Raw genomic sequence first — 109,883 nt, 5'->3', positions numbered from 1 at the left:
TCAAATCCGGGCGGTCCCACTCCTCGATGTGAGCGTCGTCGAATGTCCGTCCGACCGTCCTTTCGAAACCGAGCCTCGCCGTTCCGGCCGTGCCGTCTTATTGTTCCATCTTTTTTACAGTAAGATATATTATGTATGATCCTCTATCGAGGATATGGTCCCGATGGCTTGGCCCGTCATCAGAGGTAGAGGAGATGCCTGAGAGAACCAGCGACGCGACGGCCGATACGACGGTCGCTCCGACGCCCCAAGCGTCGTCGGGGACGTATCGCGTCCGACACACGGGTTCGGGTTCGCTCTCGGCCACGCTCGTCACGGCGATCAGCGAGTGTGCCGGCATCGACCCGACGGACTTCCAGCTCTACAGCTACCTCGATCCGGACTCGCTCGACGCGCTGTTCACGCCGCTTCGCGACGCCGACGACGAGAAGCGCGGCTGGGTCGAGTTCCACGTCCTCGGCCAGAGGGCGGTGATCTACAGCACCGGCGAGATCGAGATCGACACGCAGGAGCCGACCGTCCCCGATTCGACGTAGCGACGGTAAAGCGAGAGGTCCTTTACCGTGCGACCCCGAACGCGGACATGGCGACTGCGGACGTACACCGGCGGGCACGGGATCGGCCACTGGGTACGACGCTTCTGCTGAGCGCGATCGGCTACGCGCTCGTCATCGGCACCTTCGCCGGCGTCGTGCCGCTCTATCCCGACATCGGCGAGACCGGCGTGAATCTCCTCTCGCACGCGATCGCGGTCGTGAACACGCTCGCGACGGTCGCGCTCGTGCTCGGCTGGTACTGGATCCGCCGCGGCGAGGTCGCCAAACACCGCGTCGCGATGGTGAGCGCGTTCGTGCTGATCGTGCTCTTTCTCCTGTTGTACCTGCCGAAGGTCGGCGGCGGCGGTGAGAAACACTTCGTGCTCGAGTCGGCGTATGCCTGGGTACCGCTCTGGGGCTGGATCTACCCGACCTACCTGCTGATGCTCACGATCCACATCGGCCTCTCGGTGCTGGCGGTACCGCTCGTCCTCTACGCGCTCGTGCTCGGGCTCACCCACAGTCCGCGGGAGCTGACCGGGACTCGCCACGCGACTGTCGGGCGGATCGCCGCGGCCACCTGGATCCTCAGCCTGGTTCTCGGGGTCGTCACCTACGTCCTGCTCAACCACCTCTATGCGGCGGAGTTCGTCCCCGCCTGAGGTAACCCGCCGCGTTACTCGAGGGTTCGCTGAAACTCATAAGCCGGTTCGGCCTGTTCCGAGTCGATGACCACCACGACCCGACTCTCGGACGCCGTCTACACGACCACTCCGGACGAGTGGAGCGACCTCGCGACCACGATCATCGAGGCGCTCGCGGAGCTGAAAGACGAATCGCCGATAGAGCTCGACGTTCGACTGGGCGAGACGATCGATCCGGACGCGCTGGAGCAGCTGTTCGATCCGAGCCCCGACGACGTCGGCTACCTGGCGTTCCCGCTCGACGACTACCTCGTCTCGGTCCGTTCCAGCGGCGAGGTGACGTTCTACCGGACGTAGCCCGCGTTCGAGGCGTGACGTCGGTAGTCCCGACCGGCCCCACCGCCGAGCGGTCGGCCGATCCGTTCTCGGTTGTCGGTCGTCGAGGCCGGGCGATCCGCAAACGGTTTGCGGGCGTGCGTCGATGAGGAGAGTGTTCATGAGCCTGTTCGGAACGAGCGGAATCAGGGGACCGGTCGGCGACGTGGTCACCGGCGAGCTCGCGCTGTCGGTCGGGCGAGCCGTCGCCGGCGACGCGGATCGGATCGTCGTCGGTCGCGACCCCCGCGACAGCGGACGGTGGCTGCGCGAGGCCGTCGCGGCGGGCGCCCGCGAGTGCGGGACCGACGTGTTCGACGCGGGGATGGTGGCGACGCCGACGCTCGCGCGGGCGGTGGGCCGCGAGGACGCCGATGCCGGCGTCGTCGTGACGGCGTCACACAACCCGCCGGAGGACAACGGGTTGAAGCTCTGGAATCCCTCCGGACAGGCGTTCGACGCCGCCCAGGCCGGGGAGATCGAGGAACGGATCGAGCGCGGCGAGTACGACCTCGCGGACTGGAGCGGGGGCGGCGGCCGAGGGACGATCGACGACGCGACCGAACGCCACGCCGACGCCCTGGTCGAGGCGGTCGGCTCGATCGACGACCTCTCCGTCGTCGTCGACCTGGGCAACGGCGCGGGCGGGGTGGTCGTGGGCGCACTCGAACGCCTCGGCTGCGAGGTCGAGGTGATGAACGGCGAGCCCGACGGCTCGTTTCCGAACCGTCCCTCCGAGCCGACCGCGGAGAACTGTCGAGCGCTCCGCGAACGGGTCGTCGAGGCGGACGCCGACCTGGGAATCGCCCACGACGGTGACGCCGACCGAATGCGCGCGGCGACCGAGTCGGGGCGGTATCCCGACGGCGACGTGCTCCTCGCGCTGTTCGCCCGCGAGGCCGCGAGCGAGGGGGACCGGGTCGCGGCGCCGGTCGACACGAGCCTCGCGGTCGAGGACGCCCTCGAACCGCTCGGGGCGTCGGTGACCTACACTCCCGTCGGCGACGTGCACGTCGCCGGACGGGCCCGGGAGTCTGACGTCGTCTTCGGCGGCGAGCCCAGCGGCGCGTGGATCTGGCCCGAGGAGACGCTCTGTCCGGACGGACCGCTCGCCGCCTGCAAGCTCGCGGCGACCGTCGCCCGGGAGGGGTCGTTCGACGCGCTGGTCGACGGGGTGCCGACCCTCCCCCTTCGACGGACGAACGTCGAGGTAGCGGCGAAGGAGGCGACGATGGAACGGGTTCGCGAGCGGGTCGAACGGGAGTACGGCTCCGACCGGTTCACGACGCTCGACGGGATCCGCGTCTCGTTCGACGGCGGCTGGTTCCTGATCCGGGCGAGCGGAACCCAGCCGCTCGTACGCGTGACCGCCGAGGCCCGCGAGGAGGCCCGTGCCGAGGAGCTGCTCGCGACTGCCGAGGAGTTCGTGGCCGACGCCAGCGCCGAGTGACGCGTTCACGAACCCCGGAGAACGGACCGTACCGGCACGTATTAACGGGAAGATAACAAAGATCGCCAGACGGGATACACACCACAATGCAGACCGTCATTCTCGCCGCCGGACAGGGGACGCGACTGCGTCCCCTCTCGGAATTGATACCGAAGCCGATGCTACCGGTCGCCGGCCGGCCGATCGCCGCCCACGTCGCCGATGCGGCGGTCGCCGGCGGGGCGAACGAGCTGATCTTCGTCACGGGGTACATGGGCGAGGTCGTCGAGGAGCACTTCGGCGAGAGCTACCGCGGCGTCCCCGTCAGCTACGCCACCCAGGAGCAGCAGCTCGGGACCGCCCACGCGGTGGCGGCCGCCCGCGAGCACATCGAGGAGGAGTTCGCCGTCCTCAACGGCGACAACCTCTACGACCCCGAGAGCATCGTCGAGCTGTTCGGTACCGGACCGGGGATCGGCGTCTTCGAGGTCGAGAACCCCTCGAACTACGGCGTGCTCTCGGTCGAGGGGGGACGAGTGACGGACATCGTCGAGAAGCCCGCCGAGCCGCCGACGAACCTCGCGAACGCCGGGGTCTATCTCTTCCCCGCCGAGGCGCGTTCGTACCTCGACGTCCCGATGAGCGAGCGCGGCGAACACGAGCTCACCGACGTACTCGCACGGGTCATCGAGGATTACGACGTCACCCCCGTCGAGCTCGAGCGCTGGATGGACGTCGGACGGCCCTGGGAGCTGCTCGAGGCGAACGAGCTCCTACTGGGCGAGCACGAGCGGCGGATCGACGGCGACGTCGCCGACGATGCCACCCTCGAAGGCCGCGTCGTCGTCGAGGAGGGTGCGGAGATCGAGTCGGGCGTCACGATCGAGGGGCCCGCCTACGTCGGCGCGGGCTCGACGATCGGTCCCAACGCGTACGTACGAGGGGCGACGCTGCTCGAGGGCGACGTCCATATTGGCCAGGCCGTCGAGGTGAAGAACAGCGTGATCATGCGCGGGACGAACGTCCCGCACCTCACGTATATCGGCGACAGCGTGCTGGGACGCGACGTCAACTTCGGCGCCGGAACCAACGTCGCGAACCTACGCCACGACGGCGGCGACGTGAAACTCACCGTCAAGGGTGACCGCGTCTCGACCGGACGACGGAAGTTCGGCGTCGTCGCGGGCCACGGCGCCAAGACCGGTATCAACACCAGTCTCTCGCCCGGCGTGACGCTCTCGTGTGGCGCGACGACGGCGCCGGGAGAGAGCGTCACGCGCGATCGCTGACCACGCCGCGATAACGGCCCCCTGTCCATGCATACACCGGACCTCCACGAATGAGACGGACGCTCGTCACCGCCTTCATCTCGATCGCCGGCTCGAACATCGCAGTCGCGATGCTCGGAGCGGTGATGACGCCGATCCTGGTCCGCATCCTCGGACCGACCGGCTACGGGACGTACGCGACCGTCATGTCGGTGTTCGCGCTGCTGATGATCGTCGTCAGCTCCGGCGTCGACAGCGGGACGCGCAAGTACCTCGCGGAGGACCGCGACGAACCGGAGTGGCAGGACAACGTCTTCGGCTACTACTTCCGGGTCGCGACCGTGTTGGCGCTGGCCGCGAGCGCGCTGTTGCTCGTGGTCGCCCAGATCGGTATCGTCGATGCAACCCTCGGCGAGGAGTACGCCTTCTTCTTCTTCCTGCTCGCGATCGTCACGATAATGGCGCAGTTCCGGGAGTTCGCCCATCGCTCGCTGCTAGGGCTGAAACTCGAACACATCTCGGAGCCCCTGTACGTCGCACAGAAGGTGTTCTTCTTCATCTTCGCGATCTCGCTCGCGTATCTCGGCTACGGGGTGACTGGCGTGCTCGCGGGACACATCATCGCCGACGCACTCACGACGACGATCGGAACCCTCTTCCTCTCGAAACAGCTCTCGTTGTCGAAGATGTTCGAGCGCACACCCGAGGAGTTCCCTCGGAAGGAACTGCTCAGCTTCAACAACCTCTCGATCGTCTACATCTTCATGCTGACGTCGCTGTATCACGTCGACGTGCTGATGCTCCAGGCGTACACGACCGAGGCTCAGGTCGGCTACTACAAGGCGGCGCTCGTGCTCGCGGAGTTCCTCTGGCTCGCGCCGAAGGCGGTCCAGTCGGTGATGATCCAGTCAGCCTCGGAGCTCTGGCACCGCGATCGAATCCAGAAGATCACCGACCTCGCCTCGAAGGCGACGCGCTATACACTGCTGTTGACGACGCTGCTGGCGATCGGGATCGCGGTGCTCTCCGCCGAGTTCGTTCCGCGCTACTACGGCTCGGAGTTCGAGCCGACGATCGCGCCGTTGCTGTTGTTGCTTCCCGGCACCGTCGGATTCGCCGTCGCCCGGCCGATCCTCTCGGTGAGCCACGCACGGGGAGACATGCGGGTCATGATCCTCGCGACGGGGGCGGCGGCGGTGATGAACCTGCTGCTGAACCTGCTGTTTATTCCCCTGTTCGGCATCGAGGGCGCTGCGATCGCGACCTCGTTGGGCTACATCTCGATGCCGATGTTCCACCTCTGGGGGGCCAAACAGATCGGCTACAACCCGCTTGGCGACGTCCGCCCGGTGGGCGTCGCGACCACCGCGGTCGGAACCGCGGTCGTCCTCGTCGCCCTCGCTCTGGGGATCGACTACGTGATCCCGGAGACGGTGGTGACCGTCGGCCTCCCGCTGGTCGGATCGGTGTCGATCGGTGCGGCGCTGATCGCGTTCTTACTGATCCCGCCGATCGGGCTCGTCGTCTACGCGGCTCTGACCCTGTTGACGGGCGCGATCCGTCCGGAGGAGATCCTCAGCCTTCTCAACGGACTGCCCGCCCCGATCAGCGATCGCGCCGCGGCCCTCGAACGTTGGTTCGTCGATTCCGACGAGACGGGTTAGCCGCTCGAATCCTCTGATCGAACGAGGCGATCCGGCAATAGACCCTCGACGATCTCGGTCAGCTTCCGACGGATCGCGGAGGGCCGATCGTAGACGTCTCGGTCCTCCGTCCAGGAGAGCAGTTCGCGCACCTCTCGTTCGATCTCCGGGGTTCGTCGGTCCGGTACGACGCCGGCCTCGATCTCGAGTGCGGTCTCTATCACCGAGCGGTGGGAGCCGTTTCGAACGAGGTTGAGCAGGATGAGCAGTTCCTCCTGGCGTGTTTCGCCGTCCCAGAGTGCGCCCTGCTCGAGGTGGCGGCGCGGGTGTTTGAGGAAGGCGTAAGGGTTACCGCCGGCCGATCGGCGTAACCAGCCCGCGTACCGCTGGCGGAAGAGCCGGACCGAGAGCTCCTGCCAGAGCGGAACCAACACATCGGAGTCGCTCGTCAGCGCCGCGAGCCGATGGAGGTGCTCGAGCCGGTCGCTGCGACGCGACCCCTCCTCAATGACGTCGACGCCCCCATCGGACTCCTCGGTGATGACGAGATCGGCGGCGACCGGTGTCGTCCCGTCGAAGGATATCTCGACCGAGAGTCCCCATCCCGTTTTTGGCCGGGTCATGTGGTCGAACAGGAGGTTTCCGAGGCTGTAGAAGATCGGCGTTCCGCCGTATCGCTCCCACCCCTGGGGGACGTGCGGATGATGGGCGACGACGAGGTCGACGCCGGCGTCGGCGAACCGCCGCAGGCGGCGCTGCCACTGGACGGGCGGCAGGGGTACGTACTCGATGCCGCCATGGGCGAACAGGACCACCACGTCGGCGTCCTCGGTCGCGCGTTCGACGGTCCGTAACGCCTCGGGATGGGCGATCCAGGCGGCACCCGTCGTAGCGTCGTCGTCGGCGATCCCGAACTCGCGTTCGCAGGCGTTGACGACGGCGACGGCGGTATCACCGACGGTGTATCGAAGGGGTACGAGCGCCTCACGAATTCCCGCTCCCGCGCCGACGGTATCGACTCCGGCTTCGTGGCAGGCATCGATCGTCGCGAACAGTCCCGTCGACCCGTAGTCCATGGCGTGGTTGTTCGCGAGCGTGACGGCGTCGATACCCGCGTCCGCGAGCATCGTTGGGACCCCCTCGTGGGATCCCTTTCGTGGCCCGAACTTGGGGATAGAGTCGTCCGTCGGAATCGGCGCCTCGAGATTGAGTATCGAGAGATCCGCTCCGTCCATGCGTGATCGGACGCCATCGCCGATCGGATCGGTTTCGTCCGATCCGGTGTAGATGCAGTCGCCGGCGACGTACAGAGACCACGTATCGTCCACCGACCGTTCGGAGAACTGGAGTCGATCGGCGTTCGTAGCGTTCATACCGAAGATCAGTCATCGATTGCAGCGCATCGAATTTAGTTACACGGATTGTGACGCGAGTGGGGTACCAGCGCGTCGCTCATGGTTTATCGAACCGATAATAAAGCGAGGGCCTGTAGTAGCCGGTATCGATGTGGGCCGTTTCACGCGTATCGTCGGTCTCGTCCCCGATTCGAGGACGATTTCGATCGGGGCCGTCGACGACCGGACCCGACCAGGTCGTCATCCAACGTGCGCTACTGATCCTCGGCGTCTGCCTGTTCATCGTCGGACTGGCGATCACTGCCGGGCTACCCGGCGGCGATCTCGGCACGACGGCACCGGACGACGAGGAGGACGCGCCCGAACCGGAGGAGCCGGCCGCCGACGATGGTGAGGAGGGGGACGATGCGTCGGGCAGCGACGATGCGTCGGACGACTCGGCCGGAAGCGACGGTGGCGGAGACGACGGAGCCGACGACACCGGTGACGGCACCGACGGGGGCGGCAGTGACGACGGCGGAGACGACGATGGCGGTGACGACAGCGGGGATGATGCACCGATCTTCGGCCCGGACGAGGACGAAGACGACACCGATGGCGAGACCGACGGCACCGGTGGGGACGACACGGACGACGGGACCGACGGGAGCGACGACACGGACGACGACGGAGAGGGTGATAACGATAACGAGACCGAAAGCACCGACGGTCCGATCTTCGGATAGCGGGGACCGGGACGGAACGCACGAGCGAGTTCCTCGGGCCGAACGACTGTTCTAATCGACCGAACACGCTTCGGGTCCCTCGTTCAGTGGCGAACCGGGAGGCGAGCACCGGGGCAATGGGTCGGGTTCGAGGGACGGGTCGACTCCATCGAGCCGGTGACCCGGTTCGTGTCGGATCGAACGAGACGCCGACGAGGAGGAGACTCGGGGTTCGCTCGCCCGACGACGGAGTACGGACGCCGATCGCGAACGTATCGAGTCGTCTCGAGGACGAGGGCCTGGGCGTCCTCGACGCCGGCACACGAATACCGGATGTCTCACGAACGCGGACATCATTCCTCGAGGAGCCGATCGACGAGGTCACGATTCGCACGATATGTGCCGGACAACGCCGAAAGGCGGACGAAAGCATCGGAGCTACTCCGTTCGCGTTTCTCAAGAGCAACCGCACCACTCACGTATCGCACTCGCCGACCGCACGGTGAGCGCAGGTATCGGCGGGAAGAACGGATGGGGAACGGAGAGTGGGAACCGACGACCGGTCGAAATCGATGGACGCCCCGTACCGGACTCGTCTTCGGGTAGCTGCACACTCGAGGACACGCCGATACCAGTTGACTCGTAGGACGGGTTCGGCGGAGACGGTCGTTTCGGCGATCGAAATCGATCTACCGGCAGACGGGCCTCCTGGCTCCGGATCCGTAGTCACCGAGGACATCGAGACCCGCGGTTCGCACCGAGGGTCCGTCAGGAGAGGGGGCGCTACTCGACGGTGACGCTCTTCGCGAGGTTGCGCGGCTTGTCGATCGGACGGTCGAGGAGCCGGGCGGTGTAGTAGGAGACGAGCTGGAGCTGAGCGTTCGACAGCAGACCGCTGAGGTCGGGATGGGTGTCGGGGATCACGAGCACCTCGTCGGCACACTCCTCGACGCGCTGCTCGCTCGCCGTGATCGCGACGATCTCCGCGCCACGAGCGCGTGCCTCCGTGGCGTTGGTACGGGTCTTCTCGTCGTGGACGCCATCGAACATCGCGAACACCGGCGTTCCGGGCGTGACGAGCGCAAGCGGGCCGTGTTTGAGTTCGCCGGAAGCGAACCCCTCGGCGTGTTCGTAGGTGATCTCCTTGAACTTCAACGCTCCCTCGAGCGCGACCGGGTGGAGGAGCCGATGACCGATGAAGAAGTACGATTCACGCCCCTCGTAAGCCCTACTGAGAGCCTCCGCTCGCGAGGTACGGATCACCTCCTCGAGCTGGTCTGGGAGCTGCGAGAGCGCCCGAAGCAGCGCACCGAGGTCATCGCGTTCGGTCGCCGGTTCGACGTCCTGGCGGACCCGTTCCGCGAGCAGGACGAGCGTCACGACCTGCGAGGAGAAGGTCTTGGTCGCGGCGACGCCGATCTCCGGACCCGCGCGAATGTAGAGGGCATCGTCGGCCTCGCGCGCCGCGGTGGAGCCGACGACGTTCGTGAGCGCGAGCGTCCTGGCGTCCGTCGCCTTCGCGGCTCGGAGCGCACCGAGGGTGTCGGCCGTCTCACCGCTCTGGGTGACGGCGACGACCAGCGTGTGTTCGGGATCGGGGACGCTACCGGTGTACTCGCTCGCTCTGCTCGTCCGTACTCGCAACCCGGCCTCATCGAGCAGACGAGCCCCGTACAGTGCGGCGTGATACGAGGTACCACAGGCGACGAAGTGGACGTCGGTGATCCCTTCGAACGATCCCGGCGGGAACTCCTCGAGGGTGATCGCGGGTTCGTCGGGATCGATCCGACCGCGAATCGTGTTCGAGAGGGCCTCCGGCTGACTCTCGATCTCCTTGAGCATGTAGTGATCGTACCCGCCCTTGCCGGTCTCCTCGGGGCTCCAGTCGACCGTGTCGACGTCGCGTTCGACCGGCTCGCCATCGAGGTCGGTGATCGACAGCGAGGTCGGATCGACGGCGACGACGTCGCCGTCCTCGAGGTAGATCACCCGGTCGGTGAACTCGAGGAACGCCGGGACGTCGCTCGCGAGGTAGTAGGCGTCGTCGTGAAGACCGACGACGAGCGGCGAACCCTGCCGGGCCGCTCGGATGGTGTTCTCGCCCTCGATCAACATCGCGATGGCATAGCTCCCCTCGAGACGCTCGACCGTTCGGCGGAACGCGGCGTCGCCGTCGAGGCCGTCTTCGAGATACCGGTCGACGAGGTGGGGGATGACCTCGGTATCGGTCTCACTCGTGAACTCGTATCCGAGTCCCTCGAGCTCCTCACGGAGGGCGGCGTAGTTCGCGATGACGCCGTTGTGGACCACCGCGACGTCGCCGGAGCGACTCGTGTGTGGATGCGCGTTGTCGTCCGTCGGCGGCCCGTGGGTGCTCCAACGAGTGTGGCCGATACCGACGGTGGCCTGAGGTAGACTCTCCACGAACGATCCGGAGAGATCGCTGATCTCGCCCGCCCGTTTCCGGATCGCGAGCCCTCGCCCGTTCTGGACGGCGATGCCCGCGGAGTCGTAGCCACGGTACTCGAGGTTGTTCAGCCCCGTCAGGACCGTATCGACGGCGTCGTCCGCACCGACGCAGGCGATGATGCCACACATCTTAGGCCACCTCGTCGTCGGGGTGGCTGGAGGACTGTTCTCGACGTGTCTCGACCGGGGAAGCGTACAGGATCATGCGTGGAGTGGTCTCGCACCGGCGATCGGTGATCGGTATCCGACATATGAACGATTCAAGCATTACTATAGGCTAGCTAAAACGACATGATAAACATCCGGAACGGCACATCAGCCGAGCGACGGAAACGATCGTTTTCGCCGGTACTGCGCGCGTATTGGTAGGATGCACCAAGGAACGATCGGTCGACCGAACCGTTCGCCCCGGCGAAGGGAAAGCGGTCGGTGCTTGGCTCTGTGGAACGTTCGGGACTCGAACGAGGTCAACGGGGTTCGGTCGTCGGCGAGGGCACGTCCGCGACGTAGCCGGATTCGGAAGGTGACGTCTACGTTCCGGTCGGTAGGCCTGCCATCGCCGCGGTTACGGCCGCGTAGAGGAGGGTGATCACCACCGCGAGTCCGACGTTCGAGAGCAGGGTCGAAGGGACGACCCCGAGCCAGACCACGCCGATCAACAGGAGGCTGAGGACCGTCACGCCGACGTAGTATCGCACCCAGTCGTCCCGAGCGCCGGTCGACTCCTCGGTTCCGTTTTCATCGTCGAGATACCACGCGATCTGGTCGGCCAGCGGCGTTCGCTCGACGACGCCTCGGCTCCGGTTGTACGTGATGAGCCCGAAATCCGCGAGCTTCGGGAGATGGGACTGATAGAGCGCGATGTAGACCCGTTGGCGCTGATCCGACGTGAGCTGCTGAACGGTCGTATCGTGCTCCCAGGCGGCGACCTGCTCTGCGATGTCTCGCATGTCCACCGGGCCCTCGGCGTCGGAGAGATACCGCAAAACCCGCCGACGTCGCTCGTTCTGAAGGATGTGGAACGTATCGTCCTTCGAGAGGCTGGACGCTCGGGATGGGGTCTCCGAGCCGGTCTCGTCCGAGGACGACCGTTTCGCGTCGGCGGTCGACATCATTTCATCACTTAGGCATTATCAGGCGGTGCCTAATAAGTTAGTTGTTGTGATCGGATCGGCGGCGTCAAGAACCATACGATTTGTGTATCGTTTAGGACGTCCCCGATCCAACGCTTCGTATCCGTAACTGGCGCTCAAATCGGCATTCGGGAGCTCGCGGCTCGGTTCGCCGCGATGTAACATACCTTTCTCGAGGAGTTTTCGAGGGGCCGAAACGGAGGTTGATGGGATCGATACCGCTCCGATTCTGGCTACAGATCAAGGACGGTTGTGTACACCGTAAGGAGTCGATCGCCCATTCGATCGAGGTCTAGGTCGTCGGTAACCTCGCGTCCGTTGGAGCGTTCGTCGGAGTCGAGAGCGCGTTCGAGTCCGGCGACCAGTTCGGTTTCCGTATCGCCGACCGTACATCGGTGCAGCCCCTCGAGGATTTCGCGGGCGAAGCCGACGTCGGTCGAGACGACCGGGAGGTCGCAGGCGGCTGCCTCCTTGATCACCATTGGACCGCTCTCGCGGTCGGAGGTGACCAACAGGGCGTCGCTCGCGTTCATCACGTAGGGCATCTCGGAGTAATCGAGACCCGAGACCGTCCGCAGTTCGGCGTCGACCGAGGCGCGCTCGACGACCTGCTTTGCCAGCCTGTGGTTCTTCACCTCCCGTACCGGGTCGTAGGGGAAGAGCACGATTCGAGCGTCGGCGTCCCATCCGAGGCGCTCGCGTGCCTCACTGCGGTCCATCGGCCGGAACAGTCCGGTGTCGACGCCGAACGGGATCACCGTATGGGGTGCGTCGAGTTCGCGCGAGACCGCCTTCGAGGGGGCAATCACCGCGTCGCTGTGTTCGGCGGCCCGCTGCGTGATCAGGTCGAGTCGTCGCGAGTAACCCATCACCTCCGACCCCCAGACCGTGAGCACGACGGGGCGCGTCGGCTGGGCGAGGGCGAACGGACCGATCAATCCGTAGTTGGCGTGAACGAGGTCGTAACCCGACGGCGGGGCGGTTTCTCGGAGGACTCGCGCGTAGAACCGGCCGAAGTCGCTCGGCCGTCTCCCGGCCTCGGACCGGGGTACCTCCACCACGGTCGAACGGACGCCACGCTCCTCGAGGACGCGCACCTGTTGGTCGAAGAACGACCGCGGGGTGGTGACCAGCTGGAGGACGTCGAGGTCAGTACTCGCCATCGGTGAGCGCCGCGAGGATGACGTTCGTCGTATCGACCTTCTCGGAGAGCAGTCGTTCGCGCCGCTCGGCCCAGTCGTCGCCCTCCTCGCCCGAGAGGATCGTCTCGGCGGTCTCGAGTGCGTTGTGGTGGCGGTAGGCGCCTTGGCAGTTGTACAGCAACCCGTAGCGCGCCTCGAGCTCGTCGGTGTAGCCCATCCGAAGCGTATTGACGTAGACCGCCGGTGTGCCGAGGACGGCGCTCTCGGCGGCCATCGTCGCCCCCTCGCCGAGGAACAGCGACGCACCGGCGAGCACGTCGTGCATCCGGTGGGGCTCGACGTCGGCCGTTCGGTCGGCGACCCGCGGGGGCATGTCGCCCTCGGCGGTGACGAGCACGCGCGCGCCGGTCGCCTCGAGTCGGTCGACTACGTCGCCCACGTCATCGATCCCCCCGGCGCCGGCGTCGTGCGAGGCGTCCCACGAGACGAGTCGGAGGACGATGTACTCCTCGTCGGCGACCCCTAGATCGTCGAGCACCGACGGATCGGGCTCGAAACGATCGGGATGGAGGTAGGCGAGTTCGTGGTAGCCGGGATAGCGGACCTGTTTGGGGCCGAAGTCGGCGTGGAAGCACTCGGGCGTCCAGATCTCGTCGGCGAACGGTGCCATCAACCGGTTGGTAAGCGTCGCGTGCTCGGTGTCGGTGAAGACGACGCTTCGCGCTCCGACGAGGCTGGCGACGTGTGCCGCCGCCGAGCCGCCGATCGCGGTCATCACGTCGGGGTCGAACCGCCTCGCGTGACGGAGCATCCTCGCCTCGTAGCTCGCCTGCGAGGCGAGCAGCCGGAGCCCCGAGGCGGAGCCGCCGAGCACGCGATAGTCGAAGCCATGGGCGTCGAGCAGGTCGGTCGCGACCTCAGACTCACGGACGACGATCGAACACTCGTGACCGTCGGCCTCGAGCTCCCGGATCGCATGTCTGTAGAAGTGGACGTGGGCCGGGTGCTGGATGGCGATACAGACGCGCATCTCAGAGCTTTCGGTAGGCGTAGCCGGCCTTCGTCGCCTCGTCCTCGTCCAATACGCCCTTCACGTCGATCAGAACGGGATCATCGGCGAGCTCCTCGCGCGCGGCCGCGAGATCGAGCCCTTCGACGAGCTCGTCGTGCGGCGTCGCGAGAATGATCCCGTCCTTCCCCTCGAAATCGGGCTCGGCGAGCGGTTCGATCCCGAAGCTCTCGCGGATCGCCTCGTCGGGCGCGAGCGGGTCGTAACCCGCACACTCGATCCCGTACTCCTCGAGGGTGGTGATGACGCCGCCGATCTCGGAGGTGCGCAGATCGCCAACGTTGGGCTTGTAGGCGAGCCCGAGCACGACGAGCTCGCTGTCCTGGAGAACCTTTCCGGACTGGTTGAGCGCCTTCAACGTCAGTTCGGCCGTGTGTTTCGGCATGTACTCGTTTACCTCGCGCGCCTGCAGGATGAGCTTCGGCGAGTAGCCCGCCCGCTCGGAACCGTGCACGAGAAAGAGCGGGTCGACGGGGATGCAGTGGCCGCCGACGAGCCCGGGCTCGTACGCGTGGAAGTTCCACTTCGAGGCGGCGGCGTCGATCACCTCCTGGGTGTCGAGCCCCATGTGATCGCAGATCAGCGCGAGCTCGTTCACCACGGCGATGTTCACGTCACGCTGGACGTTCTCGAGCACCTTCGCCGCCTCCGCGGCCTCGATGGTAGGCGCTCGATAGACGCCCGCGTCGACGACCCGTTCGTAGAGCGTCGCCAGATCCGCGAGCGTCTCGTCGGTGTCCCCGCTGACGATCTTCACGACCTCGCGCAGGCTCTTGTCGGTGCCCGGCGCGAGCCGTTCCGGCGAGTAGCCGACGTTGAACTCCTCGCCGAGCGTGAAACCGGAAACGGCCTCGATCGCGGGCGCGAGCACGTCGCGCGTAACGCCCGGATAGACCGTCGATTCGAGCACGACCGTCGTGCTCGATGAGAGGTGTTCGCCGACCGTCCGGCCCGCGCTCTCGACGAAGTCGAGGTTCGGGTTCTTCATGCTGTCGACCGGCGTCGGGACGGTGATGATGACGTACTCCGCCCGTTCGATCGGCGTCGGGTCGGTCGTGAACTCGATGCCGCTTCGGGCGACCGCCTCGTCGCCGATCTCGTTGGTCGGGTCCCGACCCTCCGAGAGCCTCGCTACTTTCGCCTCGTCGACGTCGAAGCCGATTACGTCGAGCCCCTCCTCGTCGAAGGCGCTCGCGAGCGGCAGACCGACGTAGCCGAGACCGACGATACAGACCGTTCCGGTTCCGTGTTCAGACATCGATGATGAGTCGAGCTCGCTTTCGTGTTCAGGCATTGATACCGATTCCCTTGTAGTAGACGTCGCGTTCCTGCAGTTCGGTCAGCGCCTGGCGGCCGTCGACGACCACCAGTGAGCCGCGCCCGGAGCCGAGCGCCGGCACGTCGAGCTCCTCGAACGCTTCCTGGGCGGTGACGAGTATCACCGCGTCGTAGCTTCCCTCACGAGCCTCGGAGAGCGAGACGACGGACGCACCCGCCTCCTCGAACGGCTCGTACGTGTCGGTGATCGGGTCGACCGCCGTGACGTTCGTACCCGCCGAGGCCAGCCGCTCGATCACGCCCATCGCGGGCGTCGCACGGAGTTCGTCGACGCCCGCGCGGTAGGTGAGTCCGAGCACGAGCACCTCGGCACCCTCGCTGTCGATCCCCTGCTCGGCGAGGCCGTTCAGCGCGAGCTCCGCGGTGTAGCCAGGCATCGTGTCGTTGATGTCGCGGGCGGTCTCCATCAGTCGGGAGTCCGCGTCGAACTCCTGAATCAAGAAGTGCGGGTAGTAGGGGATGCAGTGGCCGCCGACGCCTGCACCCGGAACGTGGAGGTCACAGAACGGCTGGGTATTGGCGGCCTCGATCGCCTCGAGGACGCTAATGTCGAGCTCCTCGGCGTGTTTCGTGAGCTCGTTCGCCAGCGCGATGTTGACGTCGCGATAGACCCCCTCGAACACCTTCACGGCCTCCGCGGTCGTGGCGTCCGAGACGGGAATCACCTCGTTGTCGCTGATCTCGCCGTAGATCAACTCCGCGACGCGCGTGCTCTCCTCGTCGACGCCGCCGACGATCTTCGGATACGCGCCGCGGATGTCCTCTATGGCGCGGCCGCTCGAGGTTCGCTCGGGACAGAACGCCACCCCGAACTCGCCACGGTCGAGACCGCTACCCTCCTCCAGAAGCGGGAGCACCCGATCGATACAGGTCCGCGGCGGCACGGTCGACTCGAGGATCACGACGTCGCCCGGCGAGAGCCCCTCCGTGATGTCGCTCATCACCGACTCGACCACCGACAGGTCGGGTCGAGAGCTCTCGTCGACCAGCGTGGGGACGATCACGACGTGGACACGTGCGTCCCGGGCAGCGGCGGCGCCGTCCACGCTCGCGGCGAGCGAGCCCGATTCGACGACGCCGGAGACCAGTTCGTCGAGACCGGGCTCGCCGGCGATATGGTTCTCGCCGGCGGAGATCGACTCGACCACCTCGGGGTCGACGTCCACGCCGGTGACGTTCTCGGTCACGTCGGCGTAGACGGAGGCCAGCGGCAGCCCCATCTTCCCGAGGCCATAGACGGCGACGGGGATCTCCCCGTCCGTCAGCGCCGCTCGCTGTTCGTCGCTCGATGCGTCCGAGCCGTAGAGCGCTGGGGCGCTCGTGGATACGCTGTCACTCATACAAGGTGTTCTCCCCCGAGAGGTTCTCGGGAAGCTCGCGATGGCGCGCGGGCGTGCCGAGCGCGAGGGTGTCTGCCGGGACGTCCTCGGTAACGGTCGAACCCGCCGCGACGAACGAACCCTCGCCGATCCGCACGCCGGGGAGGATCGTCGCGTTCGCACCCACGGAGACGCCGTCGGCGAGGGTGGGTCCGACCAGATCGACGTCCTGCCTGACGGGGTAGGGGTCGTTCGTCATCACTACACGCGGGCCGACGAAGACGTTGTCGCCGATCGTCGTGTCGGTGGGAACGTAGACGCCGGTCTGGAGGCTGACGTTCGAGCCGATCTCCGTCCGTCCGTCGATCACGGTGTCGGTGCCGACGATCACGTCGTCGCCGATGGTCGTGTCCTCACGAATCAGGGCGTTGTGACCCGTGGTCAGATCGTCGCCGATCTCGACGTCGCAGTAGACGATCGTTCCCTGGCGGATCCGGGCGCGGTCGCCGACCGTCGCCGGTTCCGCGTCCTCGTCGTGGACGTAGCCGACGTTCTCCGGTTCGTCGAGGACGCAGTCCTCTCCGAGCCGTGAGCGGTTCGTCACGATCGGACTCCCGGCCGCAGAAGGGGGAACGGCGGGTCAGTAGTCTGGGGTCTGGTTTCGGTCATGGTTCGTGCTCTAGGTCTCCGTTCGGCCGGTATTAACGCACCGGCCATACGACGCTATCGGTTCGGTCGTCGAACCGTCAGACCGTATCGGCCGGTGCGGGCACCCGCTCGCTCGCGAGTTCGTCGATCTCTCGGGCGAGTTCGAGCGCACGGATCCCGTCCTCGCCGGTAACGAGCGGTTCGGACTCGGTCCGGACGGCCTCGGCGAACGCGGAAAGCTCGTTCTTCAGCGGTTCGCGGCGCTCGACGAGCACCTGTTCGATGACGTTCTCGTGGCGATACCGGAACGAATCGTTCTCACGAGCGTACTCGGGCAGCGACTGGCGGGTGATCTCGATCGACTGGTCGGTGTAGTCGACGATTACCCGGCAGTTCTCCGCGGTAATCGTGAGCTGTCTGACCTTCTGTTGGGTGACGCGGCTCGCGGTCAGCTCGCCGATCCGTCCCGACTCGGTCTGAATGGTCGCGGTCGCGTAGTTCGACTCGCGAGTCCCGGCGGCGTACACCTTCTCGACTTCCTCGTCGAGGATCGCGAGCAGGATGTCGAGGTCGTGGATCATCAGGTCCATCACTGCGGTGTCCTCGATGTCGCGATCGAGCGGCGGTCCGAGCCGCTGGGCGTCGAGCGCGATGATGTCGAGGTCGTCGAGCAGGTCCATCAGCGTCATCACCGCAGGGTTGAACCGCTCGATGTGGCCGACCTGGAGGACGACGTCGCGTTGGTCGGCGAACTCGATCAGCCGGCGTCCGTTCTCGAGCTTCTCGACGAACGGTTTCTCGACCAGGACGTTCACCCCGGCATCGATGCACTCGCGGGCGGTTTCGTAGTGATACGGCGTCGGAACGGCGATCGAGACCGCGTCGACGGCCTCGAGCAGTTCGTCCATCTCGAGGGCGTCCGTGCCGAAGGCGTCGGCGACGGACTCGGCCTGTTCGATGTCGGCGTCGGTGATGCCGACGAGGTTCGTTTCGGGCAGTTCCCGGTAGACTCGGACGTGGTTCTGTCCCATGCTGCCGACGCCGATGACGCCGACCCGGAGGGCTGGTTGTTCAGACATGTTTGATACCTGCGTTCGTGGTTGCTTCAACGATCCGATCGACGTCGTCGGTCGATACGTTCGGGTGGACCGGCAACGAGAGCACCTCCTCGGTAGCTCGCTTCGCCGCCGGCGTCTCCGCGCTGTACCCCTCGTACGCCTCGAGCTCGTGGATGCAGGTCGGGTAGTAGACCGCACTATCGACCCCCTGCTCCTCGAGCGCCGACCGGAGTCCGTCGCGGTCCGCCGTTCGGACCGTGTACTGGTGGTAGACGTGTTCCATGCCGTCGGGGACCGTCGGCGTCTCGACCGGGGCGTCCGCGAGCCCCTCGGTGAGCCGCCGGGCGTTCTCCTGGCGGGCCTCGGTGAACGCGGGGAGTCGATCGAGCTGTGCGCGTCCCAGGGCGGCGGCGACGTTCGTCAGCCGGAGGTTGTGCCCGACCGAGACGTGGGCGTAGGCGTCGCCGCCGTTGCGCCCGTGATTGATGAACTCCCGGATCCCCGCCTCGATCTCGGGATCGTCGGTCGTCACGATCCCGCCCTCGCCGGTGGTCATGTTCTTCGTCGGGTAGAAGGAGAAGCAGGCGGCGTCGCCGAACGACCCGACGCGCTGGCCGTCGATGGAGGCACCGTGGGCCTGGGCAGCGTCCTCGACCAGCGCGACGTCGTGATCGTCCGCGAGCTCGCGGAACCGGCGCATGTCGGCGGGCAGTCCGTAGAGGTGGACCGGCATGATCGCCGCGACGTCGTCACGCTCGCGGAGGATCGCCTCGACGGCGTCGGGATCCAGGTTGTACGTCTCGGGTTCGATGTCGGCGAAGACCGGCTCCCCGCCGGCAAGCCGGATCGAGTTCGCGGTGGCAACGAAGGAGAAGGGCGTCGTGACGACGGCCTGACCCTCGACGTCGAGCGCCTCGTAGGTGGCGTGGAGTGCGGCGGTGCCGTTTGCCGTGGCGACGGCGCGCTCGGCGCCGCAGTAGTCGGCGAACTCCTCCTCGAACGTCGTGACGACGTCGCCGCTTGCGATGTAGCCGGACTCGAGGACCGAGACGACCCCCTCTCGTTCCGCCTCGCCGATGTCCGGGTTCGCGATCGGGATCGTCATCCGGGGAGTCTCACCTCCCGCGCGAGCGGTGCTCCAGGGGCGATACGGGGCGACGAGCGGGCTGCTCGCCGCGGATCGGGGTCGTACCCCACGTTCCACGGTCGGACCGGGCGTACGGGGCGGCTCTCTCGTTGTTGCATGGATCGAAACACTGGCGGACCGAAGCCGTGCTCATCCCAACCCACGAAACGCCCGGTCTTTGTTATAAACGTGTTAAGGGCCATTATAACGGGCGAAACGAACGAAAGCGACGCGTTCCATCCGATTCACATCAGCGATCCTATCGATTCCCTACGGTGATGAACCTTCGCGGGGTTTTTCACTACACCTTGCGTAGGCTGGGGAAATGAGAGCCCATCAATGGACGCTGGATCTGCTCTCGATCCTCGTCCTCGGCACGACTGCCCTGGTGGGGATCCTAGCGGTCGATCTCCCGTGGACCTCGGTTCGGCTCGCGCTCGCGCTCCCTCTCGTCCTGTTGGCACCCGGTTACGCGTTCCTGAGTGCGCTCTTTCCCGAGCGCGGCGATCGTGGGTTCGACCTGCTCGAACGCCTCGTCCTCTCGGTCGCGCTCAGTCTCGCGGTGGTCTCGATCGCGGCGTATCTCGCGAACTTCACGCCGTACGGGATCCGGTTGGCACCGGTGTTGATCGCCGTCGTCGGCTGGTCGGTCACGTTCGCCGTGATCGGACTGGTGCGACGAGCGCGGGTCGCACCCCCGGACCGCTATCGGCTACAGTGGAACGCCGGCGACAGCACGCTCCCGACGCTGTTCTCGGTTCGACAACGCGGAATTCACGCTCAACGCGGCCCGTTCGAGCCCGAGAACGGCCGACAGCTCCTGCTCAACGTCTTCCTCGTCTTCAGCGTCGTCGTCCTGCTCGGCGGAGGGGCGTATCTGGCCATCGCGGCCCCGTCGCTGCCCGATTCGGAGCCACACACCGAGTACTACCTGCTCTCGGAGGACGGGGAGGGTGAACTAACCGCGAACGACCTGCCGACGGAGCTATCGACGGGTAGCGCCGAGCCGATCTACGTCGGAATCGAGAACCAGGAGGGCGAGACGCAGACCTATACGACCGTCGTGCTTCAACAGGAGGTAACGCTCGCTGACGACGGCTCGACCGTCGAGAGCGTCGAGAGCGAGGAGGAGCTCGATCGATTCGAAACGACCGTCGAGGACGGGGAGACCCAACGAACCGAGTACGCGTTGACTCCGACCGGCAGCGGCGACGTCCACGTCTGGTTCCTGCTCTATCGGGGCGATGTCCCTGACGACCCGTCACCCGAGAACGCGGACCGGACCACCCGACTGACGGTGACGGTCTCGTAGCCGCTCACTGGGCGTCGGCGGCCCCCTGCCGTTCGGTCGACTCGGGGTCGCGGAGTTCGACGATGTTCTCGCGTCCGACCCGGAGCTTCGTGACCGTCCCCTCCTGTTCGAGTCGGGTCAACAGCCGACTCACGGTCGCCTGTGACCAGTCGGTCCGTTCGACGAGTTGTGACTGCTTCATCCGTCCGGCGTGTTCGCGGAGCAGCCGACAGATCTCCTCCTCCTTGGTCAGCGGCGGCCCCTCGCCCTCACCAGCCGTCTCAACCGACGGCGGTGACGACGCCTCCGATTCGACGGACGGTGGTGAGGACTCCGTCGAGACCGGTGGTTCGGATCGATCGTCGCCGGCGCTCGCGTCGCGTTCGGTCCTCCCCGTGTAGCGCTGCATCGCCTTCCATCCCAGCGCCCCGCCGCCGACGATCAACAGACCCAGTACCACGAGGATGCCGCCGATGTAGAGGTGGAGAACGTACGGCTGGGTCGGGTCGAGGTTACCCGGAAAGCGGGCGATGGTCCCGTCGTCCACTCCATCGCCGGTGGTGTCGGCCTTCAACGGGTCGGTACCGTACACCCGCACCTCCTCCCAGTCGGTCAGTCCGTTACCGCTGGTGTCGGGCGTGGTGAAGTCGGTTCCCAGTTCGACCTCGCGGGCGTTGCTCAGACCATCGCCGGAGAGATCGCCTTCAGGGTGAATCAGCGTCACTGCCGTGGTCTCGTAGTAGCGGTCGCCCGTCCCCTGGTGTTCCGCCTCGACGGTGATCCAGACGCCCTCCTCGTTCTCATCCGGCCACTTGGTCGTGAACGAGACCGTCTCCTCGCCGTCGGCTCCGACCGTCGTGGTCTGGCAGCCGTAGTCGTGGATCTCGTTCCCCTCCTCGTCGGTCGCGCTGGCACAGACGACGTACTCGGCACCCTCCTCGCCGCCGAGGACGGCCTCGACCTCGAGCGGTTCGGTACTCCAGACGTACGGCGGGCCGGGATGGTCGCCGACCGTCTCGTACTGGTCGTCGATGTAACCCGGTCCCGAGACGTCCATCGCGTGGACGCCCGGAGAGCCGTCGCCGGCGGCCGCCCCGCTGGCACCGCCGGTGTCGTCCCCGATAGGAGCAGCCGAACCCACCCCCGATCCGACGCCGACGACCCCGGCAGCGACGCAGACGAGGACGACGCCGGCCAGAACGACGAGGAGCGTGCGCTCACCCATACGGCGTTCGGGCGTCGAATCGAGGGGGCGTTCGGAGGCGAGGCGAGAGCCGAGTCATACGTCTTCGTGCGATCAGTACCGGCCGCGGCGTAAAGGCTTTTTTTATATGCATTAATTGCCGCTCCCGAATTATCCGGGATCTAATACGAACGTGCCTCCGACGAACCGGGCCGCAAAGGGAGTGGCTAAACCCATCGTTACGGACTCTTTCACTCAGTTTCACGGATTTGCACCCAGCTAGACCGGGTTCGGCCGGCTCCCGTCCCTTAGATCGAGTATAGTAATCCCCTTGGGGCCTGTACGGGTCGATGGGTTAACCAATGAGAGAAAAACTCAGCAGACGGCGATTCGTCGAGGCGGCAGGCGCGGCAAGCATCTTCGCGCTCGCGGGCTGTACCGACCAGGGCGGCGACGGCGGCGACGGCGGCGAAGAAGAAGAGAACGGATCGGAGGACAACGAGTCCGGTCTCGGCGGCGAGGACAACGAGTCCGAGGACAACGAGTCCGGTCTCGGCGGCGAGGACAACGAGTCCGGTCTCAACGAGTCCGACAACGAGTCCGGTCTCAACGAGTCCGACAACGAGTCCGGTCTCAACGAGTCCGACAACGAGTCCGGTCTCAACGAGTCCGACAACGAGTCCGACCTGTAAACGTCCGAGTCGACATCGAGTTCTCGAAGTTTTTTCGCGGTGGTGACGAACGACGGTAGCGGTGCGTCCACCGGACGCGAGAGGATCGACCGCCACCTCGTCGAGCGCCGGTCGGAACCGAATCAGACCTCGTGATCGACCGACGAGAGTGCCGTATCGGCGTACAGCGAACTCAGCGAGTCGATCACCCGTTCCTCGGAGAAGCGCTCGAGCTGGTGGGAGATCGCCTCCTGGTGATCGGCGTAGTTCTCGTGGAGGCTCTCGAAGGCGCGAACCAGCGAGCGCTCGTCGCCCGGTTCGAACAGCGCACCCGCCGGTCCGACGATGTAGTCCATGCTGCCGACGTCCGAACTCAGGATCGGCGTCTGACTCGCGAGCGCCTCGAGCATCACTCGGCCGAACGGCTCGTCGATCACGCCGGGGTAGACGAACGCGTCCGAATCCGCGTACAGGTCCGGGAGTTCGTCGTGGTCGACGTAGCCGTACCAGTGGATCGAGCCCTGGACGCCCAGTTCACGGGCGAGCGAACGGAGCGTCGACTCGTACGGTCCGCGACCCGCGATCCGGAGTTCGACGTCGTAGCCGGCCTCGCGAAGTAGAGGAAGCGCTCGAACCAACGTGTCGACGCCCTTGATGTCCTGAAGCGCGCCGACATAGAGCAGCGAGACCGGATCGGTGGGCTCGCCCGGTGACTCCGCCGGTCGATGGAAGTGGTCGTCGTAGAAGTGAGGGATGACGGTGATCGCTTCCTCGGGAAAACCGATGTCGGCGTAGTCCTCGCGGAGATGCGGTGAGAGCGCGTGGTAGGCGGTGACCTCGTCGGCGCGCTCGATCGACCGTCTGACGAAGGGGATCTGTCCGGCCGAGACGTAACCCTGCCGGAGCTCCGCCTCGATCCCCTGCCGGCGCTTCAACGCCGTCGCCGGGACGCAGCCGGCGCACTTGAGCGGACCGGGGCCGGAACACTTGCGCTCGCCGTGATAGAGGAGATCCGCTTTCGGACAGACCGGCAGATAGGAGTTGAGCGTCATCAACGTCGGAACCGAGAGATCGGCCAGCACGGGGATGAACGCGGAGGAGTAGGAGTGGACCAGGTCGTGGCTCTCGAGCGCTTCGCTCTCCTCGCGGAGCGCGTCGATCTTCGTGAAGATCGGGTGGGGAAGCTTCGGGAGCCGGTCGTGAAGGACGTACTCGACCCGGTCGCGGGCCGGCAGGTCCGCGTCGGACGCGTCCATCTGAGTCGAGACGTACACGGTCAGGTCGTGGCGGCGTGAGAGCCGCTCGATGTAGACCGTCGAACTATGGGTCGCGCCGCTGCCCTCGCTGCCGGGACACTCCGCGGGGACGAACGCCACGTCGAGTCGCTCCGCTACCATCCTACCACGGCCGTCGGTCGGCTCCTGTGAGTCACGTGCGTACCCATCCGGATCGCCCGACATGGTGTTATCGGTGTCACGACGCGATCAGGGGTTCGTGGCCGGCGCCCGAAGCAGCTCGACACGGAAAACCGATCCGACGGGCTCGTTGTCCTCGATGTGGATCTCGCCTCCGTACCGTTCGACGAGACGATCCACCAACGAGAGGCCGATTCCCATCCCCGCGCTCCCCGGACCGCGTTCGCCCTTCGCGAAGACGCTGTCCTTTCGTCGGTCGGGGATGCCGGGCCCGTTGTCCGCGACGCGAAGGGTCACGATCTCCTCGTCGGCCTCGACGGTGAGGACGACGACGGGGACCGCCTTGTCGTTGTAGAAGACGGCGTTGCTGATCAGGTTCCCCACGACCGAGGAGAGCAGATCGTTCGCGCGAACGCGAACCCCCGCGACGTCGCCCTCGAGCGAGATCTCGGCGCCTTGATACAATCCCTGGGCCTTCTCGATCTCGATCCCGAGCACCCGTGATAACACGACCGGCCGAAGGTCAGTCTCCTCCTCCGAGATCGATTCGACGACGTCGCCGACGGTGCGAGTCAGTTGGAGGACGTGGTTGCTCGATTGAACGATCTCGTCGAGGGCACTCTGACCCCGGGGTTCGACGTGTTCTGCCAGCTCTCGCGCCCGACCAACGACGAGGCTGATGTCGTTACGGATGTCGTGACGAGTGAGGTGGTTCAGGATCGTGAGCTCCTCGGTTCGGCGTTCGAGTTCGCGCTCGGTTCGCTTTCGTTCGATCGAGTAACGGATCGTCCGCGAGAGCACCTCGGGGGTCACGTCGTCCTTTACGAGATAGTCCTGTGCACCGTTGGCGACGGCCTCGATACCGAGGGCCGTCTCGGGCATCCCCGTCAGGACGACCACCGGAACGCCCTCGACACGATCGAGGAGCGTCTCGAGAGTCTCGAGACCCGAGCTGTCCGGAAGCTGGAGATCGAGCAGAACGACGTCCGGTTCGTCGGTGGTGAGCCGATCGAGGCCGGCGGCGAGAGATTCCGCGTGGTGGACGTCAGCCGTCGGTTCGCCGGAACGACGGCACTCGGCGAGCATCTCCTCGATCAGGCGAGCGTCACCGGGGTTGTCCTCGATCAACACGACCCGGTCGGGACGAGTCGACCCCGTCATGAGTGGACACCGATGGTCGCGTCGTTAGATCGATCGTGGAGGATCGGCAATCGAGAAGAGCCGATCGGCCGTCGTCGATGGTGGTCGTGTTCTGGTCGTGTGTTCGTCCGCAGGAATGGAATCCAGGTCATGGTAGAGCCGTCCGTTCAATCACGTTACTGCTCGCCGGGGCCGCCTATCAGCGCCCTAAGTCGTTCGTCCTCCGTCGCCCGTTCCGTCGTCTCGTCGAGTTCGGTCTCCAGGCGCTCGAGTCGCTCGACGAGCCGAACGTACGCGTCGTTTTCTCGGAGTTCGGTCCGGGTCTTCTCCGCCCGAAGCAGCGCCTCCTTCGCCGACAGCGCCAGGTACTCCTGGACCGGCTGCTCGTGCATGTCACGCGCGAGCACGTCCGTGATCACGTCACGGATCTCGTCGCGGAACCCGGGTTTGACGACGTAGCCGTCGAAACCCATGTCGAGGACGTCGAAGTCCGGATCGACCGCCGAGAGCATCACCACCCGACAGTCGATTCCCCAGCCACGGATCCGTTCGAGCACCTCTTCGCCGGAGAGACCCGGCATGCGCCGGTCGAGCAGGACGACGTCGACCGACTCGTCGAGCTTTCGAAACGCTTCCTGACCGTCGTAGGCTCGTTCGACGGTGTAGTCGTCCTCGAGCCAGTCGGCGTGCATGTTGAGTAGGCGCGGATCGTCGTCGACGATGAGGACCGTCGGGTTCGGCTCCGGATCGAGGTGGCGATCGCCCCACGTCGCCAGCGCCTCCATCGCCCCCTGTAGCTCCCGCCCCGTTTCCGTTAGTTCGTACTCGACCCGGAGCGGCGACTCGCTGATCACCGTCCGTTCGACTAGTTCGTTCTCCGTGAGATCCTCGAGGCTGTCCGTCAGCACCTTCGCGGAGACGTCTTCGATTCGTTCCTTGAGTTCGTTGAAGCCCAGCGGTCCGTCCTCGATCAGCCGTTGGATGATCACTGGATGCCACTTCTTCGAGATGAGATCCACGGTCTCGGCGACCCGCTGTGCTCGATCGATGTTGCCCTTCACCGTTGTTCGCCCGGCGTACGAACGACTCCACCCACTATATGTCTTCTATTTCATGATGGAAATAAGATACTATGTTGTCGTTCTACTCACCGGAACTAGCGATCGAGTCGAACACCGACTTGATGAAGTCGACGAACCGGGCGAACGGCCCTCGGACTGCTCCTCCTCGTCCTCTTCGCGCTCCTGGCTCTCGGTCTCCTCCGGAGCGTCGGTTTCGTCGGCGTTCTCGTCGGCTGCCTCGGTGGAACGATCGGGTGCTTCGACGATGCCGAAGACGTCGAGCGCCTCCTGGAGGGTAACGATCGCGATGTCGCGCTCAAGCGCCATCTCGATCGCAGTCGAGATCCGTTCCTCGGTGAGGGTATCGTAGCTGCTGTGGGAGGCGAGGATCCCGAAGTCGGGCTCGTTCGCGACCGTATCGAGAAACGTCGCGAGTTCCTCCTCGTTCATCCGGCCCTCCTCGTAGTACTCCCGGGAGATCGAGAACGGATCCGAACCGTGAGAGGGGTTGAGTCCGTTGCCGGTGAAGGCACGCGGCGTAGTCTCGTAGTACTCGGGGACGATCTCCGCCGCCAGACCGTCGTGACGTTCGTAGGGGTAGACGAACCCCGTTACCTGGTCCTCTCCGACGATCTCCTCTAACTGGGCCTTCGACTCCGCGAGGATCTCGCGGGTGAACTCGTCGGTGTATCGAACGTAGCAGTCGTCCCCCGAGACGTCCGTCTCGATCGGCTCCTCGAGTTCGATGTACTGGCCGTCACCGCTCCCGTTCCGGCCGGCGACGACGGCTTCGGCGACGATGCCCTCGGCGTCGAGAAGTGCAACGGGGTCGCCGGCATAGCGACCGTGACGGTTCGAGGCGACGGCGATCTCGGTGTCTCCCGCCTCGACGTCCTCCGTAACCGAGATCTCTCCGATCGCGCGATGTTTGATCGTGTGCGAGAGGACCTCCCAGCCGGCGTCGTACATCTCACGGAGCTGGGCGGGATCGACCCAGTCGTCCGAGGAGCCGAGCATCCCGGGAGAAGCCGCCACACAGCCGGGAACGTCGTACTCCTCGTGCACTCGGAAGGTCTTCTCGTAGTCCTCGATGGTGCCGTCGTCGTACGTGAACACCAGATAGCCGGCCGGTTCACCGTCCACGTCCGTCCGTGCGAATGCCGGTCTCGTCAGGGACGTCGACGCGAGAACGGCCGCACCAGCCGTGGTTCGGAGGAATGACCGGCGCGGGAGATCGTTGCGAGAGGATACTGTCATAGTTCATCTATATCCAGCGTCCCTTTACTTATATCTCGGTTAATTCGTCCAGTAGAGAGACTCAGATCGCTACCAACGACAGATCGTTTCGTGGTAACTACTGTCAGACTATTATTTCGTCCCGGATACTAGAGGTCGAGACGGCGTTTCGACGGGAAACGGGACCGGGATATAGAACCGGTTGCAACCGACGGACGGTGGTCCTCGTAGCAGCGAGACGGATCGCGAGGTCGATTACCCGTCAATCGAACGTGAAATACAGAGAATAAAACGGTGTTCTGACTCGTTCTAAACGCCTGCCTTCATCCCATCGATTCGATACATATAACCCGTATGATGTACTCTGAAGCCGGTCTCGAATACAGAAAAGATACATGTCGGGGTCGATGTCGTTACAACGTAATGGTGCAGAGGACTGACGGAGATAATCGTAGTATTAACCGCAGAAGTTATCTGAGTGCGATCGCGGGAGTCGCCGCGACGCCGATGATCGGTTCGGCCGTCGGTGCGGCTGACGTCGGCAGCGAATCGGAGCTCGAAGACGAGATCGAGAGCGGGGGGACGGTCAACCTCGACTCCGATACCGTTTACAAGATAGACGACACGATACGGGCTACCGGTCTCGACGAGCTCACGATAAACGGCAACGGCGCGACGATCGAGGTCCCCTCCACGAGCGGCTACGTCCTCAAATGCGGGACCTCGAAGAGTCCGATCGACGACCTGGAGATCAGAGATCTCAATTTCGATCTCACCGGGAGCAGCACAGACGGACGCGCCCTCGAGTGCCAGGCGCGGGACGACCTCGACGTGAGCAACGTCAGCTTCCGAGGCAAGCACAGCGGTTCCGGCAAGGGACCGATGCTCGTCGGCCTCCACTCGGACGACGGCGACGGCAACGTTTCGAACGTCGAGATGCCCGACGGCGGCGAGGACTCGAGCAGCGGCAACGGCGGTACCGGTATGCTCGTCAGCAACCACCACGCCGGAAACCTCACGATCGAAGACTGTGTCATCGGCCCGTTCCCCGACAACGGGATCTACTGTACGAGCAGCGAAGGCGAGGTCCACGTCAAGGGGGGGAAGTTCGTGAATACCAACGTCGCGGGTGTCCGCCTCGACGGTGAGAAGTGTTCGCTGAAGGACGCGGAGTTCGAGTACGACGAGGACATCCCCGGCTTCGGCGGCCAGCGCCCGGTTCGCTGTGACGGCGGCGACATCGAGATCAGCGGCCTCGACATCTACATGTCGATCAGCCAGACCGAGGCCATCCGCGTGATGCCGGGATGTGAGTCGGCGGACATCGAGGACTGCTCGATCAATGGCGGCGGGGCACGCGACGCCATCTCGGTCACCTCGGGCGCCGGTCCGGTCGAGACGGACGACCTCGACGTCGACGGCGGCGTTCGTAACGAGGTCTACCACTACTGAACGGCCAGCGGAGGTTTGACGGTCGAGCTCGAACGAACGTTTTCGTTTTAGCGACTACTCGTACTCGTCGTAGAGCAGCAGTTCGAGGTCCTCGTTCTCCTCCAGATCGAAGACCATCGCGATCAGGAGGAACAGCCAGCCGAGGACGAACAGCACGAGCGACGAACCGCGCGAGGTTCCCGAATCGCGATCGACCGCGCTCTTCAGTCCGGAGAGCAGACCCACGCCGGCCGTCGCCGCACCGACGTAGTAGAACAGCGCGAGCGGGTGGAAGTCGCGCACGAGGTACTTAGTGCGCAGACGCCAGAGGAACCCTCGGAGGAGCAGCCCGGACACCCGCGGGATATACGTCTTGTAGTCGATGTCGCTCTCCTCGTCCTTGTAGACCGCACGTCGCTTGACGTCGGCGACGCGGACGTTGTTCGCGTTGAGCCGGACGAGCAGGTCGTTACAGTAGCCATACCCCTCGTACATCTCCTCGATGCCGACGCGATCGAGCGCCTCGTGGGAGATGGCGGTCGATCCGTTCTGGGGGTCCATGATCTTCCAGTAGCCGCTGGCGATCTTGGTGATCAGGGTGAGGGTGAAGTTGCCGATCTGTCTGAACAGCGGCATGTCACGGCGCTCCTGACCGAGCAGTCGGTTGCCCTTCGAGTAGTCGGCCCGGCCGTCTGCGACGGGCGCGACGATCCGTTCGACGATGTCGGGCTCGGTCTGGCCGTCGCCGGCGATCACGGTCGTCACGTCCATCTCGTCCTCGAGCGCGTGGAGGTAGCCCGTCTTGATGGCGCCGCCGACTCCCTTGTTCTCCGCGTGGCGGATCGGCACGACCCGATCGAGCGTGGTCTCGCCCTCCTCGTTCACCGCATCGGCCTTGTGCCGGATCTCCGCCCAGGTGTCGTCCGTCGAACGGTCGTCGATCACGTACGCACGGTCGATGAACTCGGGGAGCGTCTCGATGACCTCGCCGATGAACGGCTCCTCGTTGTACGCCGGTATGACCGCAGCGATCGTCTTGTCGTTATACATGGATAGAGTAGGTCGTCGATAGCTCGTTGGTCACGGGCCTTTATTATGTGTGATGCATGTGCGTACGCGTGTTACCACACACCGACCGTCCGACCGGACCCGATCGCGTTAGAAACGCGGTAATAAAGTACCCCTCGGGGACAAGGTAGGAGCAGTTGGTCGACCCGAATGACTCCCAGTTCCACCGATGTCGCGCGGTTCCTCGACGCCGACCACCACGGGCCGGAGGTCACGATACACGGCGTTGACGCGCTCGACGCTGCCGGCTCCGAAGAGCTCGCGTTCTGCGTCTACGACGATCCGGAGTACGTCCGCGACTCCGATGCGGGTGCGATCGTCTGTCCGCCGTCGATCGGTCCGATCGACGGCCGTACCCTGCTCTTTGCGACCGACCCGAAGCTCGCCTTCGTGAAGGCGACACAGGAGTTCTTCGTCGAGGATCGCGAGGAGACGACGATCCACCCGACCGCGACCGTCCACGAGGACGCGACGGTCGGCGAGCGGACCGTGATCGGTCCGCACGTCCACGTCGGTGAACGGGTCGAGATCGGCGACGGCTGTACGGTTCGGGCAGGCGCGACCCTCGGAACCGCGGGCTTCGGGTTCGCACGCGCCGGATCTGGCGAACTGTACCGACAGATCCATCAGGGCCGCGTTCGAATCGCGGACAACGTGGAGATCGGGCCGAACACCTCCGTCGATCGGGCCGTCTTCGACGAGACGGTGATCGAACGCGGCGCGAAGCTCAGCGGGCAGGTGCACGTCGCACACCAGGTGCGGATCGGCGCCGACACCACGGTCGCGTACAACAGCGGGTTCTCCGGCGGCGCGACCGTCGGCGAACGGGCGACGATCCACCCGCACGTCGCCGTCGCGACAGACGTTTCGATCGGTGATGACGCCGAGGTCGGCATGAACGCCGGCGTTCTCGAGGACGTCCCAGACGGAACGACCGTGGTCGGCACCCCCGCACGTCCAATCAATCCCTCTCACCAATGACGATCGACACATCCACCTCCGACCAGCCGCTTCCGGCTCCGGTCGAGTTCACCTACGACTGGTACGAACGATTCCTCCGCCGACTGCTCGATGCCGGTTACACGCCGACGGACTACGGCGAATCGCTCTCGGCCGGCGATGTGATTCTCCGACACGACGTGGACTTCTCGCCGCGGAAGGCGCTGACGATAGGGCGAATCGAGGCCGACCTCGGGATCGAATCGACCTACTTCGTACTGATGAACTCGCCGCTCTACAACGTCTTCTACAAGCCCGTCCGGAGCGTCCTCGAGGAGCTACAGTCGCTCGGTCACACGATCGGCCTTCACTTCAGCACCCACCAGTACTGGAACGGCGAGGCCCCGAACGAAGCCGTCAGCGAACGTGTGGGCGCCGAGCGCGATGCGCTATCGGCCGCGGTCGGCGAGGTGAGCGGGGCCGTCTCCTTTCACCGGCCCGACGAGTGGCTGTTCAGGCGATCGTTCGACGGATTCATCAGCACCTACGAGGAGCGGTTCTTCACGGAGATCGACTACCGCGGCGACTCGAACCAGCGCTGGCGAGAGCAACACCCGCTCGCGGGCGAGCGCCCCGAGAAGCTGCAGATCCTCACCCATCCGGGTCTGTGGGGCGAGGACGACGCGGACTTCGAGACCAGACTGTACGAGGAGACCGACAACGAGCTCGAACGGACGCGACGGTTCATGCACGAACAGTTCATCGAGAAGCGATACAACGTCGACGAGTTTCGATACCAACCGGAGCGATAAGCGATGAACGTATCCAACGGCCACCATCGGCGGATCGGCGCCCCTACCGAAGGAGGACGGCATGGCAAGTAGCTCAAATGGGGTCTACCGCTGGCTCGCGAGCCAGCGGTTCGACGTGATTGGGGCGGTCATCGGACTACTGCTCGCGGTAGCGATGCTGCCGCTGCGGCTGATCTCCTCCAACCTCTTCATCGTCGGCATCCCGGTGATGATCGGGCTCGCGTCGGGGCTCTACCTGTTCGCGGTCCGAACCGACCACGGTGAAGGACTTCCGACGATGCCGGTCTGGCTCGGTCGGATCTTGCCGAGCCTGGTGTTTCTCGGGACGACGCTGCTGATCGTCCTCGCACTCTGGCAGGGCGGTCGGACGCCGGCGTTCTACAACGTCGCGACGCTCGTAGGGATGGGGATATTCGCGCAGGTCTTCTTCACGCGCGATCAGGACCTCGTTCCGGCGTTGCTCGTCGTGCAGATCATGGCGTTCGCCGTGGTCATCCGGTTCATGTCGCTGCTCACCACGCCGGGGTTCACGGGGATCGACGTCTGGACGCACGTTCCGAACTGGTCGGCGGCGATCCTCGAGACCAGATCGCTCGCGCCGCTGGCGGGCAATAAGTACTACGCCTCGCCGCTGTTTCACCTGCTGACGGTCGCGACGAGCCTCCTCGGTGGCATCTCGATCCGTTACGGCCTGTTCCTCTCGGTCGGAGTCGCGGTAGCGCTCTCGCCGCTGTTCGTCTACGCCGCCGCGCGGCTGTTCGTCTCCGAACGGTGGAGCCTGTTCGCGCTCGCGGTGTTCGCGATCACGGCCCACACCGTCGAGTGGTCGATCCACCTCATCCCGACCAGCCTGGGGCTGGTGTTCTTTCTGGGCGTCTTTTACCTGCTCATCAGGGCGCTCGACGTCGAGCCCGGCGGACGTGAGTTCTTCATGATCGTCGTCTTCAGCATCGGGACGATCCTCACCCACCAGATCTCGGCGTTCATCATGCTGGTGCTGACCGGGGCGGGGCTGCTCGCACACGTGCTGTTGCGGTTCGATCTGCTCTCGCCGCCGAGCCAGGTCCGCGGGATCCGGGCCAGACAAGGTGACTCGGTGAGCCTCACCGGTCTACTCGCGTTCGACCTCGGCTTCATCACGTTCATGTGGTCGCTGACCCCGTATCACGGGGACACGTTCCTCGCGACCACGTTCAGCTTCTTCCGGACGACGCTCGCCGAGTCCGGCGGTTTCGGTGACCTCAGCGGCGAACGGGGTGATACCGCCGCGACGGCGGCCCCGACGCTGATCGAACAGGCAGTTAACTACATCGACGCGGCGGTGTTCCTCTCGCTGTTCGCGCTCACGGTCGTCGGCTGTCTGTACATCCTCCGACGGCGGAACATCTCGCACGGGACGTTCATGTGTGGAGTGTCGATCGTCGTCATGCTGGTGTTCATCTTCGGCTTCCCTATGTTCGGAATCCGGACGTTCATCCCCCAGCGATGGTACGCCTTCCTCACCGCGCCCATGGCGGTGCTCTCGGCGCTCGGCGTCGCGTATCTGGCACGACGGTTGAACCCGCCGACGATCGTAGCGATACTGCTCGTGTTCACCCTCGTCTTCCCGGCCGTGTCGATCGCCGCGACCAACTCGACGATCGACAACCCGCGCTTCGAGGGCGCACAGACGAAGTACAGCTACGACCAGCCGGAGCTCGATGCGGTCGACACCATCGGCGCGATCCACCCCCTCGAGGAGGGTGAACGCTATCACACCGACCACCCGTACAACACCGTGTTCAGCCGGTCGGGGCCCGGACCGTCCGGGGTGGCGAACATCAGCGACGAGGGACGGGAGAACACCGACGTGCTGATCCATCGCGATCAACAGCAGTTGGGATCGACGTTCTTCATCGAGGACGAGGAGGAAGGCGGGATCACCCCCGAGATGTCGCGCAGCGAACTGTGTAGCGCAGAGCGCCACTACAGCTACGACAACGGTGACGTGACGGTCTGCCCGGCGACCTGGGAGATCGATCCCGGCGACGACGCCGGCGGCGACTTCGGCGCCGGCGAGGACGCCGAGGGCTGAAGCGACCGACGCCATCGGACACATTGAAATGACTGTGCGACCAATCACACGATGACATGGGCCCCGCGAAGCCAACGAAGACGGATGACCGGAGCACGCGGCCGGCCGAGCGACGACCGTTCAGAATGACGCGGTCGGAGAGACGATGAGCGACGGAAGCGGGGACCTCGATACCCTCCTCATCGGAATCGACGCCGCCTGCGAGCCGGTGTTCGACCGGCTGTACGAGACCGACAGCATTCCCAACCTCAAGGCGCTGATCGAGCGGGGAACGAGCGCACCGCTCACCTCACAGATCCCCCCCTGGACGCCAAGCGCGTGGCCGTCGATGTACACCGGAGTCAACCCCGGGAAGCACGGCGTCTACGGCTTCGTCGCGTTCGACGGCTACGACTGGGAGGTCGTCACGTCCAACCACGTGCGCGAACACGCCCTCTGGACGCTTCTCGATCGACACGACCTCACCAGCGTCGTCGTCAACGTCCCCGTCACGCATCCCCCGGACGAGATCGACGGCGCGATCGTCCCCGGGTTCATCGGACCCGAGAGCCCCCGAAGCCACCCGGAAGGGATCCTCGAGGAGATTCGCGAGGCGATCGGCGAGTACCGGGTCTACCCGAACTACTCGCGGGGCGACGAGCACTACACGGACGACGAGAAGATGGAGGAGTACTGTACGCTCGCACGGATGCGTGGGGAGGCGTTTCGCTACCTCACGGGGCGGTTCGAACCCGACTTCGGCTTCGTCGAGTTCCAGAAGACAGATACCGTCTTCCACGAGTTCGAGGGCGACGTCGAGAAGGTCCGGCAGATCTACGAGGCGACCGACGAGCAGATCGGCCGCATCCTCGAGGAGTGCGATCCCGACCGGGTGTTCGTCGCGAGCGACCACGGGATCGGACCCTACGAGAACTACGAGTTCCGCGTCAACGAGTTCCTCCGCGAGGAGGGCTACGTTGAAACGATCACCGGCGGGAAGGGGATGCCGTCGTGGAACCCCATCCGGAATCAGCTCCGGGCCGGCGAGGACGAGACGAGGTGGGAGCCGGGCACCGTCGAACGGTTGGCCGCGAAGGCCGCCTCGATCGGGATCACGCCGAGCCAGGTCGGAGCACTGTTGCGCCGCGTCGGCCTCGAGTCGGTCGTCAAGCAGTACGTTCCCTCGGGCGTCACCCGAACCGGCAGCAAGCAGGTCGATTTCGCCGGCTCACGGGCGTACATGCGTGCGCGCACCGAACTCGGCGTCCGGATCAACCTCGAGGGCCGCGACCCCGAGGGGAAGGTGCCCGAGGAGCAATACGAGGACGTCCGCGACGAACTGATCGAGCGCCTGAGCCGGGTTGAGACGCCGGACGGGGATCCGGTGTTCGGCGAGGTAGTCCCGCGCGAGGAGTACTTCCACGGGCCCTACGTCGACGAGGCGGTCGACGTGATCGCCGTTCCGAACGAGTTCGAACAGTTCCTCTCGGCCCAGCTGGTGGGTACGCAGTTCGGCCCGCCGACCGAGCCGTGGAACCACAAGCTCGACGGGCTGTTCGTCGCTGCGGGCGAGGGGATCGACGTGGACGCCGACCTCTCTGGAGCACACCTCTTCGACGTCGCCCCCACGATCATGGCCGCGCTCGGGGTCCCCCACAGCGACAGGATGGACGGGTCGGCGTTGCCGGTCGTCGAAGAGGGTGAGAGCACGGAGTACCCGACGTACTCGGATGAAGATGCGACGACGGCGGGCGACGAGACGGTGGAGAAGCGGTTGGCCGATCTCGGTTACCTCGAATAGGTTCCGACGGCGGACTCGTGCGTGTAGCTACTGGGTCTGTGTCCGGGGGGCTACGCCATCGAGTTCGGCCTTGATCTCGTCGGGGATGTACGACAGCTCCCAGCTGAGACGGGCTTCGATCTCGCGCTCGCCGCGGTCGGTCAATACGTACTTGTTGGTCCGGAGGTCGTGTTTCCCCTTCTTCACCAGCCCCTTGTTGACCAGCGTATCGAGGTTGGGGTAGAGCCGACCGTGGCGGATCTCGGTGCCGTAGTAGCGTTCGAGTTCGTCGTTCACGTCTAGACCCTTCGGTTCGTCGAGGCCAGCGATGACCAGAAGCAGATCACGCTGGAATCCCGTCAAATCATGCACGCAGTACACCTCATGGTTATCGTATCGAGTCCAGAACGTATATAACGAGGCGATGGTTCACGACGTTACACGTCACCTAGAGGACTATCGGAGACTCCACGCCGTCTACGGACGGATGAGAGGGTTTCTACCGACGTTATAACGGCATCATTAATTGAATGTGGTACGTCGGACGTCGCCGTTTCACGTCGTTTCACCTATTAATCCCGTAATAACAGAGGTAGGTAGCAAGAGGTGATCAGGCGTCGAGCCGTCGGCTCGATCGATCGGGCGCCGGTTGACCGTCGTGGGGGACGGTAAATCGGAACGTCGATCCGACTCCGGGACGGGATTCGACCCAGATGTCGCCGCCGTGTCTAGTGACGATCTTCTCACAGATCGCCAGACCGATCCCGGTGCTGTTCGTTCCGTTCGATCCCGACGAGAAGATTTCGAACACCTCCTCGATCTGCTCCTCGGCGATGCCGATACCCTCGTCCGAGATCGAAAAGCACCATCCGTCGTCGGTCTCGGACGCCGAGACGTGGATCCGCGGCTCCGCCTCGCCGGCGTAAGCGATGGCGTTGCTGAGGAGGTTCTGGAAGAGCTGGACGAGCTGCTGGTCGTCGGCCGTGACCGTCGGCAGGGGGTCGACGGTGATCGCCGCGTCGGTCTCGTCGATGGCGAGCCGGAGGTTATCGAGAGCGCGGTCGAGCACGTCCTGACAGTCGACGCGGTCGAACTCCGCGTCGCTCGTACCGATCCGCGAGTAGGTGAGCAAGTCGTCGATCATCTGACGCATGCGATCCGCCCCGTCGATCGCGTACTCGATGAACTCGTCGGCGTCCTCATCGAGCTGGTTCTCGTACCGGCGTCGGATGAGATCGAGGTAGCTGTGGATCATCCGAAGCGGCTCCTTGAGGTCGTGGGAGGCGACGTAGGCGAACCGTTCGAGTTCGTCGTTCGAACGCTCGAGATCGGCGATGGCCGCCTCGAGTTCGGCCTCGGCCTCTACTCGTTGCGTGATGTCCCGTCCGGTACCACAGATGTACAGATCGGTGGCGTCGGTACGAGCGTCGGGTTCGCCGATCGGTTCGTTGACGTCCTCCATCACCGAGCCGACGAACTCGTAGGGGATCCGGTCGTCGTCTTTGGTGACCAGCGTCGCTTCGACGCTGAGCGTCCGCTCCTCGGAGACGACGCGCGTCATCGCGTCGATGACGCGCTCGGCGTCGTCGGGTTCGAGGAACTCGGTCGGATGCATCGAGGCGATCTCCTCGTCCGTGTAGCCGGTCACGTCGGCGAAGCGGTCGTTCCAGCGCAGGATCCGTCCCTGCGGGGTGAACACGTAGAACAGATCCGGCTGGGCGTCGAGCGCGCTCTCGGTGAACGCGCGCTCGCGGCGCAGTTCGCGTTGAAGCCAGACGATGTCGGTGATCTCCGAGACGTAGCTGTCGACGTAGTCGATCGACCCGTCGGAACCCTCGACGACCGCGCCCTGCTCCCACACCCATCGAAGCGCGTCGTCGTCGGTTCGAATTCGATACCTGATCTGGTACTGTTCGGCGGCCTCGACGGCGTCTCGAACGCACGTCCGGACGCGGTCGTGGTCGGCGGGGTGGACGACGTCCTCGATCCACGAGACCTCGCCGTGCTCGAACTGCTCCATCGTGTAGCCGGCGATGTCGACACACCCCCGGCCCATGAACTCGACGGGATAGCCCGACTCGGTGCGATAGCGCAGCACCACCCCCGGGAGGTTGCGGATGAGGTTCGACAGCGCCTGCTGGCGCTCGCGCAGCGCGCGCTCGGCGTGTTCCCGACGCGAGACGCCTCGAGCGATGCCACAGACGTACCGCGGCTCGCCATCCCCGTCGGGGACGAGCGATCCGGTGAACTCGTAGGGGAGCAATCGCCCGTCTCGGGTCCGAATACGAACGACGTCGGTCGCCTCGCCCGTGGCGACGACCTCGGAGACGGCGGCGGCGACCCGGTCGTGGTCCTCCTCGACGAAGAACGACATCGGGTTCATCGAGGCGACCTCCTCGTCGGTGTAGCCGGTCGTCTCGGTGAGCCGATCGTTCCAGTGGAGAAACCGCCCCTGCAGATCGAAGACGAAGAAGATGTCCGTCAATCGGTTGAGTACGGTACCGACGAAGTCCGAGACCGGTTCCGGCTCCGAGTTCGTCGCGCCGTCGATCCGTTCCTGAACGATCAGCCGAAACTCGTCGTCGTTTGGAACGAACAGGTACCGATGAACGTCGTTCTCGTAACGCTGGATCGTCCCGGTGTCGATCGCTCTGCCTCCCCACGTGCGGAGGGTGTCGGGGTCCGCCCCCGGCGCGTGTTCGGAGAGGGTCGTTTCGACCACCTGGGAGGCGGAGACGCCGAGAAGGGCCGCCATCCGGTCGTCGACCGATAGGTACCTGCCGTGACGATCGAGACGAGCGACCCGGTCGGCGGATCGATCGAGCAGCGAGAGCAGCACGGACGACGGGGGCGGTCCGGGCCGGTCTTCCCGTCCCTCGACCGCCTCCAGGACGGCGTCGACGAGGCCGTCGGGCGTGACGCGACGGACCTCGTGGTCCTCGGCGAGCGACGACGGGATCGGCCCGTCGCCGCAGATCAGAAGCGGGGAACCGAACGTGGCGGACGCGATTCGTCGACTCGTCTGCGGGTCGGTGGGCAGCGCTTCGCGATCGAACAGCCAGCAGTCGGGTCGCCACTCGCCCGCTCTCCCGACCGCCGAGTCGACGGTCGGGGCGTTACAGACGGAGATCGCGGGATCGACGGAGGCCGAGAGCAGCCGTTCGACGAGGTCGACGGACCGGCCTACGTGGAGAACGGTGATCATGGTTGAAACGGTTCGATGGATGCAGTCCTCTCCGAGAACGTATATGCTTTATCCGTTAGATTATGCATAGAAATTAAGAGTTTATCGCCCATGTCGCTTACTTCCGGGTAAGGGATCGGGTCACGTACGTGTTACAGAGGATACATGTAGTGGGCGGATCTCTCGGACTCGTGAGGAAACATCGAACATGACTCGCGCGAGCCGAACCGTCACGCAGTGCCCGTATCGGAGTGGACGAGGAGACGTAACGAGCGAACCGTTGTCTGACGCCGGCGTGACCGCCCCGTCGCTCGATCCCGACGAGTCGGGCGGCGTTCGACCCCGAGTGGGGCGCCGCGTCGGACTCGAGGCGGTGACGGATCGGCGATCCGTGGCGGTCGTCCTCTCGGAGGGGCGGTGATGAGCGTGGCGTCGTTGCCGTCCCGGGTCGCCGCGGCCAGGGAACTCCTGGAGAAGATCCCGGACGAACACGACGACCTCCGAGCCGAACAGTTGGCGAACCTCATGGAGGCGCTCGAGTTCCTCGACCGGCTCGAGGACTCGTTTCACGACGAGCGGACCGATGACTGAAACGGGTGCCGAGCAGCCCTCGGCCGTCGACAGCTGGCCGACGTTCGCACTGCGATACACGTTCAATCCGGCGGGCATCGGCCTACGGGGGACGTTCGAACCCGACGAGGTGGTGGTGTTCGACGCGACGCGTGGTCGTCTCGATCGACGATGGATCGCCGCGAAACGGGGTTCGTACGTCGCCATCGAGGAGACCCGGTGAACGATCCGACGTCCGCCGGAAGGGACCCGAACGCGACGGAAGGGATCCGACGCCGCTCGAGTCGGCGTCGGTTCGGCGTCAGTTGAGCGGTTCGGGGTGCGCGCGATCGAGCTCGTCCGGCGAGGAGATCGTACGATCGATCAGGTTCGCGTGTGCTCGCCGAAGCCGCTCGGAGAGCGCCTGATGCGAGACGTCGAGGCGCTCTGAGAGCTCGCTCAGCGAGACGTTCCGCGGTACGTCGTAGTATCCCATTCGTTTCGCCTCCACGAGCGTCGCGTGCTGGGCCTCGGTCAGGCCGTACTCCGAGTGGTCCTGTTCGTCGAGCTCGTAGATCGAGTCGACGGTGAGCGACAGCCCGTTCTCCTCGCAGTATTCGTGGGTCCGCGAGAGCGACTCGCGTTCGGGACACATCACCTGAAGCTGCCACGAGTCGCCGCTCGACTTCGCCGAGGTGAGCGCACACTGCTCCTCGATCAGGAGCTGCATCACGAGCTCCACCTCCTCGACCCAGTTCATGCGGTAGAACCGTTCGTCGTCGAACTCGGTCAGCGAGGAGTACGTCTCGACGGTGGGGTCCTCGTCCAGTGCGGCCTCGAACGCCTCGAAGTCGTCGACCGTAACCCAGACGAACGGCATCGCCGAGTCCGCGTCCTGGGCGGCGAATCGTTCGATATCGACGCTGAGATCGGAACAGAGCGCGAAGGTATGAGCCAGTGCGAACTGCTCTACGGGAACGCGGTAGTCGATAATCGTGGCCATGGTACCCCAGAGACACCCCCTAGACGGTTAAGGAATTCTCGTCGAATAACTAGACGTGATCGCAGGCGCCTCGGCGTCGGTACGCCGGATCGAGGTATCAGTGATATGCGACGGAGCCACGCCGGGACTGGGATTTGAACCCAGAATCCCGTCAGGGAACACGCTTTCCAGGCGTGCGCTTTACCATTCGGCCATCCCGGCTCACCGATCCCTACCGGTCGGCCGAGGTTAAGTCCTTCCGTTCCCGGCGGCGAGCAGCGGTTCAGCGAAGTAGGTCGAACCGGTCGCGAGCGTGGCGACGAGTCCCGCGACGGCGAACTTCAGCGCGAACGAGAGACTGACGTCCGAGAGCAGTTCGTAGCCCTGGACGAGAACGAGAAACGAGAGCGCACCGGTCGCCCCCCAGAGGACGCTCGCCTTCAGCCGCGGATTCATTCGGTCGTGGCGATGACCTCGATCTCGACGGCGGCGCCCTTGGGGAGCGAACCGACCTCGAGCGCGCTTCGCGCGGGCGGGTTGTCGTCGAAGTACTCCGCGTAGGCCTCGTTCATCGCGTCGAAGTCGTCGATGTCGTCGAGGTAGACCGTCGTCTTCACGACGTGCTGAGTCGAGAGGCCCTCGTTCTCGAGGATCGCTTTGAGGTTCTCTAGACACTGACGGGTCTGGACGGCGACGGGTTCGTCGCCGAGGAACTCCCCCTCCGGGGTGAGCGCGATCTGTCCGGCGCTAAACAGGAGACCGTTCGCGGTCGTCGCCTGGCTGTACGCACCGATCGCCTCCGGCGCGTCGCCAGTGTTGATGATCCGCTTCATGGCACCACCGTCGGTCGGCCCGGCCTTAAAGCTACACGAGTATCTCGACCTCGTACCCGCGTTCGCGGAGGTCGCCGACGAGCCCCTCGACGTGGCCGGGACCCCGCGTCTCGAGGTCGATCACCACCTCGGCGGCGTTCATCGCGATGTCGCGGGAGGTCCGATCGTGCTGGATCGCGTAGATGTTCGCGCGGTTCTCGGCGAGCACGTCGATGAGTCGGCGAAGCGCCCCCGGTCGATCCTCGAGAACCGTGCGGATCTTGAGATACCGTCCGGTCTCGACCAGCCCGCGCATGACCACCGTCGTCAGCGTGTTGAGGTCGATGTTGCCACCACAGAGCGCGGGGACGACCGTCTCGCCCTCCTCGTACTCGAAGGCGTCCGAGAGGAGTGCGGCGAGCGGCACGGCTCCGGCGCCCTCGACGAGCGTCTTCGAACGTTCGAGCAGCGCGGTCAGCGCGGTGGCGATCTCGGAGTCCGAGACCGTCACCACCTCGTCGACCCGCTCGCGGATCACCTCGAACGTCAGATCGCCGACCCGGCCGACGGCGATCCCGTCCGCGATGGTGTCGACGTGCTCCCACTCGGAGATCGATCCCTTCCGCAGGGAGTCGGCGGCGCTCGCGGCGCCCTCGGCCTGCACGCCGATCACACGAGCCTCGGGACGCCGGGCCTTGATCGCAGTCGCGATCCCCGAGATCAGCCCGCCGCCGCCGATCGGGACGAGCACGACGTCGACGTCGGGACGCTCGTCCAGGATCTCGAGGCCGATCGTCCCCTGGCCCGCCATCACCGCTTCGTCGTCGAAGGCGTGGACGTAGACGCGTCCCTCCTCACGTTCGATCTCGTGGGCGCGTTCGGCGGCCGCCTCGTAGTCCGCACCGTGAAGGACCACCTCGGCGCCGTAGGTCCGGGTCGCCTTCAGCTTCGAGATCGGCGCGTGTTCCGGCATGACGACCGTCGCGTCGACACCGATCCGGGTCGCCGCCAGCGCGACGCCCTGGGCGTGGTTGCCGGCGCTGGCGGTGACGACGCCGGCCTCCTGTTCCGCCGGCGACAGGGTGGCGATCCGGTTGGTCGCCCCGCGGATCTTGAACGAGCCGGTTCGCTGGAAGTTCTCGAGTTTGAGATACACTTCGGCGCCCGTCCGCTCGGAGAAGGTATGCGAGTACTCGAGCGGCGTGCGCCGGGCGGTCTCCGCGACTCGCTCGCGCGCCGCGCGAACGTCCGCTACGTCTAGCATACCCGCGCCTATGCGAGTGGGGGTGTTAACGGTTCTCTCCGGGAAAGAACGGATGGGGAATGCACGAACCGTGTGACGTGCGTCCGTATCACGGGTCCGGGGGTACATAAAACCAACCCGTCCAGTCCGGGAGTGGAACCACCAGACTGCGGCGCCTTTCTACCCCGTCAGACGGACGGCACACGGGTGTCATTCGTTGCGGCCGATGACGACCCGCTCCTCGGAGAGATACGCGCGCACGCGGTCCTCGAAGGGACCGTCGCCGGGCCAGACGGCGTCGGCGCCGAGGGGCTCCGGATCGCCGACGTAGCACTCGGCCGTCCCGCCCTCCGAGAGCGGGATCGAGACGCGAACGTAGAGGTCGCTCTCGACGCCCTCGTAGGCGTCGAGACGGCCGATCTCCTGGGTCGAGAGCAGCCGTCCCTCGGTCCGGCCGCCGGGCGCCAGCGTCGGATACCGGCCCTCGACGCGACGGAGACCGTGGAGGGTCGCCTCGCTCCCCAGTTCGTAGCGGTCGAGCAGTGACTCCACTCGGTCGGGATCGGTGAGCGTCCCGTAGACGAACACGCGGACCATGGAGGGGATACCGAAGCGGACCGGTTCCCCGTTACGGTAGCCCTACCCGACGGGCCGGATCGTTCGGAGACGACCGCTGCCGGCGTCGCGTCCGGGCGCGGACCGGTCGGACGCCCGGCGCTCACGATCCGACGATACGAGAACGCGGGCGATCGGACTCGAACCGCACGACGATCACGGGATCCGGTGCTCCACCTCGGCCACGGTGGGTGTACTCGTCTCGAACGACGTGTCCATCGGGTTGATCCGTCGAAACGCCTCTTCGATCGGCGGGTGGGTCAGCGTTCGTCGAGAGGGACGAACTCCTGGTCGGTGGGGCCGACGTAGCGTGCGCGTGGGCGCATGATTCGGTTGTCGTCGTACTGTTCGAGGACGTGAGCCGTCCACCCGCCGACGCGGCTCATCGCGAAGATCGGGGTGTAGAGGGCGATCGGGACCCCCATCTGGTAGTAGGTGGTCGCGGAGTAGAAGTCGACGTTCGCGGCGATCCCCTTGTTCTCCTGCATGTACTCCTCGATCGCGACGCTGTAGTCGTACCACTTCATGTCGCCGGCCTCCTCGGCCAGCGATTCGGACATGTCGCCGAGGATCCGCGCGCGCGGGTCCTTTACGTCGTAGACGCGGTGGCCGAAGCCGGCCACTCGCCGGCCTCGGTCGAGCGCGTCCTCGACCCAGTCGATCGGGTCCTTATCGCTGTCGTCGACCTCCTTCAGCATCTTCATGACGTTCTGGTTCGCTCCGCCGTGGAGCGGGCCGGCGAGCGTCCCCACGGCGCTGGTGATCGCGCTGTGGACGTCCGAGAGGGTGCTCGCGGTCACCATGGCGGAGAACGTCGAGGCGTTCAGCCCGTGGTCGGCGTGGAGGACGAGCGCGGCGTCGAACGTCTCGACCGCGACGTCGTCGGGCTCCTCGTCGTTGAGCATGTAGAGGAAGTTCGCCGCGTGACCCAGGTCGTCACGCGGCTCGACCGGTTCGTCGCCGTCGCGGAGCCGGGCGAACGCCGCGAGAATGGTCGGGAGCTTCGCGGTGATCCGGCGCCCCTTCTCGAGGTTGGTCTCGCGGTCCTCGGGCTCGGTCTCGAACCCTTCGGGGTCGGTCACGCCGAGCTGCGAGACGGCCGTTCGGATCGCCGCCATCGGCTCGGGGTCCTTCTCGGCGAGGTTTCCGACGGTCTCGAGGACGGTGTCGTCGATCGCGCGTTCCTCGACCATCCGCTGGTTGAACTCCTCGAGCTCATCCCGATCGGGGAGCTCGCCGTGCCAGAGCAGGTAGAGCACCTCCTCGTAGCTCGCCTCGCGGGCGAGGTCCTCGATCGAGTACCCGCGGTAGATGAGCTCTCCGGCGTCGCCGTCGATGGAGCTGAGCGAGGACTCCGCGACCAGCACGCCCTCCAGTCCCTTCTTCAGGTCGTCGGCCATGACGTGAGCTTCTTTTCCATCCCGGTTAAGGATTACCGTTGCGCCGTCAGTCGAGCCGTCGGGCCCGACGAACCGCCGACCCGACCGTCAGCACGAGGGTGACGAACGCCGCCGCCGAGAGCGCGAGCGTCACGGCGAGCGTCCCGAACAACAACGGCGAGCTCTCGACGCCCGGGGCCGGTTCGACGACGACCACCCGGTAGACGTACGCGAGGGTCGCCAGAACGACCCCGGTCACGATGCCGATCAGCGCGTTTCGCCGGACGTCGAGTGCGATCAACAGCGCCGCCAACGAGGGCTCGTCCGATCGGTCGTCGCTCACGGCCGGGATTGGGGACGGGCGATCAAAGGGACACCGGATCGCCGCGGATGGGGGATCGAACGGCTAAAGAGCGTGGCCCCGCCGTGTACGGGTAATGACGAGCCTCGGAACGGCCCAGGCCGACCCCGGCGAGATCGACACGGGCCGCCTCCCCGTCGGCGAGACGCGAGACGGCGGGGAGTTCGGCCTCCCCGTCGCGGTCGTGAACGGCGCACGGGACGGCGAGACGCTCTATCTGCAGGCTGCGAGCGACGGTGACGAGCTCAACGGGGTGGGAGTGATCCAACGGGTCGTCCCGCGGCTCGACCCCGACGAGATCAGTGGAACGGTACTGGTGGTGGGAATCGTCAACTATCACGGCTTCCAGGTGGCGGAGCACCGCAACCCGGTCGACGACACGAAGATGAACCGGGCGTACCCGGGCGACGCCGAGGGCACCTCCTCGGAACGCATCGCCGCGGCCACCTTCGACGCGGCCAAACGTGCGGACCTGATTCTCGACCTCCACCAGGGCTCGACCAGCCGGATGATAAACGAGGTGCGGGTGCGCTGTGGTAGCCGCCACCGGCTCCATGACGAGTGTCTCGAGCTCGCGAAGGTGTTCGGCTGTGGCCACGTCCTCGATCAGAAGGGACCCGACGGCCAGCTCGCGCGCGTGGGCCCCGACGAGGGCATCCCCACGGTCGATCCCGAGCTCGGCGGCAGCGTCGGTTGGAACGACGAGAGCATCCAGTACGGGGTCCGGGGCGTCTTCAACGTGCTCCGGTACTACGGCTTTCTGGAGGGCGAGGTCGCCACCGAGACCCAGACCCGTGCGACGGGGTTCGACCAGTACGGCACCCCGCGGGGCGGACTGGTGCGCTTCGAGAAGGCGCTCGGCGAGGACGTCTCGAACGGCGAGACGCTGTTCACCGTCCGGAACGTCTTCGGGACGGTCAAGGCGGAGGTGACAGCCGACGGCTCGGGCCTGTTCTGGCGCTCGCGGCGCCTCCCGCAGGTGGCGACCGGCGAGTACGTCTGTTCGGTCGCGACCGGCCTCAACACCTACTAGATGGCGCCCGGCCTCGTCTGTCCGAACTGCGATCGAACGTACCCCGCCGAACCCGAGGAACCCTGGCGCTGTGACTGCGGGAGCCCCCTCGAGCTCCCCGCCCCGACGCTCCCCGAGCGTCCGATTGAGGCCGACGCCCGGCGGGGACTGTGGGCGTTCGAGGAGCTCCTCCCCGTCTCCCGGGAGGTGAGCCTCGGCGAGGGGTCCACCCCGCTGGTGGACGCCCCCGAGTGGGACGCCGCGTTCAAGCTCGAGTACGTCTTCCCCACGGGATCGTTCAAGGACCGCGGCGCGACGACGCTGCTCTCGCGGGCGTCGACGCTCGGCGTCTCTCGGGTGCTCGAGGACTCCTCGGGCAACGCCGGCGCGGCGGTCGCGACCTACGCGGCCCGCGCGGGCATCGACGCGGAGATCTACGTACCAGCGGACGCGAAGGCCTCGAAGCTCGCGGCGATCGAGCGGGCGGGCGCACGGCCGGTCCGGATCGAGGGCTCGCGCGAGGCGGTCACCGGGGCGTGCGTCGAGGCGGTCGAACGCGGCGAGGGCTGGTACGCCAGCCACGCGTGGAACCCCGCCTTCTTCGCGGGTACCCAGACCGTCGCCTTCGAGATCGCTGCCCAGCGCGGCTGGGAGGCGCCCGACGCGCTCGTGCTTCCCCTGGGTCATGGCACGCTCTTTCTGGGGGCGTATCGCGGCTTTCGAACCCTCGAGGAGGCGGGGTGGATCGACTCGCTTCCTCGATTACTCGGGGCACAGGCCGACGGCTACGCGCCGATCGTCGCGGCGCTTCACGACGGATCGGAGGAGGACGAGGACGGGAGGAACGACCTCGCCGACGGGATTCAGATTCGCGAGCCCGTCCGAAAGGAGGAGATCCTCGAAGCGATCGAGGCGACAGGTGGCGACGCGATCGCCGTCCCGGAGGACGCGACCGAACGCGAGCTCAAGGGGCTCCACCGGGCGGGCTTCTTCGTCGAGCCGACCGCCGCCGCTGCGCCCGCAGCGCTCCGCGAGTACCGCGAGCGGGGTGTCATCGGGGAGGACGAGGACGTGGTCGTCCCCCTCACCGGCAGCGGGCTGAAGGCCGAGTGGGGTCACTCGAGCGAGAGCGCGTAGGAGACGACCCACAGCCCGAGGAACCCGCCGAGCGCACAGACGAGGAAGACGAGGAGGCGGGGGAGCGCGGCGGTCGGCGGGAAGATCGGCGCCAGCGCCGCGCCGAGGACGCCGAGAACGACCGCGATCAGGAGTACCGCTCGGTCCATGTGCAGGGTGGATCGTGGGGGGAGAAAAGTCACGGGATCCACACGGACGACGGCCTACCGCTCAGGGTGTATCGGCGCGTCGAACCCGCCGCGGACGAGCGGTTTGGCGACGTGTCGACGCGCACAGGGGGGCACCTCGTACCAGCCAGTCTCAATCGCGCGGTCCATCTCGACTTCGACCTTTCGCTCCGCGCGGGTCCCACAGTCCCGGCACCGATAACCCTGGTCGCGTCCGGCGCTCTCCATCGACCGCTCACAACGGGGGCAGTCGGGCGTCTCGTAGGCGATTCGGTTCAGCTCGCGCACCGCGAACTTCTCGAGCTTGAGCGTCCCCTCCGAGACCTCGCCGCAGGCGACGATCCGGTCGCCGGAACGGAGCACACGCACCCGATTCCGGAACCGTTTGGTCGGCTCGAACGCCGCACACGCCATCGTCGTCCCGCCGTCCTCGAGCGCGAGGAAGACGTGGCCGCCGCGGCGCGTCTCGGGTTCGCTCGCGACACGGCCCTCGAGGCGGTAGGCGCGGCCGTCCTCGACGGTGGCGACCTCCCCGTCGCGGAGGTGGGCGTCCGTCCCCTGGTTGGTGACGAACAGCGCGCTTCGCTCGATCGGTTCGCTCTCGATCGCGTCGGCGACCTCACGGACGCTCTCGGGGTCGTCGCCGCGGATCCCGTGGAGGATCGGGCCCGGGGCGCTCGGAACGCAGACGAGGTCGCCGGTCCCCCGGTCGACGGTGTCCCAGGCCTCGGGGTAGGCCGCGTCGGCGGCAGCGAAGACGCTCTCCGGATCGACCTCCCGCGGGGTCCCCCAGCGTTCGCGCTCGCGATAGCTGATCCGCTCGTAGGTCCACCCCTCGAACGCGTCCCGGGCGCCCACCGCGGCGAGCGCGCCGATCCGTCCGCGTCCGCCCGACCAGCCGGCCTGCCGGTACTCGGCCCTCTCGATCAGCGCGAGTGCGTCCTCGAGGTCGTGGCGCTCACGGACCGCCCGGCGGGCGAACTCGCGGACGGCTTCAGGCGGTCGGTCGACACCGGGCGTGACGACGAGTCCGGGCTGTGTGTTCGGATCGTCGGTCTCGGCCAGGCGGTCGATCAGGTCGCGGGCGACCTCGAAGCCGGTCTCGGGGTCGCAGTCGGCGTGGACGGCGACGGCCGCGTTGCCCCGGGTCTTGTGCTCGATCGCGGGGTTGAGCCGAACCAGAGCCGGGCGATCGACCCGGACGTCCCGCTCGCGGAGGGCGGCGGCGATCCGAGCGCCGACGTAGGTGGTGCACATCCCGCGCGTGCGCGAGTCGGTGTCGTCGATTCCGACGGTCGTCATCGGGAGTCGTAACCGGCCGAGCGGCTAACGGCTTTCGACTGGCGGTATATACCCCCGGTCGTGCGCGGGAGAACGGCGGCTCGCGGGTCCGACCCGTCACAACACCTATATGGGACGAATGACTTATATAGGAACATGTCCCGGTCAGCACTGGTCGGAAACGTGACCGCGATGCTCGAGGACGCGGGCTTCGTGGTGAGCGACCGGTGTGCGATCCGTCCGAAGAGCTTCGACGTGGCCGCCCGCCGGGGAGCGGACTTGATCCTGGTGAAGATCCTCGGCAACGTCGACGGCTTCGACGCGGCGACGGGCGGGGAGATGCGCCGGCTCGGCACGTACCTCGACGCGACGCCGTTCGTCATCGGGCTCCGTACCCGTGACGAGGAGCTCAAGCCCGGCGTGGTCTACTTCCGCCACGGCGTTCCCGCGTTCAGCCCCGACACCGCGATGGACCTGTTCGTCGAGGAGGTTCCGCCGCTGATCTACGCCGCCCCGGGCGGACTGTACGTCAGCATCGACGCCGACGTCCTCGCCGACGAACGCGAGCGGCGCGGCTGGAGTCTGGGCCAGCTCGCGACCGAGCTCGGCGTCTCCCGGCGAACGGTCTCGAAGTACGAGGACGGGATGAACGCCTCGATCGAGGTCGCGATGCAGCTCGAGGAGCTGTTCGAGGCGCCGCTAACGAGCCCGGTGGACGTCCTCGACGGAGCCGAGGAGGTCCGCGACGCCGAACCCACGCCCGCCGACCCCGACGTCAGCCCCGACGACGAGGGGATCGTCGCCGTGCTCACGCAGGCCGGTTTCGACGTCCACCCGACGAACCGTGCGCCCTTCAAGGCCGTCGGCGAGGACACCAGCGAGGAAGAGAACGTCCTCACCGGCAACTCGACGTTCACCGAGGCCGCGGAAAAACGCGCCCGCATCATGGGGTCGATCGGAAGGGTAACGCGCACCCGATCGGTCTACTTCGTCGATCGAATCCCCCGACGCGAGGTCGAGGGGACCGCGTTCGTCGAGCGCGAGGAGGCCGAATCGATGCGCGACGGCGAGGAGCTCCGCGAGCTGATTCGCGAGCGCACCACCCCGCCGGAGGAACACGCGTAGCTCCGCCGGAGGAAGCTCCATCTAGCAGGATCGAACGACGAACAGCTACCGCTTCGTCAGATTCAGACGGGTTCGACCGGAGCCGCCGTTCGACAATCGGGACGGCGGGTAATCCGCGTCGATCCGTACGGACCGGCCCGTCAGAGGGTCCCTCGCTCAGGCGTACGTCTCGTTGAGGTACTCGACGATGTCGTCGCTCTCGTGCATCCCCTCGACCCCGTTGTCGGGATCGACGATCATCGGGACCTCGGTCTGGCCGCTGATCTCCTCCACCTCGGTTCGTTTGCCGTGGCTGCTCGGAACCGAGTGGGTCTCGTACTCGACGCCGAGGTCGTCGAGCGTCGTTCGAACCTTCGCGCAGAACGGACAGCCGTCAAGCTCGTAGAACTGGATCGGTGCCATCACCGTCGGTAGGACTTCGAGCGGGAAGAATGTACGGTGCGGGTGCCCGTCGGTCGCACGACCGTGGGGCAGTACGACGATCAGAGCAGCATGCCGCTGGTCTGAACGTAGAAGTAGCCCACGAGCGCGGCCGCGAGCAGCCACTGCCCGAGTCGGACCTCGCGGGGTTCGCCCGTCGCGGTCCTGATGACCGGGTAGGCGATGATCCCCGCGGCGAGTCCGTTCGCGATCGAGTAGGTCAGCGGCATCACCGTGATCGTCAGCCCGCCCGAAACGGCCCATGCCGGGTCGTGCCAGTCGACGTCGAGCACGCCCTGGAGCATGATGATCCCTACGACGACGAGCGCGATGTAGGAGGCGTAGGCGGGGATCGCCGCGATCAGCGGGACGGCGACGAACGCGAGCGCGAAGAACGCGGCGACGACCAGCGCCGTGAGCCCCGTTCGGCCGCCCTCCTCGATTCCCGTCGAGGACTCGATGTAGGTGGTCACCGTCGAGGTGCCGATCATCGCGCCGACGGTGGTGCCGATCGCGTCGGCCATCAGCGGCTTCTCCATCTCGGGGAGATCGCCCTCCTCGTCGAGGAAGCCGCCGAACTGCGAGACGCCGATCAGCGTGCCCGCAGTGTCGAAGAAGTCGACGAAGAAGAAGGTGAACACGACCAGCGTGAACGTCAGCGGATCGACGTCACGGAGCCCTTCAAGGAACGCGCCAGCCAGTGGTGTAACGTCGTACTGGGGGCTCACGAGCGTCTCCGGGGTGACGACGCCGCGTTCGAAGACGCCCGCGAGCGTGAGCAGCCAGCCCGTCGCCGTCGTGCCGAGGATGCCGATGACGATCGCCCCCTTGATTCCGCGTGCCCAGAGGATGAACGTCGCGGCGAGCCCGAGCACGCCGAGCCCGGCGACGGGGCTGCCGGCGACGTCGCCCAGCGCGACGAGGGTCGCCTCGTCCGCGACGACGATCTGCATCTCCTGGAGCCCGATGAACAGCAGGAAGACGCCGATGCCCGCGCCGACGGAGAACTTCACCGGTTCGGGGAACAGCTCGATGACGTACTTCCGGGCGCCGACCGCGGTGATGGCGATGAAGATCAGTCCCTCGACGAACACCGCGGCGAGCGCGGTCTGCCAGGGAACGCCCAACCCGAGGACGACCGTGAAGGCGAAGAAGGCGTTCAGGCCCATGCCCGGCGCGAGCGCGAACGGCCGTCTCGCGTAGAACGCCATCACGAGCGTCGCGACGAACGCGGAGAGGATCGTCGCGATGGCGAGCATCTGCTGGACCTCCACCTGCGTGTAGCCCTCGACGGTGATCGCCTCGGCCAGGATGATCGGGTTCACCAGGACGATGTACGACATCGCGAGGAACGTCGTCAGCCCGGCGACCGTCTCGGTCCGGACGTCGCTGCCCCCCTCCTCGACGTCGAAGTACTCGCCGAGGCGGTCACCGATGGACATGATGCACGAGTGAGCATAGCGACACCACGTTATTTAACCGTTTTCGTCTCTGTTTGGAGTATATATGCACGAACGTGCTGGTTCAGTCGGCGCGAGTGAGTGCGTCGACGGGGCCGTCGGTCCGTGCTCTGGCGCGCTCGATTCCTTCGTCGCCGGCGGCGATCAGCGCGAAGACGCCCGCGACGTGTGCGTCGGCGCCCTCGACGATCTCCAGCAGCAGCTCCTGGGTCTCGCCCGATCGGATCAGGTCGTCGACCACGAGCACCCGTTCGCCCGACCGTAGCGCCGAGGCGGGCAGGTAGTAGGTGAGCTCGATCCCCGATTCGAGGCGCTCCCGGGCCTCGATGAACTCCTCGACCGCGGTCTCCTTCGATTTCTTGGCGTACGCACACCGGGCGTCGAAGTGGCTCGCGATCGCCGCCGCGAGGGTGATCCCGTCGGTGGCCGCGGTGAGTACCACGTCGGGCCGGTCGAAGCCGAAGGACTCGGCGACGACGGGCGCGACCAGATCCAGAAAGGGCTGGTCGAAGACGACCTCCGAGTTGTCGACGTACCCCTCCGCGTCGAACTCGATGCGGGCGTCGAGCTCCGCCGCCAGCGTCTCCCGACCGACGTCCTCGACGACGGCCCTGGCCCGCTCGACGCCGGGGAGGACGTGGCCGTTGACGTAGCGGTTCAGGTCGCCGGCCGGAAGCCCGGTCAGTTCGGCGAGCTCCTCGTAGGTGCGGCTCCCCTTGAGTACACCCAGGATCGAGACCGCCCCCAACTGGAGGGTGGCCTTCTCGACTCTGTTCATACGCGTCCACGACACTACACGAACTTGAATAGTTCGGGTCAGTTCGATCCTTGAAGCACCACAGGGACGGATACTCACTCGGCCGCGAGCAGCTCCTCGGCGGTGAGCAGCGCCTCGAGTTCGACGCCGTGATCGGCGAGCAGTTCGTCGGCGCCCTCGTCGCGGTCGACGACGACGACGACGCGATCGACGACGGCGCCGGCCTCCCGGAGCGCCTCGACGGCGTCGACGGCGCTCTGCCCGGTAGTGGCGATGTCCTCGAGGACGACGACGCGTTCTCCCTCCTCGAGGTCGCCCTCGATCAGGTTCCCGGTGCCGTACTCCTTCTGCTGCTTGCGTGCGATGACGTACGGCAGGCCGGTCTCGACGCTCGTGACCGCTACCAGTGGTACCGCCCCGAGGGCGACGCCCGCGAGTTTCTCCCCGTCGACCCGCTCGGCGAAGGCGCGCGCGATCAGGGAGAGACAGCGGGGATCGGTCTCGAAGAGGTACTTATCGATGTAGTAGTCGCTCGTCCCCCCGTGGGAGAGTTCGAACTCGCCGTATTTGATCGCCTCCGCCTCCCGCAGCGCCTCGATGAGTTCCGCGTCGGCCATGGTCGGAGTCTCGCGGGGCGGATCAAAAGCGGCGCGGTCGCCGTCCGATGGGAGTCCCGCGATCGAAGCAATGGAAGCATGGCCGAGCCGGCTCTCCCGGAGTGAACGAGTGGCCTTTTTTGTCGCCAGAAGCTTGCGGTTTCTGGCTGCTAACCAGAACGCTCCGCGTTCTGGTGATGGTGCAGATTTGTGCCGGAGCGGTTCGCGAGTCGAACGAGCGCACCCGACGAGGAAAAAGGTATGCGGGCACGAGGGGGGTTCCGCAAGCGAACGCAGCGAGCGAGCGGCCTTTTTGGCGTAGCTTTTTGCTCGGAGCGGTGCCCGCAGCGCGATCGCGCGAGGACACCCGACGAGTAAAAAGGTACACGGGCACGATGGGAGTCCCGCGAGCGAAGCGAGGGGGGACTCAAGAGTGCCCGCGAGTGAACGGAGTGAGCGAGCGGGCACGATGGGATTCGAACCCACGACCGTCGGATTAGAAGTCCGACGCTCTATCCGGACTGAGCTACGTGCCCCGATGGGTCGCACTCGGCGTTTACTCCTCGATTCGCTTTATACCCTTTGACTGGCCGGTTTCGGTCGGTTCGGTGGCGCGTCTCGGTCGTGGTGCCTGTCCGATGGAGGTTAGAGACGTGACCGCAGTCACCGGGATCACAGTTATGCGGGTCGGGAGTGAGGGGAGAGCATGGCACACTCGCCGGAACGTCCGAGGCAGTACGTCTGTAACGCGTGTCAGACGGTTCACGTGGGTACCGTGGTGGAGCACACCGACTCGGGACATCAGTACGAAGCGCCCGACGGCTGCGGAGCCTGTGGCGAGGGCGGGTTCACGCCCCTCGAGGACTGGGCGTACCGTCACGATTGAGGGAACGTCGCGATGGCGTCGACCGATACTTCAGTGGATGCGAAGCCGGCATCCCGTACGAGCAGTACGGGTTCGGGGCCTCGAGCGTCGATCCACCGGGGTCGCGTCACCGACCAGCCGGCGCCCGGGTAGAACGTGGGGAATTGCGATGGGGACTCACCGCGTTCGGGCGACGAGACCCAGAGGACTTATTCGCCGACCGCGTCTATCCCCGCCGAATGCGCGTCATCGGAACCGTCGGACTGCCGGGAAGCGGCAAGGGGGAGGCCGCGACCGTCGCCCGCGAACTCGGAATCCCCGTCGTCACGATGGGGGACGTCATCCGCCGGGAGTGCCGGAACCGAGGGCTCGACCCCGCGGACCACCACGGCGAGGTCGCTCGGGCGCTCCGCGAGGAGGACGGCCCGCTCGCCATCGCCGAACGATCGCTGCCGTTGATCGAGGAGGATCTCGAGGAGAACGGGACGGTGCTCGTCGACGGGCTCCGGTCGGGCGCCGAGGTCGATCGGTTCGAGGAGGCGTTCGGCGAGGACTTCCTGCTCGTTGCGGTCGAGGCTCCCTTCGAACTCAGAGAGGAACGCATCGGCGTCCGCGGACGCGACAACGCCGACGTCGAATCGCTGGAGATCCGCGACGAGCGCGAACTCGGCTTCGGAATGGGCGAGGCGATCGAACGCGCGGACGTCAGCATCGAGAACACCGAGTCGCTCGAGCGGTTTCGCGAGCGCGTCCGGACGATCCTCACCGGGGAGGCGATCGAGCGATGACGGCGATCTACCGGATCGAGGCGACGATCACGGCGCCGATCGAGGACACCGAGGTCGGCGATCGGGTCGTCGACGCCGTAGAGAACCTGTTTCCCAATGCCGAGATCGATCGTCACGAGGGCGGGATCGACGCCACGACCCACTCGCTCGGCCGGTTCTCCGAACTGCTGCACCGCCAGGAGATCCTCGATACCGCCCGAAGCGAGTTCTTCCGTCGACAGTCGGGGCCGTACTTCTCCTTCTCGCTGAAGAAGCAGGCGGCCTTCCAGGGCGTAGTGAACTTCGCGGTCGGCAACGAGAGCGAACTCGGTGACATCGACGTCGAGGTCCGGGTGGACGAGCCCGACGTCGAGTCGTACATCGACCACGTCGCCCCGCCGACCGAGGACGGCAGGCCGATCACGGCAGGCGACGCCGACGACCGGCGGTAGCTACCCTTTTCGAACGGGCGGTCCAAGCGATCGTATAACGTTCACCGTCGAGACCGAGGCTCGAACCGACGTTCGGGACGTGACCGACCGCGTGGCCGACGTGCTGCCCGCTGACGCCGAGGGCGTCTGTACGGTCTTCGTCCGCCACACGACCGCCGGCGTCGTCGTGAACGAGGCGGAGGCGCGGCTGCTTCGCGACGTCGAGCGCGCCGTGGACGACCTGATCGCCGACGAGGGATGGGATCACGACGAGATCGACGATAACAGCGTCGAACACCGTTCGACGAGCTCTGCGGCGTAGCCGCAGAACGCGGACTCACACCTCCGAGCGATGCTGCTCGGCGAGAGCGTGACGGTGCCGGTCGAGGACGGCGAACTCGCGCTCGGAACCTGGCAGTCGGTCCTCTTCGTCGAGTGTGACGGTCCCCGCCGGCGCGACGTCGAGGTCATCGTTCACTGATCGTCGTGTCGATGTGAGACGATCAGCACGACGGTACAGAGGAGCGACGCCCCGACCGAGCCCGCGAGCGTTCCGAAGGCGACGCGGAAGCCGGCGAGATCGGCGAGCAGTCCGACGGCCGCGGGCGCGAGCGCCCCGGCTGCCATGTGGACCGTCCGTACGCTACCGAGGGTGCCGCCGACGACCGCCTCGGGGATGATCGCCACCAGATACGCCCCCCGGACGGGTCGAAAGCCGTGATACCCCAGTCCGAAGACGACGACGGCGACTCCGAGTGCGACCGGGGAGGAGGACGACGCGAGCAGCACGGCCCCGACCAGCCCGAGGACGACGCTCGCGGCGAGTACGGGGAGCCGACCGACGTGATCGCTCAGCTCCCCGGTCGCCAGCTGGACGAGGCTCGCGGCGAACAGCGCGCTGTAGAGCAGACCGGCGACCGCGCCCGAGAGTCCCGCCTCCTCGACCAGGTAGAGCGGCAGGAAGGCGACGACGCCGTTGTAGGCGAAGGAGAAGGCGACGGTCACGAGGACGAACAGGGCGAAGCGCCGGTCGCGGAAGGGCGCGAGATACTCGCGAGTTTCGGCCGGGGACGAGCCATCGTCGGCGCCGGACCGACCGTCGGGGACCCGCCGCGGTACCCACCGGACGAACAGCCCCACGAGCGCGATGCCGACGAGGCCGGCCGCGAGAAAGAACCCTCGCCAACCGACTCTCGTTCCGACGAAGGCGACGACGGCGATCGGCGCGACGACGCCGCCGAACGTGCCGAACGTATCGAGCGCGCCGAGCGCCCGGCCCGTCCGGGCGGGATAGATCCCCGAGAGCAGGCGCACGGCGACGGTCTTGTGTGCGCCGGTGCCCGCGCCGATCACGAGCATCGCCAAGACCAGCACGGGAAAGGAGGCCTCGACGATCAGCGCGAGCGCGCCGCCTGCGGCGACGAGTGCGCCCGCGACGATCACCCGAACCGAGCCGAAGCGGTCGGCGAGCACGCCACTGGGGAACTGCATCGCGGCGTAGACGAGCATGAACCCGGTGAAGGCGCTTCCGATGGCGGCGTTCGAGACGCCGTAGGTCGCCCGCAGCGGCTCGAACAGCGGAGGAAACGCGTATCGGAGCAGTTTCGCGAGAAACCAGATCGCCGCGGTGACGACGAGCGCGTCGAACCGGACGAACCGGTCGAGCCGGCCGAGTCGCGTCGCCACCTCAGAACAGCCCGCCGCCGCCCATGCCGGGGCCGCCTTCGCCGCCGCCCTGCTTCTGCATTTGCTTCATCATGCGCTCCATGTCCATGTTGCCCTGGCCCATCCCCTGGAACTGCTTGATCGTCCGCTCCATCATCTTGTGCTGCTGGAGTAGCTCGCGGACGATCTCCTCGTCGGTGCCCGAACCGCGGGCGATCCGTTCGATCTGGCTCTGGCCGATCGCGCGCGGGTGTTCCATCTCCGCGTCGGTCATCGAGTCCATGACGAACTCGAAGCGCTGCATCCGGTCCTGGGTGACGTCCATCGCGTCGTCGGGCAACTGGTCCATCAGCCCGCCGCCCAGTCCGGGGATCATGTCCATGATCTGGTCCAGCGGACCCATGCGGTTCATCGCGTTCATCTGCTGGCGCATGTCGTGGAGCGTGAACTGGCCCTCGAGCATGCTCTCGGGGTCCCAGTCGTCCTCCTCCTCGCCCGTCTCGGTCATTGCCCGTTCGACGCGCTCGGCGAGCTGCTTCAGGTCGCCCATACCCAGCAGCCGGGAGATGAAGCCGTTGGGCTCGAAGCGCTCGATGTCGCCGATCTCCTCGCCGGTGCCGAGGAACGCGACCGTCGAGTCGGTCTCGTTGACCGCCGTCAGGGCTCCGCCACCCTTCGCGGTCCCGTCGAGCTTGGTGATGACGACCCCCTCGATGCCGATCGACTCCTCGAAGCGTCGGGCCTGCTCCTTCGCGCCCTGGCCGATCGCGGCGTCGAGTACCAGCAGGTTGCGATCCGGATCGACGACGTCCCCGATCGCCTCGATCTCCTCGATGAGATCGTCCTCGAGGGCGTGTCGACCCGCGGTGTCGACGATGTGGACGTCCGCGTCGGCGGTCTCCTCGAGCCCGCGACGGGCGATCTCGACGGGGTCCTCGGCGTCGGGATCGCCGTAGAAGTCGACCTCCGCGCGGCCCGCCATCTCCCGTGCCTGGTCGTAGGCGCCCGGACGGAAGGTGTCGGTCTGGATCACGGCGGGGCGGAGCCCCTTTTTCGAGAACCACCACGCCATCTTCGCCGCCGTCGTCGTCTTCCCGGAGCCCTGGAGCCCCGCGAGCATGATCGTCTGTTCCTCGAGGGGCAGGTCGGTCGAGTCGCCCACGAGCGCGACGAGTTCCTCGTAGACGATTCGCAGGACGTGATCGCGTGCCGTCGTGCCCGCCGGCGGCTCCTCCTCCAGCGCGCGAGTCTTGATCGAGTCGGAGAGCTCCATCACCAGCGAGACGTCGACGTCGGCCTGGAGCAGCGATCGCTGGATCTGTTTCACGACGTCCTGGACGTCCTCCTCGGTGAGCCGTGACTTCCCGCGGAGCTCCTCCAGGGTTCCCCTGAGGGAGCTTCCGAGATCGTCGAGTACCATTTGTTCGCCGTACGCGACCGAGGCGCTAAAGGCTTTGTCCGTTCGATTCGTGGCCGATGACCGAGTTTCGCAACACCGCACAGCCCGACCGCGACTGGTGGGAGGCACTGTGGCCCGATCCACGAGACGCCCTCGAGGGGCTCGGACTCGGGGAGTGTGGGTCGCTCGTCGACGTCTGCTGTGGCGACGGCCACTTCACCGCCCCCGCCGCCGAACTGATCGAGGGACCGATCTACGCGCTCGACCTCGACGGGGAGCTGCTCGCCGCGCTCGAGGACCGGGTCGAACGTCCCGTCACCACCATCGAAGGCGACGCGATGGCGCTTCCCGACCTCCTCCCCGAACGCGTCGAGTGTGCCCTGCTCGCGAACACCCTCCACGGGATCCCCGAGAAGACGGCGTTCGCGGAGGCCGTCACAGCGGTACTGGATCCGGACGGCCGATTCGTCGTGATCAACTGGATCGACGCGCCGCCGTCGGAGACGCCCGTGCTCGACGAGCCACGCGGTCCGCCCGAGGAGCTGCGGCTGACGCCCGAGGAGACGATCGCAGCCGTCGAGCCCGCGGGGTTCCAGGCCCGCGAAACGACCTCGGTCTCGCCGCACCACTACGCGGTCGTCTTCGACCGGACGTAGCGTCGGAACGGCACACCGGATACGGTATGCGTACCGGTCGCCTAGCGTTCCCGGACAAGGGCGACGGGTGTCGCTCCGAGTAGCCGGGGAGGGGGTGGAATCGACGTCCTCGACGGCATTCGATCGACCGTCGTGTAGACGAATCGGCGAGCAGCCGGTCGCGAATCACCGACCACTCGCGAGCCTCGATCACCGAATGACCGCGAGCCGTAACCTGAAGATCACCCGCGGTCACTGGTCGGTGTGTTCCGACCCGAGACCCCGACGAACGAACCGCGAAACGATGTCACAGAACGGATCGACCCGGCGCCGGGTGAGTCCGAATGACGCTCCCGGACGTGGACGCACTCGTGTTCGACGTGTTCGGCACGGTCGTAGACTGGCGCAGCGGGGTCGTCCGCGACGGCCGGACGCTCGGCGAGGCCAAGGAACTGGACGTCGACTGGGCGGCGTTCGCCGACGCCTGGCGCGAGGAGTACCAGCCCTCGCTGGCCCGCGTCCGACGGGGGGAGATCCCCTGGCGAAACCTCGACGCCCTCCACCGCGAATCGCTCGAATGCCTCCTCGATCGCTTCGACGTGGACGAAATGACCGCCGAGGAGACGGAGCACCTCAATCGCGTCTGGCACCGACTCGATCCCTGGCCCGACGCCGTCCCCGGCCTCAATCGACTCCGGTCGGACTTCCTCGTCGCTCCGCTGTCGAACGGCCACGTGCGACTCCTCACGAACATGGCCAAGCGCGCCGGCATTCCGTGGGATCTGATCCTCTCGGCCGAGCTCTCGGGCCACTACAAGCCGGACGAGGAGGCCTACCTGACCGCCGTCGACCTGCTCGACCTCCGGCCCGAGGAGGTCGCGATGGTCGCGGCCCACGAGCGGGATCTCGACGCGAGCCGCGAGGCGGGGCTCCGGACCGCGTACGTTCATCGACCCCTGGAGTGGGGCCCGGAACGGGCCGACGAGGTCGAGCGACCCGACGAGTCGGCGTACGACGTCGTGGCCGATGACGTCGTGGACCTCGCGGAGCGGCTCGGTTCCGGACCCGTGGCCTGACCGGCCACGTCCGGCGCGGCTCCGGTCCCGTTCAGTGGTCGCTCTCGTGGGGGTTGAGCGTCGTCCCGTAGTTCTCGGCGTGCTCCGTGTACTCGATGAACCGCGGCGCGTCGGGGTCGAACGGCCGTTCGAGCGACTCGAACGCCTTCTTCTTGTCCCAGCTCTGGAGCTTGCCGACCGCGCTTCGGTCCTCCAGGTCGTGATAATCGAGGTCGGGCGCCGTCAGCTCCCAGGCCTCCATCCCGCGATCGGTACGGACGATGACGCTCGAGTACTCGTCGCTCGAGCCCACCGAGCCGACGGTGAGGTCGGCACAGTAGCCCGTGAAGTCGGCACACTCGTCACAGCCCTTCAGCGTCGCGTCGTGGAAGTTCTTCACGTCCTCCTCGACGAGGAGTTCGCCGTCGTGGCCGTAGACCATCATGTCCCCGTGGAGGACGTCCATCTTCCCGATCTCGTCGGGCGTGATCCCGCGTTTCTCCTCGAGCTGCTCGCCGATCAGCCGCCGGTAGTTGAAGTTCTTCGTACACATCAGCGCGATCGTGTAGTCGATCGCTCGGACGCCCTCCTCCTGGGAGCCGTACTCCCACTCGAAGTCCTGTATCGCGCGGATTCCCTCGATCTCGCAGGGCGTCCCCACCATCGCGAGGCTGATCTCCTCCGGCGGTTTGTCCGGGAGCTTGTGCTCCCATTTATCGAGGTCGAGGTTGCCGAGCGCCATCGTCTGGTTGTAGAAGCTGCCCGCGTTCGCGACGAGGTCCTCGTGGCTGGTAGCGAGGAAGCTCTCGGCCTTCCAGGGCTCGTCGTCGCTCTCGGTGGCGATCAACGCGCCGTCGATCTCGCCGGACTCGAGCAGGTGCGAGAGCACGCTCGTGACGACGCCCCCGTCCTGGGCGCCCTCGCGCCACTCCTCGTTCACTTTGGCGGAGAACTCCGTGATGGGGTCGCCCGCACCCTTGACGTTGTCCTCGCCGCCGGTGATCTTCCACTGGCGCTCGTATCGCAGTCCGCCGCGCGGGCAGAAGTCCCAGCAGAGCGAGCAGCCGGTGCACATCTTCACCAGTTCGGGCAGGTCGTCGTCGCCGATCCCGATCGAGTCGGAGGGACAGGCCGCGACGCAGGTGCCACACTGGATGCAACGACCGTCGTCGATCACCGCCGCGTCGAGCTCCATGAACCAGGTCTTCTCGTCCGGCGTTTCGATGTCGTTCATCTCGCTCCGGATCGAGTACGTCGGAGTATCGAGATCGACGCCTTCAGGGACGCCGACGCGCTCGGCCGGATCGTCCGCGAGGTCCTGGCTCGTGCCCTCGGCCGCCGGCTCCGTGAACTGCACGTCGCCGAGGCTTCCATCAGGACTGACGTTGACCGCACCGCCGCTGCCGTCGGCGGCGACTCTCGATTCCCCGCTTCCCTCCCTGCAGCCGCAGCTTCCACAGCCGCAGTCGTCGCCGGCGGCCTCGGTTTCGGTGTTCGCTTCCTCCTCGGCACCAGCCCGTCGATAGCGGATCGGCTTCGCGTCGGGATCGGTGCCGGCGGGATCGCGCGCCCCGCTCGTGGGCGGGACGCTCGCTCCGTCGCCGTCATCGCCGCCGTCCGGCACGCGCGGGAACGGGCCGCGATCGCGCTCAGTCATCGGCGGCGACACCTCCGGCGACGTTCGCCTCGGCTCCCTGCATCACGGTTCGCAGGCGGCCGTTCTCGACCCGCCGCGTCCACTCGTAGAAGCGCTCTCCCTCGCGGCGTTCCTCGGCGTAGGCCGAAAAGAGCTGTTCGAGCGCCGGGATGACCGACTCGGCCGGGACGGCCGTCTCCACCCAGTCGAGGAAGTCGTTGTCGCTCCCGAGGCTGCCCCCGAGGCCGAAGTCCATTCCCTCGACGATGTCGTCGTCGGCGTTGCCCTCGGTCTCGATCTTCACGGTCTCGCCGCGGAAACCGATGTCCGCGATCTGGGGCTGGGCACACGAGGCCGAACAGCCGCTCATGTGCATCCGCACCACCTCGAGCTCGTCGGGCGTCTCGATTCGCTCGTCGAGCTCGCGGGCCCACCGCTTGACGCGGTTCTTCGTCTCGATGATGCCGTAGTTGCAGAACTCGGAGCCGGTGCAGCCGACCGCGCCCCGCGAGAACGGGCCGGGATCGGGCTGGTAGTCCGCGGCGAACGGTTCGGCCAGGAGATCCTCGACGTTCTCCTCGGGAACGTGGGTGATCAGGAAGTTCTGATCCGTCGCCAGCCGGATCGAGCTCTCCTCGGTGCCGTACTCGCGGGCCGCACGGGCCGCCTCGACGAACTCGTCGCCGCCCATCCGACCCGCGATCACGTTGAAGCCGACGTACTTGAGACCGTCCTCGCGCTGGTCGTGGACGCCGACGTGATCGCCGGCGTAGCCCTCGGTGAGGTCCCGGCCTCGCGATCGAAGGTCGACCGAACAGCGGTCACGGACGGCCTCCTCGAACTTCTCCGGTCCGAGCTGCTGAACGAGATAGCGCATCCGACAGACGCCGCGGTTGTGCCGGTCGCCGAGCTCCTTGAACGTCTGGGCGACCGCCCGGCAGAACTCGACTGCGTCCTCCGGGCGGACGAAGACGTCGAGCGGCGAGGCCATCCGCGGTCCGTCCGAGAGCCCGCCGCCGACGCGAGCGTGAAAGCCGTAGTGGGGTTCGCCGCCGATCTCCCGCTTCGCGGGGACGAGCCCGACGTCGTTGATCTGGGACTGCGCGCAGTCCTGGCTGCAGCCCGTGATCGTCATCTTGAACTTCCGGGGCAGGTTCGCGTACTCGCGGTTGCCCGTGAAGAACTCCGAGACCGCGTCGATCACCGGCTGGGCGTCGAAGCACTCGTGATCGTCGAGTCCGGCGGCCGGACAGCCGAGCACGTTCCGAGCGCCGTCGCCACAGCCCTGGACCGTCGTCAGTCCGACCTCGTCGTAGCGCTCCCAGACCTCGGGGACGTCCTCGATCTCGATCCAGTGCATCTGGATGTCCTGGCGGGTCGTGATGTCGAGGAAGGCGTCGCCCCATAGCTCGTTCTGCTCGCTTCCGCCGTACTCCTCGGGGGCGGTGGCGAACTCGTCGGCGACCTCGCCGATGACCTCGGCCTGGTCGGGCGTCAGGTAGCCACCGGGGACCTTCGTGCGCTTCATCAGGTAGCCCCGCTGGCGGCCGTGGGTGTACATGCCGGTCCACTTCATGCGCTCCCAGACGCCCTCACCTCCCCGTTGCTCGATCTCGTCGAACGACAGGCCCTCCTCGGCGTACTCGTAGACGTCGTCGATGACGTCCAGGGGGTGTTGTTCCTGCTTCCACCGTTCGACCGTGTTCACGGCGACCACCTCGTGTGGTCGCCGCGAGCCGGACGGACCGACTGTCCGTCGTCGTTCATGGCGGCCACCCCCGGTCGCCGTAAGCCGGACGAGCCGATGGTTTATGACAGTTCACGCGAACGCCAGTCGCTTCGCGCCGCCCCGTATCGATTCCGCGCCCCTCTAGTCGCCTCTCGCCGTTGTCAGAACGAATCATGATCTCACCGTGCGGACCATTGGTATCTGGTCACGCCACTCATAGTACGGGTGAGGCCGGAGACGTATAGCCGTCCTCTTCGAGGCGAAGCGTGTCGACGCTTGGAATCGTCGGCAATCGCTGCCCCTACCGACGACGCCTCTATCCCGAATCCGAGGGTGTAGCGACGTTCTCGCTCGTCCAGCGTCGCTGTCGACGCGATAAGAGGCGATCGTTGCCGGTACGTGGCGTGATTGCTCTGCCGGCGGGGAGGACTCGCCGGTCCGAGGATCGGGGCCGGCAGGCTTTTGCCGTCGGTTCCCGGTGGGGCGGTATGGATCGGCTCGTCGAGTCGTTGCGCGAGGCGCCGGTCGTCAGCCGAGGGGAGTACGACTACTTCGTCCACCCCGTGACCGACGGGATCCCGAGCGTCGAGGCCCCCCTGCTGCGCGAGATCGCCGCCGGCGTCGAGCGGGTGGCGAACCTCGAGGACGTCGATCGGATCCTCACCGCCGAGGCGATGGGGATCCACCACGCGACGGCCGTCTCTCTCGAGACCGACGTGCCGTTCAGCGTCGCGAGAAAGCGCTCCTACGGGTTCGACGACGAGGTCGCGGTCCACCAGGAGACCGGCTACTCCGAGGACGAACTCTACATCAACGGAGTCGAACCCGGAGAGCGCGTCCTGTTGCTCGACGACGTGTTCTCGACCGGCGGGACGCTCGAGGCGCTGCACGACGCATTGGTCGGACTCGGCGCGGAGCCGACCGAGGTGGTCGTCGTGATCCGGCGGGGAGCGGAGGACGACCTGCCGGTGCCCGTCCGCCACCTGGTCAGGGTCGACGTCCGCGACGGCGAGGTCCACGTACTCGATAGGGCCGACAAGGAGTGATGACGATACGGGCGACGAACCCTACTCCGGTGCGTGGAGCGTGTCAAACCCTCGAGATCGTGCGATTCCGTCGCGACGGTACGATAGGGGTTTCGGCCGAAGGCGGACGGCTACTCCGCGCCGACTAACTGGTCGGCAAGTCGCTCGGGGTCGAACCGTTCGATGTCGTCGTAGCCCTGGCCGGTGCCGAGGAACAGGATCGGCTTGCCGGTGACGTAGGCGATCGAGATCGCCGCGCCGCCGTTGGCGTCGGCGTCGGCCTTCGTGAGGACGGCGCCGTCGATCTCGGCGGCGTCGTTGAACTTCTTCGCGCGCTGGACGGCGTCCTGGCCGGCGACGGCCTCGTCGACGAACAGCGTCATGTCGGGACCGACGACGCGATCGATCTTCTCGAGCTGGTCCATCAGCCCCTCGTTGGTGTGGAGCCGTCCGGCCGTGTCGCCGAGCACGACGTCGACGTCGTGGGCCTCGGCGTACTCGACGGCATCGTAGATCACCGCGGCGGGGTCGCCACCCTGCTGGTGGCTGATGAGCTTCGTCCCCAACGCGTCGGCGTGCTCTCGGATCTGCTCGTTCGCACCCGCGCGGTAGGTGTCGCCGTTCGCGATCACCGTCGAGTAGCCCCGCTTCTCGAGGTACTGGGAGAGCTTCGCGATCGTGGTGGTCTTGCCGACGCCGTTGACGCCGGTGAAGATGAGCGTGACGGGCTTCTCGGCCTCGGCGATCCGTTGGTCGAAGTCGAACTGGCCGACCGCGATCACGTCGAGCAGCGCCTCGCGGAGCGCGTTCTCGATCACGTCGTCGACCGTCTGTCGCATCCCGCGAGTGGCGTTCTCGAGCTCGTCCCGGACGCCCTCGATGATCTCGTTCGCGACGGTCAGCTCGACGTCGCTCTCGAGCAGCGCGATCTCGAGGTCGTCGAGCGGTCCCTCGATGACCTCCGGGTCGATGACGATCTTGCCGGTCGCGAGCGAGCGCGCCCGGTGCATGAAGCCGCTAGAACTGTCCCCACCCTCCTCGGACTCGGTCCGGGACTCGGACGTCTGTTCGTCCGCTTCGACTCGCGTCTCGCTCGGCTCCGCCCTAGTGGCGGAATCGGAGTCGGCGTCCGGGGAGACGTCGGGCTCGATCGGTTCGCCGGAGCCGGCGGGCTCGATCGGTTCGCCGGAGCCGGCGGGCTCGGGTTCGGCGTCGGGTTCCACACTCGCCGCGGGCTCGGTCGTTCCCTGCGTCGAGTCGGCGTCCGTCCGCGATCCCGCGGGTGGCTTCTCTCCCCCGGTTTCGTCTACGGTCTCCGCGGGTTCCTCCGTCTCCTCCGTCTCGGCCGCTTCGGCCTCCTCCTCGGCGTCCTCGCGGAACCGGCCGAGCTTGTCCTTCAGACTGTCGAACATGGCCTACGCTACTCTACTGCTCGTCGTTCTGCTGCTGGAGCTGCTGCATCGCCTGCTGCTGCTGTTGCTGCTGGAGCTGCTGGGCCTTCTGTTCGAGCTCGCTTATCTCGCTCTCGACCTCGTCGATCTCGCCCTGGAACTCGTCGATCCGCTCGGAGAGGGTGTCGCGCTTCGCTCGGAGCGTCTCGATGGCGTCGTCGCGGGGCTGCTCGGCGGCGAAGTCGCTGCCGATCCCGACGACGACCTCGTCGATGTCGTCGACGGTCGCGCGGACGTAGGCGCCGCCGCCGACGGGCACCTGCACCGTCGAGCCGGTCTCGAGGGACTCGAGCGCGTCGATCGCCTCGGTGATTTCGGTCTGTTCGTTCTGGAGCCGCTCGATCTCGTCCTCCAGGGACTCCTGCTGGGCGTCGAGTTCCTGGAGCTGCTGTGAGAGCTCCTGCAGTTCGGGGTTGCCGCCCATGCCACCCATGCTCATCGTGCGATCACCGTCGAGTTAGAAGCGAACGTCATGTCCACACATCGAGCAGCGAGTCGGAAGTATCTTCCTAGTCGAGATAGCCCAGCGCGTCCTCGATCCGCCCGAGTTCGGGCCCCGTGGTGTCCTGGCCGACGACGTAGCCGGCGTCGTTCGCGACGAGGCCGGAGCCCACCAGCGGGCCGCCGTAGTTGATCGTACCGATGTCGGCGTAGACGTCGAGCAGTTCCTCGAGGAAGTCGAGTTCGCCGTCGGTCGTCTTGGGATGACAGAGCACGCCCTTCTCGGTGGCGACCGCCGCCGTTCCCACGGTTCTGAGACCCGCGAGCTCGCCGCGTTCCACCGGGACGCCGAGTCCGTCCTTCACGGCACGGACCGCCTCCCGGTCGAGGTCCGGGTGGACGTACGCGCCGGTGTCGTTCGCGAGCACGACGTTGCCCGCGGCGTTGATCCGTCCCGGTAGTTCGGTGATCGGCAGGTCCGAGACGGCCTCGATGGTCTCGCGCTCGGCGTCGGTGATGCGGCTGCTTACGAGCAACCCGTTCTCGTTGCCGACCGAGAGCGCACCGACCGTCGAGGAGCCTCCGATCGTCGTTGGGATCGCCGGCGCCTCAAGTTCGGCCTCGAGTTCCTCCCGGAGGTCGTCCTCGACGTCGCGGCGAACCAGCACGCAGTCGTCGGTGGCACGGGTGAAGACGCCGATCGCCGACGAACCGAAGAACGCGGCGCGGAGCACGCTACTGTGCGAGCTCTGCTTCGACGGTCGCCTCACCCTCCTCGGTGAAGCGAGCCGCGCGGATCCGGAGCTTTCGCGGGGGCTTGCTTCGCCCGCGTTCCCAGACGGCCTCGTTGATCGAGGAGTCGAGCCGAACGGCGTCCTCCTCGACGCTGAAGTGTTTCGCGAGGTGTTCGCGGACGATGGTCATCGCCTTGTCGGCACGCTCGTGGCCGGCCTGCGCCTTGGCGTCGCGAAGCGGCACCGTGACGACGCGCTCCTCGAAGTCGCTCGAGCTCATTATTCGTCGGTGTCGCTACGCCGCCAGTTGCGGCGCTTGTGGTTTCGCGTGACCTCACGGTCGGTCTTCAGCATCACCCATGCGGGGATCCGCGAGTTCTGCCGTTCGAGCTTCGCCAGCCGCTTCTTCTTCGCCTTCGACTTCTTACCCATAGTAGCCGCATCTACCCTACGGGCGCATAAAATGCTGTCCCTTCGAACCGGCTCAGAACAGCCCCGACACCGCCGCGCTCACGCGACCGAGCCGACTATCGGTGCCGGCCGACGACGCCGAGTCGGTCGTCCCGTCCTCGCGGTCGGTCCCGGTCTCGTACTCGCTCATTCTGAACGTGAGTCCGCGCCGCGACTCCTCGCTCGCGGTCGATTCCTCCTCTCGACCGGTCGGACAGTCGGGACAGGAGTGGATCCGGCCCTGGTTGTCGCTGAACACTCGGACGTAATCCGCCGACACGTAGCTACCACATCGGTCACAGTTCGCCATGTCCGGTCGATGGTACGTAAACATAATAAATACAATATATTGTTCTAGGTTTTTTGATGTGTGTAACCGGCGTTAGGACGGACGTAACCTACAGGGGGAACCGCTCGATCGTCGAGTAGGTCGGACCATCGGGGCCGAGTTCGCTCTCGGTCAGTCGTACCTCCTCGACGGTCGTCCGACCGATCGTCGGGTCGCGCTCGCGGACCAGCCGTTGGACGAGTTCCTTTCCGCCGGCGTGGTCCATCCGTGCGAGCGTGACGTGGGGCGTGAACTCGTGGCTCTCGGGTTCGAATCCCAGCTCCACGGTTCGGCGTTCGATCGCCTCGTGGAGCCGGGTCATCTCCGAGGCACCCTCGCGAACCCCAAACCAGACGACGCTGATGTACTCGGGCGAGGGGAAGACGCCGAGCCCGCCGAACTCGGTCTCGAACGCCGAGACGCCGGCCTCCTCGATGGCCGTCTCGATCGCGCTCGTCAGTTCGGAAAGGCGCTCCTCCTCGACCTCGCCGAGGAACTTCAGCGTGACGTGAACGGATCCGGGATCGGTGAACCGGAGGCCGTCGGCGCCGGCGAACGCCTCCTGGAGCTCCGCGACCGCGTCCACGAGTTCGTCGGGAACGTCGACGCTAACGAACAGGCGCATGCCGAGGCGTTCGTCGGGAGTCGGTTAATCGGTTGTGGACGTGAAAGGGACGTCTCACGTGGGAGAGCACCCTTCCGACGGACGGTTCCGGCTGGAGCGGTCGGGCGTCCCAGGGCGACGGAGCCGGAAAGCGCCTCGGCGGGATCGAACGGGGATCTCGCGCAGGGTTTAACACGCCGACTCGCCTACGGCGAGTATGACCGATTCAGAGGACCGAGACCACCGTTTCTCCGAGGGGCAGGGCTTCTCCGAGGCCTACGAGGAGTTCGATCTCGATCCGCCCGAGCTCGAGATCGACCCCGAGAAGGTCGATCCCGTCGACTCGCGCGTGCTGACCGACCTCCTCGACGAGCACAACGTCGCCCGCGACGACATCGACGTCGGGTCGCTGATCGACGTGGGGCTCTCCTACATGGGTATCAACCGCCACGAGCAGGCGGTCGACACGTTCGAGCGCGCCGCTCGTTTCGCCGAGGAGGACTCGCTTCTCGCCCAGGAGGCGTGGGCGAACAAGGGCGTCGCCCACGCCGAGATGGAGGAGTACGACGAGGCGATCGGCGCCTACCGTGAGGCGCTGCGGATCGACGACCGCTCGGAGCACGCCGCCGTTGCCGAGACGAACCTCGCCTACGCGCTCTGGGAGACCGGCAAGAGCGAGCAGGCGCTCGAACACGCGGAACGCGCCGTCGAGATCGACCAGCGCTTCTCGCAGGCGTGGTACAACCGCGGCTTCTTCCTGCTCGAGCGCGGCCTCGCGGAGGAGGCGGTGAACTGCTTCGACAACGCGATCCGGCTCGGGACCCGGAGCGCCGAGGTGCTCGAGGAGAAGGCCCGCGCCCACGAGCAGCTCGGCGAGGACGATCTCGCAGAGGAGCTCGCGGAGGAGGCCGAGGAGCTCCGTTCCGACGCAGAACAGCAGCTGATGGAGCGATGATCGTCACCGAACACGAGACGCCGAAGGGGCTGTTGGTCGCGGTCTGCGACGCGGACGTTCTGGGAGAGACCTTCGAGAACGGCGAGCTCTCGCTGACGGTCACCGAGGAGTTCTACGGCGGCGAGGAGGTCGAGGAACGCGACGCCGCGAACAGCCTCGATCGCGCGAGCGTCGCGAACCTCGTCGGCGAACGGGCGGTGACGCTCGCGATCGAGCGCGGCCACGTCGACGAGGCGAACGTTCTTGAGATCGACGGGACGCCCCACGCCCAGTTCCTGCGGATGTAGGCGGATCTACCGATCCAGCCCGAGCACGCGTCTCGGGTTCTCGTGGACGACCGTTTCGATCGCCTCGCGGTCGACGCCCAACCGACGGAGGTCCATTATCGTCCGCTTCATCGCGAACGCGTCGTGCTGCATGGCGCCGATGAGATCGGAATCGAGCACGATTCGGTCGGGGCCGTACTCCTCGATCGCCTCGGCGACGTCCGCGGGATCGAACCCGCGGAGCCACGGCGCGCTGACGCTGAAGCTCAGATAGCAGTCGGTGGTCTCCATCACCAGCGGGACGATCTCGGGGCTGGCGTGGTCGATCACGACCTGCTCGTCCGACAGCCCGGCCTCGTCGACGAGTTCGAGGTCGATCTCGACGGCGTCGGTCTTCGCCGTCTCCGGATTCAGTAGGGGGTCGGTGAAGCTCTCGTTGGCCTCCTCGTAGCTGTGGCCGTACTTCGCGGGGAGCCCTCCCTTGCTCGATCCGGGCGTGTGAACCAGCACCGGCAGCCCCGTCTCGCGGGCGACGTGGAACTGCTCGGAGACGACCTCGCGTTGCTCGTCAAGCCCCCATCCCGAGGTGTGGTGGGTGGACTCGATCCCCGTCTCGCCGAGCGCGATCACCCGCTCGTGTTCGCAGTAGTCGGGCAGCACCGCGAGCAGTTCCTCAGCACCCTCGACGCCGGCCCACGTGTGGACGCCGACCGCGACGTACTGGTCGTAGAAGTGACGGTGGTCGAAACACGCCGCCCGCCGGAGCGCGTCGTCCCACAGAAAGCGGACGTCGTCGGCCGAGACGGGCCGGTAGGGTGCCCAGTAGTAGCCCGCCGCGATCATCACTGCTGCCTGTCCGCCGCTAAGGTCGAACGCCTCCCGGTCGTTCCACGTGAGCGACTGCGTGTGCTGGTGGATGTCGACCCAGGGGATGTCGAGGGGTTCCGGGGCCTCACCCGAGGGGGCGTCGCCGAGCGGTCGGTTCGTGATGCGTGTCATTGACGCTTCGCCCATCGCGGCATCCCCACTTATCGGTAGGTGATCGCACGGCACGATCGAACGGCGAGCGCCCGGAGCGGGCGACGGAGAGATAACCGGTTCCGGTTACGAATCCGCCGTAGGACCGAAGGAATGTTCTCCCTCGGGCCCCTCCGCACCGTCAATGGGTGTTCAGGAATCCGCACCGCTCGACGTCGAACGGATCCGGGAGGACTTCCCGATCCTCGAGCGCGAGTTCGACGGCAACCGGCTGGTGTACCTCGACAACGCCGCGACGACGCAGACGCCGAACCAGGTGATCGACGCGATTTCCGACTACTACCGCGCGACCAACGCGAACGTCCACCGCGGGATCCACCATCTCAGTCAGGAGGCTTCGATCGCCTACGAGGAGGCCCACGACAACGTGGCGAGGTTCGTCGGCGCGAGCGGCGAGCGCGAGGAGATGGTCTTCACGAAGAACACCACCGAGGCGGAGAACCTCGTCGCCTACGCCTGGGGACTGAACGAGCTCAAGGAGGGCGACGAGGTGGTGCTGACGCAGATGGAACACCACGCCTCGCTGGTCACCTGGCAGCAGATCGCGAAACGAACGGGTGCCGAGGTGAAGTACATCGGCATCACCGAGGAGGGCGAACTCGACATGGAACACGCCCGTGAGCTGATCGGCGAGGACACGCGGATGGTCTCGGTGGTCCACGTCTCGAACGCGCTGGGCACGATCAACCCCGTCGAGGAGCTCGCCGACCTCGCTCACGCAGACGACTCGCTGATCTTCGTCGACGGCGCCCAGGCCGTTCCCAACCGACCGGTGGACGTCGAGGCGATCGACGCCGACTTCTACGCCTTCTCGGGCCACAAGATGGCCGGTCCGACGGGGATCGGCTGTCTCTACGGGAAGAAGGAGATCCTCGAGGAGATGGAGCCGTTCCTCTACGGCGGCGAGATGATCCGGAAGGTCACCTTCGAGGACTCGACCTGGAACGACCTCCCCTGGAAGTTCGAGGCCGGCACGCCGCTGATCGCCCAGGGGATCGCCCTCGATCGAGCGATCGAGTACCTCGAGGACGTGGGAATGGACCGCATTCGAGCCCACGAGGAGTGGCTCACCGAGTACGCCATCGACCGTTTCGAGGAGTTCGACGACATTGATCTCTACGGGCCGCGCGACCCCGAGAAGCGCGGCGGACTCGTCGGCTTCAACCTGGACGGAGTCCACGCCCACGACCTCGCCTCGATCATGAACGACCACGCGGTCGCGATCCGGGCGGGCGACCACTGTACCCAGCCGCTGCACGACGAACTCGGCACGGCGGCCTCCGCGCGGGCCTCCTTCTACCTCTACAACACCCGCGAGGAGGTCGACAGACTGATCGACGCCATCGACGACGCGCGACAGCTGTTCGCGTAGACGAAGCGCCATCGCATCGACTGCCGAACTGATTCGAATCGTCGACCACGACCGTTACTATTTGAGGCCGCTACTCGAAGGGGGGAGAATCCCCAGTATGACGCCGCTCAAGAGTAAGCCGAACGCCCGAGCGGCGTCTCTTCGACGGTCGAAGGACCGTCGGAGTCGATCAAACGGTCAGCCGTGGTGGTGCTTGTCTTTCCCGCGCTTCATACCTTTCTTGCGCTTTTTCTTGTGGTCGTGGTGATCGTCTGTGTCGTGATCGTGGTGGTGTCCGTCCTTTTTGTCTTTCTTGTGCCTCTCGTCCTTTTTGTGGTCGTGGTGGTCGTGATCGTGCGTGTGCTTCTTTTCGTCGCGCTTTTTGTGACGTTTCTCGACTTCCTTGTGCGCCGTCTTGCCGTCGCGGTAGCCGTCGTGGTAGCCCTTGCCGTGGCGTTTCCGTTTCTTCTCGTCGTGATAGCCGTGTTTGAACCCGCGGAAGTAGAGTTTCTTGCCGCTGTACTCACGACGTTTCTTCTTCCCGTATCGGTATCCGGGATGGTATCCGTTACCGTGGTGCTTCCGTTTTTTTCTCGCCGTGATAGCCGTGTTTGAACCCGCGGAAGACCGGGTCTTTCTTTTCATCGTTCTTCTCGTGATCGTCGTGAGCGGCGCCGACGCCGGTGAACCCGAACAGACCGGCCGTCGCGAGACCGGTCGCTTTCAGGAACGTGCGACGTCGACGGTTCGTGCTCGAGCGGTTCTTTCCGTTCATAGCGTGCTCCCCTTCCGGAGCGACCTAATTGACAGTTAGTTAAGTAATAAATCTGTCTGATGTGTTAATCTACAAGATATATGAAAGATAAAACGAACTAGTATTATAAGAGATTTTATGGTATCTATTTTTAAATGTATATTAGATAGACGATCAGGTATCGTAAGCTGCGGTGAATACACCTGATAGTCCCTTTCATTCGATATCGGGGTGTTTGACCCGGCTTGGAGCGTATAGCAGAACAGATAACGAATCCTGGTGTGATTTGAACACATACTAGATGTTATTCTTCTTCATATAATATTGATCGTGAATGATAATACAGTTTCAAGATGGATTGCGGGTTCCTCGGGCTAGGAACCTCGATAGGTGTGAGTTCGATTGATCGGCGGTCGCACTCACCGGCGCTGATCGACCAGCAGTCCTGGCCTCTCTCACGGAAAACGGGAAGAGGGACGTGCCCGGGACTCTCGCTCCGACGCTGGGAAAACCGAAGTCGGTTTTCCAGGGCGACCCGCGATTCAGGGTTCATTGCCGGGAGAACCGAGCTGCGCGTCACCGGAACAGCATCACGATCGCCCCGATCAGCAGGAGCAGACTCGTTCCGACCAGCGCGATTCCAACGATCGGCGTACCGGCGAAGACGGCGCTCGTGCCGACGGTCATGAGCAACGCTCCGCCGATCGCGGATCCGAACAGGAGCCGACGACGACGGATGACGGTCCGCTCGTCCATCACGAACGGTACGCGAGCGACCCGCTTGTCGGCGTCGGTTCCGGCGAGACGAGACGAAAGGCTCAGGGCATCCGGCTGGTACTACTGGCGCATGACGACGGAACGAACGCGTCGCGGCCTGCTCGCTACGTTGGGTGGGGTGGCCGCCGCCGGTCTCGCGGGATGTACCGACGGCGGCGACGAAGGCGGCGGAGGCGAGGAATCGAACGCGGGAGCTGACGGCGAGGAGTCGACCGAGTCCGAGAACGGTTCGAGCGAAACGGAGAACGAGAGTTCGGACGACGGGGGTTCGAACGGGACGTGGCCCACGTTCCGGTACGACGCCGCCAACACGGGCGTCCAGCCCGACGCAGGGGGGCCTTCCGCCCTCGAAACCGAGTGGACGTTCGAGACCGGCGGCGCGGTGTACGCCTCGCCGTCGGTCGCCGGAGACGTCGTCTACGTCGGCAGCTACGACGGAACGATGTACGCGCTCGACGCCGAGACGGGAGAGAACCGGTGGGCGTTCGACGTCGGCGAGAACGTCCTCTCGTCCGCGGCCATCGTCGACGACTACTGCTACGTCGGCGGCTTCGACGACACGGTCTACGCGCTCGAGACGGCGACTGGCGAGGTGGCCGAACGCTTCGAGACCGGCGACGACGTCGGCTCCTCGCCGACGCCCGTCGACGGGTCGTTGTACGTCGGCTGTGACGACGGTAACGTCTACGCGCTCGGCGAGTACGAGTGGACGTTCGGGACCGACGCGGAGGTCGTCGCCGCCCCGGCGGTGGTCGACGGAACGGTCTACGTCGGCAGCTTCGACGGCCGGTTCTACGCGATCGATGCCGAAACGGGAACCGAGCTCTGGAGCGTCGAGGGAAGCGGCGAGTTCGAGGCCGCCGCCGCGGTCGGCGACGGCGTCGTCTACGCGGGCGACCGGGGCGGGACCCTCCACGCGCTCGAGGCCGGGACCGGCGACGAACGGTGGCGACTGGACGCCGGGGACTGGACCGGCGCCGCGCCGGCGGTCACCAATGACGTCGTCTACGCCGCCAATCGCGACGGGAACGTCTACGCGCTCGACGCCGCAGAGGGGGACGAACGGTGGCGCTTTCAGACCGGCGCCGAGACGTGGTCCTCGCCGACCGTCGCCGACGACGTGGTGTACGTCACCAACCGCGACGGGAACGTCTACGCGCTCGACGCCGCAGAAGGTACCAACCAGGGATCGGCCGGGATCGGCGAGGTGATCTTCTCGTCACCGGCGGTCGTCGACGGGCGCCTCTACGTCGGCAGCACCGACGGAAACGTGTACGCGCTCTCCTGAGGCTGCGGAACCCTTTTGCCGGCCACACCCCTACCCGCGCACATCATGAGCATGGGATCGGACATGTACCGCGAACAGATCCTCGATCACTACAAGAACCCCCGCAACTACGGCGAACTCGAGGATCCCTCCTTCTCACACGTCGGCGAGAACCCGATGTGCGGCGACGAGATCCGGGTCGACGTCACGCTGGAGGACGACGACGACACCATCGAGTACGTCTCCTTCGTTGGCGACGGCTGTGCGATCAGCCAGGCGAGCGCGAGCCTGCTCTCCCAGAAGCTACCGGGAATGAGTCTCGACGAGCTCGAGGGGATGGACCGCGACGACGTCACGGAGATGCTCGGCATCGACATCAGCCCGATGCGGATCAAGTGTGCGGTGCTCGCGGAGAAGGTCGCCCAGGACGGCGCGAAGATCTACCGCGGCGAGAAGGAGCTCGATAAGACCTCGACCGAGGACTGAGCCACCCCTGTTCTATCCCCACGGGCTCCCTCCGAGCCCCGTTTTTACTCTCGAACCGACGCGGATCCGACAGTCCTCGCTCGCCGTAGCGATGCACAACAGGGCGTAGTTCTCCTCCTGGTCGCCGGGTTCGAGCGCGCGGGGCATGCGTCGGTGTTCGGTCCGTCCCTCGAGAACCCGTCCGACACACTCCGCACAGGTCCCGGTCCGACAGTCGTACGGAAGCCTGATGCCCGCTCGAGCGGCGGCCTCGAGAACCGTCTCGCCCGGCTCGGCCGTGAACGTCTCCTCGCGATCGCCGGGCCACTCGAGGGTGATCTCGTGGCTCACGACCGACGGTTGATCCCGGAGGTATACGTAGGCATCGGGACGGCACGTCTCGGAGAACGAGTCGGGGAGGAACGAAACGGTCGGGTTCGATCGGGGAGTCGGCTACTCGGGCTTCAGCCCGTCGTTCACGACGCGCATGACCGCCTCGCCGTCCGCGAGGTTCGGCGCGTCGACGAGACGAACGATCCGCTTGTCGCCCTTCGACTTGCGGAGGTACATCCGGAAGGTGGACTTGTGCCCGAGGATGTTGCCCCCGATGGGCTGGGTGGGGTCGCCGAAGAACGAGTCGGGGTTCGAGGCGACCTGGTTGGTGACGAGGATCGCGGTGTTGTAGAGGTCGGCGATCCGCGAGAGGTCGTGGAGGTGCTTGTTGAGCTTCTGCTGGCGGTCGGCGAGCTGACCACGCCCGACGTACTCCGCACGGAAGTGGGCCGTGAGCGAGTCGACGCAGACGATCCGGACGGGCCAGTCGGTCTCCTCGTTCTCGGCGGTGAGCTCCTGGGCCTTCTCGGCCAGCAGCATCTGATGGTTCGAGTTGAACGCCTTCGCGACGTGGATCTTATCGAGGACGTCGGCGACGAGCGCCTCGAGCGTCTCCTCGTCGTCGGCGGTGCCCTCGATCTCGCGCTGTTCGAGCATCGCCTCGATGACCTCGTCGTCGAGCCCGCGGACCATGTCGTCGATCCGCTCGGGCCGGAAGGTGTCCTCGGTGTCGATGAAGATCGCGCTGCCCTCGAGGCCGCCCTGCTCGCGGGGGAGCTGGACGTTCACCGAGAGCTGGTGGGTCACCTGGGACTTGCCGGCGCCGAACTCGCCGTAGACCTCGGTGATCGACTGGGTCTCGACGCCGCCGCCGAGCATCTCGTCGACCTCGGGGACGAGCCACTCGAGCTTGCCGATCTCCTCGCGGCGCTGGAGGACGTCCGAACCCGTCTCGAAGCCGCCGATGTCGGCGGCCTGGCGGGCGGCCTTGATGATGTCGGCCGCGCTCGACTCGCCGACGTCGGCCGTGTTCGAGAGCTCGCCGGGGCTCGCCACCGCGAGACCCTGATACGAGTCGTAGCCGTTGTCTCGGAGCTTCTCTGCGGTCGCGGGACCGACGCCGGGGAGGTCTTCCAGGTCAGGTTTCGCTGCCATACTCCTCCCTTGAGCTCCGGAGCGTATAAAGTGTCGTTAACAGCATACCGGAAGTGAAAATGGCAGCGGTCGAGGGGGTTCGATGGAGCGACCACGCGGGTTGAAGTGCGATCAGTTCCAGGGATGGCGGTCGGGCGAGTCCGGCCACAGGGGGTACCAGTAGGAGGTGTCGTCCTCGACCGTGAGTTCGCCGTCGAGGACGCTCTGGAGCTTGAACTCGACGGACTGGTCGCGTTCGCGGCCGGCCTTCGGCGCGAACGGGTAGTACGAGCCCCGGCGGAAGGAGTAGATCCAGTAGACGTATCGCGAGCCCTTTTCGAACGCGAACAGCGCCGCCAGCAGCCGCGAGCCGTAGCCCCGCTCGATGAACGTGTCGGCGGCGAAGTGGATGCTCGTCACGAGGTCCTCGGGATCGCTGTCCTCGAGGACGACCCAGTGGTAGCCGTGTTCGTCCAGCCGGACCGAGGCGCTCGTCCCCGTCTCGATTTCGCCGGCCTCGAGGATGTCCCGGACCTCCCGCAGGGTGTCCTCGAAGTCGGTGCTGTCCACGCTGGAGAAACAGAGCGCCGCGGCGTCCGCGTTCGGGTAGTCGAGTTCGGCCTCCATCGTGATGTAGGCCGTGCTCATCCCGAAGAGGTCCTCGGGGTCGGCCTCGCGGGTCGCGTCGGTCTCGGCGCTGGTGCCGAGCACGGCGCGGATGGTGTCGAAGATGCCCATGGCTCACGGATGGGCGAACGGGCCTAAAGGCTTACAGAACGAGTCCCCGCTCAGGCGGTCTCGAGCTCGCGTTCGAGGTCGCGCAGGCGCTCGATGCGCTTCTCGGTCGGCGGGTGGGTGCTCGCGATCCGACCGATGAACCCCCTGTTGATCGGGATGATGAAGAACGCGTTCATCTCGGCCTCCTCGCGGAGGTCCTCCTTCGGGACCTTGTCCATCTGTCCCGAGATCTTCATCAACGCCGAGGCGAGCGCGCTGGGCTTTCCGGTGATCATCGCCGCGCCGCGATCCGCGGTGTACTCGCGGTAGCGCGAGAGCGCGCGAATCAGCAGGAAGCTGATGATCCACACCAGCAGCGAGACCACGATGGCGACCCAGACGGGCGCCTGGTTCCTGCTGTCGCCGCCGCCGAACAGCCACCCCCAGCGCACGACGATGAACGCGAGCGTCGAGAGGAACGACGCGATCGTCATCACCATCACGTCGCGGTTCTTGACGTGGGCGAGCTCGTGGGCGAGCACGCCCTCGAGCTCCTCCCGGTCGAGCGTCCGCATGAGCCCGCTCGTCACGCAGACGACGGCGTTGCTCTGGTTCCGGCCGGTCGCGAAGGCGTTCGGCACCCGCGAGTCGGTGACCGCCACCGTCGGCTTCGGCAGGTCGGCCTGGCGCGAGAGGCGGGTCACCGCGTCGTGTAACTCGGGGTACTCCGCCTCGCTGACCTCCTTCGCGCCCATGCTCCAGAGCGTGAGCCTGTCGCTGAAGAAGTACTGAACGAGCGAGAACCCGCCCATGAAGACCAACATCGTGAGTGCCCCGCCGCCGAGATAGGCGGCGACGACCGCGGCGAACACGAGATACAGGGCGAACAGCAGGAACATGGTGAGCGCCATGCGCCCGCGCAGACCCCAGTCCGTTTTCCACTCCATGTGGAATATCCTACGGCCTCGGACGGTTAAAACGTTGAGTGTTTCCGTAGAGGATCGCGCATGAAACGCCTGCAGGCAGTGCGACTATGTGGACGGACGTCGAGGTCTCGTGTGGTGGAATGACATGGGAGACATAGACGTGGCGATCGGCATCGACGTCGACTGCGTGGCCGGCTGGCTCGGCACCTACAGCGCGCACGACTCGCCGTCGGACCTCACCCGCGGGCTGCTCGCGGGAACGGAGGGCGTCCCGCGGATGCTGCAGGTCTTCGAGAACGCCGGGATCGACACCAGCTGGTACGTCCCTGGCCACACGATCGAGACCTTCGAGGAGGAGATCGGCGCGGTGGCCGACGCCGACCACGAGATCGGCGTCCACGGCTACACCCACGAGAACCCGACCGACCTCTCGCGCGAGCAGGAGGAGACGATCCTCGCGAAGTCGATCGACCTCGTCGAGGACCTGACGGGCGAACGGCCGGCGGGCCACCGTGCGAGCTGGTGGGAGTACAGCGAGAACACGCCCGAACTCGTCGAGGAGTACGGCTTCACCTACGACAGCAGCCTGATGGAGCGGGACTTCGAGCCGCTCTACATGCGGATCGGCGACAGCTGGGAGTCGATCGACTACGACCAGCCCGCCGAGTCGTGGATGCACCCCTACGAGTACGGCGAGGAGACGGACGTCGTCGAGATCCCCATCTCGTGGTACCGCGACGACGTCCCGCCGATGCTGTTCATGAAACAGCCTAACTACAACTACGGCTACACCAGCCCGGAGATGGTCTACGAGGAGCTCTACGAGGCCCACTTCGACTACCTCTACGAGCGCCGCGGCGCGGGCGTCTACACGTTCACCATCCACCCCGACGTCCACGGGCGCCCACAGATGATCCCGCTGCTCGAGGAGTTCATCGAGTACATGAAGGGCCACGACGGCGTCGAGTTCACCACGCTCGAGACCGTCGCCGAGAAGTTCAAGGAGGACCCCTCGATCTACGAGAGCGAGGGCGAGTTCGTCTGAGGGAGAACGAAGCGGGGGTTCTTTCTCCCCGCCGGCGGTTGCTCCGGTCATGCCACTGACGATCGGGACGACGACTGACGCACCGCTGACCGACGCGATGAGCGCCTTCGCTACCGACGGTACTGGCCTCGAGGACCGCACCAACGTCCGTCGATCGAGCCGGACGGCCGATCCCGACGGGACCGGCGCACGCGTCGAGGTGAAGCGATGAGCCGAACCGCGATCGTCACCGGCGGACTCGGCCACGCGGGACAGTGGGTCGTCGACCGGCTGGCACGCGACGGCTGGCGGGTGATCTGCGTCGACCTGACCCACCCCGGATATCAGGTCGCGGAACGCGAGGGAATCACCTTCCGGGCGGCCGACCTCACCGAGCGTGCCGAGGCGCTCGACCTCGTCGCGGAGTTCGACCCCGACGCCGTCGTCCACTTCGCGGCCTACCCGTCGCCGACCCGTCACGCCGACGGACGGGTGTTCGAGACGAACGCGATGAGCACCTATCACACGCTGGTCGCGGCCGGACGCAGTGGTGCGAGAGTCGTCTGGGCCTCCAGCGAGAGCACCTACGGGTTCCCATTCGCCCGCGAGCAGACGCTTCCCGACTACCTACCGATCGACGAGGACCACCCCCTGCGCCCGGAGGACCCCTACGGCACCTCGAAGGTCGTCGGCGAGGAGGTGGGGAGGATGGTCGCCCGCCGGTACGACGTGCCGGTGGCGTCGATCCGACCGTCGTGGATCCAGGAGCCCGGTCGGTACCACTGCCGCGAGGGTCGTGACCTCTCCGACGGCGCGGGCAACTTCTGGTCGTACGTCGACGCCCGCGACGTCGCCGGGATGGTGGCCGCGGCGCTCGAGAGCCCGCTCGAGGGTCACGAGGCGTTCCTCGCGGTCGCCGACGAGAACTACCTCGACCGGCCCACCGTCGACGCCATCGAGGAGTACTTCGGCGCCCTGCCCGAGGGGTGTTCGCTCGAGGGCGAGGAGTCCGCGTTCTCGACCGAGAAGGCCCACGACCTGCTCGGCTGGAAGCCGAAACACGACTGGCGGACGGCCGCCGAGGAGTCCGTCTCGGTATCCCTGATCGCTGACTAAGGTGGTCCGTTTTCACGGCTGTGACTCGTGTGACAATTTTTAGGGTAATAGTTAACTATTCACACGATAATGCGTCAGTCGTCATGCAGGACGAGAAACACGTCGACGGTCCGACGCTCGACCGCCGACGCGTGCTCCAGGCGTTCGGTGCGGGCACCGCGCTCGTGGGCCTCGGAACGGGGACGGCAGCGGCCGACGATCACTGCTATCCGGAGGAGCTCGTCTCCGGCGACGACGTCCATCCCGTGTTCGGGTTCAGCGCACTGGAGGCCGACGTCGAGCCGCCGGTCGAGCCGGACCACGAGATCGAGGCGATGATCCGACCGGTGGAGGGACGCGAGATCCCCGAGTTCTTCTACGAGCCGACGGGGCTGTCCGTCGAGCCGGGCGACACCGTCCGGTTCACCCTCGCGACGCCGCATCACACCGTCACCGCCTACCACCCGGCGTTCGGGCAGGTCCAGCGCGTTCCCGACGGCGTTCCACCGTTCTCCTCGCCGGTCCTCGGAGGCGGCGCCTACTGGCTCTACACGTTCGAGACCGAGGGCGTCTACGACTTCCACTGCGGTCCCCACGAGTCGTTCGGCCACGCCGGGCGGATCGTCGCGGGCTCCGCGACGGGTCCCGGAGCCGAGCCGCTCCCGGAACCCGAGGACGAAGGCGAAGGCGAGTCCGGCGGAGAGGACGGAGCCGAAGACGAGAGCGAGGGCGAAGGGGAGGAGCTCCGCCCGCCGGTGTTCGCCGCGGGGACCGTGCTCGGCGATCCGGCGCTCGATCCCGAGCGGATCGTCGACCGCGGCCGGGTGAGCTGGGACGAGATCGCGGACGAGAGCAAGGAGCTGCCGTTCTGAGCGGCGGGAGAACCGCCGCTTCGGTCGGAGCGCGACGCTTAACCGGCCCAACCGTTTAGCGTCGGCAATGAGCCGATCCGCCTTCTGTCCCCGCTGTGGCGATCCCGTCGAGGGCGGGGAACGCCCCGATCTGCCGGGCGCGCCCGCCGCCCGCGAGACGGGGCTCTGTGACGCCTGCTACTTCGAGGACTTCGAACTCGTCTCCGCCCCCGACCGGCTGACGATCCGCGTCTGTGCGCAGTGCGGGGCCGTCCACCGCGGAAACCGGTGGGTCGACGTCGGCGCGGAGGACTACACCGACGTCGCGATCGACGCGGTGAGCGAGTCGCTTGGCGTACACCTCGAGGCCCGCGAGGTGGCCTGGCAGGTCGAACCCGAACAGGTCGATCAGAACACGATCCGGATGCACTGCTACTTCACGGGCACGGTCAGGGACGAGCCGATCGAGGAACACGTCGTCGTTCCGGTGACGATCTCGCGCGAGACGTGCACCCGGTGTGGCCGGATCGCGGGCGACTACTACGCGAGCACGGTCCAGCTTCGGGCCACGGGCCGAGAGCCCACGAGCGAGGAACGCGAGGCGACGAAGGAGATCGCACACACCGTGGTCGAGGAGATGGAGGCCACCGGCGACAGGAACGCGTTCGTCACGGAGATCGCCGAACGCGAGGGCGGCCTCGATGTCAAGGTCTCGACGACGAAGATCGGGAAGAAGATCGCCGGTCGCGTCGTGAACCGCTTCGGAGGCGATTTCGATAGCTCGGAGACGCTCGTCACCGAGGACGAGGACGGAAACGAAGTGTACAGAGTCACCTACGCGGTGCGCCTGCCGCCCTTCACTCGGGGAGACGTCATCGATCCCGAGGACGGCGAGGGACCGGTGCTCGTACGCAGCGTCCACGACACGGTCAAGGGCCGGCGCCTGACGACGGGCGAACGCTACGAGTCGGGGTTCGAGGAGGGCGACGCCCCCGGCGCCCGGCGGCTCGGACGCGCGGAGGACGCCCAGGAGACCACCCTCGTGAGCGTCGAGGACGAGCGGGCGATCCAGGTTCTCGACCCCGAGACCTACCACACGGAGACGATCTCACGGCCCGACTTCCTCGACGTCGAGAGGGAGACGATCCCCGTCCTGAAGAGCCGTGCCGGCCTCCACGCCGTGCCGGAGGACGCGCTCGAGGACGACCGATGACCGAGGCGGATCCGCTCGTCGCGATCGTCGCAAAACCGGAGGGCGAACGGGCGATCGCTTCCCTCCGCGCGGAAGGAGTCTACGACGACTCCCGGAGCGTTCGCGAGGCCGGCGACGAGGCGCTCGCGCTGCCCGTGACCGAACGGCCGACCGAAACCGACGTCCGGGCGATACGCCGCCAGTCCGATCCCGAACCGCGCTCGCCGGGACTGCTCGACCTGCTTCGCGATCGCGGGTGGAGCGAGGACGAACTCGCGGGGGTTCCCCGGTCGTGGGCCGTCATCGGGAGCGTGATCCTCGCCGACTTCGAGGGCTGTCCACGTGAGAGCGAGGTCGGGGACGCCCTTCTCGAGCTCCACGGCGGGGCCGACACCGTCCTCGCACGCGAGGGGATCTCGGGCGAGCACCGCGAACCCTCGGTTCGGACGGTAGCCGGCGCCGGCGACACCGAGACGATCCACACCGAACACGGAACGCGGTACGCGCTGGACCTCGCCGAGGTGATGTTCTCGCCGGGCAACAAGGCCGAGCGCGCCCGGATGGGCGACGTAGTGACCGAGGACGAGCGCGTCCTCGACATGTTCGCGGGGATCGGCTACTTCACGCTGCCGATGGCCCGTGCCGGCGCGCACGTGACGGCGATCGAGCGGAACCCGACCGCGTTCCGCTACCTCCTCGAGAACAGCGTACTCAACGGGGTAGAGGAGAAGATCGAAGCATACCGGGCGGACTGTCGCGACGTGGAGATCGAGGAGGAGGTCGATCGGGTCGTGATGGGCTACTACGACGCAGCCGAGCCACGTTCTGACGACGGTCGGGCCTCGTCCGGCACGTCCTACGAGTACCTGGATCACGCACTCGGGGCGCTCACGGACGGCGGGATCGTCCACGTACACGAGGCGACGCCCGAGGCGCTGTTGTGGGACCGGCCGGTCTCGCGGCTCGAGGACGCCGCCGAACGCACGGGACGCGAGGTCGAGCTTCTCGATCGACGTCGGGTGAAGGGGTACAGCGAGGGCGTCGTCCACGTCGTCCTCGACGCGCGGATCGGCCGTAGCGGTTAATTGGATGGAACGATTTCCCCCGCAGTATGGATCGACAGCAGGCGATCGCGCTGCTACTGGTCGTGCTGATGGTCGGCTCGATGATCGCCGGCGTCGCGCTGATCTGAGCGTCAGCCGTCGCCCCAGACGTCGCTGAGCGGGTGGTCCCGATCGGGGACTGACGCCGTCGACGATTCGTTCACCCGCGCCGATCCGCGCGAGCGCGCCGCATCGTCCGACGTTCGCGGGGGACGGGAGTCCGCTGCCGAACCCGCACCTGCACCCGTCGACGCCTCGAACGCCGGGAGCGCCGGTTCGGTCATCCGATCGACCTGCGCCGCGAACCACGACGGCATCTCCCCGCGCGTACGCTCGAACAGGTCGAGCAGGCTCGAGTCCGCGAGGTAGGTCGCGCCGTAGTCCTCGGGCGAGCGTACGATCCGCCCGCAGGCCTGGATCACCGTTCCGAGCGCCTCGCGGCGGTACCAGGCCCACTGACCGTGCTCGAGACGGTGGGCGACCCGCGAGTCGTTCGTGTTGAGGTAGGGCGCCTTGCAGACCACCTGCCACCGGGCGAGGTCGCCCTTCAGGTCGAGCGCCTCCTCCATCTTCACCGAGAGGAACACGTCCGCGCCTCCGCTCTCCTTCCACGCCTCGAGGGCGGCGTCTCGGTCATCGCGGTCGTGGGTTCGCACTCTGTCGCCGACGCCGAAGTCAGAGAGCAGTTCGGCGAGACGGTCTTGGATCGCGTAGGAGTGGGCGTGAACGATCCCCTTCTCGTCGTCGTGCTCGGCCATGATCCGCGCCAGGACGCGCCCGACCTTCGGGATCGTCTCGTCGCGCTCCTCGTAGGTCATCTTTCCGCGGGTCACGTCGTACAGCGGCCGGTTCTCGACGGGAAAGGTGTGGTCGACGTCGACCAGCGCCACCCGGTCGGGATCGAGCCCTACGCCGCGACAGAACGTCTCCTTGCTCAGGATCGTCGCCGACAGCAGCGCGAAGCGGTTCGCCCGGTCCCAGACCGTATGGGAGAGGTAGCGTTCGGGGTTCATCGGCTTGATCGAGATCGAGCGGTCGGCCTCCTGATCGAGCACCCACGTCGTCGGACTCCCGGGATCGCGGTAGTCCGTCACGAACCAGTCGAGCTCCGAGATCAGCTCTCCGAGGCGGTCGCGGTCCGCGGCCTCCTCGGGGGTGAGCTCCTCCTTCGCCAGCAGGTCGTCCTTCCGGCGAGCGCAGGTCGAGGAGAGCGCGTCGGCGAAGCGAGCGAGGCGATCCAACGACCCGATCTCCGGGACGGAGAGGTCGTCCCAGACCGGCACCGTCCGCGGTCCGAGGTCGATGGTGGCGTACATCTCGGCCCACTCGGCGAGCCCGTGGGCCTCGTCGATCACGCAGACGTCACGCTTCCCGAACAGCTCCGACCCGGCGGTCCGCATGAAGTACGCGAGCGTCATCGCCGCGATCCGCCGGTTGGAGGCGATCGCCCGGTCCGAGAAGTACGGACAGCGATGCTTCACCGAGCAGTCGTAGCCCCGCTCGCGGACGCAGGGTGCGCGGTTGACGGGCGTGCGCTCCTCACCCGGAAGGATACAGGTGTAGTTGCCCTTCCCGCGGATGAGCTGGAGGTCCTCGAGCAGGGGGTCGCTCGCCACGTCGTCGAGCTGGGAGACCTGTGGCGTCGTGTAGTAGGCGCCGGTTGCCTGTTTGGGTTCGGCCTCCTCGACGGTGCGCGCACAGCCACAGATCGCCCGCGCTAGCAGCGACTTGCCGCTGCCCGTGGGGGCGCGTACGAGCACTACGTCGTTGCCGGCCTCGAACGCCCGCCGGACGTCTCGAAGGGCTTCGCGCTGATTGCCGCGGTAGGAGGGCGCGGGGAACTCCCGTTCGATGCGGGCGGGGTTCACTCGTGATGGATCGCCAGGCGGCGTCGTAAAGCCGACGATGTTCGGCCCGTGCTCACGCACCCATACCGAGGACGGACACCGTGACGACGGTGATCGCAACGAGGATGAGAACGGTGGTCCCGCCGACGAGAAGCCACGCGACCGCCGCGCGTCCCCAGTTTCCAAGCGACCATCGTGACGTCGGTTCGTAGTAGGCGGGTTCGGCGTCGTCGGTAGCCATTGGCGGGAGAGCGAGACACCGGAGCATATGCCTTGTGTCGCGAGCACGCCCAACGGACGGCCCGTGGCGGCTACCTCCCGTCCTCGAGCGCAGCGACGTCGCTCGCCGCCGGGTAGTCGGGCAGTCGCTCGATGCAGTCGTAACAGAGGAAGTGCTCGGAGCCGTCCTCGAACTCGAGGGTCATCCCCCCCGAGGGCTGGCCGGAGAACGACCAGAGGTCGGCGATCCCGCCGGCGATGCGAACGCTCGTCCCACAGCCGTCACACCGTTCCGAGGCCATATCAGGAGATGTCCCGGGAGGGCTAAACACCCATCGTCGTGCCTCGCGTCCGAACTCTAGTCGCGCCGATCTGTTGGACCGATCACGGCGAATCGAGGCGGGACGCTCTCGAGAGGCGAGGGACGAGAGATCATCGAGCCGTCCTCCGGTTGACGGGTCCGAATCGACGAGGCCCTTCGTTCGAGTCCACGATACGAAGTCGGCCTCGAAGACGTAGTCGAATCTCCGACAGATTTTTATTCACCCATCCGAAACTGCCGGAAGTACGTCAAAACCATAGATCATGAAGGACTCATCCCCATCCCACGGCGTTCTCGATCGTCGCAGCCTCCTGAAATACGTCGGCGTCGGTACCGCCGTCGGCCTCGCCGGCTGTTCGGGCGGCGGCACCGGCGAGGACGATCCGAACGGCAGTGGCGACGGCGGCGGCGGTGGCGGCCAGGAGCTCTACTTCGCCCAGGAGAAGGGCCCGCTCGACTTCGACCCCATCGTCCTCAACGACGTCCCTTCCGCACAGATCGTCGGCCAGATGTTCGAGGGGCTCTACGCGTACAACGAGGACGCGACCGGCATCGAGCCCCAGCTCGCCTCGATGGACGAGCCCGAGATCGAGAACGACGGCCAGCGCTACACCGTCGAGATAGACGAGAACGCGACGTTCCACAACGGCGACCCTGTAACGGCGGAGGACGTCGCCTACTCCTTTATCGCCCCGTTAGAGGAGGAGACCGAGAACGCCGGCGAGGTCGACATGATCGAGTCGGTCGAGGCGATCGACGAGCAGACCGTCCAGTTCGACCTCACCTACCCGTTCGGCGCGTTCGAGTTCACGCTGATTCGCAATGTCGTTCCGGAGTCGGTTCGCGAGGAGGACCCCGACGCGTTCAACCACGAGAACCCCGTCGGATCGGGTCCCTTCCAGTTCGCCGAGTGGCAGGAGGGCGAGTACACCCGCATCGAGCGCTACGACGACTACTGGGGGGAGAACGCGGCGGAGCTCGATTTCGTCGAGTTCCGGGGCGTCGAGGAACAGTCGACCCGCGTCACGACCCTTCAGACCGGCGAGAACGACGTCATCGAGACCATTCCCCCGCAACTGTACGATCAGGTCGAGGGGATGGACGACGTCGAGATCGACGAGGAGCCCGGCATCGGCTACTTCTACCTCGCGTTCAACTGCGGCGAGGGGCCGACGGCGGACCCGCAGGTCCGCGAGGCGGTCGACTACTGCTTCTCGATGGACCAGGAGGTCGCGAACTACGTCGAGCCCGCAGGCGTCCGTCAGTACAGTCCGTTCCCCCAGTCGATCGTCGAGGGGTGGGAGTTCCCGACCGACGAGTGGGAGCAGATCCCCCACGATCGTGACATCGAACAGGCCCAACAGCTCTTCGAGGAGGCGGGCGTTCCCTCCGATTACGACTGGCGCATCATCGTCCCGCCGGACGACATGCGCGAACAGATCGGCACCGGCGTCGGTAACGGCCTTCAAGAGGCGGGCTTCGACAACGTCGAGGTCCAGCGTCTCGACTGGGGCGCGTTCACCGAAGCGTACCTCTCGGGCGACGAGGGCGACTACAACATGTACACGCTGGGCTGGGCCGGTTCGCCGGACCCCGAGGCGTTCACCTACTACATGTTCGCCCAGGAGAACGAGGGCGTCACACAGGGTACCTACTACCGCAACGACGAGGTCGACCAGCAGATCGTCGACGCCCGCCAGTCCGTCGACCGGGAGGAGCGTCGCCAGCTCTACATCGACTCGACCACGACGATCCTTGAGGATCGCGTCCATCTCCCCGCCTATAACCTGCTGAACGCTTACGCGTACAAGGACAACGTTTCGGGTTACCAGTCACATCCCGCCTCACAGGTCATCCCGCTGGCGGAGAGCTACGCGACCACCTCGATGGAGTAGCGTAGCCGAACGGGCACCCGTCGCGCCGATCGGTTTCCGAACCGACGGCGTTATGCCGATGGCTCCGCTGAACCGCACGCAAACGGACGGACGTAAACGGTAATTAGACACGAAACAACCCATGGGACTCCTTCGATACACGGTCTGGCGGTGTCTGCAGGCGGTTCCCGTGCTCCTCGGTATCGTGACGATCACGTTCTTCCTCACCAACGCGATCCCGGGCGACCCCGTCAGCATCATGCTCGGTCCGACTCCGAGCGCCGAGATGGTCGAGCAGGTGCAGGCCCGCTACGGACTGGACAGACCGCTCCACGAACGGTACTTCAGCTACGTGCTCGGCGTCGCGCAGGGTGATCTCGGCCACAGCATCTACTACGACGTGCCCGTGTTGACGAAGATCATCGAACGCCTGCCGGTGACGGCGTATCTCGTCTTCTCGGCGTTCGCCTTCGCGCTGGTGACCGCGGTTCCGCTGGGCGTCATCTCCGCGCAGCGCCGGAACGAGCCGGTCGACCACGTCTCGCGAATCGTCGCGCTGATCGGCGTCTCGACGCCCTCGTTCTGGATCGGGCTGCTGTTGATCATCGTCTTCGCCTACCAGCTCGGGCTGTTGCCCGCGACGGGGCTGTTCCTGCCGTGGGCGGACCCGGCGAACGTCCGCGGGGCGACGACGCAGCTTGACGTCGTCGTCGAGTCGTTCAAGCGGCTGTTGATGCCGATGGTCGCGCTCGGAACGCTCCAGATGGCCTCGATCACGAGGATCGAGCGCTCCTCGATGGTCGACTCCCTGCAGAACGAGTACGTGAAGCTCGCGCGGGCGTACGGCGTCGACGAACGGACCGTCGTCTGGAAACACGCGTTCAAGGCGGCTCAGCTGCCCGTCATCACCATCGTCGGGCTCGGACTCAGCACGGCGCTCGGCGGCGCGGTGCTGATCGAGACCGTCTTCGAGATAAACGGGATGGGACGGCTGATCATCCAGGCGATCAACAACCAGGACTACCCGCTGGTGATGGGGACGACGTTCATGCTCGGAGCGGTCTACCTCGTCGGCGTCATCATCACGGACATCTCGTACGCGTACATCGACCCGCGCGTCAGCTACGGTGAGAAGTGATGGCGACGAACGAAACCCAAACCCAGGAGGAGTTCGAGGAGGCGCCCACCGAGGGCGGCGTCGACGAGGTAGAGGCCCGCGTCGGGCTGTCGTACACGCTGAAACAGGTGAAACGCGACTCGACGGCCCGGTTGGGCTTCTACGTCATCTCGGCCATCACGGCCGTCGCGCTGTTCGCGAGCGTCGACTACTACCTGCTGGACTACGCGCTCGCGCAGTCGATCCCCTTCCTCCAGCATCCGGAGCAGGACCCCGACACGATCGAGGCCCTCCTGCCGCCGGTAGGGATGGAGAACGGCATCGGTACCGGCACGTGGGAGTACCCGCTGGGAACCGATCACCGCGGCCGTGACGTCCTCTCGCGGCTGTTCTACGGTACGCGTATCGCGATGACCGTCGGCTTCATGGCGACGGCGATCGGTCTGGTCGGCGGTACCCTGATCGGCGCGGTCTCGGGCTACTACGGGGGCTGGGTCGACGACGTGCTCCAGCGGATCACCGACACGATCTACGCCATCCCGTTTCTCGTGCTGGTCATCGCGTTCATGTCGGCGTTCGGTCGCGACATCAGCTACGCGATGGTCGGCGTCGGCATCGCCTCCATCCCGGTGTTCAACCGCCTCATCCGCTCGCGCGTCGTGAGCATCCGCGAGGAGGAGTACATCGAGGCGGCAAAGGCCGCGGGCGTGAAGGACCGGAACATCATCCTGAGACACGTCATCCCCAACAGCTTCGCGCCGGTGTTGGTGCAGGCGACCCTACAGGTCGGCGTCAGCATCCTCATCGTCGCGGGACTCTCCTTCCTCGGCTTCGGCGCACAGCCGCCGACGCCGTCGTGGGGACAGATGCTCGCGGCCTCGCGAAACTACATGTTGCCGGCGCCGACGTTCAGCATCTGGCCGGGCATCGCCATCCTCATCACCGTGGTCGCGTTCAACCTCCTCGGTGACGGGCTGCAGGACGCGCTGGATCCGCGGATCAACAACTGACCCGATCATGAACGAGGAACCACTGCTGAAAGTCGAGAACCTGAAGACCCAGTTCTTCACCGAGGACGGCACCGTCCGCGCCGTCGACGGCATCTCCTTCGAGGTGTACGAGGGCGAACTCGTCGGCATCGTCGGGGAGTCCGGCGCCGGAAAGAGCGTCGCCGCGATGAGCGTCATGCGGCTGATCGACAGCCCCGGCGTCATCGTCGACGGCGAGGTGACGTTCAAGGGAGAGACCATCGTCGGCTACGAGGAGGCCGCGGACGCCGACCGGGAGGAAGGCGAGCCGCCGGAGCTCGTCCCCCGCGAGGAGATGCTCTCGGAGGAGGAGATGCGCACGCGGATCCGCGGACGCGAGATCGCCATCATCTTCCAGGACCCGATGGAGAGTCTGAACCCGGTGTTCACCGTCGGCTCGCAGCTCCGGGAGTTCATCGAGCTCAATCGCGACCTGTCGGGCGGGGAAGCGAAGGAGGAGGCCGTCCACATGCTCCGGGAGGTCGGCATCCCCGAGCCCGAGAAGCGATACGAGCAGTACCCCCACCAGTTCTCCGGAGGCATGCGCCAGCGCGTGCTCATCGCGATGGCGCTGGCCTGCGAGCCGAGTCTGATCATTGCCGACGAGCCGACCACGGCGCTCGACGTTACCGTCGAGGGGCAGATCCTCGACCTCGTCGAGGAGCTCCAGGAGAAGTACGACACCGCCTTCGTCTGGGTCACCCACGACATGGGCGTCGTCGCCGAGATCTGCGATCGCGTGAACGTGATGTACCTCGGCGAGGTGATCGAGCAGGCGGACGTCGAGGAGCTGTTCTACGACACGAAACACCCCTACACGAGCGCGCTGCTCGACTCGATGCCCCGTCCCGACGTCACGACCGAGGAGCTGGATCCCATCAAGGGCGTCATGCCCGAGGCGATCAACCCGCCGTCGGGCTGTCGGTTCCACTCGCGGTGTCCGGACGCCCGCGAGGTCTGCCGGCGGGTCCATCCCGACCTCCGGGCCGTCGGCGACGACGCCCGCGACGAGCGCGCACACCGAGCGGCCTGCGTGAAACACGACGCGTTCGACGTCGGCTACTGGGAGAGCGAGCCGCTCGAGAACGAGGCGACCGGCGGCTTCAGCGTCAGCCGTACCGAGGAGGAGAGCCGATGAACGACACAGAAGGCGAGGACGTCGGTGAGGGCGAACCGCTCGTTCGCGTCGAGGGGCTCACCAAACACTTCTCGAACGCCGAGGGGCTTCTGGGAGGCTTCAAACGCAACCCCGACGGGCTCGTCCCGCCGGTGATCCACGACCCCGAGCAGGTACGCGCCGTCGAGAGCGTCTCGTTCGACATCCGAAAGGGCGAGACGCTCGGTCTCGTCGGCGAGTCCGGCTGCGGGAAGTCCACCCTCGCGCGGACCCTTCTCCAGCTCATCACTCCCACGGACGGAAGCGTCCGGTTCAAGGGCGAGGACCTCTCGGAGCTGAGCGGCGAGGCGCTGCGCAAGAAGCGCCGCGAGATGCAGCTCATCTTCCAGGACCCGCAGTCGTCGCTCGATCCCCGGATGAAGGTCGGGCAGATCGTCGAGGAGCCCATGGAGGCCCACGGCATGCTCGACGACGAGGGCCGGGAGGAGCGTGCGAAGGAGCTGCTCTCGAAGGTCGGACTCGACCCGCAGCACTACAACCGACACCCCCACGCCTTCTCCGGCGGCCAGCGCCAGCGGGTCAACCTCGCACGGGCGCTGTCGGTGAACCCCGACTTCATCGTCTGCGACGAGCCGGTGAGCGCGCTCGACGTCTCCATCCAGGCGCAGGTTCTCAACACGATGAACGAGCTCCAGGAGGAGTTCGACCTCACCTACCTCTTCATCGCCCACGACCTGAGCGTCATCCGCCACATCTCCGACCGCGTCGCGGTGATGTACCTCGGCCAGCTCGTGGAGCTCGCGGACAAGGAGGAGCTCTACGAGAACCCACAACACCCCTACACGCGGGCACTCCTCGAGTCGATCCCGGTGCCGGATCCGCGTGCGAGGGGTACGCGCGGCGTGCTCGAGGGCGACGTGCCGAGTCCGATCGACCCTCCCTCTGGCTGTCGGTTCCGGACGCGCTGTCCGGAGCTCATCGCCCCCGACGAGTACGACCTCTCGGCCGCCGAGTGGGAGAACACGCGCGCGTTCATGCGCGCGATCGACCGCCGAACGCCGGAGACGAACGACCGTGCGGCGCTCAGGCGGGAGTACTTCGACGACGCGGCGCCCTCGGGCGAGGCCGGCGACGTCGTCGACGACGCGCTCGACCGGATCGAGCGCGACGAGTGGGACGAGGCCGCGGAGCTGCTCGTCGAACGCTTCGCCGAGCGGAGCGTCTGCGCGCGGGAGGTCCCAGCGTACGAGGTCCCCACGGACTACGGCTCGAGCTCCCACTACGCGGCGTGTCACCTCCACCGCGAGGAGGGGATCCGTCTGGACCCGGAGACGGGCGAGCGACTGGTGGACGAGCGACGGAACGCCGAACGCGGATCGACGACGCCGGAATCGACCGCGTCGACCGACTGAGGACGGACTGGTCTCTTCTGCGGATCGACGTCTACCGAACGGTGATGGTGGTGGCGTCTCCCGGACGCTCGCCGGGTTCGGTCGTCGTGAGCGAGACGGCGATGGTGTGCTCGCCGGCCGCGGCGGGCTCCGACGTCGGGAGGCCGTCGAGACCTTCGGCGCGCCAAAAGTGGCCGTTCCACCGGTGGACGATACGCTTTCGCTCGCCGCCGCGGAACTCGAACGAGGCGGGCGAGCGATCGACGTACCGGGGCTCGTCGGTCGCCTCCAGTACGCCGTCCACGCGCCACTCCCAGAGCCGTCGCTCGACGGTGGGGACGGAGACGGGAACCGGAAGACGGTTCTCGAACTCCACGACGATGTCGACCGGTTCGCCCCGCCGATAGACCCGCTTCGAGGTGTCGACTGAGACGGTCACGGCACGGCGCGCCAGCCAGCCCGGAACGAGCCTCGAGAGCGCGCGCGTGAGGTAGTTGGTCGTCTCGTCGAATCCGAACCGGTCGTCGTCGGAGCGGGCGTGGGGTTGTGGCATCCTCGATCGTCAGTCGGCGCCCGCGGCGTTCGCTGTGCGCGTTCGCGAGTTCGTTCGAGGCGTCGAGAACGGAGTCGAGCGGTCGAACCCCGTTCCCGTCGATCGAACGGTCGTCGCCGAGTCCGCTCGCGTACGTGATCCGCCCATGGGGTGGATCGGACCGGCATGGCCTTCCCGGTTTCGGCAACGGGACGTCTCCGATCGCCGTGCCGTTCGCGCCGCCCTCGGGTGATCCCGTCGAGAGGGTGCCGGACCGTCGCGGATCCGGGCGGGCCGCGGTCGTATCGAACCCGCGTCGAGGGTCCGTTCGAACGTGGCCCGCCGTCGGCGCGACCGAACGGGGCGGACAAGGAGGAGAACGGGGAGGGTGACGTCAGCGGTCGTCGGATCGTTCGAGGGCGAACAGCTCCGGCGCGGCATCGCAGGGGGCGTGCTGGCGGGCGGCGGCGACGGATTCGGGTTCGGCCATCGTCAGTCGTCGGCCGACAGCGGCGTGCCGTCCACCGTCGTGGGTGCGGGGCTCTCGCCGTCGTCGAACGGGTACCACGAGCCCTTCGCGTCGTACATCCAGGGGTCCTCGTACGAGCTCTCCTCGGGCTCGGCGAGTTCGACGAGCGTCTCGGCCCCCGTCTCTCCGACCCAGTCGCGGAACGACTGGCCCTCCTCGCGGTGGGCGGCGTAGCCCTCGACGAGCTTCTTGACCACGGTCGGCGCCTCGTCGGCGGGCACGCGCTGGTGGATCCAGTCGATAAAGGAGGGGTTCTCCCCCATGCCGCCGCCGACGCCGATGTCGAGCGCCTCGACCATCTCGCCGTTCTTGCGCGCGCGCATCCCCTGCAGGCCGATGTCCGCCGTGAGCGCCTGGCCGCAGTCGGCCGTACAGCCCGAGTAGTGGATGTGGACGTCCTCGACGTCGTCGGGAAGCTCGCAGTTGTCCCGTAGCCAGCGGATCGTCCGGGCGAGTCGGGCCTTCGTCTCGGTCAGCGCCAGCGGACAGAACTCGGTGCCGGTACACGCGATCGACCCGCGCTGGAACGGGTGGGGCTCGGGGCTGTGGGTGTCGAGGACGGGTTCGGAGAGCAGCGCGTCGAGGTCGCCCTCGGGAACGTCCATGATCAGGGGGTTCTGCCGGCGGCTCAGACGTACCTCGCCGGAGCCGTACGCCTCCGCGCAGTCCGCGATCGCGATGGCCTCCTCCGCGCGCAGGCGGCCGACCGGGACGCTCAGCCCGACGTAGTACTCCCCGTTCCTCTGTCGGTGAACGCCGACGTGGTCGCCGCCCCGACACGTTCCCGCGTTGTAGCTATACTCCTCGCGGAGGTCCTCGCCCGCGGTCCGCAGCTCGGAGTCGACGTACTCCTTCTGAAGGGTAGCGCGGATCTCCTCGACGCCCCAGTCGTCGACGAAGAAGCGCGAGCGGGACTTCTGGCGGTTCTCGCGGTTGCCGTGCTCCTGATAGAGCTCGACGAACCCCCGGACGACGGGGTAGGCCTCCTCCTCGGTGACGAAGACGTCGAGCGGGCGGGCCTCGCGGGGCTGGCGGCCGCCGAGGCCGCCGCCGATCCGGACGTTGTATCCTCTCGTAGGCTCGCCTCCGACGGACTTCTCGGCGGGCTCGAGTCCGATGTCGTTGATTGAGTCCTGGGCACAGCCCTCCCGACAGCCCGTCACCGAGACGTTGAACTTCCGTGGGAGGTCGGCGAGCGCGTCGTCCTCGCGGAGGGCGGTGTTCAGCCGCTCGAGCAGGTCCCGCGAGTCGATGAACTCCTGCTCGTCGCGCCCGGCGACCGGACAGCCCGCCATGTTCCGCATCGAGTCGCCGCCCGAGGAGCGACTCGAGACGCCCACGGACTCGAGTCGCTCCCAGATCGCCGGTACGTCCTCGAGCTTGATCCAGTGTAGCTGGACAGACTGGCGGGTCGTCAGGTCGATGAAGCCGTTGCCGAACTCGGGGTTCTCGGCGGGCCCGGTCGCGTAGTCGCGGGCGACCTCGCCGATCGCGCGGAGCTGACCGGGCCGCAGGACGCCCCCGGCGTTCTGTAGGCGCATCATGAAGTAGCTCTCCTGGCCGTCGCGCTGGTGGAACACCCCCCAGTGTTTGAACAGCGAGAACCACTTCTCGCGTTCGTCGTCGGGAATCGAATCCCAGCCGGCCTCCGCGAACTCCAGCAGCTTCTTCCGAAGCTCCTCGCCGTAGCACTCGTCCTTCCACTCCTCGATCTCAGGCGCCATGCGTGTCCACCTCGTCTGAATGAATGTCCGATATTTCGTCTATTTTAGCCATCATTGTAGTTTCTTACGACTATTACTGTTCGAACTGTACTGATAAACCTGTCCACTAGAGTGTCCATTCACTTCCGTATCCTTCCAGTTTCATTAGCTACACTTAGTATGTATAAGGTGAATACGCGAAGATTCTGGACGTTCATTGATCTTACTGGATGTCTCAGTAGGTTCGTCGTATTTTACGTCCGACACACGACGTATCGTCGGAACGTCCCCGCTAACGGAGGAGGTGGCTCGGGAGAACCGTCCGAATCGGCGAGCGCGGTTCGGCGGAACGGGACCCGCCAACTCCCGCGAGGACCTTATACGTATTATATCATTACCCCCCTCATCCGGGTTGTGGCCACACACCCCATTGTTTATTAATACTACCATCGAAGGTATTATTACGTTCAGATAGCCAGGTTTAGCAGATATCTGAAATGGATTCGACAAAGGATCGATTATATTTGGACGTTTGTAAACGATGGATCGACGGTCGCGGTGCTCGTGGAGGTGACTCGCCGTGATCGACGGTAAGTGGAAGAACCTGCTGCTCGCGACGGCGATGTTCAACCTGGGGTTCGTGATCTGGTTCTCGTTCGCCCCCTTCACCGGCGGGATCGCCGAGGAGTTCGGGCTCTCAGTGGCCGAGCTGGGGATCGTCTCGAGCGCGGCCGTCATCGCCGTTCCGCTCGGTCGTATCGTCATCGGACCGCTCACGGATCGCTTCGGCGCGCCGGTGACCGCGGGCTGTACGATGGTGCTCGTGGGCACCTTCGCGATCATCAGTGCGTACGCCCGGAGCTACGAGGTGTTCACGGCCTCGCGGGTCGTCGCCTCGCTGGCGGGGATCACGTTCGTCATCGGCATCCAGCACGTCGCCGAGTGGTTCGAGGAGGAGAACCTCGGGCTGGCGGAGGGGATCTTCGCCGGCGTCGGCAACGCCGGCGCGGGGCTGGGCGCGTACTTCACGCTCCCGCGGATCTTCGGCGAGGACTACGCCGGGCCGCTGTTCTCGACGAACTGGCGGGCCGCCTTCTTCTACACGGGCGTCCTCGCGATCGTCCTCGGGATCGTCTACTACGCCTTCGGCGAGGCCGCCAAGAGCGATGAGAAACGGCAGGCGACCAGGGAAAGCACGAGCCCGGGTCGGTGGCTCTACATCACGACCCGCTACGGGGCGGTCGTGCTCGCGGTCGCGTACGTCATGACGTTCGGGCTCGAACTCGCGATGAACGGCTGGCTCGGTACGTACTACCGCGAGGCGTTCGGCCAGGGCGACATCGTGGTCGCGGCCACGTTAGCGGCGACGTTCTCGATCGCCGCCGGACTGCTCCGGCCGATCGGCGGCTACGTCAGCGACGTGGTCGCGCGCAGGGAGCTCGAGATCCTCCCGTGGTTCGGGGACCGCTATCGCGAACAGTGGACGTTAGCGACGCTCGTGCTGGTGGTCTGCAGCACCTGCGGAATGACCGCGGCCGGCCTCGTCGGGGACCTCCGGCTGGCCGTGCTCGCCACGTTCCTCGTCGGCGCGAGCTGCGGGTTGGCGTCGGCGGCCATCTTCGCACAGGTCCCCGCGCTGTTCCCGAACGACTCGGGTGCCGTCGCTGGCATCGTCGGCGGCGTCGGCTCCTCGGGCGGCTCCGTCTACCCGCTGCTCTTCGCCGCCCCCGTTCTCCCGAACCTCCACGTCGGCTACGCCGTCGTCGCCGCCACGATGATCCCCATCCTGGCGCTGTGTGCCTGGGTGTTCCAGCCCCACGTCGCCGAACGGGCGACGACCGACGGCTGGATCGTCGACGAACCGGCGGCGGGCGGCGGTCGCGTCGTGAGCAGCGACGACTGACTAACGAGTCCCGTTCCCGACTGACGGCGGCGAGAGCGCGAGAGGACCGATGAACGCCGATCGATGAAGGCAGTAGAAGGGTCACCGGCTCGATGGTCGTGTGGAACGCTGGCTTCGAACCGCGGTGAGTCGGCGAACGTACCTCGGCCGGTCGATCCGCGGCCGATCTCAGTCGCTCCGGGCGGTCACCGTCCGCCCGATCGACTCCGAGGGCGCGGCCAGTCGCACGGCACACTGCTTGTAGTTCGGCTCGTCGGATCGCGGATCCGTCTCCGGGAGCGTGAGGTCGTTGACCGCCGGGTGGTGGATCGGAAGCCACACCATCCCCTCCGGGATCCGCTCGTCGCTCTCGACGCGAACGGTCAGTGACCCGCGTCGAGAGCGAACGGTCGTCCGACGGTCGGCGTCCTCCTCTGGGATCCGCATCCCGTACTCGGCGACCGTCGAGGGGTGAATCCGGGCGGTCGGCGGCCCGGTCTCGCCGGTTCGCGTCCGGACGCCGGTGTTGTACGCGTCGGGCCGGCGGGCCGTCGTCAGCGTCAGGGGGAACTCCTCGTCGATCGGTTCGGCCACCTCGTGGTGGACGCCCGTGGAGAACCGCGCACACCCGGACGGCGTCTCGAACGACCAGCCGTCGCGTGTCCGGTAGCGATAGCCGCTCGCGCTGGTCTCGTCCGGAGCGGGCCAGCGCACGGCGAGATCGGTCTCGAGGCGCTCGTAGCTGATGCCCGAGCAGTCGGCGGGCGTGCCGGCGGTGAGCGCGCGGAACTCGTCGAACACGTCCGCGGGCTCGAGCGGCGGCCGATCGAACGCCTCGGGGGCGAGTTGCCGGCCGATCGCTCCGATGACGTCGAGATCCGAACGGACGCCCGAGGGGGTGTCGGTCGCGGGCCGGACCCGCGAGACGGTCCGCTCCATGTTCATCGCGGTCCCCGCGGACTCGCCCCAGGTCGCCGCCGGAAGGACGACGTCCGCGAGCGCGGTAGTCTCGGTGTGGAAGGCGTCCTGAACGACGAGGAACGTCTCCTCGAACGCCGTTCGAGCAGTCGAGGCGTCGGGCAGGCCGACGACTGGGTTGGTCGCCACGGCGTAGCAGGCCTCCACGTCGCCGGCGGCCATCGCCTCGGCGATCCCGACCGGACCGGGCCCCGCGTCGGCGGGCAGACGCTCCTCGGGGACGTTCCACGCCCCGGCGACGGTCCGGCGGTGTCCGGGGTCCTCGAACTCGCGGTGGCCGGGCCAGGTCCCCTTCGAGGAGCAGACCCGCGTCCCCATCGAGTTCGCCTGGCCCGTCAGCGAGAACGGACCCGTACCCTCGCCCATGTTCCCGGTCGCGAGACAGAGATCGATCAGCGCGCCCGCGGTCGCCGTTCCCTGAGTGTTCTGGTTGACGCCCATCCCCCAGTAGACCAGCGTCCGCTCGGAGAAGGCCTCGGCGAGCGCGTCGACGGTCTCGAGGGAGACGCCCGCCGCAGCGGTCGCCTCGTGTGCGTCCGGGAGCGTCGAGCGAAGCGCGTCGAACCCCTCGGTGTGTCGGCCGACGAACCCGCGGTCGATCCCGTCGGTCTCGACGAGACGCGCGAGCACCGCGCGTGCGAGTGCGAGGTCCGTGCCGGGCTCCGGGCGGACGTGGAGGTCGGCGTGATCCGCGGTCTCGCTCTCGACTGGATCGACGACGATCAGTCGGCTGTCCTCGCTCTGTTGGCGGATCCACCGGAAGAGTACCGGATGAGCGGCGACGGGGTTGGCCCCCCAGATCAGGTGGACGTCGGCCTCGTCGATGTCGGCGTACGTCGGCGGCGGTCCGTCGCTCCCGAACGCGTCGTAGTAGGCGGTGACGGCGCTCGCCATGCAGAGGGTGGTGTTGGCGTCGTAGTTGCGGGTACCGATCGCGCCGCGGGCGAGCTTTCCCAGCAGGTATGCGGCCTCGTTGGTCTGCTGGCCGCTTCCGAGTACCGCGACCCGGTCGGGACTCTCGAGGTGGGTCCCGAGCGCAGCGGCGGCGATCCCGAGCGCCGTGTCCCAGCTGGTCGGGACGAGTTCGCCGTCCTTGCGGACGAGCGGGCGTGTGAGCCACTCGCCGTCGGGTTCGGCCGTCTCGCGGATCCCGCGCTGGCAGGCCAGCCCCCGGTTGACCGGGTGGGCAGGGTCGCCCCGGACGGACGCGAGCCCGTAGCCCCGGTCGACGCGGTGATGGACGTGTCCGCAGCCGACGGCACAACGCATACAGGTGGTCGGGACCGGCTCGCTCATTTGCACACTCTATCTGGACGTTCGATCACGATCGATTCAATAGAGCGACCGATCGTCGTTGCTTTCATGCATCATTAGTTGGATAGTGGGAGTAAAAGGCTGGTCCTTGAATGGTTCGAGAACCACTAATGATCCTTTAGGGGCCGTCGGCTCACGCGGGCTCGATCGCGATCACACTCCCGTAGGCGAGATACGCGAGCTCCTCGCCCGCCTCGTCGTAGAGGACGAGCCCGTAACCCAACTCCTCGAACCCCCAGCACTCCATCCGCATCGGCTCCTCGTTCGGGGGAACGGTGTAGCTCGCGACCATCGGCGTCTCGAAGGTCGTCGGGCCGGCCTCGCGGAGCGCCGCGACCTCGTCCTCGATCTCGCGAAGGGAGTACTGTCGTTTCTTCCCCCGTCCGCTGCGCTCGCGGCCACGTTTGGTGTCGGCCAGACGTCTCGCAGGCGCACCGAGAGCTTAGCGTTCGCTCTCCAAGTACGCCATCGCGGCCTCGTCGGGTACCTGGTCGAACGATTCGTAGAACCGGCCTACGGCGCCGAAGTTCGAAGGGGTGATGACGGCGATCACCTCGTCGGCCTCCTCGCGGAGCGACTCGACGACGTCCGGTGGGGCGACGGGGACGGCGACGATCACCCGCTCGGCGCCGGCTTCGCGGGCCTGGCGGACGCAGGCGATCGTCGTCGCGCCGGTGGCGATCCCGTCGTCGACGACCAGCACCGTTCCGCCTATCGTCGCCGGGGCGGGTTCGCCGCGGTAGCGTTCGCGCTTCTCGCGCGCGTTCTCCGCCTCGCGTTCGGCAGTCCGTTCGACGTACGACGCGTCGACGCCGAGCCGGTCGATCAGCGTCTCGTTGAGCCATCTCGAGCCGTCGGCAGCGACCGCGCCGATCGCGAGTTCGGGGTTGGTCGGCGAGCCGAGCTTCCGGGCGACGACCACGTCCAGCGGGAGATCGAGCGCGTCGGCGACGACCCGCGCGACCGGGAGCCCGCCGCGAGGCACCGCGAGCACCGCGTCGGCGGCGACGTCGCGGCGTTGGAGCAGCGCGGCGAGCCGCTCGCCCGCGTCGGTCCTGTCGTCGAACGAGGAGAACGAGGTGGTCATGACGGATCGGGTAGCGTGTCGTACAGTCCCACGGATATTCAATGGTGGGTGCGTGGTCGTTACTTTTGCGCCTCCGGCCCCTCTTGGAGGTATGGAGGTGAACTGCGAGGGGTGTGCCGGCTGCTGCATCGACTGGCGGCCGCTCGATCCCGACGGCGCGGACCACGAGCGCCGCGGACCCCGCCGTCCGCTCGACGACGTCTACAACCTCGTCCCGCTGACCCGTGACGACGCACGTTCGTTCCTCGAACGGGGGCTGGCCGACGCCATGACGCCGCGGCTCTGGGAGACCGACGCGGGCGTCGAGATCGACGGAGTCACGCTCGCGGCGATCGACGGCCAGCCGGCGTTCTTCCTCGGACTCAGAAAACCCCCGAAACCCGTCGGCCCCTTCGACCGGTCGCCCTCGTGGCTCCCGACCTGTGCCTTCCTGGATCCGGTTACGCTCCAGTGTCGGATCCATGACTCCGAGGTCTATCCCGAGGAGTGCGCGGAGTATCCCGGACACAACCTCGCGCTGGAGATGGAGACCGAGTGCGAGCGGGTCGAACGGCGTTTCGGCGGCGACCGACTGCTCGACGATGAGGTACCGGAGTCGCTGTCCGGACTGTTGCTCGGTCCACAGGCGATCGGACAGAAGGTGTTCACCCACCCCCGTCCCGATCGGTTGGACGGCGTCGTCGAGCGCGTCAGGGAGGACCGGCTGACCGACGCCGACCGCGCGGAGTTCGTCGCCGCGGCGGTCTCGGCGAGTCCGGGAACGACTCGCCACAACGAGGAGGCGTTCGAGCGGGCCTACGATCGAACCCTCGAAACGAGCTCGTGGGTCGGGGAAGCGATCGAGGAGTGGGAGTCCCGCGCCGGAGACGCCGAGCCGGATCCGACGACGGCCGAACGGGTGGAGGGAGACCGGAATGCACCCCCCACCCCCGGCTGGGACGACGCCTGAGCGACGATCTTCAGCGGTCCGAAACGAGCTGTCGAACGTTCGTGTCGACGCGACCTCTCGAACCCGAGGATCGTCGTGCCATCGAGTACCGCGGCCATGGCCGGCGTCACCGGTCGTGCTGACGACGGTGACAGCGGCGTGGACGTCAACGGCGACCGACGAGGTCGAGGGGACCGATCGAGGACTCAACGACTAAGACGCGCTCGCCCTACCACCGGGACATGCGCGTGTCGGTGACGGGAGCGACCGGGTTCGTCGGGGAGCGACTGATCGAGCAGCTCGCACACTGGCTGCCGGTGATGATCACCCCGCGCTGGGTCCGAACCGACTGTCAGCCCATCGCCATCGGCGACGTGATCGCCTCCCTCGTCGACGTCCTCGAGGCCCCCGAGAGCACCGACGAGACGTTCGAGACCGGCGGCCCGGAGGTGGGGAGCTCCCAGACGATGATGTACCGTACGTCGGAGCCGCTCGGGAAGCGCCAGTACATCGTTCCCGTACTGACGCCGAAGCTCTGGGCGTACTGGCTGGACCTGGTGAATGACGTGCCTTGCGACGTCGCCCAGCCGCTCGTCTCGGAACTGAGGAACTCGGTCGTCGTCTCCGACCAGCGGATCCGCGACCTCCTTCCCATCGATCTCACTCCCTTCGAGACCGCCGTATCTCGTGCGCTCGAGGGTGACGGAGCGGAATGAACGAACCCGACTACGGCGACACCTGGGTCTACGAGAGCATCGTCAGCGCCCTCCCGGGGATCGAGCTCTCGAACTGGACCGCGGTCGTGTTACAGCTCGGACTGTTCCAGGTCGGCGTGCTCGTGTTCGCGGCGATCTACGACCTCTGGTCGGCGGCGTTCGCCGGCACCGCTGCGGTCGCCGTCGCCGCGGGCGGCAGCGTCGTCATGCTCCGCCTCGGCGAGCTCGTCCGATCGACCTCGGTTTCCTCCGTCTACCGACGGATGCTGTTCGGCTCGAGCATCGAGGTGGTGTTGAGCGTGCTCGCGTTCATCGCGCTGATCACCCAGCTGTTCGTCGTCGATCCCCGGCAGTCGGCGACCCCGCTGGTCACCGAGCTGTTCGGGCCCGAACCGCCGATGGTGGTGGTCTATCTCGCGCTGCTGGTGCTCTGGGACCTCTGTTATCGTATCGGAACCAGTTGGTGGATCACCGTCGTCTCGCTGTGGCGGGCGGTACGGTCACCCGTCGACGAGGAGACCGCCGCGACGCTCCGGCGCGTCGACCTGCTCAACGTCGCGTTCGCGGCGTTACAGCTCCTGCTGGTTCCGTTCGTCCTCTCGCACCCGACGTTGGTCGTCGCGCTCGTAGGACACGTGTCCGCGGTGTCGATCGGGTCGGCACTCTCCTATCTGATCGGGCGGCGCTGAGCTACTCCGCCTTCATGCGTTCGAACTGGTCGAGGAGTGCCTCCGTCGAGTCGCCGGAGTCGAACTCGAGCGTTCCACGGTATTCCGTGCGCTCGTCGTCGAAGTCGGTCTCGACGGTCGTGCTTTTCTTTTCCCGGCGCTCGTGTTCGTCCTCGTCATAGGCACCCATTGACATGGTAACTACACACTCACATTGGAAATCCCAGTTTATCAATGTAACGGGCGTACACGTTCCTCGGGACGCAAGGCTGAACCCGGTCGCCCCCCTGAGATGAGTCGTGGCCCGCCCCCTTCGCTTTCGACGCTCTCCGCAGTCCTGGGATCTCGACCGAGTCCACCGTGACCTCCTTCGCCCGCTCGACGACGCGCTCGGCGCACGCTGCTCGCGTCCCTGGTACCGCTCGGGAGGCGACTACGACGCCCGACGGTTCGACATGGACAACGGCGACACCGCGCTGTTCGCCTGGAACGACGACGGCGCCTACTGGCTCGGCAACACCGAGACCCCGAGCACGCTCTGGCGCACCGAGAAGTACACGTTCGACGAGGTCCCCTACCCCATCGCCCGGTGGGCCCAGCGCGAACTGCTGGCCGAGCTCCGCGAGGACGAGCCGTGGCTCGCCGACTACCCCCATCTCGCGTGGTTCTTCCTGCCCGTCTTCTGCTCGAAGGACGGCCGCGATTCGACCCGGGAGTTCTTCCGCGACCACGCCGCGGGCTTTCCCGACGCCGACCGGAAGGAGGCCTGCGGGTTCTACGAGTCGGTGCTCCGACCCGGGATCCTCGATCGGTATCGATACGTCATGGCGAGCAAGCTCGGCACCAGCGAACAGTTCGACCGCGTCCGCATGAGCGCGACGATGAGTGAGTTCACCGTCGCGCATCTCCTCACCGCATCGGGCTACGCGATCACCCCTGAGATCGAGGTGACGACGGGTCACTCGATCGACTTCCGGGCCGATCGGCCCGACGTCGACGGCGAGGGACTCCTGGTCGAGGTCACCCGCCCGCTGCCGCCGACCCGCAGGGCGGCGAACACCGCCGTCGCCGCCGTCCGCGAGACCGCCGAGACCAAGACCACCGGCCAGCTCGAACGTCACGGCGGCGGCGTCACGCTGCTGGTCGACTGCTCGTCGTTTCGCGACGACGAGTGGGCCCAGCTCAAGGGCGAGCAGCCGGGTGTTCGCCACCGGCCCGCGGCCGTCTTTCGGGCGCGGCCCTCCGGACGGTTCGAGGCCTACTCGAAGGGGTCGCTCCCGCTGGACCTCGACCCGGTCGTGTCGTGGGTGTAGGTGATCCGAAGCGACTAAGGTTCGATTCGATCTAAACCCGCCGATGAGCGAGGGGTCTGATCGGCAGGCGTTCGCCCGTGCCTCGTGGGCGAACGTGCTCGGCAACGCGGCGAAGATCGTCGTCGAGGGAGCCGCTGGACTGCTGTTCGGCAGCGTCGCGCTGGTCGCGGACGCCGCCCACTCCGTTGCGGACCTCGTCGCGAGCGTCGTCGTGCTGGTCTGGGGCGACAGCTCCTTTGTCGGCCCGGACACCACCCATCCGCACGGCCACGACCGGGTCGAGCCGCTGACCGCGCTGTTCGTCGGGGCGGTGATCGTCGTCCTCGGCCTCAACCTGTTCTACGAGTCGGTCGGGGGGCTCGTCTACGGGACCGCGATCCGCTTCAGCTACCTGCTGTTGGTCGCGCTCGGGTTCGCGATCGTCGACATGTATCTCGTCTACCGTTACACCGAGCGGGTGAACGCCGTCCTCGACTCGACGGCGCTCTCCGCGCTCGCGAAGGACTGTCTCAACGACATCTACACCTCGGTGGCGGCGGTCGTCGGCGTCCTCGGAGTCCTGTTCGGCGTTCCCGTCCTCGACCCGCTCGCGGGCGCGCTCGTCAGCCTGCTCGTGGTCTATCAGGGGGTCGAGATCGGCCGCGAGAACGTCGCGTACCTCGTCGGCGCCGCCCCGCCGGCAGAACGCCGCGAGGAGATCGACGAGACGCTTCGATCCCACCCCGCCGTCGAGGGGATCCACGACCTGACCGTCTTCTACGACGGTACGGTCCTGGAGGTCGAAGCCCACGTCGAGGTCGATGGGGAACTCACCCTGCACGAGGCTCACGACATCGAGACCGAACTCATCGAGCGGCTTCGGACGACCGACTCGGTCGGCGATGCCCACGTCCACCTGGATCCGGCGGGGATCGGCGAGTGGAAGGACGCGATCGAGTGAACGGGCAGTCTGACCGACTGATCGACGTCGACCGCCCGATCGGGGATCGAAACGCCGAGCGACCATTCGACGTGCGCGGCGTTCGGCGTCGGCTGCGGGAAACGAGTCGGGAACGAGGGGTCGGAAACGAGAGGCCGGGAAACGAGGGATCGTCAGAACGAGACCGGGGGCTGGCCGTCACAGCCGGGCGGGGTCGGATCCCGATCGCTGTAGCCCACCCGTCCGATCGCCGCGCTACTCAGTCCAGTGTACACCGCGTAGCGGGCCTCCTCCGCGGACTCGAACGTCTCCTGTCCCAGCACGCTCAGGGCGTCCTCGACGGTCTGGGATCCGTCCGCGAGCTGGAGCTCCTCCTGGCCGTAGCTCTCTATCAGTTCGCCGGTCGTAGTCGGGTACGCGTGTTCGTCGAAGAGCGCGTTCGTGCTCGTGTACACCATCTCACCCGAATCGACACCGACGATGATTATAATGGTTTTCCATATACGTCCTTTGACCGTTCTAGGCATATAATGGAACTCTCTTTGCGTCGCTCCGCGTAGCGGGGGACATGCCGTACGCCGACCTGCACGTTCATACGACCGCCTCGGACGGAGCGATGCCGCTGTCGGCCGTACCTCGGGCCGCCCGGACGGCCGACGTGCAGGTCGTCGCGATCACGGATCACGACCGTCCCCATCCCGGTCTAGGGGCGCCGGTCAGCCGACGTGACGGGATCGATCTGATCCGCGGAATCGAGCTTCGGGTCGACCCCGCCGAGGGAGACGCTATCGATCTGCTGGGTTACGGCGTCCGCGAGACGGCCGAACTCGATGCGCTGGTCGATCGGATCCAGCGAAACCGGATCGAGCGTGGCGGGGAGATCGTCGCGCGCGTCGAGGACCGACTCGGGATCGACCTCGCGCTCGAGGCGACGCCGGGGCTCGGCCGACCCCACGTCGCCCGAGCGATCGACGAACATCCGGAGTCGGGCTACGACTACGAGACGGCGTTCGCCGAACTGATCGGGGCCGACGGACCGTGTTACGTCCCGCGCGAGATCCCGAGCTTCGATCGGGGAGTCGCGACGCTCCGCGAGTCGTGCGCGCTCGTCGGTCTCGCCCACCCGTTCCGATACCGCGATCCCGAGTCGGCGCTCGCACTCGCGGCCGACCTGGACGCAGTCGAGCGGTTCTACCCCTACGGTCGGCCCGTCGACACCGACGTGCTGGATCGGGCCATCGAGGAACACGGACTGATCGCGACGGGCGGCAGCGACGCACACGACGACCGCCTCGGCCGCGCGGGACTGAGCGAGACGGCGTACGGGGCCGTCGAGGCGCGGCTGCCGTAAACGGAGGCTTCAACCGTCCACGCCACGTAGCTCGGGTATGCGCTGTCACTACTGCGACCGCGAAGCGGCCGTCAGCGCGGAGTCGGACGGGGTCCGGGTCGGGCTCTGCGAGGAACACTTCCAGGGCCGACTCGAGGAGCTCGCCGAGTCCGAGGAGCTGGCCGAACTCCAGAGCCGGCTCGACGTCGATCGGGAGCGGTGAACGCCGCTCGCGTCCTCCACGACGACCCGCGGACCACGTGTGGCTGACAGCTCCGCGATAGACCGATCTGAGCCGGGGGCCGCCCTCAGTTCTATGGCGGTCGACCCCCTTGGAGCGGGTATGGCGCTCTCGCTTCCGCCGATCGGTCTCGGGACCTCGAACAACGACGACCCCGAGGAGTGTGCTGCCACGGTCGCCGACGCCCTCGAGATGGGCTACCGTCACGTCGATACCGCACAGACGTACGGTAACGAAGCCGCCGTGGGCGACGGGATCGAGCGGGCCGACGTCCCCCGCGAGGAGTGCGTCATCGCGACCAAGATCGCTCCCGATAAGCTCGACGGAACGGACGTCTACGAGTCCGCTCGCCAGAGTCGCAACCGGCTGGGGGGATCGATCGACCTGCTCTACGTCCACTGGCCGACGAAGTCCTACTCCCCGACGGACACCCTCTCCGCGTTCGACCAGCTCCGGAAGGGTGACGTCACCCGTCACGTCGGCGTGAGCAACTTCACGCCCGCGCTCCTCGAGGAGGCCCGCGGGACGCTCGAGTCGCCGATCGCCGCCCATCAGGTCGAGTGCCATCCGCTGCTCCAGCAGCGCGAGCTCCGCGAGGACGCCCGCGAGCACGACTACACGCTGGTCGCGTACTGTCCGATCATGCGCGGGGAGGTGGCCGACGTCCCGGAGATTCGCGAGATCGCCGATCGGCGCGGCGTCACGCCCGCGCAGGTGAGTCTCGCGTGGCTCGCCGGTCTCGAGAACGTCGTCGCCATCCCGAAGGCAACCGGCGAGCGCCACCTCCGGGAGAACCTCGCGGCGGCCGACCTCAAGCTCGGCGAGGAGGAACGCGAGCGGATCGAGGGGATCGAACCCAGTCGCGAGCGCCGACTGATCGACCCCGAGGACGCCCCATGGTGAGGGCGGTCCGGGCCCCGCCTCGGCTGGTGTACGACGGCGGCTGTGGCTTCTGTCGATGGTGTGCGGAGTACGCCGACGCGCGGGGCGTCTTCGAGCTCGTCGAGTTCGACGAGCTCACGCCGGACCAGCGCGCCCGGCTGCCCGCCGACTACGCGAACTGCGTCCACCTGCTGACAGACGACGCGGTGTTCTCCTGTGGCGCGGCCGTCGAGGAGGTCCTCGCCCGCCTGGGCTCGCCCGAACGAACCGCCGTCCGGCTGTTTCGCCTGCTCCCCGATCGTGAGCCGCTTCGCGAGTCGCTCTACCGCACGGTCGCGGACCATCGAGCGCTGTTCGGCCGGTTTCGATCGCGATAGCCCGTCCCATCGATCGGACGGAACGGTCCGGGAGGAGAGCCGCGACGGCGAGCGTTTCAGTCCGCGGCGGCCGACTCCGCGTCGGCGGCGGCCGACTCCGGGCGGAGGTCGTTCACGTACTCGACGAAGTTCTCGAAGACGAGCTTCGCCTGACAGGCGGCGTCGTAGTTCTCCTCGGTGATGCCCTCGAGAACCCGTCGGCGACGTTCCTCCGTGATCGGCTTGCGCCGGGTGAGCGACTCCGCGGTCTCCAGGTCGTACTCGGGGTGGAACTGCACGCCGAAGACGCGGTCCTTCCGGAAGCCGTGGTTCGAGTACTCGTTCTCGGCGAGCGCCTCGGCGTCCGGCGGGAGGGCGGTCACGGCGTCGGAGTGGGTGGTGAAGGCGAGAAATCGTTCGTCGATCCCCTCGAACAGCGGCGACTCCCCGGTCCGCCTGATCTCGTTGTAACCGATCTCGTAGCTCCCCATCCCCTTGACGGTGCCGCCGAGCACGTCCGCGAGCAGCTGGTGACCGTAACAGACGCCGAGGAACGGAAGGCCGTGATCGACGGCCTCGGCGATCCACTCCTTCAGCGAGCCGATCCAGGGCTCGTCCCAGTAGACCGACGAGCGCGAACCGGTGACGACCGCACCATCGAGGTCGAAGGTTTCGGGAAGTTCGCCGGAGGTGACGTCGAACTCCACGAGCTCCGCGTCGAGCTCGCGCCGGAAGTTCCGTTTCGTGTCCCGCTCGTTGTGAGAAGCATCGAGAACTGCAATACGGGGCCGATTCATCGTGTGATGACAAGGGCGAGGACTTAAAGGACGTTACGGTATCGTGTGACACTTGCCGGTCCTACCGACGACCCTTCGTAGGAGATCTCGCGGTCGCCTACGTCACCAACGGGATCCGCGACGAGGTCGAACACGGAATGTGCGTGCACGCGGTCGCCGACGCCGTCCGGACCGCGTTCACGTAGTCTCCGTCCCGTCCTCGAGGTGGGCCGCGAGGCGGTCGTTCACCGGTCGAGATCGCTCGATCCAGACGCCGTGGCCCGCCCCCGCATACGTCTCGAACGTCCCCCTCGGCAGTCCGTCGGCGAGCCGCTGGCCGTTCTCGAGGGGGACGATCCGGTCGTCCCGACCGTGAATGACGAGGGTGGGGATCGTCACCTCGTAGAGCCAGTCGCTTGCGTCGAACGCCTCGAACGCGGCGTTCTGTGCCTCCCACCCCGGTCGGTCGGCGTCGCCGCTCGCGCGCCACTCGACGATCCCATCGATCACGTCAGGCTGGTCGGCGAGGAAGTCCGCCGAGAACAGCGCGCCGAGCGACTCGTGAAGTGCGTCGAGGTCGTCACGCGGTGCGAACAGGCGTTCGCGCGGTTCGGACGGGAGTCGGGACCGTGGTCCGCCAGAGCTCGTGCCGATCAGCGTCATCGTCGTCGCTCGGGAGTACTCGCGGGCGTACCGAAGCGCGACCATTCCTCCCAGTCCGGCGCCGACGAGGTGGACACCGTGGGAGCGGTGATCCGCCAACACCGCCTCGAGGTCCGCCGCGAGCATCTCGACCGTGTACGGGCCTTTCGGGGAGCTCGAGCGACCCGTTCCGCGGGCATCGAAGACGAGGACCTCGTAGGGGCCCGCGAGGGCGGCGTGCTGCCAGCCCCACTGCCACGCGCCTAGCCCGAGATCCGGGACGAGGGCGACCGTCTCCCCCTCGCCATCGGCCTCGTAGTACAGCTCCGTCCCGTCGGTTCGCGCGGTCGGCATCAAGGAAGGATACCCGTCCGAATCCGTTAAGCCCGCCGATGGGACGGACCGTTCCCGTATCGCCGCGTCCGTCGACTATGAGTGACGTGTGACCGACGTGAATGAACGATCGTCGAAAATAGACCGAGGGGTTTGTAATGATCGGATCGAAATTCGGTGAAAGATAGACGATGAGCACACGAAATGGGGGTGGGCTAATAGGAGGGGACGACACGAACCGGTTCGTCTACGTCACTGCCGCACTGGCCGCGTTGAACGGGCTACTGTTCGGATTCGACACGGGCGTCATCTCGGGAGCACTGCTCTACATCGGCGAGACGTTCCCGCTGCTCGAGGAGTCGGCCGCGATCGAGGGGATCGTCGTCAGCGGCGCGCTGGTCGGTGCGGCGATCGGCGCCGCTATCGGGGGCCGTCTGGCCGACGTACTCGGGCGTCGCCGGTTGATCCTCGTCGCCGCAGTGATCTTCTTCGTCGGCTCGTTGGGGATGGCGACCGCCCAGAACGTCTGGTGGCTGATCACGGCCCGGATCGTGAACGGCGTCGCGATCGGCTTCGCCTCGATCGTCGGGCCGCTCTATATCTCGGAGATCGCTCCGCCGAGGATCCGTGGCTCGCTCGTCTCGTTCAACCAACTGGCGATCACCAGCGGCATCCTCGTCTCGTATCTGGTGAACTACTCGCTCGCGAGCCAGGGTGCCTGGCGGCTCATGCTCGGGGCGGGGATGATCCCCGCGCTCGTCCTGCTCGTCGGGATGTACTTCATGCCCGAGAGCCCGCGCTGGCTCGTCGGGGAGGACCGTCAAGAGGAGGCGCGGTCGACCCTCGAGCGTATTCGCACCGCGACGGGCGTCGAGGAGGAGATCGAGGAGATCGAGCGCATGGAGGCTCTCGAGGAGGAGGGAATCACGGAGGTGTTCAAGCCCTGGATCCGACCCGCGC

The 109,883-nt window shown here is 66.5% G+C and carries 114 protein-coding genes, 2 tRNA genes and 1 pseudogene (1 of these 117 only partly in view); 54 read left to right on the top strand and 63 right to left on the bottom strand.

Annotated elements, in window-relative coordinates; all coding sequences use genetic code 11:
* Positions 1-194: 194 nt before the first annotated feature.
* The 6 genes from V0Z78_RS02220 (at position 195) to V0Z78_RS02195 (ending at position 5,916) form a co-directional block, all read left to right on the top strand.
* The gene (locus tag V0Z78_RS02220; protein ID WP_336342988.1) at positions 195-536 is read left to right on the top strand and encodes a HalOD1 output domain-containing protein; all 342 of its coding nucleotides are present in this window, start codon (positions 195-197) and stop codon (positions 534-536) included.
* Positions 537-583: 47 nt separating this feature from the next.
* Positions 584-1,198, top strand: coding sequence for a DUF420 domain-containing protein (locus tag V0Z78_RS02215; RefSeq protein WP_336342987.1), 615 nt, complete (start codon positions 584-586; stop codon positions 1,196-1,198).
* Positions 1,199-1,264: 66 nt separating this feature from the next.
* Positions 1,265-1,537 (top strand): HalOD1 output domain-containing protein, encoded by a 273-nt coding sequence (locus V0Z78_RS02210; protein ID WP_336342986.1) that lies wholly within the window; start codon positions 1,265-1,267, stop codon positions 1,535-1,537.
* Between the two features lie 145 nt (positions 1,538-1,682).
* Complete coding sequence (glmM, locus tag V0Z78_RS02205) at positions 1,683-3,005, top strand: phosphoglucosamine mutase (RefSeq protein WP_409338717.1); 1,323 nt, start codon at positions 1,683-1,685, stop codon at positions 3,003-3,005.
* A gap of 86 nt (positions 3,006-3,091) precedes the next feature.
* Positions 3,092-4,273 (top strand): bifunctional sugar-1-phosphate nucleotidylyltransferase/acetyltransferase, encoded by a 1,182-nt coding sequence (glmU, locus tag V0Z78_RS02200; protein WP_336342984.1) that lies wholly within the window; start codon positions 3,092-3,094, stop codon positions 4,271-4,273.
* A 50-nt stretch (positions 4,274-4,323) separates the two neighbouring features.
* The gene (locus tag V0Z78_RS02195; RefSeq protein WP_336342983.1) at positions 4,324-5,916 is read left to right on the top strand and encodes an oligosaccharide flippase family protein; all 1,593 of its coding nucleotides are present in this window, start codon (positions 4,324-4,326) and stop codon (positions 5,914-5,916) included.
* Here the strand turns inward: V0Z78_RS02195 and V0Z78_RS02190 are convergent.
* The gene (locus V0Z78_RS02190; protein WP_336342982.1) at positions 5,913-7,268 is read right to left on the bottom strand and encodes a CapA family protein; all 1,356 of its coding nucleotides are present in this window, start codon (positions 7,266-7,268) and stop codon (positions 5,913-5,915) included. The two genes, V0Z78_RS02195 and V0Z78_RS02190, sit on opposite strands and share 4 nt — an antisense overlap.
* Before the next feature lie 131 nt (positions 7,269-7,399).
* Between V0Z78_RS02190 and V0Z78_RS02185 the strand changes: the two genes are divergently transcribed.
* Positions 7,400-7,975, top strand: a complete 576-nt coding sequence (locus V0Z78_RS02185) for a hypothetical protein (protein ID WP_336342981.1) — start codon at positions 7,400-7,402, stop codon at positions 7,973-7,975.
* 762 nt (positions 7,976-8,737) lie between these two features.
* Here the strand turns inward: V0Z78_RS02185 and glmS are convergent.
* The 9 genes from glmS to V0Z78_RS02140 all read right to left on the bottom strand — a co-directional run bounded on the left by glmS (position 8,738) and on the right by V0Z78_RS02140 (position 19,235).
* Entirely contained in the window at positions 8,738-10,552 is a 1,815-nt protein-coding gene (gene glmS, locus V0Z78_RS02180) for a glutamine--fructose-6-phosphate transaminase (isomerizing) (RefSeq protein WP_336342980.1), read from the bottom strand.
* A 401-nt stretch (positions 10,553-10,953) separates the two neighbouring features.
* Positions 10,954-11,535 (bottom strand): DUF7344 domain-containing protein, encoded by a 582-nt coding sequence (locus V0Z78_RS02175; RefSeq protein ID WP_457852007.1) that lies wholly within the window; start codon positions 11,533-11,535, stop codon positions 10,954-10,956.
* Between the two features lie 254 nt (positions 11,536-11,789).
* Positions 11,790-12,719, bottom strand: a complete 930-nt coding sequence (locus V0Z78_RS02170) for a glycosyltransferase (RefSeq protein ID WP_336342978.1) — start codon at positions 12,717-12,719, stop codon at positions 11,790-11,792.
* Positions 12,706-13,728, bottom strand: coding sequence for a DUF354 domain-containing protein (locus V0Z78_RS02165; protein ID WP_336342977.1), 1,023 nt, complete (start codon positions 13,726-13,728; stop codon positions 12,706-12,708). The genes V0Z78_RS02170 and V0Z78_RS02165 overlap by 14 nt, the downstream gene beginning before the upstream one ends.
* 1 nt (position 13,729) lies before the next feature.
* A complete protein-coding gene (locus tag V0Z78_RS02160; protein ID WP_336342976.1) occupies positions 13,730-15,025 on the bottom strand; it encodes a nucleotide sugar dehydrogenase in 1,296 nt (431 codons plus the stop codon).
* Between the two features lie 28 nt (positions 15,026-15,053).
* A complete protein-coding gene (locus V0Z78_RS02155; protein WP_336342975.1) occupies positions 15,054-16,445 on the bottom strand; it encodes a nucleotide sugar dehydrogenase in 1,392 nt (463 codons plus the stop codon).
* Positions 16,438-17,028: an acyltransferase gene (locus V0Z78_RS02150; RefSeq protein WP_336342974.1), complete on the bottom strand. Its 591-nt coding sequence runs from the start codon at positions 17,026-17,028 to the stop codon at positions 16,438-16,440. Before V0Z78_RS02150 ends, V0Z78_RS02155 begins: the two co-directional genes overlap by 8 nt.
* A 142-nt stretch (positions 17,029-17,170) precedes the next feature.
* Complete coding sequence (locus V0Z78_RS02145) at positions 17,171-18,151, bottom strand: Gfo/Idh/MocA family oxidoreductase (RefSeq protein ID WP_336342973.1); 981 nt, start codon at positions 18,149-18,151, stop codon at positions 17,171-17,173.
* Positions 18,144-19,235, bottom strand: coding sequence for a DegT/DnrJ/EryC1/StrS family aminotransferase (locus tag V0Z78_RS02140; protein WP_336342972.1), 1,092 nt, complete (start codon positions 19,233-19,235; stop codon positions 18,144-18,146). The genes V0Z78_RS02145 and V0Z78_RS02140 overlap by 8 nt, the downstream gene beginning before the upstream one ends.
* A 346-nt stretch (positions 19,236-19,581) precedes the next feature.
* Here V0Z78_RS02140 and V0Z78_RS02135 point away from each other — a divergent pair, with 346 nt between their 5' ends.
* The gene (locus V0Z78_RS02135; protein WP_336342971.1) at positions 19,582-20,568 is read left to right on the top strand and encodes a DUF1616 domain-containing protein; all 987 of its coding nucleotides are present in this window, start codon (positions 19,582-19,584) and stop codon (positions 20,566-20,568) included.
* 4 nt (positions 20,569-20,572) lie between these two features.
* On the opposite strand, the gene V0Z78_RS02130 is transcribed toward V0Z78_RS02135, so the two are convergent.
* Positions 20,573-21,772: a helix-turn-helix transcriptional regulator gene (locus V0Z78_RS02130; RefSeq protein ID WP_336342970.1), complete on the bottom strand. Its 1,200-nt coding sequence runs from the start codon at positions 21,770-21,772 to the stop codon at positions 20,573-20,575.
* A gap of 320 nt (positions 21,773-22,092) precedes the next feature.
* On the opposite strand from V0Z78_RS02130, the gene V0Z78_RS02125 reads away from it, so the two are divergent.
* Positions 22,093-22,422, top strand: coding sequence for a hypothetical protein (locus V0Z78_RS02125; RefSeq protein WP_336342969.1), 330 nt, complete (start codon positions 22,093-22,095; stop codon positions 22,420-22,422).
* A gap of 122 nt (positions 22,423-22,544) precedes the next feature.
* Here V0Z78_RS02125 and V0Z78_RS02120 read toward each other — a convergent pair whose 3' ends face one another.
* The 4 genes from V0Z78_RS02120 to V0Z78_RS02105 form a co-directional block, all read right to left on the bottom strand.
* A complete protein-coding gene (locus tag V0Z78_RS02120) occupies positions 22,545-23,798 on the bottom strand; it encodes a glycosyltransferase family 4 protein (RefSeq protein ID WP_336342968.1) in 1,254 nt (417 codons plus the stop codon).
* Between the two features lie 87 nt (positions 23,799-23,885).
* The gene (locus tag V0Z78_RS02115) at positions 23,886-24,977 is read right to left on the bottom strand and encodes an ATP-binding response regulator (protein ID WP_336342967.1); all 1,092 of its coding nucleotides are present in this window, start codon (positions 24,975-24,977) and stop codon (positions 23,886-23,888) included.
* A 155-nt stretch (positions 24,978-25,132) separates the two neighbouring features.
* Positions 25,133-26,017, bottom strand: coding sequence for a winged helix-turn-helix transcriptional regulator (locus V0Z78_RS02110; RefSeq protein ID WP_336342966.1), 885 nt, complete (start codon positions 26,015-26,017; stop codon positions 25,133-25,135).
* A gap of 69 nt (positions 26,018-26,086) precedes the next feature.
* The gene (locus tag V0Z78_RS02105; protein WP_336342965.1) at positions 26,087-27,160 is read right to left on the bottom strand and encodes a polysaccharide deacetylase family protein; all 1,074 of its coding nucleotides are present in this window, start codon (positions 27,158-27,160) and stop codon (positions 26,087-26,089) included.
* 600 nt (positions 27,161-27,760) lie between these two features.
* Here V0Z78_RS02105 and V0Z78_RS02100 point away from each other — a divergent pair.
* On the top strand, positions 27,761-28,705 hold the full coding sequence (locus V0Z78_RS02100) for a hypothetical protein (protein WP_336342964.1): 945 nt from the start codon (positions 27,761-27,763) through the stop codon (positions 28,703-28,705).
* Positions 28,706-28,759: 54 nt separating this feature from the next.
* Here the strand turns inward: V0Z78_RS02100 and V0Z78_RS02095 are convergent, their stop codons facing one another.
* Complete coding sequence (locus V0Z78_RS02095; RefSeq protein WP_336342963.1) at positions 28,760-29,734, bottom strand: glycosyltransferase family 2 protein; 975 nt, start codon at positions 29,732-29,734, stop codon at positions 28,760-28,762.
* 168 nt (positions 29,735-29,902) lie between these two features.
* Between V0Z78_RS02095 and V0Z78_RS02090 the strand changes: the two genes are divergently transcribed.
* From V0Z78_RS02090 to V0Z78_RS02075, 4 genes are all read left to right on the top strand, one after another.
* Positions 29,903-30,733, top strand: coding sequence for an LpxD N-terminal domain-containing protein (locus V0Z78_RS02090; protein ID WP_336342962.1), 831 nt, complete (start codon positions 29,903-29,905; stop codon positions 30,731-30,733).
* On the top strand, positions 30,730-31,503 hold the full coding sequence (locus tag V0Z78_RS02085; RefSeq protein ID WP_336342961.1) for a polysaccharide deacetylase family protein: 774 nt from the start codon (positions 30,730-30,732) through the stop codon (positions 31,501-31,503). Before V0Z78_RS02090 ends, V0Z78_RS02085 begins: the two co-directional genes overlap by 4 nt.
* Before the next feature lie 61 nt (positions 31,504-31,564).
* The gene (locus V0Z78_RS02080; RefSeq protein WP_336342960.1) at positions 31,565-33,577 is read left to right on the top strand and encodes a hypothetical protein; all 2,013 of its coding nucleotides are present in this window, start codon (positions 31,565-31,567) and stop codon (positions 33,575-33,577) included.
* A 145-nt stretch (positions 33,578-33,722) separates the two neighbouring features.
* A complete protein-coding gene (locus V0Z78_RS02075; protein WP_336342959.1) occupies positions 33,723-35,357 on the top strand; it encodes an alkaline phosphatase family protein in 1,635 nt (544 codons plus the stop codon).
* A gap of 27 nt (positions 35,358-35,384) precedes the next feature.
* Here V0Z78_RS02075 and V0Z78_RS02070 read toward each other — a convergent pair whose 3' ends face one another.
* Both V0Z78_RS02070 and V0Z78_RS02065 read right to left on the bottom strand, forming a co-directional pair.
* Complete coding sequence (locus tag V0Z78_RS02070; protein WP_336342958.1) at positions 35,385-35,708, bottom strand: helix-turn-helix transcriptional regulator; 324 nt, start codon at positions 35,706-35,708, stop codon at positions 35,385-35,387.
* A 238-nt stretch (positions 35,709-35,946) separates the two neighbouring features.
* A complete protein-coding gene (locus V0Z78_RS02065; protein WP_336342957.1) occupies positions 35,947-38,541 on the bottom strand; it encodes a PAS domain-containing sensor histidine kinase in 2,595 nt (864 codons plus the stop codon).
* A 259-nt stretch (positions 38,542-38,800) separates the two neighbouring features.
* On the opposite strand from V0Z78_RS02065, the gene V0Z78_RS02060 reads away from it, so the two are divergent.
* From V0Z78_RS02060 to V0Z78_RS02050, 3 genes are read left to right on the top strand one after another with little or no spacing between them, the layout of a single operon-like run.
* A complete protein-coding gene (locus V0Z78_RS02060; RefSeq protein ID WP_336342956.1) occupies positions 38,801-38,941 on the top strand; it encodes a hypothetical protein in 141 nt (46 codons plus the stop codon).
* Complete coding sequence (locus tag V0Z78_RS02055) at positions 38,941-39,111, top strand: hypothetical protein (RefSeq protein WP_336342955.1); 171 nt, start codon at positions 38,941-38,943, stop codon at positions 39,109-39,111. Before V0Z78_RS02060 ends, V0Z78_RS02055 begins: the two co-directional genes overlap by 1 nt.
* Positions 39,104-39,313, top strand: a complete 210-nt coding sequence (locus tag V0Z78_RS02050) for a hypothetical protein (protein WP_336342954.1) — start codon at positions 39,104-39,106, stop codon at positions 39,311-39,313. The genes V0Z78_RS02055 and V0Z78_RS02050 overlap by 8 nt, the downstream gene beginning before the upstream one ends.
* A gap of 78 nt (positions 39,314-39,391) precedes the next feature.
* On the opposite strand, the gene V0Z78_RS02045 is transcribed toward V0Z78_RS02050, so the two are convergent.
* The 8 genes from V0Z78_RS02045 to V0Z78_RS02010 all read right to left on the bottom strand — a co-directional run bounded on the left by V0Z78_RS02045 (position 39,392) and on the right by V0Z78_RS02010 (position 44,443).
* On the bottom strand, positions 39,392-40,072 hold the full coding sequence (locus V0Z78_RS02045) for a helix-turn-helix domain-containing protein (protein WP_336342953.1): 681 nt from the start codon (positions 40,070-40,072) through the stop codon (positions 39,392-39,394).
* A 119-nt stretch (positions 40,073-40,191) separates the two neighbouring features.
* Positions 40,192-40,273: transfer RNA gene (locus tag V0Z78_RS02040), tRNA-Ser, on the bottom strand.
* Positions 40,274-40,300: 27 nt separating this feature from the next.
* Positions 40,301-40,507 (bottom strand): hypothetical protein, encoded by a 207-nt coding sequence (locus tag V0Z78_RS02035; protein WP_336342952.1) that lies wholly within the window; start codon positions 40,505-40,507, stop codon positions 40,301-40,303.
* Complete coding sequence (locus V0Z78_RS02030; protein ID WP_336342951.1) at positions 40,504-40,884, bottom strand: RidA family protein; 381 nt, start codon at positions 40,882-40,884, stop codon at positions 40,504-40,506. The genes V0Z78_RS02035 and V0Z78_RS02030 overlap by 4 nt, the downstream gene beginning before the upstream one ends.
* Positions 40,885-40,915: 31 nt before the next feature.
* Complete coding sequence (ilvA, locus tag V0Z78_RS02025) at positions 40,916-42,127, bottom strand: threonine ammonia-lyase (RefSeq protein ID WP_336342950.1); 1,212 nt, start codon at positions 42,125-42,127, stop codon at positions 40,916-40,918.
* 189 nt (positions 42,128-42,316) lie between these two features.
* Positions 42,317-42,703: a gamma-glutamylcyclotransferase family protein gene (locus tag V0Z78_RS02020; RefSeq protein ID WP_336342949.1), complete on the bottom strand. Its 387-nt coding sequence runs from the start codon at positions 42,701-42,703 to the stop codon at positions 42,317-42,319.
* Between the two features lie 278 nt (positions 42,704-42,981).
* Positions 42,982-44,121, bottom strand: a complete 1,140-nt coding sequence (gene citZ / locus V0Z78_RS02015) for a citrate synthase (protein ID WP_336342948.1) — start codon at positions 44,119-44,121, stop codon at positions 42,982-42,984.
* Positions 44,122-44,167: 46 nt separating this feature from the next.
* Entirely contained in the window at positions 44,168-44,443 is a 276-nt protein-coding gene (locus tag V0Z78_RS02010; RefSeq protein WP_336342947.1) for a DUF7536 family protein, read from the bottom strand.
* Between the two features lie 94 nt (positions 44,444-44,537).
* Between V0Z78_RS02010 and V0Z78_RS02005 the strand changes: the two genes are divergently transcribed.
* Positions 44,538-45,494 carry a succinylglutamate desuccinylase/aspartoacylase family protein gene (locus V0Z78_RS02005; protein WP_336342946.1) on the top strand — a complete coding sequence of 319 codons (957 nt, stop codon included), beginning with the start codon at positions 44,538-44,540 and terminating at the stop codon, positions 45,492-45,494.
* Positions 45,495-46,610, top strand: a complete 1,116-nt coding sequence (locus V0Z78_RS02000) for a threonine synthase (protein WP_336342945.1) — start codon at positions 45,495-45,497, stop codon at positions 46,608-46,610. It abuts the gene before it with no gap.
* Here the strand turns inward: V0Z78_RS02000 and V0Z78_RS01995 are convergent.
* On the bottom strand, positions 46,589-46,759 hold the full coding sequence (locus tag V0Z78_RS01995) for a hypothetical protein (RefSeq protein ID WP_336342944.1): 171 nt from the start codon (positions 46,757-46,759) through the stop codon (positions 46,589-46,591). The genes V0Z78_RS02000 and V0Z78_RS01995 overlap by 22 nt on opposite strands.
* Before the next feature lie 54 nt (positions 46,760-46,813).
* On the bottom strand, positions 46,814-48,079 hold the full coding sequence (locus V0Z78_RS01990) for a tRNA(Ile)(2)-agmatinylcytidine synthase (protein ID WP_336342943.1): 1,266 nt from the start codon (positions 48,077-48,079) through the stop codon (positions 46,814-46,816).
* A 135-nt stretch (positions 48,080-48,214) separates the two neighbouring features.
* Between V0Z78_RS01990 and V0Z78_RS01985 the strand changes: the two genes are divergently transcribed.
* The gene (locus V0Z78_RS01985) at positions 48,215-49,183 is read left to right on the top strand and encodes a transcriptional regulator (protein ID WP_336342942.1); all 969 of its coding nucleotides are present in this window, start codon (positions 48,215-48,217) and stop codon (positions 49,181-49,183) included.
* A 156-nt stretch (positions 49,184-49,339) separates the two neighbouring features.
* Here V0Z78_RS01985 and V0Z78_RS01980 read toward each other — a convergent pair whose 3' ends face one another.
* From V0Z78_RS01980 to V0Z78_RS01960, 5 genes are all read right to left on the bottom strand, one after another.
* A complete protein-coding gene (locus tag V0Z78_RS01980) occupies positions 49,340-49,585 on the bottom strand; it encodes a glutathione S-transferase N-terminal domain-containing protein (RefSeq protein ID WP_336342941.1) in 246 nt (81 codons plus the stop codon).
* An 80-nt stretch (positions 49,586-49,665) separates the two neighbouring features.
* Positions 49,666-51,045, bottom strand: coding sequence for an NCS2 family permease (locus V0Z78_RS01975; protein ID WP_336342940.1), 1,380 nt, complete (start codon positions 51,043-51,045; stop codon positions 49,666-49,668).
* A gap of 82 nt (positions 51,046-51,127) precedes the next feature.
* Positions 51,128-51,841, bottom strand: a complete 714-nt coding sequence (locus V0Z78_RS01970; RefSeq protein WP_336342939.1) for a phosphoribosyltransferase family protein — start codon at positions 51,839-51,841, stop codon at positions 51,128-51,130.
* 74 nt (positions 51,842-51,915) lie between these two features.
* On the bottom strand, positions 51,916-52,437 hold the full coding sequence (gene pyrE / locus V0Z78_RS01965) for an orotate phosphoribosyltransferase (RefSeq protein ID WP_336342938.1): 522 nt from the start codon (positions 52,435-52,437) through the stop codon (positions 51,916-51,918).
* 440 nt (positions 52,438-52,877) lie between these two features.
* Positions 52,878-52,952 (bottom strand) — tRNA-Arg (locus tag V0Z78_RS01960).
* A gap of 170 nt (positions 52,953-53,122) precedes the next feature.
* Between V0Z78_RS01960 and V0Z78_RS01955 the strand changes: the two genes are divergently transcribed.
* The 4 genes and pseudogenes from V0Z78_RS01955 to V0Z78_RS01940 all read left to right on the top strand — a co-directional run bounded on the left by V0Z78_RS01955 (position 53,123) and on the right by V0Z78_RS01940 (position 54,960).
* The gene (locus V0Z78_RS01955) at positions 53,123-53,302 is read left to right on the top strand and encodes a hypothetical protein (protein ID WP_336342937.1); all 180 of its coding nucleotides are present in this window, start codon (positions 53,123-53,125) and stop codon (positions 53,300-53,302) included.
* Positions 53,303-53,520: 218 nt separating this feature from the next.
* On the top strand, positions 53,521-54,069 hold the full coding sequence (locus V0Z78_RS01950) for an AAA family ATPase (RefSeq protein WP_336342936.1): 549 nt from the start codon (positions 53,521-53,523) through the stop codon (positions 54,067-54,069).
* Positions 54,066-54,500: an RNA-binding domain-containing protein gene (locus V0Z78_RS01945; protein ID WP_336342935.1), complete on the top strand. Its 435-nt coding sequence runs from the start codon at positions 54,066-54,068 to the stop codon at positions 54,498-54,500. Before V0Z78_RS01950 ends, V0Z78_RS01945 begins: the two co-directional genes overlap by 4 nt.
* A 34-nt stretch (positions 54,501-54,534) precedes the next feature.
* Positions 54,535-54,960: pseudogene (locus tag V0Z78_RS01940) on the top strand (YjbQ family protein).
* On the opposite strand, the gene V0Z78_RS01935 reads toward V0Z78_RS01940, so the two are convergent.
* Entirely contained in the window at positions 54,954-56,165 is a 1,212-nt protein-coding gene (locus V0Z78_RS01935) for an MFS transporter (RefSeq protein ID WP_336342934.1), read from the bottom strand. The pseudogene V0Z78_RS01940 and the gene V0Z78_RS01935 overlap by 7 nt on opposite strands.
* Position 56,166: 1 nt before the next feature.
* Positions 56,167-57,564 carry a signal recognition particle protein Srp54 gene (locus tag V0Z78_RS01930; protein WP_336342933.1) on the bottom strand — a complete coding sequence of 466 codons (1,398 nt, stop codon included), beginning with the start codon at positions 57,562-57,564 and terminating at the stop codon, positions 56,167-56,169.
* A gap of 56 nt (positions 57,565-57,620) precedes the next feature.
* On the opposite strand from V0Z78_RS01930, the gene V0Z78_RS01925 reads away from it, so the two are divergent.
* On the top strand, positions 57,621-58,199 hold the full coding sequence (locus tag V0Z78_RS01925) for a class I SAM-dependent methyltransferase (protein WP_336342932.1): 579 nt from the start codon (positions 57,621-57,623) through the stop codon (positions 58,197-58,199).
* Between the two features lie 323 nt (positions 58,200-58,522).
* On the top strand, positions 58,523-59,254 hold the full coding sequence (locus V0Z78_RS01920; protein ID WP_336342931.1) for a haloacid dehalogenase type II: 732 nt from the start codon (positions 58,523-58,525) through the stop codon (positions 59,252-59,254).
* Positions 59,255-59,285: 31 nt separating this feature from the next.
* Here V0Z78_RS01920 and V0Z78_RS01915 read toward each other — a convergent pair whose 3' ends face one another.
* Together V0Z78_RS01915 and V0Z78_RS01910 are read right to left on the bottom strand one after the other, a co-directional pair.
* On the bottom strand, positions 59,286-60,890 hold the full coding sequence (locus V0Z78_RS01915; RefSeq protein ID WP_336342930.1) for a Coenzyme F420 hydrogenase/dehydrogenase, beta subunit C-terminal domain: 1,605 nt from the start codon (positions 60,888-60,890) through the stop codon (positions 59,286-59,288).
* On the bottom strand, positions 60,883-62,577 hold the full coding sequence (locus V0Z78_RS01910) for a nitrite/sulfite reductase (RefSeq protein WP_336342929.1): 1,695 nt from the start codon (positions 62,575-62,577) through the stop codon (positions 60,883-60,885). Before V0Z78_RS01910 ends, V0Z78_RS01915 begins: the two co-directional genes overlap by 8 nt.
* A 509-nt stretch (positions 62,578-63,086) precedes the next feature.
* Here V0Z78_RS01910 and hpt point away from each other — a divergent pair.
* Positions 63,087-63,644 (top strand): hypoxanthine/guanine phosphoribosyltransferase, encoded by a 558-nt coding sequence (gene hpt, locus V0Z78_RS01905; RefSeq protein ID WP_336342928.1) that lies wholly within the window; start codon positions 63,087-63,089, stop codon positions 63,642-63,644.
* 110 nt (positions 63,645-63,754) lie between these two features.
* Here the strand turns inward: hpt and ftsY are convergent, their stop codons facing one another.
* The 7 genes from ftsY to thpR all read right to left on the bottom strand — a co-directional run bounded on the left by ftsY (position 63,755) and on the right by thpR (position 67,652).
* Positions 63,755-65,035, bottom strand: a complete 1,281-nt coding sequence (ftsY, locus tag V0Z78_RS01900) for a signal recognition particle-docking protein FtsY (protein ID WP_336342927.1) — start codon at positions 65,033-65,035, stop codon at positions 63,755-63,757.
* Positions 65,036-65,048: 13 nt separating this feature from the next.
* Positions 65,049-65,513: a prefoldin subunit alpha gene (gene pfdA, locus V0Z78_RS01895; RefSeq protein WP_336342926.1), complete on the bottom strand. Its 465-nt coding sequence runs from the start codon at positions 65,511-65,513 to the stop codon at positions 65,049-65,051.
* A 70-nt stretch (positions 65,514-65,583) separates the two neighbouring features.
* Positions 65,584-66,249, bottom strand: coding sequence for a translation initiation factor IF-6 (locus V0Z78_RS01890; RefSeq protein WP_336342925.1), 666 nt, complete (start codon positions 66,247-66,249; stop codon positions 65,584-65,586).
* A 1-nt stretch (position 66,250) separates the two neighbouring features.
* Entirely contained in the window at positions 66,251-66,529 is a 279-nt protein-coding gene (locus V0Z78_RS01885) for a 50S ribosomal protein L31e (RefSeq protein ID WP_336342924.1), read from the bottom strand.
* Positions 66,529-66,681, bottom strand: a complete 153-nt coding sequence (locus V0Z78_RS01880; RefSeq protein WP_336342923.1) for a 50S ribosomal protein L39e — start codon at positions 66,679-66,681, stop codon at positions 66,529-66,531. The genes V0Z78_RS01885 and V0Z78_RS01880 overlap by 1 nt, the downstream gene beginning before the upstream one ends.
* A gap of 52 nt (positions 66,682-66,733) precedes the next feature.
* Positions 66,734-67,009 carry a DUF7563 family protein gene (locus V0Z78_RS01875; protein WP_336342922.1) on the bottom strand — a complete coding sequence of 92 codons (276 nt, stop codon included), beginning with the start codon at positions 67,007-67,009 and terminating at the stop codon, positions 66,734-66,736.
* Positions 67,010-67,097: 88 nt separating this feature from the next.
* Positions 67,098-67,652: an RNA 2',3'-cyclic phosphodiesterase gene (gene thpR, locus V0Z78_RS01870; protein WP_336342921.1), complete on the bottom strand. Its 555-nt coding sequence runs from the start codon at positions 67,650-67,652 to the stop codon at positions 67,098-67,100.
* A gap of 196 nt (positions 67,653-67,848) precedes the next feature.
* Here thpR and V0Z78_RS01865 point away from each other — a divergent pair, with 196 nt between their 5' ends.
* Both V0Z78_RS01865 and V0Z78_RS01860 read left to right on the top strand, forming a co-directional pair.
* Positions 67,849-68,586, top strand: a complete 738-nt coding sequence (locus V0Z78_RS01865; protein ID WP_336342920.1) for a tetratricopeptide repeat protein — start codon at positions 67,849-67,851, stop codon at positions 68,584-68,586.
* On the top strand, positions 68,583-68,873 hold the full coding sequence (locus V0Z78_RS01860) for a DUF424 domain-containing protein (protein WP_336342919.1): 291 nt from the start codon (positions 68,583-68,585) through the stop codon (positions 68,871-68,873). The genes V0Z78_RS01865 and V0Z78_RS01860 overlap by 4 nt, the downstream gene beginning before the upstream one ends.
* Before the next feature lie 6 nt (positions 68,874-68,879).
* Here the strand turns inward: V0Z78_RS01860 and V0Z78_RS01855 are convergent, their stop codons facing one another.
* Positions 68,880-69,851 carry a TatD family hydrolase gene (locus V0Z78_RS01855; protein WP_336342918.1) on the bottom strand — a complete coding sequence of 324 codons (972 nt, stop codon included), beginning with the start codon at positions 69,849-69,851 and terminating at the stop codon, positions 68,880-68,882.
* Positions 69,852-70,014: 163 nt separating this feature from the next.
* On the opposite strand from V0Z78_RS01855, the gene V0Z78_RS01850 reads away from it, so the two are divergent.
* Positions 70,015-71,262, top strand: coding sequence for an aminotransferase class V-fold PLP-dependent enzyme (locus tag V0Z78_RS01850; RefSeq protein ID WP_336342917.1), 1,248 nt, complete (start codon positions 70,015-70,017; stop codon positions 71,260-71,262).
* Between the two features lie 177 nt (positions 71,263-71,439).
* Here V0Z78_RS01850 and V0Z78_RS01845 read toward each other — a convergent pair whose 3' ends face one another.
* Together V0Z78_RS01845 and V0Z78_RS01840 are read right to left on the bottom strand one after the other, a co-directional pair.
* Positions 71,440-71,886, bottom strand: coding sequence for a hypothetical protein (locus V0Z78_RS01845; RefSeq protein WP_336342916.1), 447 nt, complete (start codon positions 71,884-71,886; stop codon positions 71,440-71,442).
* Between the two features lie 685 nt (positions 71,887-72,571).
* On the bottom strand, positions 72,572-72,751 hold the full coding sequence (locus tag V0Z78_RS01840; protein WP_336342915.1) for a hypothetical protein: 180 nt from the start codon (positions 72,749-72,751) through the stop codon (positions 72,572-72,574).
* Between the two features lie 91 nt (positions 72,752-72,842).
* On the opposite strand from V0Z78_RS01840, the gene V0Z78_RS01835 reads away from it, so the two are divergent.
* Together V0Z78_RS01835 and V0Z78_RS01830 are read left to right on the top strand one after the other, a co-directional pair.
* On the top strand, positions 72,843-74,060 hold the full coding sequence (locus V0Z78_RS01835; RefSeq protein WP_336342914.1) for an outer membrane protein assembly factor BamB family protein: 1,218 nt from the start codon (positions 72,843-72,845) through the stop codon (positions 74,058-74,060).
* Between the two features lie 45 nt (positions 74,061-74,105).
* Complete coding sequence (locus V0Z78_RS01830) at positions 74,106-74,525, top strand: iron-sulfur cluster assembly scaffold protein (RefSeq protein WP_336342913.1); 420 nt, start codon at positions 74,106-74,108, stop codon at positions 74,523-74,525.
* 12 nt (positions 74,526-74,537) lie between these two features.
* Here V0Z78_RS01830 and V0Z78_RS01825 read toward each other — a convergent pair whose 3' ends face one another.
* The 4 genes from V0Z78_RS01825 to htpX all read right to left on the bottom strand — a co-directional run bounded on the left by V0Z78_RS01825 (position 74,538) and on the right by htpX (position 77,635).
* Positions 74,538-74,855, bottom strand: a complete 318-nt coding sequence (locus V0Z78_RS01825) for a 2Fe-2S iron-sulfur cluster-binding protein (protein WP_336342912.1) — start codon at positions 74,853-74,855, stop codon at positions 74,538-74,540.
* A 102-nt stretch (positions 74,856-74,957) separates the two neighbouring features.
* Positions 74,958-75,992: a DNA repair and recombination protein RadA gene (gene radA, locus V0Z78_RS01820; RefSeq protein WP_336342911.1), complete on the bottom strand. Its 1,035-nt coding sequence runs from the start codon at positions 75,990-75,992 to the stop codon at positions 74,958-74,960.
* Positions 75,993-76,103: 111 nt separating this feature from the next.
* Positions 76,104-76,709 carry a PspA-associated protein PspAB gene (gene pspAB, locus V0Z78_RS01815; RefSeq protein ID WP_336342910.1) on the bottom strand — a complete coding sequence of 202 codons (606 nt, stop codon included), beginning with the start codon at positions 76,707-76,709 and terminating at the stop codon, positions 76,104-76,106.
* Positions 76,710-76,759: 50 nt separating this feature from the next.
* Positions 76,760-77,635 (bottom strand): zinc metalloprotease HtpX, encoded by an 876-nt coding sequence (htpX, locus tag V0Z78_RS01810; RefSeq protein WP_336342909.1) that lies wholly within the window; start codon positions 77,633-77,635, stop codon positions 76,760-76,762.
* Positions 77,636-77,759: 124 nt separating this feature from the next.
* Here htpX and V0Z78_RS01805 point away from each other — a divergent pair, with 124 nt between their 5' ends.
* The 6 genes from V0Z78_RS01805 (at position 77,760) to V0Z78_RS01780 (ending at position 82,861) form a co-directional block, all read left to right on the top strand.
* Complete coding sequence (locus V0Z78_RS01805; protein ID WP_336342908.1) at positions 77,760-78,659, top strand: polysaccharide deacetylase family protein; 900 nt, start codon at positions 77,760-77,762, stop codon at positions 78,657-78,659.
* Positions 78,660-78,708: 49 nt separating this feature from the next.
* Complete coding sequence (locus V0Z78_RS01800) at positions 78,709-78,870, top strand: hypothetical protein (protein ID WP_336342907.1); 162 nt, start codon at positions 78,709-78,711, stop codon at positions 78,868-78,870.
* Complete coding sequence (locus V0Z78_RS01795) at positions 78,867-79,754, top strand: NAD-dependent epimerase/dehydratase family protein (protein ID WP_336342906.1); 888 nt, start codon at positions 78,867-78,869, stop codon at positions 79,752-79,754. Before V0Z78_RS01800 ends, V0Z78_RS01795 begins: the two co-directional genes overlap by 4 nt.
* Positions 79,755-79,837: 83 nt before the next feature.
* A complete protein-coding gene (locus tag V0Z78_RS01790; RefSeq protein WP_336342905.1) occupies positions 79,838-80,605 on the top strand; it encodes a cupredoxin domain-containing protein in 768 nt (255 codons plus the stop codon).
* 67 nt (positions 80,606-80,672) lie between these two features.
* Complete coding sequence (locus V0Z78_RS01785; protein WP_336342904.1) at positions 80,673-81,797, top strand: 60S ribosomal export protein NMD3; 1,125 nt, start codon at positions 80,673-80,675, stop codon at positions 81,795-81,797.
* Entirely contained in the window at positions 81,794-82,861 is a 1,068-nt protein-coding gene (locus tag V0Z78_RS01780; RefSeq protein WP_336342903.1) for a class I SAM-dependent methyltransferase, read from the top strand. The genes V0Z78_RS01785 and V0Z78_RS01780 overlap by 4 nt, the downstream gene beginning before the upstream one ends.
* Before the next feature lie 110 nt (positions 82,862-82,971).
* Here the strand turns inward: V0Z78_RS01780 and V0Z78_RS01775 are convergent, their stop codons facing one another.
* From V0Z78_RS01775 to V0Z78_RS01765, 3 genes are all read right to left on the bottom strand, one after another.
* The gene (locus V0Z78_RS01775) at positions 82,972-84,747 is read right to left on the bottom strand and encodes an ATP-dependent DNA helicase (RefSeq protein WP_336342902.1); all 1,776 of its coding nucleotides are present in this window, start codon (positions 84,745-84,747) and stop codon (positions 82,972-82,974) included.
* Positions 84,748-84,799: 52 nt separating this feature from the next.
* Entirely contained in the window at positions 84,800-84,967 is a 168-nt protein-coding gene (locus V0Z78_RS01770; RefSeq protein ID WP_336342901.1) for a hypothetical protein, read from the bottom strand.
* Between the two features lie 70 nt (positions 84,968-85,037).
* Complete coding sequence (locus tag V0Z78_RS01765; protein WP_336342900.1) at positions 85,038-85,247, bottom strand: DUF7561 family protein; 210 nt, start codon at positions 85,245-85,247, stop codon at positions 85,038-85,040.
* A 283-nt stretch (positions 85,248-85,530) separates the two neighbouring features.
* On the opposite strand from V0Z78_RS01765, the gene V0Z78_RS01760 reads away from it, so the two are divergent.
* The 5 genes from V0Z78_RS01760 (at position 85,531) to V0Z78_RS01740 (ending at position 91,815) form a co-directional block, all read left to right on the top strand.
* Complete coding sequence (locus V0Z78_RS01760) at positions 85,531-87,162, top strand: ABC transporter substrate-binding protein (RefSeq protein ID WP_336342899.1); 1,632 nt, start codon at positions 85,531-85,533, stop codon at positions 87,160-87,162.
* Positions 87,163-87,283: 121 nt separating this feature from the next.
* The gene (locus V0Z78_RS01755) at positions 87,284-88,279 is read left to right on the top strand and encodes an ABC transporter permease (RefSeq protein WP_336342898.1); all 996 of its coding nucleotides are present in this window, start codon (positions 87,284-87,286) and stop codon (positions 88,277-88,279) included.
* Entirely contained in the window at positions 88,279-89,268 is a 990-nt protein-coding gene (locus V0Z78_RS01750) for an ABC transporter permease (RefSeq protein ID WP_336342897.1), read from the top strand. Before V0Z78_RS01755 ends, V0Z78_RS01750 begins: the two co-directional genes overlap by 1 nt.
* A gap of 7 nt (positions 89,269-89,275) precedes the next feature.
* The gene (locus V0Z78_RS01745; protein ID WP_336342896.1) at positions 89,276-90,424 is read left to right on the top strand and encodes an ABC transporter ATP-binding protein; all 1,149 of its coding nucleotides are present in this window, start codon (positions 89,276-89,278) and stop codon (positions 90,422-90,424) included.
* The gene (locus tag V0Z78_RS01740) at positions 90,421-91,815 is read left to right on the top strand and encodes an ABC transporter ATP-binding protein (RefSeq protein WP_336342895.1); all 1,395 of its coding nucleotides are present in this window, start codon (positions 90,421-90,423) and stop codon (positions 91,813-91,815) included. Before V0Z78_RS01745 ends, V0Z78_RS01740 begins: the two co-directional genes overlap by 4 nt.
* 31 nt (positions 91,816-91,846) lie before the next feature.
* On the opposite strand, the gene V0Z78_RS01735 is transcribed toward V0Z78_RS01740, so the two are convergent.
* Both V0Z78_RS01735 and V0Z78_RS01730 read right to left on the bottom strand, forming a co-directional pair.
* Positions 91,847-92,347 (bottom strand): hypothetical protein, encoded by a 501-nt coding sequence (locus V0Z78_RS01735; protein WP_336342894.1) that lies wholly within the window; start codon positions 92,345-92,347, stop codon positions 91,847-91,849.
* 471 nt (positions 92,348-92,818) lie between these two features.
* The gene (locus tag V0Z78_RS01730) at positions 92,819-94,579 is read right to left on the bottom strand and encodes a nitrite/sulfite reductase (protein WP_336342893.1); all 1,761 of its coding nucleotides are present in this window, start codon (positions 94,577-94,579) and stop codon (positions 92,819-92,821) included.
* A gap of 559 nt (positions 94,580-95,138) precedes the next feature.
* Here V0Z78_RS01730 and V0Z78_RS01725 point away from each other — a divergent pair.
* Positions 95,139-96,461, top strand: a complete 1,323-nt coding sequence (locus tag V0Z78_RS01725; RefSeq protein WP_409338661.1) for an MFS transporter — start codon at positions 95,139-95,141, stop codon at positions 96,459-96,461.
* Between the two features lie 168 nt (positions 96,462-96,629).
* Here V0Z78_RS01725 and nasA read toward each other — a convergent pair whose 3' ends face one another.
* From nasA to V0Z78_RS01710, 3 genes are all read right to left on the bottom strand, one after another.
* The gene (gene nasA / locus V0Z78_RS01720; protein WP_336342892.1) at positions 96,630-98,714 is read right to left on the bottom strand and encodes an assimilatory nitrate reductase NasA; all 2,085 of its coding nucleotides are present in this window, start codon (positions 98,712-98,714) and stop codon (positions 96,630-96,632) included.
* 151 nt (positions 98,715-98,865) lie between these two features.
* On the bottom strand, positions 98,866-99,024 hold the full coding sequence (locus tag V0Z78_RS01715) for a hypothetical protein (RefSeq protein WP_336342891.1): 159 nt from the start codon (positions 99,022-99,024) through the stop codon (positions 98,866-98,868).
* 150 nt (positions 99,025-99,174) lie between these two features.
* Positions 99,175-99,819, bottom strand: a complete 645-nt coding sequence (locus V0Z78_RS01710; RefSeq protein ID WP_336342890.1) for a phosphoribosyltransferase — start codon at positions 99,817-99,819, stop codon at positions 99,175-99,177.
* A 91-nt stretch (positions 99,820-99,910) separates the two neighbouring features.
* Here V0Z78_RS01710 and V0Z78_RS01705 point away from each other — a divergent pair, with 91 nt between their 5' ends.
* The 3 genes from V0Z78_RS01705 (at position 99,911) to V0Z78_RS01695 (ending at position 102,152) form a co-directional block, all read left to right on the top strand.
* Positions 99,911-100,768 (top strand): YkgJ family cysteine cluster protein, encoded by an 858-nt coding sequence (locus V0Z78_RS01705; RefSeq protein ID WP_336342889.1) that lies wholly within the window; start codon positions 99,911-99,913, stop codon positions 100,766-100,768.
* A 221-nt stretch (positions 100,769-100,989) separates the two neighbouring features.
* Positions 100,990-101,463 (top strand): Rossmann-fold NAD(P)-binding domain-containing protein, encoded by a 474-nt coding sequence (locus V0Z78_RS01700; protein ID WP_336342888.1) that lies wholly within the window; start codon positions 100,990-100,992, stop codon positions 101,461-101,463.
* On the top strand, positions 101,460-102,152 hold the full coding sequence (locus V0Z78_RS01695) for a DUF7530 family protein (protein WP_336342887.1): 693 nt from the start codon (positions 101,460-101,462) through the stop codon (positions 102,150-102,152). Before V0Z78_RS01700 ends, V0Z78_RS01695 begins: the two co-directional genes overlap by 4 nt.
* Position 102,153: 1 nt before the next feature.
* Here V0Z78_RS01695 and V0Z78_RS01690 read toward each other — a convergent pair whose 3' ends face one another.
* Positions 102,154-102,327, bottom strand: a complete 174-nt coding sequence (locus V0Z78_RS01690) for a DUF5786 family protein (protein WP_336342886.1) — start codon at positions 102,325-102,327, stop codon at positions 102,154-102,156.
* A gap of 103 nt (positions 102,328-102,430) precedes the next feature.
* Between V0Z78_RS01690 and V0Z78_RS01685 the strand changes: the two genes are divergently transcribed.
* Both V0Z78_RS01685 and V0Z78_RS01680 read left to right on the top strand, forming a co-directional pair.
* Entirely contained in the window at positions 102,431-103,444 is a 1,014-nt protein-coding gene (locus V0Z78_RS01685; protein WP_336342885.1) for a DUF5784 family protein, read from the top strand.
* Between the two features lie 43 nt (positions 103,445-103,487).
* Positions 103,488-104,384 (top strand): cation diffusion facilitator family transporter, encoded by an 897-nt coding sequence (locus V0Z78_RS01680; RefSeq protein WP_336342884.1) that lies wholly within the window; start codon positions 103,488-103,490, stop codon positions 104,382-104,384.
* 152 nt (positions 104,385-104,536) lie between these two features.
* Here V0Z78_RS01680 and V0Z78_RS01675 read toward each other — a convergent pair whose 3' ends face one another.
* Positions 104,537-104,821 (bottom strand): DUF5789 family protein, encoded by a 285-nt coding sequence (locus V0Z78_RS01675; RefSeq protein ID WP_336342883.1) that lies wholly within the window; start codon positions 104,819-104,821, stop codon positions 104,537-104,539.
* A 110-nt stretch (positions 104,822-104,931) separates the two neighbouring features.
* Here V0Z78_RS01675 and V0Z78_RS01670 point away from each other — a divergent pair, with 110 nt between their 5' ends.
* From V0Z78_RS01670 to V0Z78_RS01655, 4 genes are all read left to right on the top strand, one after another.
* A complete protein-coding gene (locus tag V0Z78_RS01670) occupies positions 104,932-105,714 on the top strand; it encodes a PHP domain-containing protein (protein WP_336342882.1) in 783 nt (260 codons plus the stop codon).
* Between the two features lie 37 nt (positions 105,715-105,751).
* A complete protein-coding gene (locus tag V0Z78_RS01665; protein ID WP_336342881.1) occupies positions 105,752-105,916 on the top strand; it encodes a DUF6757 family protein in 165 nt (54 codons plus the stop codon).
* Positions 105,917-106,036: 120 nt separating this feature from the next.
* Entirely contained in the window at positions 106,037-106,837 is an 801-nt protein-coding gene (locus V0Z78_RS01660) for an aldo/keto reductase (protein ID WP_336342880.1), read from the top strand.
* Complete coding sequence (locus tag V0Z78_RS01655) at positions 106,831-107,193, top strand: thiol-disulfide oxidoreductase DCC family protein (RefSeq protein ID WP_336342879.1); 363 nt, start codon at positions 106,831-106,833, stop codon at positions 107,191-107,193. The genes V0Z78_RS01660 and V0Z78_RS01655 overlap by 7 nt, the downstream gene beginning before the upstream one ends.
* 56 nt (positions 107,194-107,249) lie before the next feature.
* Here V0Z78_RS01655 and V0Z78_RS01650 read toward each other — a convergent pair whose 3' ends face one another.
* The gene (locus V0Z78_RS01650) at positions 107,250-107,969 is read right to left on the bottom strand and encodes a type 1 glutamine amidotransferase (protein ID WP_336342878.1); all 720 of its coding nucleotides are present in this window, start codon (positions 107,967-107,969) and stop codon (positions 107,250-107,252) included.
* A gap of 177 nt (positions 107,970-108,146) precedes the next feature.
* Complete coding sequence (locus V0Z78_RS01645; RefSeq protein WP_336342877.1) at positions 108,147-108,944, bottom strand: alpha/beta fold hydrolase; 798 nt, start codon at positions 108,942-108,944, stop codon at positions 108,147-108,149.
* Between the two features lie 170 nt (positions 108,945-109,114).
* Here V0Z78_RS01645 and V0Z78_RS01640 point away from each other — a divergent pair, with 170 nt between their 5' ends.
* Positions 109,115-109,883, top strand: partial view of a sugar porter family MFS transporter gene (locus V0Z78_RS01640; protein WP_336342876.1) — the 5' portion only. Its footprint extends 662 nt past the window's final position; 769 of the gene's 1,431 nt are visible here — the first part of the coding sequence; the start codon lies at positions 109,115-109,117; its stop codon lies beyond the right edge, outside the window.

Source organism: Halalkalicoccus sp. CG83, assembly GCF_037081715.1.
GTDB classification, from domain to species: Archaea; Halobacteriota; Halobacteria; order Halobacteriales; family Halalkalicoccaceae; genus Halalkalicoccus; species Halalkalicoccus ordinarius.
This window is presented reverse-complemented; position numbering and strand designations above follow the sequence as displayed.

Excerpts from the sequence above, each read along its gene's own strand:
- V0Z78_RS01745 (WP_336342896.1), top strand. The coding sequence starts at position 89,276 with ATGAACGAGGAACCACTGCTGAAAGTCGAGAACCTGAAGACCCAGTTC.
- V0Z78_RS01835 (WP_336342914.1), top strand. The coding sequence starts at position 72,843 with ATGACGACGGAACGAACGCGTCGCGGCCTGCTCGCTACGTTGGGTGGG.
- V0Z78_RS01735 (WP_336342894.1), bottom strand. The coding sequence starts at position 92,347 with ATGCCACAACCCCACGCCCGCTCCGACGACGACCGGTTCGGATTCGAC.
- V0Z78_RS02005 (WP_336342946.1), top strand. The coding sequence starts at position 44,538 with ATGACGAGCCTCGGAACGGCCCAGGCCGACCCCGGCGAGATCGACACG.
- V0Z78_RS01755 (WP_336342898.1), top strand. The coding sequence starts at position 87,284 with ATGGGACTCCTTCGATACACGGTCTGGCGGTGTCTGCAGGCGGTTCCC.
- glmU (WP_336342984.1), top strand. The coding sequence starts at position 3,092 with ATGCAGACCGTCATTCTCGCCGCCGGACAGGGGACGCGACTGCGTCCC.
- V0Z78_RS02080 (WP_336342960.1), top strand. The coding sequence starts at position 31,565 with ATGGCAAGTAGCTCAAATGGGGTCTACCGCTGGCTCGCGAGCCAGCGG.
- V0Z78_RS02195 (WP_336342983.1), top strand. The coding sequence starts at position 4,324 with ATGAGACGGACGCTCGTCACCGCCTTCATCTCGATCGCCGGCTCGAAC.
- V0Z78_RS01975 (WP_336342940.1), bottom strand. The coding sequence starts at position 51,045 with ATGTCCATCGGTGACCGCCTCGGCGAGTACTTCGACGTCGAGGAGGGG.
- V0Z78_RS01705 (WP_336342889.1), top strand. The coding sequence starts at position 99,911 with ATGGAGGTGAACTGCGAGGGGTGTGCCGGCTGCTGCATCGACTGGCGG.
- htpX (WP_336342909.1), bottom strand. The coding sequence starts at position 77,635 with ATGGAGTGGAAAACGGACTGGGGTCTGCGCGGGCGCATGGCGCTCACC.
- V0Z78_RS01930 (WP_336342933.1), bottom strand. The coding sequence starts at position 57,564 with ATGGTACTCGACGATCTCGGAAGCTCCCTCAGGGGAACCCTGGAGGAG.
- V0Z78_RS01660 (WP_336342880.1), top strand. The coding sequence starts at position 106,037 with ATGGCGCTCTCGCTTCCGCCGATCGGTCTCGGGACCTCGAACAACGAC.
- V0Z78_RS02125 (WP_336342969.1), top strand. The coding sequence starts at position 22,093 with ATGAGAGAAAAACTCAGCAGACGGCGATTCGTCGAGGCGGCAGGCGCG.
- glmS (WP_336342980.1), bottom strand. The coding sequence starts at position 10,552 with ATGTGTGGCATCATCGCCTGCGTCGGTGCGGACGACGCCGTCGATACG.
- pfdA (WP_336342926.1), bottom strand. The coding sequence starts at position 65,513 with ATGAGCATGGGTGGCATGGGCGGCAACCCCGAACTGCAGGAGCTCTCA.
- V0Z78_RS02100 (WP_336342964.1), top strand. The coding sequence starts at position 27,761 with ATGATCGGTTCGGCCGTCGGTGCGGCTGACGTCGGCAGCGAATCGGAG.
- V0Z78_RS01800 (WP_336342907.1), top strand. The coding sequence starts at position 78,709 with ATGCCACTGACGATCGGGACGACGACTGACGCACCGCTGACCGACGCG.
- V0Z78_RS02050 (WP_336342954.1), top strand. The coding sequence starts at position 39,104 with ATGACTGAAACGGGTGCCGAGCAGCCCTCGGCCGTCGACAGCTGGCCG.
- V0Z78_RS02065 (WP_336342957.1), bottom strand. The coding sequence starts at position 38,541 with ATGATCACCGTTCTCCACGTAGGCCGGTCCGTCGACCTCGTCGAACGG.
- V0Z78_RS01945 (WP_336342935.1), top strand. The coding sequence starts at position 54,066 with ATGACGGCGATCTACCGGATCGAGGCGACGATCACGGCGCCGATCGAG.
- V0Z78_RS01980 (WP_336342941.1), bottom strand. The coding sequence starts at position 49,585 with ATGGCACCGATCCAGTTCTACGAGCTTGACGGCTGTCCGTTCTGCGCG.
- V0Z78_RS01645 (WP_336342877.1), bottom strand. The coding sequence starts at position 108,944 with ATGCCGACCGCGCGAACCGACGGGACGGAGCTGTACTACGAGGCCGAT.
- V0Z78_RS01665 (WP_336342881.1), top strand. The coding sequence starts at position 105,752 with ATGCGCTGTCACTACTGCGACCGCGAAGCGGCCGTCAGCGCGGAGTCG.
- pyrE (WP_336342938.1), bottom strand. The coding sequence starts at position 52,437 with ATGGCCGACGCGGAACTCATCGAGGCGCTGCGGGAGGCGGAGGCGATC.
- V0Z78_RS01990 (WP_336342943.1), bottom strand. The coding sequence starts at position 48,079 with ATGACGACCGTCGGAATCGACGACACCGACTCGCGCACGCGCGGGATG.
- V0Z78_RS02135 (WP_336342971.1), top strand. The coding sequence starts at position 19,582 with ATGAGAGCCCATCAATGGACGCTGGATCTGCTCTCGATCCTCGTCCTC.
- V0Z78_RS02215 (WP_336342987.1), top strand. The coding sequence starts at position 584 with ATGGCGACTGCGGACGTACACCGGCGGGCACGGGATCGGCCACTGGGT.
- V0Z78_RS01950 (WP_336342936.1), top strand. The coding sequence starts at position 53,521 with ATGCGCGTCATCGGAACCGTCGGACTGCCGGGAAGCGGCAAGGGGGAG.
- thpR (WP_336342921.1), bottom strand. The coding sequence starts at position 67,652 with ATGCGCCTGTTCGTTAGCGTCGACGTTCCCGACGAACTCGTGGACGCG.
- V0Z78_RS01875 (WP_336342922.1), bottom strand. The coding sequence starts at position 67,009 with ATGGCGAACTGTGACCGATGTGGTAGCTACGTGTCGGCGGATTACGTC.
- V0Z78_RS02075 (WP_336342959.1), top strand. The coding sequence starts at position 33,723 with ATGAGCGACGGAAGCGGGGACCTCGATACCCTCCTCATCGGAATCGAC.
- V0Z78_RS01765 (WP_336342900.1), bottom strand. The coding sequence starts at position 85,247 with ATGGCCTCGGAACGGTGTGACGGCTGTGGGACGAGCGTTCGCATCGCC.
- V0Z78_RS01850 (WP_336342917.1), top strand. The coding sequence starts at position 70,015 with ATGGGTGTTCAGGAATCCGCACCGCTCGACGTCGAACGGATCCGGGAG.
- V0Z78_RS01695 (WP_336342887.1), top strand. The coding sequence starts at position 101,460 with ATGAACGAACCCGACTACGGCGACACCTGGGTCTACGAGAGCATCGTC.
- V0Z78_RS02035 (WP_336342952.1), bottom strand. The coding sequence starts at position 40,507 with ATGAATCCGCGGCTGAAGGCGAGCGTCCTCTGGGGGGCGACCGGTGCG.
- V0Z78_RS02165 (WP_336342977.1), bottom strand. The coding sequence starts at position 13,728 with ATGCGCGTCTGTATCGCCATCCAGCACCCGGCCCACGTCCACTTCTAC.
- V0Z78_RS01970 (WP_336342939.1), bottom strand. The coding sequence starts at position 51,841 with ATGAACAGAGTCGAGAAGGCCACCCTCCAGTTGGGGGCGGTCTCGATC.
- V0Z78_RS02155 (WP_336342975.1), bottom strand. The coding sequence starts at position 16,445 with ATGAGTGACAGCGTATCCACGAGCGCCCCAGCGCTCTACGGCTCGGAC.
- V0Z78_RS02090 (WP_336342962.1), top strand. The coding sequence starts at position 29,903 with ATGACTCCCAGTTCCACCGATGTCGCGCGGTTCCTCGACGCCGACCAC.
- V0Z78_RS01805 (WP_336342908.1), top strand. The coding sequence starts at position 77,760 with ATGGGAGACATAGACGTGGCGATCGGCATCGACGTCGACTGCGTGGCC.
- radA (WP_336342911.1), bottom strand. The coding sequence starts at position 75,992 with ATGGCAGCGAAACCTGACCTGGAAGACCTCCCCGGCGTCGGTCCCGCG.
- V0Z78_RS02055 (WP_336342955.1), top strand. The coding sequence starts at position 38,941 with ATGAGCGTGGCGTCGTTGCCGTCCCGGGTCGCCGCGGCCAGGGAACTC.
- V0Z78_RS01740 (WP_336342895.1), top strand. The coding sequence starts at position 90,421 with ATGAACGACACAGAAGGCGAGGACGTCGGTGAGGGCGAACCGCTCGTT.
- V0Z78_RS02190 (WP_336342982.1), bottom strand. The coding sequence starts at position 7,268 with ATGAACGCTACGAACGCCGATCGACTCCAGTTCTCCGAACGGTCGGTG.
- V0Z78_RS01920 (WP_336342931.1), top strand. The coding sequence starts at position 58,523 with ATGACGCTCCCGGACGTGGACGCACTCGTGTTCGACGTGTTCGGCACG.
- V0Z78_RS01730 (WP_336342893.1), bottom strand. The coding sequence starts at position 94,579 with ATGGCGCCTGAGATCGAGGAGTGGAAGGACGAGTGCTACGGCGAGGAG.
- V0Z78_RS01750 (WP_336342897.1), top strand. The coding sequence starts at position 88,279 with ATGGCGACGAACGAAACCCAAACCCAGGAGGAGTTCGAGGAGGCGCCC.
- V0Z78_RS01840 (WP_336342915.1), bottom strand. The coding sequence starts at position 72,751 with ATGGACGAGCGGACCGTCATCCGTCGTCGTCGGCTCCTGTTCGGATCC.
- citZ (WP_336342948.1), bottom strand. The coding sequence starts at position 44,121 with ATGGCCGACGACCTGAAGAAGGGACTGGAGGGCGTGCTGGTCGCGGAG.
- ilvA (WP_336342950.1), bottom strand. The coding sequence starts at position 42,127 with ATGCTAGACGTAGCGGACGTTCGCGCGGCGCGCGAGCGAGTCGCGGAG.
- hpt (WP_336342928.1), top strand. The coding sequence starts at position 63,087 with ATGGATCGGCTCGTCGAGTCGTTGCGCGAGGCGCCGGTCGTCAGCCGA.
- V0Z78_RS02140 (WP_336342972.1), bottom strand. The coding sequence starts at position 19,235 with ATGACGATCCCGATCGCGAACCCGGACATCGGCGAGGCGGAACGAGAG.
- V0Z78_RS01675 (WP_336342883.1), bottom strand. The coding sequence starts at position 104,821 with ATGGTGTACACGAGCACGAACGCGCTCTTCGACGAACACGCGTACCCG.
- V0Z78_RS02130 (WP_336342970.1), bottom strand. The coding sequence starts at position 21,772 with ATGGGTGAGCGCACGCTCCTCGTCGTTCTGGCCGGCGTCGTCCTCGTC.
- V0Z78_RS01845 (WP_336342916.1), bottom strand. The coding sequence starts at position 71,886 with ATGAAAAGAAAGACCCGGTCTTCCGCGGGTTCAAACACGGCTATCACG.
- V0Z78_RS01780 (WP_336342903.1), top strand. The coding sequence starts at position 81,794 with ATGACCGAGGCGGATCCGCTCGTCGCGATCGTCGCAAAACCGGAGGGC.
- V0Z78_RS01760 (WP_336342899.1), top strand. The coding sequence starts at position 85,531 with ATGAAGGACTCATCCCCATCCCACGGCGTTCTCGATCGTCGCAGCCTC.
- V0Z78_RS02170 (WP_336342978.1), bottom strand. The coding sequence starts at position 12,719 with ATGGCGAGTACTGACCTCGACGTCCTCCAGCTGGTCACCACCCCGCGG.
- V0Z78_RS02095 (WP_336342963.1), bottom strand. The coding sequence starts at position 29,734 with ATGTATAACGACAAGACGATCGCTGCGGTCATACCGGCGTACAACGAG.
- V0Z78_RS01925 (WP_336342932.1), top strand. The coding sequence starts at position 57,621 with ATGACCGAGTTTCGCAACACCGCACAGCCCGACCGCGACTGGTGGGAG.
- V0Z78_RS02120 (WP_336342968.1), bottom strand. The coding sequence starts at position 23,798 with ATGGTAGCGGAGCGACTCGACGTGGCGTTCGTCCCCGCGGAGTGTCCC.
- V0Z78_RS01915 (WP_336342930.1), bottom strand. The coding sequence starts at position 60,890 with ATGACTGAGCGCGATCGCGGCCCGTTCCCGCGCGTGCCGGACGGCGGC.
- V0Z78_RS01880 (WP_336342923.1), bottom strand. The coding sequence starts at position 66,681 with ATGGGTAAGAAGTCGAAGGCGAAGAAGAAGCGGCTGGCGAAGCTCGAA.
- V0Z78_RS02175 (WP_457852007.1), bottom strand. The coding sequence starts at position 11,535 with ATGTCGACCGCCGACGCGAAACGGTCGTCCTCGGACGAGACCGGCTCG.
- V0Z78_RS01830 (WP_336342913.1), top strand. The coding sequence starts at position 74,106 with ATGAGCATGGGATCGGACATGTACCGCGAACAGATCCTCGATCACTAC.
- V0Z78_RS02045 (WP_336342953.1), bottom strand. The coding sequence starts at position 40,072 with ATGGCCACGATTATCGACTACCGCGTTCCCGTAGAGCAGTTCGCACTG.
- V0Z78_RS02115 (WP_336342967.1), bottom strand. The coding sequence starts at position 24,977 with ATGACGGGGTCGACTCGTCCCGACCGGGTCGTGTTGATCGAGGACAAC.
- V0Z78_RS01885 (WP_336342924.1), bottom strand. The coding sequence starts at position 66,529 with ATGAGCTCGAGCGACTTCGAGGAGCGCGTCGTCACGGTGCCGCTTCGC.
- V0Z78_RS01715 (WP_336342891.1), bottom strand. The coding sequence starts at position 99,024 with ATGGTCGCGAGCTACACCGTTCCCCCGAACGAGGAGCCGATGCGGATG.
- V0Z78_RS01650 (WP_336342878.1), bottom strand. The coding sequence starts at position 107,969 with ATGAATCGGCCCCGTATTGCAGTTCTCGATGCTTCTCACAACGAGCGG.
- V0Z78_RS01955 (WP_336342937.1), top strand. The coding sequence starts at position 53,123 with ATGGCACACTCGCCGGAACGTCCGAGGCAGTACGTCTGTAACGCGTGT.
- V0Z78_RS01865 (WP_336342920.1), top strand. The coding sequence starts at position 67,849 with ATGACCGATTCAGAGGACCGAGACCACCGTTTCTCCGAGGGGCAGGGC.
- V0Z78_RS01790 (WP_336342905.1), top strand. The coding sequence starts at position 79,838 with ATGCAGGACGAGAAACACGTCGACGGTCCGACGCTCGACCGCCGACGC.
- V0Z78_RS01680 (WP_336342884.1), top strand. The coding sequence starts at position 103,488 with ATGAGCGAGGGGTCTGATCGGCAGGCGTTCGCCCGTGCCTCGTGGGCG.
- V0Z78_RS02085 (WP_336342961.1), top strand. The coding sequence starts at position 30,730 with ATGACGATCGACACATCCACCTCCGACCAGCCGCTTCCGGCTCCGGTC.
- V0Z78_RS02020 (WP_336342949.1), bottom strand. The coding sequence starts at position 42,703 with ATGGTCCGCGTGTTCGTCTACGGGACGCTCACCGATCCCGACCGAGTG.
- V0Z78_RS01770 (WP_336342901.1), bottom strand. The coding sequence starts at position 84,967 with ATGGCTACCGACGACGCCGAACCCGCCTACTACGAACCGACGTCACGA.
- ftsY (WP_336342927.1), bottom strand. The coding sequence starts at position 65,035 with ATGTTCGACAGTCTGAAGGACAAGCTCGGCCGGTTCCGCGAGGACGCC.
- V0Z78_RS01690 (WP_336342886.1), bottom strand. The coding sequence starts at position 102,327 with ATGTCAATGGGTGCCTATGACGAGGACGAACACGAGCGCCGGGAAAAG.
- V0Z78_RS02210 (WP_336342986.1), top strand. The coding sequence starts at position 1,265 with ATGACCACCACGACCCGACTCTCGGACGCCGTCTACACGACCACTCCG.
- V0Z78_RS01655 (WP_336342879.1), top strand. The coding sequence starts at position 106,831 with ATGGTGAGGGCGGTCCGGGCCCCGCCTCGGCTGGTGTACGACGGCGGC.
- V0Z78_RS02220 (WP_336342988.1), top strand. The coding sequence starts at position 195 with ATGCCTGAGAGAACCAGCGACGCGACGGCCGATACGACGGTCGCTCCG.
- V0Z78_RS01985 (WP_336342942.1), top strand. The coding sequence starts at position 48,215 with ATGTCCCGGTCAGCACTGGTCGGAAACGTGACCGCGATGCTCGAGGAC.
- V0Z78_RS01860 (WP_336342919.1), top strand. The coding sequence starts at position 68,583 with ATGATCGTCACCGAACACGAGACGCCGAAGGGGCTGTTGGTCGCGGTC.
- V0Z78_RS02000 (WP_336342945.1), top strand. The coding sequence starts at position 45,495 with ATGGCGCCCGGCCTCGTCTGTCCGAACTGCGATCGAACGTACCCCGCC.
- V0Z78_RS01785 (WP_336342904.1), top strand. The coding sequence starts at position 80,673 with ATGAGCCGATCCGCCTTCTGTCCCCGCTGTGGCGATCCCGTCGAGGGC.
- V0Z78_RS02160 (WP_336342976.1), bottom strand. The coding sequence starts at position 15,025 with ATGTCTGAACACGGAACCGGAACGGTCTGTATCGTCGGTCTCGGCTAC.
- V0Z78_RS02185 (WP_336342981.1), top strand. The coding sequence starts at position 7,400 with ATGTGGGCCGTTTCACGCGTATCGTCGGTCTCGTCCCCGATTCGAGGA.
- V0Z78_RS01855 (WP_336342918.1), bottom strand. The coding sequence starts at position 69,851 with ATGACACGCATCACGAACCGACCGCTCGGCGACGCCCCCTCGGGTGAG.
- V0Z78_RS01710 (WP_336342890.1), bottom strand. The coding sequence starts at position 99,819 with ATGACCACCTCGTTCTCCTCGTTCGACGACAGGACCGACGCGGGCGAG.
- V0Z78_RS02145 (WP_336342973.1), bottom strand. The coding sequence starts at position 18,151 with ATGTCTGAACAACCAGCCCTCCGGGTCGGCGTCATCGGCGTCGGCAGC.
- nasA (WP_336342892.1), bottom strand. The coding sequence starts at position 98,714 with ATGAGCGAGCCGGTCCCGACCACCTGTATGCGTTGTGCCGTCGGCTGC.
- V0Z78_RS01795 (WP_336342906.1), top strand. The coding sequence starts at position 78,867 with ATGAGCCGAACCGCGATCGTCACCGGCGGACTCGGCCACGCGGGACAG.
- V0Z78_RS02030 (WP_336342951.1), bottom strand. The coding sequence starts at position 40,884 with ATGAAGCGGATCATCAACACTGGCGACGCGCCGGAGGCGATCGGTGCG.
- V0Z78_RS01995 (WP_336342944.1), bottom strand. The coding sequence starts at position 46,759 with ATGGACCGAGCGGTACTCCTGATCGCGGTCGTTCTCGGCGTCCTCGGC.
- V0Z78_RS01670 (WP_336342882.1), top strand. The coding sequence starts at position 104,932 with ATGCCGTACGCCGACCTGCACGTTCATACGACCGCCTCGGACGGAGCG.
- V0Z78_RS01700 (WP_336342888.1), top strand. The coding sequence starts at position 100,990 with ATGCGCGTGTCGGTGACGGGAGCGACCGGGTTCGTCGGGGAGCGACTG.
- pspAB (WP_336342910.1), bottom strand. The coding sequence starts at position 76,709 with ATGGGCATCTTCGACACCATCCGCGCCGTGCTCGGCACCAGCGCCGAG.